Annotated in this window: 99 protein-coding genes and 3 tRNA genes (2 of these 102 cut by a window edge); 54 read left to right on the top strand and 48 right to left on the bottom strand. The window is 37.0% G+C overall.

What is annotated here, in order from left to right:
• Positions 1–1,520: the 5' portion of a SusC/RagA family TonB-linked outer membrane protein gene (locus tag B5488_RS11870; RefSeq protein ID WP_197686255.1), read on the bottom strand. The gene continues 1,483 nt to the left of window position 1, outside the view; only the first 1,520 of its 3,003 coding nucleotides appear in the window; it begins with the start codon at positions 1,518–1,520; the stop codon falls past the left edge of the window.
• Positions 1,521–1,868: 348 nt separating this feature from the next.
• Here B5488_RS11870 and B5488_RS11865 point away from each other — a divergent pair, with 348 nt between their 5' ends.
• Positions 1,869–2,894, top strand: coding sequence for a LacI family DNA-binding transcriptional regulator (locus B5488_RS11865; protein WP_079735460.1), 1,026 nt, complete (start codon positions 1,869–1,871; stop codon positions 2,892–2,894).
• 480 nt (positions 2,895–3,374) lie between these two features.
• Here B5488_RS11865 and B5488_RS11860 read toward each other — a convergent pair whose 3' ends face one another.
• From B5488_RS11860 to mce, 4 genes are all read right to left on the bottom strand, one after another.
• Positions 3,375–4,250, bottom strand: a complete 876-nt coding sequence (locus B5488_RS11860; RefSeq protein ID WP_106197092.1) for an IS982 family transposase — start codon at positions 4,248–4,250, stop codon at positions 3,375–3,377.
• 244 nt (positions 4,251–4,494) lie between these two features.
• The gene (locus B5488_RS11855) at positions 4,495–5,277 is read right to left on the bottom strand and encodes a metallophosphoesterase (protein ID WP_079735459.1); all 783 of its coding nucleotides are present in this window, start codon (positions 5,275–5,277) and stop codon (positions 4,495–4,497) included.
• Positions 5,278–5,669: 392 nt separating this feature from the next.
• Positions 5,670–5,746, bottom strand: a tRNA-Ile gene (locus B5488_RS11850).
• Positions 5,747–5,847: 101 nt separating this feature from the next.
• On the bottom strand, positions 5,848–6,270 hold the full coding sequence (gene mce, locus B5488_RS11845) for a methylmalonyl-CoA epimerase (RefSeq protein WP_079735458.1): 423 nt from the start codon (positions 6,268–6,270) through the stop codon (positions 5,848–5,850).
• Positions 6,271–6,718: 448 nt separating this feature from the next.
• Between mce and rbfA the strand changes: the two genes are divergently transcribed.
• Together rbfA and B5488_RS11835 are read left to right on the top strand one after the other, a co-directional pair.
• The gene (gene rbfA, locus B5488_RS11840) at positions 6,719–7,114 is read left to right on the top strand and encodes a 30S ribosome-binding factor RbfA (protein ID WP_079735457.1); all 396 of its coding nucleotides are present in this window, start codon (positions 6,719–6,721) and stop codon (positions 7,112–7,114) included.
• Position 7,115: 1 nt separating this feature from the next.
• Complete coding sequence (locus B5488_RS11835) at positions 7,116–8,321, top strand: ABC transporter permease (RefSeq protein ID WP_079735456.1); 1,206 nt, start codon at positions 7,116–7,118, stop codon at positions 8,319–8,321.
• Positions 8,322–8,557: 236 nt separating this feature from the next.
• Here B5488_RS11835 and dusB read toward each other — a convergent pair whose 3' ends face one another.
• From dusB to B5488_RS11815, 4 genes are all read right to left on the bottom strand, one after another.
• Positions 8,558–9,550 carry a tRNA dihydrouridine synthase DusB gene (gene dusB, locus B5488_RS11830; RefSeq protein WP_079735455.1) on the bottom strand — a complete coding sequence of 331 codons (993 nt, stop codon included), beginning with the start codon at positions 9,548–9,550 and terminating at the stop codon, positions 8,558–8,560.
• A 134-nt stretch (positions 9,551–9,684) separates the two neighbouring features.
• Positions 9,685–12,090, bottom strand: a complete 2,406-nt coding sequence (locus tag B5488_RS11825; RefSeq protein ID WP_079735454.1) for an outer membrane beta-barrel family protein — start codon at positions 12,088–12,090, stop codon at positions 9,685–9,687.
• Positions 12,091–12,218: 128 nt separating this feature from the next.
• The gene (locus B5488_RS11820; RefSeq protein ID WP_079735453.1) at positions 12,219–15,170 is read right to left on the bottom strand and encodes a glycoside hydrolase family 3 N-terminal domain-containing protein; all 2,952 of its coding nucleotides are present in this window, start codon (positions 15,168–15,170) and stop codon (positions 12,219–12,221) included.
• A gap of 16 nt (positions 15,171–15,186) precedes the next feature.
• Positions 15,187–16,344 (bottom strand): acyltransferase family protein, encoded by a 1,158-nt coding sequence (locus B5488_RS11815; protein WP_079735452.1) that lies wholly within the window; start codon positions 16,342–16,344, stop codon positions 15,187–15,189.
• Positions 16,345–16,560: 216 nt separating this feature from the next.
• Between B5488_RS11815 and B5488_RS11810 the strand changes: the two genes are divergently transcribed.
• The 3 genes from B5488_RS11810 to B5488_RS11800 are packed head-to-tail and all read left to right on the top strand — an operon-like array spanning position 16,561 to position 20,742.
• Complete coding sequence (locus B5488_RS11810) at positions 16,561–17,847, top strand: ROK family transcriptional regulator (protein WP_231919729.1); 1,287 nt, start codon at positions 16,561–16,563, stop codon at positions 17,845–17,847.
• A 7-nt stretch (positions 17,848–17,854) separates the two neighbouring features.
• A complete protein-coding gene (nagB, locus tag B5488_RS11805; protein WP_079735450.1) occupies positions 17,855–19,777 on the top strand; it encodes a glucosamine-6-phosphate deaminase in 1,923 nt (640 codons plus the stop codon).
• A 29-nt stretch (positions 19,778–19,806) separates the two neighbouring features.
• Positions 19,807–20,742 carry an N-acetylmuramoyl-L-alanine amidase gene (locus tag B5488_RS11800; RefSeq protein ID WP_079735449.1) on the top strand — a complete coding sequence of 312 codons (936 nt, stop codon included), beginning with the start codon at positions 19,807–19,809 and terminating at the stop codon, positions 20,740–20,742.
• A gap of 216 nt (positions 20,743–20,958) precedes the next feature.
• Here B5488_RS11800 and B5488_RS11795 read toward each other — a convergent pair whose 3' ends face one another.
• From B5488_RS11795 to B5488_RS11765, 7 genes are all read right to left on the bottom strand, one after another.
• Positions 20,959–22,179 carry a C40 family peptidase gene (locus B5488_RS11795; protein ID WP_079735448.1) on the bottom strand — a complete coding sequence of 407 codons (1,221 nt, stop codon included), beginning with the start codon at positions 22,177–22,179 and terminating at the stop codon, positions 20,959–20,961.
• Between the two features lie 70 nt (positions 22,180–22,249).
• The gene (locus B5488_RS11790) at positions 22,250–23,266 is read right to left on the bottom strand and encodes a dipeptide epimerase (protein ID WP_079735447.1); all 1,017 of its coding nucleotides are present in this window, start codon (positions 23,264–23,266) and stop codon (positions 22,250–22,252) included.
• Between the two features lie 12 nt (positions 23,267–23,278).
• Entirely contained in the window at positions 23,279–24,736 is a 1,458-nt protein-coding gene (locus B5488_RS11785) for a sodium:solute symporter (protein WP_079735446.1), read from the bottom strand.
• Positions 24,737–24,742: 6 nt separating this feature from the next.
• Complete coding sequence (locus tag B5488_RS11780; RefSeq protein ID WP_079735445.1) at positions 24,743–26,341, bottom strand: glycoside hydrolase family 10 protein; 1,599 nt, start codon at positions 26,339–26,341, stop codon at positions 24,743–24,745.
• A 55-nt stretch (positions 26,342–26,396) separates the two neighbouring features.
• A complete protein-coding gene (gene murQ, locus B5488_RS11775; RefSeq protein WP_079735444.1) occupies positions 26,397–27,215 on the bottom strand; it encodes an N-acetylmuramic acid 6-phosphate etherase in 819 nt (272 codons plus the stop codon).
• 19 nt (positions 27,216–27,234) lie between these two features.
• The gene (locus tag B5488_RS11770) at positions 27,235–28,809 is read right to left on the bottom strand and encodes a beta-N-acetylhexosaminidase (RefSeq protein ID WP_079735443.1); all 1,575 of its coding nucleotides are present in this window, start codon (positions 28,807–28,809) and stop codon (positions 27,235–27,237) included.
• A 103-nt stretch (positions 28,810–28,912) separates the two neighbouring features.
• Entirely contained in the window at positions 28,913–30,178 is a 1,266-nt protein-coding gene (locus B5488_RS11765) for a sugar MFS transporter (protein WP_079735442.1), read from the bottom strand.
• A 415-nt stretch (positions 30,179–30,593) separates the two neighbouring features.
• On the opposite strand from B5488_RS11765, the gene lepA reads away from it, so the two are divergent.
• The 4 genes from lepA to B5488_RS11745 all read left to right on the top strand — a co-directional run bounded on the left by lepA (position 30,594) and on the right by B5488_RS11745 (position 33,807).
• Complete coding sequence (gene lepA / locus B5488_RS11760) at positions 30,594–32,390, top strand: translation elongation factor 4 (protein WP_079735441.1); 1,797 nt, start codon at positions 30,594–30,596, stop codon at positions 32,388–32,390.
• 49 nt (positions 32,391–32,439) lie between these two features.
• A complete protein-coding gene (locus tag B5488_RS11755) occupies positions 32,440–32,640 on the top strand; it encodes an addiction module protein (RefSeq protein WP_079735440.1) in 201 nt (66 codons plus the stop codon).
• Positions 32,640–32,942 (top strand): type II toxin-antitoxin system RelE/ParE family toxin, encoded by a 303-nt coding sequence (locus tag B5488_RS11750; RefSeq protein WP_079735439.1) that lies wholly within the window; start codon positions 32,640–32,642, stop codon positions 32,940–32,942. Before B5488_RS11755 ends, B5488_RS11750 begins: the two co-directional genes overlap by 1 nt.
• Before the next feature lie 103 nt (positions 32,943–33,045).
• Positions 33,046–33,807, top strand: coding sequence for a YebC/PmpR family DNA-binding transcriptional regulator (locus B5488_RS11745; RefSeq protein WP_079735438.1), 762 nt, complete (start codon positions 33,046–33,048; stop codon positions 33,805–33,807).
• Here B5488_RS11745 and B5488_RS11740 read toward each other — a convergent pair.
• Positions 33,804–35,723, bottom strand: coding sequence for a cation:proton antiporter (locus B5488_RS11740; RefSeq protein ID WP_079735437.1), 1,920 nt, complete (start codon positions 35,721–35,723; stop codon positions 33,804–33,806). The genes B5488_RS11745 and B5488_RS11740 overlap by 4 nt on opposite strands.
• Positions 35,724–36,017: 294 nt before the next feature.
• On the opposite strand from B5488_RS11740, the gene B5488_RS11735 reads away from it, so the two are divergent.
• The 6 genes from B5488_RS11735 to B5488_RS11710 all read left to right on the top strand — a co-directional run bounded on the left by B5488_RS11735 (position 36,018) and on the right by B5488_RS11710 (position 44,783).
• Entirely contained in the window at positions 36,018–37,805 is a 1,788-nt protein-coding gene (locus B5488_RS11735) for a cation:proton antiporter (RefSeq protein WP_079735436.1), read from the top strand.
• A gap of 103 nt (positions 37,806–37,908) precedes the next feature.
• Positions 37,909–38,772 carry an MBL fold metallo-hydrolase gene (locus tag B5488_RS11730; RefSeq protein ID WP_079735435.1) on the top strand — a complete coding sequence of 288 codons (864 nt, stop codon included), beginning with the start codon at positions 37,909–37,911 and terminating at the stop codon, positions 38,770–38,772.
• A 57-nt stretch (positions 38,773–38,829) separates the two neighbouring features.
• Entirely contained in the window at positions 38,830–40,503 is a 1,674-nt protein-coding gene (locus B5488_RS11725) for a S8 family peptidase (RefSeq protein ID WP_079735434.1), read from the top strand.
• Between the two features lie 131 nt (positions 40,504–40,634).
• Positions 40,635–42,485 carry a M1 family metallopeptidase gene (locus B5488_RS11720; protein ID WP_079735433.1) on the top strand — a complete coding sequence of 617 codons (1,851 nt, stop codon included), beginning with the start codon at positions 40,635–40,637 and terminating at the stop codon, positions 42,483–42,485.
• 249 nt (positions 42,486–42,734) lie between these two features.
• The gene (gene rnpA, locus B5488_RS11715; protein ID WP_079735432.1) at positions 42,735–43,115 is read left to right on the top strand and encodes a ribonuclease P protein component; all 381 of its coding nucleotides are present in this window, start codon (positions 42,735–42,737) and stop codon (positions 43,113–43,115) included.
• 33 nt (positions 43,116–43,148) lie between these two features.
• Entirely contained in the window at positions 43,149–44,783 is a 1,635-nt protein-coding gene (locus B5488_RS11710) for a S41 family peptidase (protein WP_079735431.1), read from the top strand.
• Here B5488_RS11710 and B5488_RS11705 read toward each other — a convergent pair whose 3' ends face one another.
• Both B5488_RS11705 and rpiB read right to left on the bottom strand, forming a co-directional pair.
• Positions 44,784–45,221 carry a GNAT family N-acetyltransferase gene (locus B5488_RS11705; protein WP_079735430.1) on the bottom strand — a complete coding sequence of 146 codons (438 nt, stop codon included), beginning with the start codon at positions 45,219–45,221 and terminating at the stop codon, positions 44,784–44,786.
• Between the two features lie 187 nt (positions 45,222–45,408).
• A complete protein-coding gene (rpiB, locus tag B5488_RS11700) occupies positions 45,409–45,843 on the bottom strand; it encodes a ribose 5-phosphate isomerase B (RefSeq protein ID WP_079736600.1) in 435 nt (144 codons plus the stop codon).
• A gap of 1,118 nt (positions 45,844–46,961) precedes the next feature.
• Here rpiB and rnr point away from each other — a divergent pair.
• From rnr to B5488_RS11685, 3 genes are read left to right on the top strand one after another with little or no spacing between them, the layout of a single operon-like run.
• A complete protein-coding gene (rnr, locus tag B5488_RS11695) occupies positions 46,962–49,151 on the top strand; it encodes a ribonuclease R (protein ID WP_079735429.1) in 2,190 nt (729 codons plus the stop codon).
• A 21-nt stretch (positions 49,152–49,172) separates the two neighbouring features.
• Positions 49,173–49,844, top strand: a complete 672-nt coding sequence (locus tag B5488_RS11690; protein WP_079735428.1) for a head GIN domain-containing protein — start codon at positions 49,173–49,175, stop codon at positions 49,842–49,844.
• A gap of 31 nt (positions 49,845–49,875) precedes the next feature.
• Positions 49,876–50,583, top strand: coding sequence for a LysE family translocator (locus tag B5488_RS11685; RefSeq protein ID WP_079735427.1), 708 nt, complete (start codon positions 49,876–49,878; stop codon positions 50,581–50,583).
• A 255-nt stretch (positions 50,584–50,838) separates the two neighbouring features.
• Here B5488_RS11685 and B5488_RS11680 read toward each other — a convergent pair.
• Both B5488_RS11680 and folB read right to left on the bottom strand, forming a co-directional pair.
• Positions 50,839–50,909: transfer RNA gene (locus B5488_RS11680), tRNA-Cys, on the bottom strand.
• A gap of 116 nt (positions 50,910–51,025) precedes the next feature.
• A complete protein-coding gene (gene folB / locus B5488_RS11675) occupies positions 51,026–51,382 on the bottom strand; it encodes a dihydroneopterin aldolase (RefSeq protein ID WP_075325371.1) in 357 nt (118 codons plus the stop codon).
• A 373-nt stretch (positions 51,383–51,755) separates the two neighbouring features.
• Here folB and B5488_RS11670 point away from each other — a divergent pair, with 373 nt between their 5' ends.
• The 4 genes from B5488_RS11670 (at position 51,756) to B5488_RS11655 (ending at position 54,543) form a co-directional block, all read left to right on the top strand.
• Positions 51,756–53,432, top strand: a complete 1,677-nt coding sequence (locus tag B5488_RS11670) for a glutamine--tRNA ligase/YqeY domain fusion protein (RefSeq protein WP_079735426.1) — start codon at positions 51,756–51,758, stop codon at positions 53,430–53,432.
• A gap of 136 nt (positions 53,433–53,568) precedes the next feature.
• Positions 53,569–53,943: a YtxH domain-containing protein gene (locus B5488_RS11665; protein WP_079735425.1), complete on the top strand. Its 375-nt coding sequence runs from the start codon at positions 53,569–53,571 to the stop codon at positions 53,941–53,943.
• A 10-nt stretch (positions 53,944–53,953) separates the two neighbouring features.
• Positions 53,954–54,304, top strand: coding sequence for a phage holin family protein (locus B5488_RS11660; RefSeq protein WP_079735424.1), 351 nt, complete (start codon positions 53,954–53,956; stop codon positions 54,302–54,304).
• Positions 54,305–54,309: 5 nt separating this feature from the next.
• Positions 54,310–54,543, top strand: coding sequence for a DUF6327 family protein (locus B5488_RS11655; RefSeq protein WP_079735423.1), 234 nt, complete (start codon positions 54,310–54,312; stop codon positions 54,541–54,543).
• Positions 54,544–54,741: 198 nt separating this feature from the next.
• Here B5488_RS11655 and B5488_RS11650 read toward each other — a convergent pair whose 3' ends face one another.
• Positions 54,742–55,704, bottom strand: a complete 963-nt coding sequence (locus tag B5488_RS11650) for an SPFH domain-containing protein (protein WP_079735422.1) — start codon at positions 55,702–55,704, stop codon at positions 54,742–54,744.
• Between the two features lie 332 nt (positions 55,705–56,036).
• A complete protein-coding gene (gltX, locus tag B5488_RS11645) occupies positions 56,037–57,554 on the bottom strand; it encodes a glutamate--tRNA ligase (RefSeq protein WP_079735421.1) in 1,518 nt (505 codons plus the stop codon).
• Positions 57,555–57,670: 116 nt separating this feature from the next.
• On the opposite strand from gltX, the gene B5488_RS11640 reads away from it, so the two are divergent.
• The 6 genes from B5488_RS11640 to B5488_RS11615 all read left to right on the top strand — a co-directional run bounded on the left by B5488_RS11640 (position 57,671) and on the right by B5488_RS11615 (position 65,440).
• On the top strand, positions 57,671–60,931 hold the full coding sequence (locus B5488_RS11640; RefSeq protein ID WP_079735420.1) for a DUF4175 family protein: 3,261 nt from the start codon (positions 57,671–57,673) through the stop codon (positions 60,929–60,931).
• A complete protein-coding gene (gene ybeY / locus B5488_RS11635) occupies positions 60,924–61,343 on the top strand; it encodes an rRNA maturation RNase YbeY (protein WP_079736599.1) in 420 nt (139 codons plus the stop codon). Before B5488_RS11640 ends, ybeY begins: the two co-directional genes overlap by 8 nt.
• A 20-nt stretch (positions 61,344–61,363) precedes the next feature.
• A complete protein-coding gene (gene mnmG / locus B5488_RS11630; protein ID WP_079735419.1) occupies positions 61,364–63,235 on the top strand; it encodes a tRNA uridine-5-carboxymethylaminomethyl(34) synthesis enzyme MnmG in 1,872 nt (623 codons plus the stop codon).
• 354 nt (positions 63,236–63,589) lie between these two features.
• Positions 63,590–63,865: a hypothetical protein gene (locus tag B5488_RS17890; RefSeq protein ID WP_146128736.1), complete on the top strand. Its 276-nt coding sequence runs from the start codon at positions 63,590–63,592 to the stop codon at positions 63,863–63,865.
• The gene (locus B5488_RS11620) at positions 63,865–64,698 is read left to right on the top strand and encodes a class I SAM-dependent methyltransferase (RefSeq protein WP_079735417.1); all 834 of its coding nucleotides are present in this window, start codon (positions 63,865–63,867) and stop codon (positions 64,696–64,698) included. Before B5488_RS17890 ends, B5488_RS11620 begins: the two co-directional genes overlap by 1 nt.
• A 226-nt stretch (positions 64,699–64,924) precedes the next feature.
• On the top strand, positions 64,925–65,440 hold the full coding sequence (locus B5488_RS11615) for an OmpH family outer membrane protein (RefSeq protein ID WP_317041935.1): 516 nt from the start codon (positions 64,925–64,927) through the stop codon (positions 65,438–65,440).
• Between the two features lie 95 nt (positions 65,441–65,535).
• Here B5488_RS11615 and B5488_RS11610 read toward each other — a convergent pair whose 3' ends face one another.
• Together B5488_RS11610 and B5488_RS11605 are read right to left on the bottom strand one after the other, a co-directional pair.
• On the bottom strand, positions 65,536–65,931 hold the full coding sequence (locus B5488_RS11610) for a DoxX family protein (RefSeq protein WP_079735416.1): 396 nt from the start codon (positions 65,929–65,931) through the stop codon (positions 65,536–65,538).
• A gap of 3 nt (positions 65,932–65,934) precedes the next feature.
• Entirely contained in the window at positions 65,935–67,089 is a 1,155-nt protein-coding gene (locus B5488_RS11605; protein ID WP_079735415.1) for a DNA polymerase III subunit, read from the bottom strand.
• A gap of 139 nt (positions 67,090–67,228) precedes the next feature.
• On the opposite strand from B5488_RS11605, the gene B5488_RS11600 reads away from it, so the two are divergent.
• Genes B5488_RS11600 through B5488_RS11590 form a run of 3 tightly spaced genes read left to right on the top strand, consistent with a single transcriptional unit; the run spans position 67,229 to position 71,060 of the window.
• On the top strand, positions 67,229–68,413 hold the full coding sequence (locus B5488_RS11600) for a phosphoglycerate kinase (RefSeq protein WP_079735414.1): 1,185 nt from the start codon (positions 67,229–67,231) through the stop codon (positions 68,411–68,413).
• Between the two features lie 52 nt (positions 68,414–68,465).
• Complete coding sequence (locus B5488_RS11595) at positions 68,466–70,049, top strand: LysM peptidoglycan-binding domain-containing protein (protein ID WP_079735413.1); 1,584 nt, start codon at positions 68,466–68,468, stop codon at positions 70,047–70,049.
• A gap of 24 nt (positions 70,050–70,073) precedes the next feature.
• Positions 70,074–71,060 carry a DUF4837 family protein gene (locus B5488_RS11590; RefSeq protein WP_079735412.1) on the top strand — a complete coding sequence of 329 codons (987 nt, stop codon included), beginning with the start codon at positions 70,074–70,076 and terminating at the stop codon, positions 71,058–71,060.
• A 70-nt stretch (positions 71,061–71,130) separates the two neighbouring features.
• On the opposite strand, the gene tatA is transcribed toward B5488_RS11590, so the two are convergent.
• On the bottom strand, positions 71,131–71,343 hold the full coding sequence (gene tatA, locus B5488_RS11585; RefSeq protein ID WP_079735411.1) for a twin-arginine translocase TatA/TatE family subunit: 213 nt from the start codon (positions 71,341–71,343) through the stop codon (positions 71,131–71,133).
• A 213-nt stretch (positions 71,344–71,556) separates the two neighbouring features.
• Here tatA and B5488_RS11580 point away from each other — a divergent pair, with 213 nt between their 5' ends.
• The 7 genes from B5488_RS11580 to B5488_RS11550 all read left to right on the top strand — a co-directional run bounded on the left by B5488_RS11580 (position 71,557) and on the right by B5488_RS11550 (position 78,887).
• Complete coding sequence (locus B5488_RS11580; protein WP_079735410.1) at positions 71,557–72,426, top strand: M23 family metallopeptidase; 870 nt, start codon at positions 71,557–71,559, stop codon at positions 72,424–72,426.
• Between the two features lie 70 nt (positions 72,427–72,496).
• The gene (locus tag B5488_RS11575) at positions 72,497–74,005 is read left to right on the top strand and encodes a GH3 family domain-containing protein (protein WP_079735409.1); all 1,509 of its coding nucleotides are present in this window, start codon (positions 72,497–72,499) and stop codon (positions 74,003–74,005) included.
• Positions 74,002–75,684, top strand: a complete 1,683-nt coding sequence (locus tag B5488_RS11570) for a DUF6909 family protein (protein WP_079735408.1) — start codon at positions 74,002–74,004, stop codon at positions 75,682–75,684. The genes B5488_RS11575 and B5488_RS11570 overlap by 4 nt, the downstream gene beginning before the upstream one ends.
• Positions 75,685–75,687: 3 nt before the next feature.
• Positions 75,688–76,233: a dTDP-4-dehydrorhamnose 3,5-epimerase gene (gene rfbC, locus B5488_RS11565; RefSeq protein ID WP_079735407.1), complete on the top strand. Its 546-nt coding sequence runs from the start codon at positions 75,688–75,690 to the stop codon at positions 76,231–76,233.
• Complete coding sequence (rfbD, locus tag B5488_RS11560) at positions 76,230–77,078, top strand: dTDP-4-dehydrorhamnose reductase (RefSeq protein ID WP_079735406.1); 849 nt, start codon at positions 76,230–76,232, stop codon at positions 77,076–77,078. Before rfbC ends, rfbD begins: the two co-directional genes overlap by 4 nt.
• Positions 77,079–77,119: 41 nt before the next feature.
• Positions 77,120–78,109, top strand: a complete 990-nt coding sequence (locus B5488_RS11555; protein WP_079735405.1) for a UDP-glucuronic acid decarboxylase family protein — start codon at positions 77,120–77,122, stop codon at positions 78,107–78,109.
• 7 nt (positions 78,110–78,116) lie between these two features.
• On the top strand, positions 78,117–78,887 hold the full coding sequence (locus tag B5488_RS11550) for a glycosyltransferase family 2 protein (protein ID WP_079735404.1): 771 nt from the start codon (positions 78,117–78,119) through the stop codon (positions 78,885–78,887).
• Positions 78,888–79,391: 504 nt separating this feature from the next.
• Here B5488_RS11550 and B5488_RS11545 read toward each other — a convergent pair.
• Positions 79,392–80,699 carry a phenylacetate--CoA ligase family protein gene (locus B5488_RS11545; RefSeq protein ID WP_079735403.1) on the bottom strand — a complete coding sequence of 436 codons (1,308 nt, stop codon included), beginning with the start codon at positions 80,697–80,699 and terminating at the stop codon, positions 79,392–79,394.
• Positions 80,700–80,784: 85 nt separating this feature from the next.
• Here B5488_RS11545 and purD point away from each other — a divergent pair, with 85 nt between their 5' ends.
• The gene (gene purD, locus B5488_RS11540) at positions 80,785–82,059 is read left to right on the top strand and encodes a phosphoribosylamine--glycine ligase (protein WP_079735402.1); all 1,275 of its coding nucleotides are present in this window, start codon (positions 80,785–80,787) and stop codon (positions 82,057–82,059) included.
• Here the strand turns inward: purD and B5488_RS11535 are convergent.
• Positions 82,051–82,284 carry a DUF6341 family protein gene (locus B5488_RS11535; RefSeq protein ID WP_079735401.1) on the bottom strand — a complete coding sequence of 78 codons (234 nt, stop codon included), beginning with the start codon at positions 82,282–82,284 and terminating at the stop codon, positions 82,051–82,053. The genes purD and B5488_RS11535 overlap by 9 nt on opposite strands.
• 111 nt (positions 82,285–82,395) lie before the next feature.
• Here B5488_RS11535 and B5488_RS11530 point away from each other — a divergent pair, with 111 nt between their 5' ends.
• The 7 genes from B5488_RS11530 (at position 82,396) to B5488_RS11500 (ending at position 87,384) form a co-directional block, all read left to right on the top strand.
• A complete protein-coding gene (locus B5488_RS11530) occupies positions 82,396–83,319 on the top strand; it encodes a DUF6427 family protein (RefSeq protein ID WP_079735400.1) in 924 nt (307 codons plus the stop codon).
• Complete coding sequence (locus B5488_RS11525) at positions 83,320–83,955, top strand: hypothetical protein (RefSeq protein WP_079735399.1); 636 nt, start codon at positions 83,320–83,322, stop codon at positions 83,953–83,955. It abuts the gene before it with no gap.
• Complete coding sequence (locus B5488_RS11520) at positions 83,952–84,950, top strand: DNA adenine methylase (RefSeq protein ID WP_079735398.1); 999 nt, start codon at positions 83,952–83,954, stop codon at positions 84,948–84,950. The genes B5488_RS11525 and B5488_RS11520 overlap by 4 nt, the downstream gene beginning before the upstream one ends.
• Before the next feature lie 3 nt (positions 84,951–84,953).
• Positions 84,954–85,559 (top strand): DUF4254 domain-containing protein, encoded by a 606-nt coding sequence (locus tag B5488_RS11515; protein WP_079735397.1) that lies wholly within the window; start codon positions 84,954–84,956, stop codon positions 85,557–85,559.
• A 19-nt stretch (positions 85,560–85,578) separates the two neighbouring features.
• Complete coding sequence (locus B5488_RS11510; protein WP_079735396.1) at positions 85,579–86,676, top strand: glycosyltransferase family 9 protein; 1,098 nt, start codon at positions 85,579–85,581, stop codon at positions 86,674–86,676.
• 106 nt (positions 86,677–86,782) lie between these two features.
• A complete protein-coding gene (locus tag B5488_RS17985; protein WP_079735395.1) occupies positions 86,783–87,097 on the top strand; it encodes a hypothetical protein in 315 nt (104 codons plus the stop codon).
• The gene (locus B5488_RS11500; protein WP_079735394.1) at positions 87,058–87,384 is read left to right on the top strand and encodes an HAD family hydrolase; all 327 of its coding nucleotides are present in this window, start codon (positions 87,058–87,060) and stop codon (positions 87,382–87,384) included. The genes B5488_RS17985 and B5488_RS11500 overlap by 40 nt, the downstream gene beginning before the upstream one ends.
• A gap of 229 nt (positions 87,385–87,613) precedes the next feature.
• Here the strand turns inward: B5488_RS11500 and B5488_RS11495 are convergent, their stop codons facing one another.
• The 5 genes from B5488_RS11495 to B5488_RS11475 form a co-directional block, all read right to left on the bottom strand.
• A complete protein-coding gene (locus B5488_RS11495) occupies positions 87,614–89,770 on the bottom strand; it encodes a prolyl oligopeptidase family serine peptidase (RefSeq protein ID WP_079735393.1) in 2,157 nt (718 codons plus the stop codon).
• A 90-nt stretch (positions 89,771–89,860) separates the two neighbouring features.
• Entirely contained in the window at positions 89,861–90,850 is a 990-nt protein-coding gene (locus B5488_RS11490; RefSeq protein ID WP_079735392.1) for an aspartate-semialdehyde dehydrogenase, read from the bottom strand.
• Between the two features lie 341 nt (positions 90,851–91,191).
• Positions 91,192–91,626, bottom strand: coding sequence for a large conductance mechanosensitive channel protein MscL (gene mscL, locus B5488_RS11485; RefSeq protein ID WP_079735391.1), 435 nt, complete (start codon positions 91,624–91,626; stop codon positions 91,192–91,194).
• A gap of 68 nt (positions 91,627–91,694) precedes the next feature.
• Positions 91,695–92,801: an alanine racemase gene (gene alr / locus B5488_RS11480; protein ID WP_079735390.1), complete on the bottom strand. Its 1,107-nt coding sequence runs from the start codon at positions 92,799–92,801 to the stop codon at positions 91,695–91,697.
• Entirely contained in the window at positions 92,794–93,441 is a 648-nt protein-coding gene (locus B5488_RS11475) for a thymidine kinase (RefSeq protein WP_079735389.1), read from the bottom strand. Before B5488_RS11475 ends, alr begins: the two co-directional genes overlap by 8 nt.
• 196 nt (positions 93,442–93,637) lie before the next feature.
• Between B5488_RS11475 and B5488_RS11470 the strand changes: the two genes are divergently transcribed.
• Together B5488_RS11470 and rsmI are read left to right on the top strand one after the other, a co-directional pair.
• Positions 93,638–94,432, top strand: a complete 795-nt coding sequence (locus B5488_RS11470) for a hypothetical protein (RefSeq protein ID WP_079735388.1) — start codon at positions 93,638–93,640, stop codon at positions 94,430–94,432.
• 10 nt (positions 94,433–94,442) lie between these two features.
• A complete protein-coding gene (gene rsmI / locus B5488_RS11465) occupies positions 94,443–95,117 on the top strand; it encodes a 16S rRNA (cytidine(1402)-2'-O)-methyltransferase (protein WP_079735387.1) in 675 nt (224 codons plus the stop codon).
• 69 nt (positions 95,118–95,186) lie between these two features.
• Here rsmI and ade read toward each other — a convergent pair whose 3' ends face one another.
• Positions 95,187–96,818, bottom strand: coding sequence for an adenine deaminase (gene ade / locus B5488_RS11460; RefSeq protein ID WP_079735386.1), 1,632 nt, complete (start codon positions 96,816–96,818; stop codon positions 95,187–95,189).
• 132 nt (positions 96,819–96,950) lie between these two features.
• On the opposite strand from ade, the gene recJ reads away from it, so the two are divergent.
• From recJ to B5488_RS11445, 3 genes are all read left to right on the top strand, one after another.
• The gene (recJ, locus tag B5488_RS11455; RefSeq protein WP_079735385.1) at positions 96,951–98,645 is read left to right on the top strand and encodes a single-stranded-DNA-specific exonuclease RecJ; all 1,695 of its coding nucleotides are present in this window, start codon (positions 96,951–96,953) and stop codon (positions 98,643–98,645) included.
• A gap of 92 nt (positions 98,646–98,737) precedes the next feature.
• A complete protein-coding gene (locus tag B5488_RS11450; protein WP_079736597.1) occupies positions 98,738–98,986 on the top strand; it encodes a type II toxin-antitoxin system Phd/YefM family antitoxin in 249 nt (82 codons plus the stop codon).
• A complete protein-coding gene (locus tag B5488_RS11445) occupies positions 98,986–99,246 on the top strand; it encodes a Txe/YoeB family addiction module toxin (RefSeq protein WP_079735384.1) in 261 nt (86 codons plus the stop codon). Before B5488_RS11450 ends, B5488_RS11445 begins: the two co-directional genes overlap by 1 nt.
• A 69-nt stretch (positions 99,247–99,315) precedes the next feature.
• On the opposite strand, the gene B5488_RS11440 is transcribed toward B5488_RS11445, so the two are convergent.
• From B5488_RS11440 to B5488_RS11425, 4 genes are all read right to left on the bottom strand, one after another.
• On the bottom strand, positions 99,316–99,585 hold the full coding sequence (locus tag B5488_RS11440; protein ID WP_079735383.1) for a plasmid stabilization protein: 270 nt from the start codon (positions 99,583–99,585) through the stop codon (positions 99,316–99,318).
• Positions 99,582–99,833: a hypothetical protein gene (locus B5488_RS11435; protein ID WP_079735382.1), complete on the bottom strand. Its 252-nt coding sequence runs from the start codon at positions 99,831–99,833 to the stop codon at positions 99,582–99,584. Before B5488_RS11435 ends, B5488_RS11440 begins: the two co-directional genes overlap by 4 nt.
• Before the next feature lie 80 nt (positions 99,834–99,913).
• Positions 99,914–100,678 carry a UDP-2,3-diacylglucosamine diphosphatase gene (locus B5488_RS11430; protein WP_079735381.1) on the bottom strand — a complete coding sequence of 255 codons (765 nt, stop codon included), beginning with the start codon at positions 100,676–100,678 and terminating at the stop codon, positions 99,914–99,916.
• 115 nt (positions 100,679–100,793) lie between these two features.
• The gene (locus B5488_RS11425) at positions 100,794–101,246 is read right to left on the bottom strand and encodes a 6-pyruvoyl trahydropterin synthase family protein (protein WP_079735380.1); all 453 of its coding nucleotides are present in this window, start codon (positions 101,244–101,246) and stop codon (positions 100,794–100,796) included.
• 94 nt (positions 101,247–101,340) lie between these two features.
• Between B5488_RS11425 and B5488_RS11420 the strand changes: the two genes are divergently transcribed.
• Positions 101,341–102,003 carry a 2OG-Fe(II) oxygenase gene (locus tag B5488_RS11420; protein ID WP_170065271.1) on the top strand — a complete coding sequence of 221 codons (663 nt, stop codon included), beginning with the start codon at positions 101,341–101,343 and terminating at the stop codon, positions 102,001–102,003.
• A gap of 214 nt (positions 102,004–102,217) precedes the next feature.
• On the opposite strand, the gene B5488_RS11415 is transcribed toward B5488_RS11420, so the two are convergent.
• From B5488_RS11415 to B5488_RS11395, 5 genes are all read right to left on the bottom strand, one after another.
• The gene (locus tag B5488_RS11415) at positions 102,218–102,406 is read right to left on the bottom strand and encodes a hypothetical protein (RefSeq protein WP_079735379.1); all 189 of its coding nucleotides are present in this window, start codon (positions 102,404–102,406) and stop codon (positions 102,218–102,220) included.
• Between the two features lie 107 nt (positions 102,407–102,513).
• Positions 102,514–102,693, bottom strand: coding sequence for an LPXTG cell wall anchor domain-containing protein (locus B5488_RS11410; RefSeq protein WP_079735378.1), 180 nt, complete (start codon positions 102,691–102,693; stop codon positions 102,514–102,516).
• 4 nt (positions 102,694–102,697) lie between these two features.
• Positions 102,698–103,465 (bottom strand): enoyl-CoA hydratase/isomerase family protein, encoded by a 768-nt coding sequence (locus tag B5488_RS11405; protein WP_079735377.1) that lies wholly within the window; start codon positions 103,463–103,465, stop codon positions 102,698–102,700.
• Positions 103,466–103,631: 166 nt separating this feature from the next.
• Positions 103,632–104,960, bottom strand: a complete 1,329-nt coding sequence (locus B5488_RS11400; protein WP_079735376.1) for an MATE family efflux transporter — start codon at positions 104,958–104,960, stop codon at positions 103,632–103,634.
• A 79-nt stretch (positions 104,961–105,039) separates the two neighbouring features.
• Entirely contained in the window at positions 105,040–105,561 is a 522-nt protein-coding gene (locus tag B5488_RS11395; protein ID WP_079735375.1) for a GNAT family N-acetyltransferase, read from the bottom strand.
• Positions 105,562–105,632: 71 nt separating this feature from the next.
• On the opposite strand from B5488_RS11395, the gene B5488_RS11390 reads away from it, so the two are divergent.
• Positions 105,633–105,706: transfer RNA gene (locus tag B5488_RS11390), tRNA-Ala, on the top strand.
• A gap of 331 nt (positions 105,707–106,037) precedes the next feature.
• Here the strand turns inward: B5488_RS11390 and B5488_RS11385 are convergent.
• The 5 genes from B5488_RS11385 to B5488_RS11365 form a co-directional block, all read right to left on the bottom strand.
• A complete protein-coding gene (locus B5488_RS11385) occupies positions 106,038–106,940 on the bottom strand; it encodes an alpha/beta hydrolase family protein (RefSeq protein WP_079735374.1) in 903 nt (300 codons plus the stop codon).
• A 6-nt stretch (positions 106,941–106,946) separates the two neighbouring features.
• Complete coding sequence (locus tag B5488_RS11380) at positions 106,947–109,682, bottom strand: PD-(D/E)XK nuclease family protein (protein WP_079735373.1); 2,736 nt, start codon at positions 109,680–109,682, stop codon at positions 106,947–106,949.
• Positions 109,683–109,744: 62 nt separating this feature from the next.
• The gene (locus B5488_RS11375) at positions 109,745–111,166 is read right to left on the bottom strand and encodes an OmpA family protein (protein ID WP_079735372.1); all 1,422 of its coding nucleotides are present in this window, start codon (positions 111,164–111,166) and stop codon (positions 109,745–109,747) included.
• A 193-nt stretch (positions 111,167–111,359) separates the two neighbouring features.
• Positions 111,360–112,553 carry a glycine C-acetyltransferase gene (gene kbl, locus B5488_RS11370; protein WP_079735371.1) on the bottom strand — a complete coding sequence of 398 codons (1,194 nt, stop codon included), beginning with the start codon at positions 112,551–112,553 and terminating at the stop codon, positions 111,360–111,362.
• A 31-nt stretch (positions 112,554–112,584) separates the two neighbouring features.
• Positions 112,585–115,343 carry the 3' portion of a UvrD-helicase domain-containing protein gene (locus tag B5488_RS11365; RefSeq protein ID WP_079735370.1) on the bottom strand. The gene runs 373 nt beyond the window's last position, so only the last 2,759 of its 3,132 coding nucleotides appear in the window; the start codon falls outside the window, past its right edge; it ends in the stop codon at positions 112,585–112,587.

The raw sequence follows: 115,343 nt of genomic DNA, 5'->3' as shown, positions 1-115,343 counted from the left end.
CCCAGAAGTCCCCCGAAGTTATGATCATCATTAACAACTTTATTATAAGTTAGAAAATTTTCATTTCCCCATGTAAGATTATTAATGGCCCTGACACCTCCTGAATTATATCCTTCACGATAGTCAAGTATGGAAGGCATAAACTCATCTTCTTTCATAGCCAAAAAATCTAAATTTAAATTACTACGAAAGGTTAAGCCATCCAAGATATCTATTTCCATATACTGGCTACCAATAACACGATTACTTTTATTGAGATTGGTAGCATATTTCGCTATTCCAACCGGATTTCGTCGTCCTGACTGATACCCATTAAGCGAACCATCAGGCAAGTACATAGAATAGGAAGGTGGACGAATTAGTAATTCCCGTATCACACTTAAATTACCGGACCCTCCAGCATTAATTCTATTATTAGCACTATTAGTATATGCAAAGCTCTGCCCAACCCTAACTTTATCCGAAATATCGAAATCTACATTTAACCGTGAAGTCACACGCTTGTAGTTATTATTCAATATAATACCATCTTGATTTAAAAAAGAGGAACTCCAGGCGTATTTTACATTTTCCGCCCCACCTCTTATAGAAATATCTACTTTATATTGTGGCGCTATACGCAACAGCTCATCCTGCCAATCTACATCCCCGTTGTTTCTCGGATTCAAAGAGTCCCTTATTGCCCAATTCAATTCTACAGGATTTTCCATATTACGATATGAATCCTTTATTACTTGTCGATATTGGCTAGCATTAAGTACACTAAGACGCCTTGTTATCTCACTAACTCCAGCCTGAAGGTTTAAATCTATCTGAGCCTTACCTTCCTTTCCTCGCTTCGTAGTAATCATTACAACCCCATTAGCGGCTCTACTACCGTATATAGCAGTAGAAGCCGCATCTTTCAAAATTTCAATTGATTCAATATCATTTGGATTTATATCAGCAAGTGGATTCAGACCAAAGTTTTCTGTACCGTTTAATGAAGACATTGAAGATGATTCTATTGGCACCCCATCCACAACATACAAAGGTGAATTGCCAGAATTCAAGGAAGAATTCCCTCGAACTCGAATACTCATACCTCCTCCAGGAGCACCAGAATTAGAAACCACTTCAACTCCAGCAGCACGACCCTGAAGCACAGAAATTGGGTCTTGCAGATTGGTCTGTTCAATCTCCTCACTCCCAACAGAAACAACTGAACCTGTGAGATTACGTTTCTTTTTCCTTCCATATCCCACCACAACCATTTCTTCCAACTGATCTGCTGACGCTACCAGTGCAACATCAATTGTTGAATTTTCAGCAACAAGAACTTCCTGAGTTTCATATCCAACAAAAGTAAAAGAGAGAATATCATCTGGAGAAAGATTATTCAAACTATATTCACCATTTAAATCAGTTGCTGTCCCCAAATTAGAACCTTCAACAATTACATTCACCCCTAAAAGAGGAGCCCCACTATCCCCATCTGTTACTACTCCTGACACTTGAACATCCTGCGCCTGAACACCCATTATTTTGAACAGAAAAAAAATTGAGATAGCCAACTTAAATAAATTATAAGATCCCTCAACTCTTAAGAATCCCGACCTGTGTGTATTCCTCATAAAACAAGTTTTAGTTGGTTTTTATTTGAAAATATGTTAATAATCATATTCAAATGTAAAAGTAAAATAACATTTATGCAAACGTTTGTCTTAATTTTTTGTAAATATTTAGAATAATTTTAAAATATAATTATAAATCACTATATTTGATAATTCTTAAATGTCTAATTATCAAATTATTATATTTAAATAGTCTCAAGATGTCTATTTAAAACACGTAGATATTAAAATATATTATGCAAACGTTTGTTCTTAATGAGTAAAAAAAGAATTACCCTAAAAGATATTTCTAAAGAGTTGAATTTAGCGCCCAGTACTATTTCAAGGGCTCTTAAAGATCACCCGGGAATTAGTGCTAAAACTAAAAAAATCGTTAAGGAGAAGGTGGATGAATTAGGTTTTACACCTGATTTTATTGCTTCTAGCTTCCGAAATAAAAAAACTCGATCAATTGGAGTAATTGTCCCTAAAATTAACATCCATTTCCACAGTCTTGTTATTAGTGGAATAGAAGAGTGTGCATATCGATCTGGATATAATGTCACCATTTTTCAATCACAGGATTCTTATAAAAGAGAAAAGGAAATTATAAAAATCCTTCACAATAAAATGGTAGAAGGCATCATTGTATGTCTGGCTATGGAAACCAACAACTACGACCATTTCAAAAAGTTAGAAAAGTTAAAGGTTCCCCTAGTGTTTTATGATAGAATTCCCGATGATCTAGAAGTAAATAAAGTAGCCATTAATGATTTTGATTCAGCTTTCAAGGCTACAGAACATCTAATAAAGATAGGCTGTAGGCGTATAGCCCATATTGCAGGTCTTCAATCTACTGGGATTTTCAGAGCAAGAGCAAATGGATATTTGGCCGCTCTTAAGAAATACAATCTACCCATCGAGCCAGGCCTTCTTCTGGAAACCAAAGAACTTAGCTATGCCGAAGGGGTTGCTTGCGCAAAAAATTTTCTTGCCCAGCCTGAATTACCTGATGGAATTTTTTGTGCTAATGATTACACCGCAGTAAGTGTAGTTCAAATATTTAATAAGGCCCATATAAAAATTCCCCAGGAACTTGCAGTTGTCGGTTTTAGTAATTATCCGATTTCCGAAATTATTGAGCCTCACCTTAGCACTATTAATGATAGAGCATTCCAGATGGGACAGTCAGCTACAAAATTATTAATTAGCCAAATTGAAGAGGAAAATCAAGACATTATTAAATCTCAATCGATAATCTTAAAAACTGAGCTTATAATAAGAGATTCCTCCCGGCGCTGACAAAAAATTGAATATTAGTTGTCGTTCAATAAAGGCACAGCGCGCTAAGAATGGTAGCACCTCAAATTATTGTTCAAAATTAAATGGGCATACCAATATAAATCCTGTGAAGACCGACATACCTTAACTTTAACCAAAACACAAAATCTATTTTGATTTGGAATAAACCATTTGCCTTTTGAGCGACAAGAAGATTTTTTAGTAAGGAGATTTAGTACCAGCTGGGACTGAACGTTATGAACCCAACTGGTCAAAGGTACAATAAGAGTAGGGAGGCGATAGGCTAGAGGGACGAACGCTATATACTTGAAGATATGATCGAGCCCGATGAAGGCTATTTTAATATCGAAGCTGGAGGTAGAGGGCCATAAGCAGCAAGCAGCCCGGCGGGAGTAAAACTATGCTGTTGCGAGAGAACACCATACTAGAAGTCATAATTAACGTGAGTTCGACTTAAGCAGATAATCTTTGATCTATAATCTATAGGTTTAATGAAGGTTTTTTAGGAAAGAAGCTGTAGGCGATGAGTCCAGAGAGTAGGTTTGACAGGAAATTATCAAAGCTTCTGTGCCTGGTATGTTCGATTTGGCACATATTCTTGAGTTCATCATTTACTGTTTCTATGATGGCTCTCTTTTTCAACATCACTTTGTCGTAGGTATGCATCAAGCTGTTCTTCATGTTCTTTCTGATCTTGGTGACCAAGTGGACTCCATCTACGAAAAGTTTCTCAAAGAGGTCTTTGCTTATATACCCTTTGTCGCCATAGAGCTTACCCATTATCTTCTTATGAAAATTATCACTTTTTAAAGGTTCTCTATCATCAACATTGCCCTGGGTAAGCATGAAATCTAGAATTTCTCCTTTATCATTGATGATTAAATGAAGTTTGAACCCAAAAAACCATCCTATGGAACATTGCCCTTTGGCAGCCATTCCTTTGAAAGTTTTATGCTGCTTTTCCCTTTTAATATGACAGGATCTTAAGGGTGTTGAATCTATAAAGGAAATACCAGTGCATTTTCCCAAACAACACATTTTCAGGAATAAAGCCATCGGCACCACCGCCTTTTGTTGAAGTTCCACAAAACGGTTGTAAGATACTGTTTCAGGAAATTCACTTTTCAAATGTGGTTTTACATAGAAAAGATAAAAGTGTTTTAGATTTCTAAAATTTCCTGAATGGAAGAGTACCATAAGGGTCATTACTTCACTATTGGATAACTTGCATTTTTTATTCCTCCTTTTAATCCCGCAATCAGTTTGAAGAAGATGTCCATTCTGAGCTTGTTCAAATTCTTGATGAAACTCATCAATAAAACAAAAAATATCAGTAATTTTATCAATAGAAATCATAAGCAGAGAGTTAGTTAAATATTTGGTTTTAAAATACTTAAATATACTAATTCTCTGCTTTTTCTTTGCTGTTCAATTCCTCTTTTTTTTACATTTTCTTATATCGAACTTACGTTAATTACAGGAAAAACGGAACCCCAATAAAAAATGTTGTGCCCATTAAAAAAACAAAGCCATTTAATTTCTTGAATGGCTTGTTTTCCTAAGCTCCCCTCCTGGGCACAAACCAATAACTCGCTGATTACTAATTTTCTGCACTATCAATAGTTTTGTCTAATTGAAATTTTTCATGCTCATGATACGCTACATAACCCAGTTGATTTGTTAACAACCAAGTATTTCCTATTTTAAAATCCGGAGTATTACTATGGTGATGCCCATAAATCCAATAGCTAGGCTGCTCATTTTCAATCAAATTATAGAGTTCTACGGCAAAAGCTTCATTAATCTGGCTGTTCCTGTATTTTTTCGGGTAATTGAATAATGTAGGTACATGATGAGTTACTACCACCGTCTTTAATTCTGATTTCTGCAGCAACCTATTCCTAATAAACTTATAATTTTCTTCAAAGAGGGTGTTGAATAATTTTGGAGTAAAAGGTCTACCATTGAACTCGATCATCCGAAAATCATTTAAATTTTGCTGTATCAAAAAGGAATTTTGAACAGATATATTTGCCCAAAGCGTTGAAAATATCATTCTGTACTTCCCTAAAAGAACTTCCTCGTTATTCAGGAACCATATATTATTCCGGATTTTCTCCTTAAAGCTGCCACGTTTCAAACCCACGTCGTCATGATAGTATTCATGATTACCAGGAATCCAAAATACCGTTTCAAAATCGTTTGAAAGTTGATCAAAGAAATAATCAAAATCTTTTAGTCTAACCAGAGGAACAATATCACCTGCTAAGATGAGTACGTCACCTTCCGGCACTATTGGAGAATCAGTTAAAAATTTTTGATTTTCAGGAAATTCTAAATGAAGATCTGAAACATACTGTATTTTTAATTCTGGAAGATTCATATCACTTACTTCAATTTAATACATCACACTGAAGTGAATTATTAAGCAGGTAACCACGCTGAAGCTAATGTATTCCATAATATCATAAAATTTAGCTACCATCGGAATTCAGGTGCAAAACCTATGGGATTGCGATTTGAATGATTATCAATCAAAAGCTTCTTAGACAGGTCCCATTTATTCGAATTTAGGGCTATAACATAAAGTAAAACGTTTTGGAAGATTCTGATTAAAAACCAAACTCATAAAGAAATTTATTACGCTTCTTGTATCACCAAGTTTAGCAAAGGTAGTTATGTTGCATAAAAATAATCAGGATTCAAAATGTTGTACATATGTTGTACCCAAGCAGAAACAAAAAAGCCTCACATCTCTGTAAGGCTTGATTTTGTTGGTGGTCCCACCTGGGCTCGAACCAGGGACCCCTTGATTATGAGTCAAGTGCTCTAACCAGCTGAGCTATAGGACCAATTCCAGTATTTCAACAATACCCGAATTTTAGGAGTGCAATATTAGTATATATTTTCAATCTCTGCAAGACTAAACGCATTTTTCCTTAATCGCTGCTTACTATGATTCCGAACTACCCGAAGTCGGAGCTTCCTGGCATAATTCTACCAATACCCCGTTAACGCTTTTTGGATGCATAAAAGCAACCAACTTATTATCGGCGCCGGGTTTAGGTTCGGTATTTATCAGTTTAAAACCTTGTTTTTCGAGTCGGGAAATTTCAGCTTTAATATCATCTACTGCAAAAGCTAAATGATGAATTCCCTCGCCGCGTTTTTCAATAAACTTTGCGATAGGACTTTCAGCATTCGTGGCAGCCAGTAATTCAATCTTACTATCCCCAATTTTAAAGAAAGAAGTACTTACATCTTCACTTTCCACCGTTTCGGTTTTGTAATGTTCACTTCCTAAAACAGCGTTATAAGTAGCATTCGCCTCTTCAAGATCTTTAACGGCAATTCCAATATGTTCAATCTTCTTCATTTTTCATTTTTTAAGTAGATACAGCAAGTTAAACTTCTAATTTCATATATTCAAAATCTGTAAACTTCTATCAATTTAAAAAGAAACCCTAACACCTTTACTCCAATAGCTTTAGTAATATTCAGGTTGCTTTTTGAATAAGTTCACTTTGGCCTATCGAAAATTTATCGTAAAATTTGAAGCGAAGTTTCCGTAAAATTTTAGGCTGTTTGAGCCAACCTAAATTTTCACGCAAGCAGCATCTCTATTGGCGAGTTCCTAAAATTTAGGGGACAAGCATAAAATTTAGATAAAGATTCGTAAGCCTAGAATTTTTTGGTTCGTTTTTTCATCTATGGAAAAAATGAACAAGTTAAATATTTAGGAATGGTTTAATTCAAAATTAAGACTTGTTCGCATAGTTTTCTACATTTAGGAGTATACCAATTTATTATAGTATTTTTGCCTTATGGAAGAGACAAACAGACAAAAGAAAATAGGAGGAGTTTTGCAGCGCGATCTAGCCGATATCCTGCAAAAGAACCTTAAAGATGCCGGGAGAACAGGAGTAATTATTTCGGTCTCTAAAGTAAAAGTAACTACAGATCTTTCTATCGCGAAGGCCTATATCAGTATTTTTCCGCAGAAACATGCGCAAGAAGTTATAGAGGAAATAAATCTTGGCAAGTCTAAGATCAAGCACGAAATGGCGCAACGTACTAGAAACCAGTTGCGAAAAATGCCGGAAATCAATTATTATTTAGATGATTCTTTGGATTATATAGAAGGTATAGAAAAATCGATTAAAGGGGAAGAAAACCCAATCAACGATCCCGATCTACTGGAACGCCGGAAAAAATCTTAATTTGAAATTCCCCTTCTATATCGCCAGGCGCTATCTTTTTAGCAAAAGCAGTAATAATGCCATTAATATCATTACCATTATTGCGGCCATTGGGGTTTTTGCAGGGGCTTTTTCTTTATTTATAGTACTCTCAGGTTTCGCCGGACTCAAAGATTTTAGCCTTTCTTTTTCCAATAAATTTGATCCCGATTTAAAAATATTACCGTCAAGCGGAAAAACTTTTCAGTTGCCTGAAGATAAAGCCGATAAACTGGCTGAAATTGAAGGAATTTCAAGCTTTAGCCGAATTATTGAAGAGCGTATTTTCCTGGATTACCGAAATAAAAATCACACTGCATTTATAAAAGGCGTAGATGATAACTACCGAAATGTAACCCAAATAGACAGTGCGGTTTCCGGCTCCTGGTTAACCAATAGCGAAGCCCAGGTTGTAGTAGGAAACAGGATTTCCCGAAAACTCGGACTTAGTATTTTTAACTATCAAAATCTCCTAAACGTGATGGTGCCGCGCCCCGGAAAAGGGCAAATTACCGGTTTAGATCCTGGCCAGGCTTTTAACCAGGAAAAAGTGATTGTTAGCGGAATTTATAGCGTAAACGAAGAACTGGACGATAAATATGTTTTTTCTAATCTGAATTTCGCTCGAAATCTTTTAGAATTAGATGAAAACACATTTTCTGCGGTGGAGATTAAAATCGCTCCAGACGCTAACCCAGATGCAGTTACCGCTGAAATAAAAGAACTTTTTGGAGACGAAATAATCATAAAAAACAGGGCACAACTAAACGAGACCCTGTATAAAATGTTGAATACCGAGAATCTTGCGGTTTACTTAATTTTTACCCTCGTTTTAATAATTGCGTTATTTAATGTTGCCGGTTCTATTATTATGGTGATCCTGGATAAACGGGATAACATTAAAACATTATTTAGCCTGGGCGCTTCTGAAAGACAAATCAAAAAAATATTCTTTACACAGGGAATGCTAATGACGATTATTGGTGGTGCCATAGGATTGTCGGCTGCAGTTTTATTAGTTTACCTGCAACTGCAATTTGACCTGGTTATGATTACGCCCAGCCTGCCTTACCCTGTAGCTATTACTTTAGAAAATATTATTATTGTGGTTTTCACTATTGGAATCCTGGGGCTTATCGCTTCATTTATTGCTGCCGGAAGTAGTAGAAAAGCTTTAAAAGCAGTTTAAATTAAGCTTAGTGTTCTGCTACGAATTCACGAATATTCGTCATCCTGAACTTGTTTCAGAGCTTGCTCCGAAATTCATTCGGAGATCTAAGATATTGATATTCAAAACATGTTAGAAGCTGAACCAAGTTCAGCTTGACGAAGTCACTCCTTTCTTTACCGTTGTTGAATTCATTCCCCTCCTTGGAAATGAGGGGAGTTTTTTAAGAATATTCGTGAATTCGTGGCTATACTTTATTAAGCAAACTGAAAATCAGAAAAGTCCTTTTCTACCTCGTCAAATGCGGCGAAAACATCTGCGGCATGATCGCTGGTGACCATTTTCATACGGTGTTCTTTGAAATGCGGGATTCCTTTGAAATAATTGGTATAATGTCTTCGGGTTTCAAAAACACCCAGCTTCTCCCCTTTCCAGTCAATCGCCATTTGTAGGTGACGTCTTGCAGCGTCTAAACGCTCTAGCATATTTGGCGGTGGTAAATGTTCACCGGTTTCAAAGTAATGTTTTACTTCTCTAAAAAACCAGGGATAACCAATACTGGCACGACCAATCATCGCACCGTCTAGTCCGAATTTATCACGCATTTCCACAGCTCTTTCGGGAGTATCTACATCGCCGTTTCCAAAAACTGGAATATGCATCCGCGAATTATTCTTAACCTCGGCAATTGGCGCCCAGTTGGCTTCGCCTTTATACATTTGAACTCGGGTTCGCCCGTGAATAGAAATGGCTTTGCAACCCACATCCTGAAGTCTTTCGGCTACCTCAACAATTTTTATAGAATCGTTATCCCAACCCAAACGGGTTTTTACGGTAATTGGCAAGTTGGTGTGTTTTACCATGGCTTCGGTAAGTGAAACCATTAGATCAATATCTTTTAGAATACCAGCGCCGGCGCCTTTGGAAACCACTTTTTTCACCGGGCAACCAAAATTAATATCAATAATATCGGGACCTGATTTTTCTACAATCTCTACCGATTGCAGCATAGATTCCAGGTTGGCTCCAAAGATTTGAATACCTACCGGGCGTTCTTTCTCGTAAATATCAAGTTTCATGGTACTTTTCGCCGCGTCGCGAATAAGCCCTTCTGAAGAGATAAATTCAGTGTAAACCACATCGGCTCCCTGCTCTTTGCAAAGCGCACGGAATGGCGGGTCACTCACATCTTCCATCGGTGCCAACAGCAACGGGAAGTCTCCTACATCTATATTTCCTATTTTAGCCACTTCGGTTTATTTTGGAGTGCAAAAGTACGAAAAAACCCAGTCCACCCAAACCCTCGGAAAATAGGGTTTACAAGAACTATTTTAAATTCAATCGGAGTGCGTAGAGTTCCCCCTTCGGGGGTTAGGGGGGTTTTTTACAACCTATCCCTTTCCGCTGCGTCTATGCTGCGTTGGTTATCTTCCAGTCTAAAGTTTCCGAAGTTATATTTAAATCCAACCCGTACATAACGCATTTCTTCCTGTGCAAAAAAGGAATTATCCTGGTTTAAATAATGGGAAGTCAATCGTGTATTGGTATTATTAAAAATATCATTGATATTCAGACTTAATTCGGCGCGATTATTCCAAAGTGTTTTTCTAAAACCAAGACTTAAGGTTGAAAACGGATCGAAATTATAAGAACCCGAGATATAATCGGATACGTAAGTGAAACTTAGATTTCCTGAGAATGTTCCATCTTTCGAAAGCGTAAATGAATTATAAAATTGACCAAAAACTGCATCGATCTCATTGGTTACGTCAACATTGCCACTTTCTACAGCTAAAAAGGTATTCTCTTCGTGGAAAAGTGAAGCGTATAACTGTGCATACCACCACCCGGTAATCGAGCGACCGTGCAAAATATCCAATCCGTAGCTTTTGCTTTCCAGTAAATTTGCCTGTAACCTTCTAATCGTTAAGTTCTGATTGTCCTGAAAAGCCAGACTAGCCGGTGACCTCCCGTTATCACGATAATAAAAATCGAAGAAATACTGTCCTAAAAGCGTATAATTCAAGTTGATATTATTGCTAATTGCCGCGCGTAAATTCGGGTTTCCGGCATTAAAATCGTTTTCATTTAGAAAATACCTGAATGGATTTAAACTTTCATAACGTGGGCGTTCAATTCTTCTACTATAATCCAGGGTAAAACTATGATTATCTGAAGCGCGATATTGTAAATATGCCGTTGGGAACAATTCAAAATATTCCTGACGGTTTCGCTGATTTGTTGATAAAGACACTCCCAAAAGATCGGTATACTCTCCCCGTAAACCGGCTTTTGCACTCCATTTTTCCCAATCCCTGGATGTACTAATATAAGCCGCAGAAACTGTTTCGTCATAATAAAAATCGTCGGAAAGATTATCATACAGATCGTCCAGGCTTTCTGCATTAGAAAAGTTGATCCCACTGTTAGAATTTATATATGAAACCTTTATCCCGGCGTCAAAACTCATCTCACCTAGCGAACTATTAAAATCCAGTTGACCGGTAAAAATCTCTATATTTTGTCCCGAGGAAGTATTAAAATTGATATTTTGAACATTCTCACCGGCTGAATCAAAATAATTGGTGGCGACCATTTGATCCCTGTCCTGAGTGAACTTGGTATAATGTGTCGCTGCCGAAAAACTGCCTCCATTTTCAAGATTATGGGTATAAGTTAGATCTAAGCCAATATTATGTTCATCGGTAACAACTTCACTATCGGTCATAAAATTTGAAAAAGGCGTATTCCCCTGTGTTGCAATATCGGTTCGCACAGAATTATCAAAAGTTTTATCGGGCGAATACAGGAAATTAGAAGAAAAACTAAGTTTATTCTTTTTATCAAAATCATAATCCAGAATAACATTGGCGTTATGAGCTTGTGAGCGCGTAATTCTTTCAAAATCGCTTTCCCACCTTTGACCAAATTCTTCATTTGGACTAAAATTAATATAGCTGTCGTCTCGTTTTATTTCCTTTCTTGGGCTAAAGCTATAATTAGCAAATACATTCAATTTATCACCTTTCCAATAATGACTGGTTCCAAATTGGTATTTTGGAACAATTCCCTGCGTGTAAGCGCCTTCCAGACTTCCTTTATAACCGGGAGATATAGCCGATGTTGTAGTGATATTTAAAATCGCACCACCTTCTGCTTCATAGCGAGCCGGCGGATTGGTAATTACTTCAATAGACTTTATATTTTCTGCTGAATAACTTTGTAAAAGGGTTTGTAATTCATCTGCAGTAAGTTGCACTTTTCTGTCATTAATATAAACCGTAACTGAAGAATTTCTCACCTGTAATTGGCCCTGTGTCATAATCACACCCGGGGTTTGTCTTAAAATATCCCAGCTACTACCGCTGGAAAGCGTAGAATTTTCTACATCAAAGGTAATGCGGTCTATGCTCCTCGTAATTTTTGGTTTACGGGCGTTGATGGTTACTTCATCTAAATTTGAAGCGCCCTCTTTTAAGGTGATCTTTTTTATTTTCTTATCTGAATTGACCGAAATCTGCTGAAGATATTCTTCATACCCTACAAAACTTACTTTTAAGAGATAATCATTAGAAGCAATTTCTTCAAGCCAAAACTCACCGTTATCTTCTGAAATAGTACCCTTGTAAACCGAAGTTGAATCTTCGGCATCTAATAAAATAATGTTGGCAAATGCGATAGGATCATTGGCTTCAGAAACCAATTTGCCTTTTACAGTGTGTTGTGCGAATAAAGAATTGGTAAATAAAAACAGTAGGATAACTAGAATTAGGGAGTAATTTTTGGTCATATATTTTGAATGGTTTTTTATGGAAAAATCAAACAAATATATACTTTCCTACATAAGCTGTAAAATTTTTAGGGAATCTATTCTATAATTCAGAATAAATGTGAATAAAATAAATATAAAATTCTCTCTTATCTTTCTATAGCATCATACAAAACCTGCTGAATATTGGTGCGTGTATTTAATTGATATAGCCTAGTATTTTCTCGCGATGGCAAAACGCGATTTGAAAGAAACAGGTAAAGAAGATCTTCTTCGGGATCTACCCAGGCGTAAATTCCGGTAAATCCGGTATGGCCAAAACTGAGTTTGCTTGCATCTTTTGCCGTGTTGCTGCTTTCGCCTTTATATTTTAAATAGGGTTTGTCAAATCCTATTCCGCGGTGATTGTCGTTTTCGGGAAATTGTGCCTTGCTCCATTCTTCTAAGGTTTCTTTTTCAATATAGCGCTCGCCGGCATATTCACCCATATTCAGGTACATTTGCATCAGTTTTGCCAGATCATTAGCTGTAGAAAAAAGACCTGCATTGGCCGAAACCCCGCCCATCATAATCGCCCCTTCGTCGTGCACCATCCCGTGAATAGCTTTACGGCGGAATAAATAATCATGCTCGGTAGGTACAATCCTACTTTTTTCGAAACGCTCCATCGGCTTATAGCCCAAAGTTGTAGCACCAAGTTTATCGTAAAAATTTTCATTGATATATTGCCTGAAATCTGTTCCGGTAATTTCTTCAACTATAGAAGGTAACAAGTAAAAAGCCAGCCCGGAATATTTATATTTCGCTTCTTCTTCCAGCTCAGATTTTTTGATGGCTTTAAACATTTTTTTTTGGTAATTACGATGTAACCACAAATCTTCACTCACTTTTACAGGAAATCTCCTGGAGGAATCTTTCTTAAACGTAAACCATTTATAGCTTCCGTTTTTTCGAAGTGTATTTTTCCAATATGGAATCCAGGGTTTAAACCTGGCCTGGTGCGTAAGAATTTGCCGAAAAGGAACGCCGGCTTTGTTAGAATTTTTGAAATATGGTAAATAATCGTCTATCCCGGAATCTAAATCAAACTTGCCTTCGTCCTGTAATTTCATCAAAGCCGGCAAAGCTGAAGAAATTTTGGTTACCGAAGCCAGATCATACAAATCGGTTTTCTTAACTTTTATGGTATCGCTGTATTCGTGGTAACCGTAAGCTTTGTGTAAGACGATTTTCCCATCTTTAGCGACTAAAATTTGCCCTCCCGGCGTCGCTTTTTTTTTAATAGCTTCCTGCATTAAGGAATCTACACCGCCAAAAAGTTTTTCAGAATTCATCCCGGCATCTTCGGGAAGTGTATATTTAAATCTAATTTTTCCCTTAACGTCCATCCCGTCTCCCGACTTGAATTTCTCACCAATACTTACCGGAAGTCTTCCGTTTGCTCCTACCCCACCAAAAATAAGTTGCGCAACCAGGTCTTGGGTAGTTTTGCTGTCCTGATACGTTAAAATCAAACCGGCAGCATTTTCAATCTTATCAAGTTTATTTATAGAATATGGATTTTTAAAATAGCTGAATACCGTATTATTTTCTTCAGAAAGTTCCGCGATAAAATCCTTTACAGGTTTAGAGAATTTCATTGTATTTCTCGGAAAACGGCTATCGTCATGAATCCCGCCTATTACAAGATTATATTCTGAAAGTTTCTCCCTGATTTTTTCTATTTCCGAAGCTTTTGCATCAGCTTTTAACTGAAAGTTTTTTACTTCTGTATATAGGTTTAAGGTTTTCTGAAATTCGGTTTGTTTTGAAGCTCCAAAGGAAATTGAGGCTATTTTTAAAGTATCCAGCTTCCTTATTGGTAAAATGCTATTTTCGTTTTTTAGTACGGTAAGCGAGGCTTCTACCAGCTTTCTGTTTAGAAATTTTGCTTCAGCCGTGTTGATCTCTTTCAGTATATTTTTAGGGCTTTGTGTTTTAAATTCATTTAAACCAACCCATTGTTTTACCGCCAGGATTTTTCTTACGCGTTCATCCAGCTGTTTTTGGGAAATTAAACCTTGCTTAATTGCTTTGCTAACCTCATCTATGGCTTTTGGAACATCTTCTGTAAACTCTAAGAGATCGTTACCCGCTAAAATAGCATCTTTATCTACAATGCCGGGTTCGTTGCCTTTGGTTACGCCTTTCATATTCATCGCATCGGTTACGATCAAACCTTTAAAACCTAAGCTATCTTTTAAAATACCGGTAATAATAGACTTTGATAAAGTGGAAGGCACCCCGGTAGAATCGAGTGCGGGAATATTTAAATGCGCTACCATCACACCGCCAATCCCGGCGTCTATCAATTTTTTAAATGGGTACATTTCTAAGGAATCCAATCTTTCAAACGGATGATTTATTTGCGGAAGCGCGTAATGAGAATCGGTATCGGTATCGCCGTGACCGGGAAAATGTTTGGCGGTAGTAAGCAAATTTGCGTCTTGCATGCCGCGCATATAGGCAATTCCTTTTGCAGAAACATTTTCTTTATTTTCTCCAAAAGAACGATAATTAATTACCGGGTTGTTTGGGTTATTATTTACATCTACTACGGGGGCGAAATTAAGATGAAGCCCCGTACGCTTTATTTGGCGGGCTACTTCCTGTCCTAAATCGTACACCAAACTATCGTCACGAATTGCACCCAACGCCATTTGATAAGGATAACTTATGGTATTGTCCAATCGCATTCCCAATCCCCATTCGGCATCAATTGCTCCTAATAAAGGAACTTCTGAAGCCAACTGATAATCGTTCATCAATTTTAATTGCGTTTCAGGATCGCCCTGGAAAAATATTAATCCGCCAATTTTTTGTTCATTAATCAGTTTTAGGATTTCCTCTTTATGAGCATTTCCGCGGTTAGAATATGCCGCCACCATAATAAGTTGAGCAATTCGCTCTTTTGGCGTAAGCTCTTTCATTATAGAATCTACCCATTTACTGTTGGTGTACTGAAGGAATTCAGGCGATTTTTTAGCATTTTCCTGTGCCTGTAGTGTTAAGCCGAAAAAAGCAATTGTAAAAATTAATAAGCGTGATGTTATATTTCTCATTATCCAGAAATTGATTTTATACTTTAATATAAATGCGTTTTTTATGCAACCAGTAACCAAGCAGCCACATTAGCAACATATAAGAAATTGCAAATAGCAGCGAAGCGTTATAATTGTTTAGCCAGCTAAGATATAAGTTTTCGTAAAGCCAGGGTTTTAAGGCCTGCCCGTTAACATAAATAATATTCATAAGCATGACTACGAGGCCAGACATTACAAAAACAAATAAAGGGTTCTTTCCAAAAGCCTCGAAGAAAGTCGTCCATTTTTTGAAATTGAAAATTTCAATAACCAAAATTAATGCTGAAAGTACTAAAAGGGTCCAGCCTGTACTGTACAAAACATAAGAACTACTCCAAATAGGCTTATTTATAGGAAACCCAATATCCCAAATTTGCGCTACAACAAGTAACAGGACTCCATAAATACTTAACTTGATTACCGTAGAAATATTATTCCCTGATCTTTGAATAAAAACGCCAGCAACGTAGCCTGCAATTACATTCACAATTGCGGAAAGCGTACTTAATAAACCTTCGGGATCAAACGGAATGCCGTAACCTTTATAGAGGTTTGCATCGTTAAATAATAGTTGGTCAAACTTCAGGGCAGCATTATTTTCTAAAGAAAGTGGATTGGGCTGATCGCCAAAAAACCACATAATTGCCCAGTAAGCGAGCAAAATAAAACTTCCGAAGATAATAGATTTTTTCAGTTTTAAATAATGAAGAATTAGCGATGCAAAAAAATAACAAAGAGCAATGCGCTGCAAAACGCCCATAATACGCATATTGGCCAAATTCTTAAAAACCAGCTCCCCTTCCTGTCGAAATACAAACGGAAATGCGCTTAAAAACAATCCAATTAGAAAAATAAGTGCGGAACGTTTAAATACTTTTTTTAAAAATACGCTCTCAGAAATATTTTCATATTTGCGAAGGCTAAAACTCATTGCGTTACCAATTACAAATAGAAAAGAAGGAAAAACCCAATCGGTTGGGGTAAACCCATCCCAGGGAGCGTGCTTAAATGGTGCGTAAATATGCCCCCAACTTCCCGGCGTATTCACCAGTATCATTAAGGCTACGGTAAGTCCGCGTAGGACATCAAGCGCAAGATATCGCTGGTTTTTCGCAGATTTTGCTTCTTTAAATAATTTGATGGCTTCAGTCATTCTACTTTATAGTAATCCTAAATTTAAGGAGCTGGATCTAAAAATTCAACATCTTAATTATTCCATAAAAGTATAAATTTCGATTAAATATTCAATCTTTTATAAAAAAATAGAAAAAGTATTTTAAAAAATAATTTTTTTATATACTTTTAAATTCAAAATAAATTCATTTTTTTAAAAGCTTAAAACAAACCTTTAATGCTTTTATTTTAAAATATGACAACTCAAACTATGCCAACAGATCTACATGACTTTTTTATAGACGAAAAGAAACTTTCTAATATCAATAATGTAGAGCGGAAAAAATTCCTTCAGAAATTAAAGATCATTAAACATCTATTTCTGAATGGTGAGACTTCTAATGCTGAAGTTTGCCAACGTTTTAATGTAAGCCTGCCAACTTCCATGTCTCTGCTCAACCAACTTATTGAAGAAGGTATTGTGGTAAAAAAAGGCCGGGGAAAATCTGAAGGAGGCCGAAAACCCGACCTCTACGGCCTGGTAGAGAATTCGTTTTTTGTGGTGAGTATTCATATAGAGCGGTTTAGGATTAAGTTGGCAATTATTGATAATAACCATACGATTCTTCACGAAAAATCCTGGCCCGCAGAGATTTCTTCAGATTCTAATATCGTAGATATTCTATATGAGTGGACCCAGGAATTGCTGAAAGAAGCTAAAGTGAAACTGGACCAGGTAATGGGTGTTGGTATAAGCATGCCTGGACTGGTTTCTGCTGAAGCAGGCAAAAACTTCACGTATTATTTAAGCGAACAGGAGCCCGAATCTTTAAAAGACAGGTTTGAGAAAAAATTCAAAAAACCGGTGGCTATTCTTAATGATGCAAAAAGTGCCTGTTTAGCTGAATTTCGCTTTGGTAGAGCCAAAAATAAAAGCAATGTTTTAGTAATTTCTATGGACTGGGGTATTGGCCTGGGAATTATTATGGGCGGAAGAATGCACTCGGGAGAATCGGGTTTTGCAGGAGAATTTGGGCATATCCCAATGACAGAAGATGGTTTGCTTTGCCACTGCGGGAAACGCGGTTGCCTGGAAACCGAAGCCTCGGGACTTGCCCTGGTTAGAAAAACCAAAGAAGGTTTAAAAGCGGGTCAAACTTCGGTTTTAAATAAGCTTAAAAAAGAAGAACTGGAAAAACTTGAGCCGGAAACCATTATAGATGCAGCTAATCGTGGTGACCAGTTTGCGATAAATGTACTTTCTGAAATAGGAATAAACCTGGGAAAAGGAATCGCAATCCTCATTCAAATTTTTAATCCCGAATTAGTGATTTTAGAAGGAAAAATAGCGGAAGCAAAACAGTTTATCACCACCCCAATTCAACAATCAATGAATACCTACTGTATGATGCAGCTTAAGGAGCGCACCAAAATAGAACTTTCTACCCTTGGGGCGAATTCCAGTTTGTATGGCGGCACCATAGCAGTAATGGACGATATATTTAAAGACCAGGTAAGCCTGGTAAAATCCCAAATTAGCTAAAAAAATTATGGCCAGATTAAATCTTTTAGAAGAAACACGTTTTGAGAAACTACCGGTAAAAGTTTATAAAGATGAACATATTGCCTCAAAAAAAGTAGCCAACCGAATTGCAGATCTTATTAGACGTAAGCAAGACAATCATGATAATGCCGTGCTGGGCCTTGCAACAGGTGCAACCCCGGTAAAAGTTTATGAAGAACTTATTAGAATGCATAAGGAAGAAGGGCTTAGTTTTAAAAACGTGATCACCTTTAACCTGGACGAATATTACCCCATGCAGCCTGATGCCAAACAGAGCTATGTGAAATTTATGGACGAGAATCTTTTTAATCATATAGATATAAAAAGAGAAAATATTCATATTCCAGATGGAACCCTGGCCAAAGAAGATATTACCGATTATTGCCTGTCTTACGAAAATCAAATTGGTGCCGTTGGCGGTTTAGACCTTCAGCTTCTGGGAATTGGTAGAACCGGACATATTGGTTTCAACGAACCGGGCTCTGCTCCAAATTCAGGAACACGCTTAGTGACTTTAGACGATTTAACTCGTAGGGATGCATCTCGGGATTTTGGTGGTAAAGAAAATGTGCCTACCAAAGCCATAACTATGGGAATTGGCACCATTTTTAAGGCAAAAGAGATCATTTTAATGGCATGGAGCAAGAAAAAAGCTCCCATCCTTAAAAAAGCGGTTGAAGGGGAAATGTCTGGAAATGTACCTGCCACCTACCTTCAACTTTCAGATAATGTAGAATTTATTTTAGATGAAGATGCTGCTTCAGAGTTAACAAGGTTTAATACACCGTGGCTGGTAAAAGATTGCAGCTGGAGTAAAGCGCAAATTAAAAAAGCGGTTATCTGGCTTTCTTCCGAAGTAAAAAAACCTATTTTAAAACTTACAGACGAAGATTACAACAACAACGGAATGGCCCAACTTGCCACCGAACAAGGCCCCGCTTACGATATTAATATTGATGTTTTCAATCAATTACAACATAGTATTACCGGGTGGCCCGGAGGAAAACCCAATGCCGAAGATTCTCAACGCCCCGAACGTAAGAGTCCGGCGAAAAAACGTTCTCTTATATTTTCACCGCATCCCGATGATGATGTGATTTCCATGGGTGGAACTTTTATAAGACTGGTAGACCAGGGACACGATGTACACGTTGCGTATCAAACTTCAGGAAACACGGCTGTTTGGGATACCGATGTGTTACGTTATGTAGAATTCGCCATAGATTTTAAGAAAAGTACCGGGGAAGAGACCGAAAAGCTGGAAGCTACATACGAGAAAATGCGTGCCTTTATTGATAAAAAGGAGCCAAACGAAATAGATTTAGATGAAATTAGGGACGTAAAAGCCTTTATTAGAAAATCTGAAGCAATTGCAGGAGCCCGTTTTGCCGGTTTAAAAGATAAAAATATTCATTTTATGGCATTGCCATTTTATGAAACCGGGAAAAAGGTAAAAAATCCAGTAACCGAAAAGGATGTGGAGCTTACCATGGAATTATTAAAAAAGGTAAAACCTCACCAGGTATTTGCCGCCGGCGATTTTGCCGACCCTCACGGGACACATATTGTTTGTTTCAGGATCATTCTTGAGGCGATGAAAAGGCTTAGAAAAACCGAAGCCTGGACCAAAGACTGCTGGTTGTGGATGTATCGTGGCGCCTGGCAGGAATTTGAAGTTCACGAAATTGAAATGGCCGTACCGCTTTCTCCCAAGGAAGTACAACGCAAAAGAAATGCTATTTTTCAACACCAATCGCAAAAAGACAGACCCGTATTTCCCGGGGACGATGAACGAGAATTTTGGGTGAGAGCCGAAGAAAGAAACCGCGAAACCGCCGAAAGTTACGATAAACTGGGACTTGCAAATTATGAAGCTATGGAAGCCTTCGTAAAATGGAAATTCGAATAAATTCAATATCGAACTCAGATTATAAATAAATGAGAAAATTAATTCCTGTTTTTTATTTTTTAATGGCTATAGCAATTATTTCCTGCGGAAGTAATCCCTATGCAAAAACCAACCGTTTACATAAAAAACAGGCAAAAGCTTATAGCAAACAATTACAGCAGTTCCCCACCCCGGAAAACCAGAACGAATCCGCACTCAATTATGGTGACTACTGGGTGGGAACTACTAATTTTAACCTGCGCAAACCTAATTACGTGGTAATTCACCATACTGCGCAAGATTCTGTTCAGCAAACATTAACCACGTTCACCCTGCCAAGAACCCAGGTAAGTTCGCATTATGTAATTGCCAAAAACGGTGAAATTTTTCATATGCTGAATGATTACTACCGCGCCTGGCACGGAGGAATTGGGAAATGGGGTAACAACACCGATTTAAATTCCTCTTCCCTCGGGATTGAAATTGATAATAATGGCGAAGAAGAATTTACCGATCTGCAAATAATTAGTTTAATTGAATTGCTCGAAGAAATTAAAGAAAAACACGGTATTCCTGCAGAAAATTTTATCGGGCATTCTGATATTGCACCTTCCCGAAAAGTAGATCCCAATATAAATTTCCCCTGGAAACGTTTAGCTGAAGAAGGTTTTGGATTATGGTATGACGAAGCTGAAGTAGAAAATTTGAAGCTGGAAGCTGAATTTTTTAAACCAAATCCATTAGCTATAAATTTTAATTCCAGGCTACATACACGAATCTCGTTTATAGATAAATTGGTTTTTCCTGAAGTTATCCCCGCCGATTTTAACGTGGAAAATGCGCTTAAAATCATCGGTTTTGACACTTCAAACCTAGCGGCTGCAAAAAGTGCTTTTAAACTACATTTTATTCAAAAAGATCTCGACCAGCCTTTTAATACTTGCGATTTAAAAGTGCTGTATTCGTTACATAAAAAGTATTTGTAATAGAAAACCTCACAGGTTTTGGAAACCTGTGAAGGTTACGTGATAAGTTTAAATTTTGATTTCCAATGCCTCTTAGTTTTACGTCAAGCTGAACTTGTTTCAGCTTCTAACATGTTTTGAGCAAATAAAATCTTAGATCCTGAAACAAGTTCAGGATGACGATTTCAAGACCATTTTCCAAAGTTATTTTTGATAGTATCAGCTTTTTCAAAAACTTTACATCTTCACTTCCTTAGCTTCTGAAGTAGTAAATAGATCGGAGTCTTTAAGATAGATCAAACCTTTATCTTCTTTGTTTAGAATTCTCTTAGTTCGTAGGTAGCGATTGTAGTTATATTCATCAAAATCTTCGGCTTCAGTGTCAAAATTACTAATGTGCACCTCACCCATAGAGTGAATAAACTTATTGTCGCCAATCCACATTCCCACGTGGATCACACGTTCTGAAGTAGAATCGGTTGCCGGTCTTCCGAAGAAAAGCAAGTCGCCTTTTTTAAGATTTTCAAAGTTTTTGTCGGTATCAACTACATCTCCGGTATGAATTTGTTGTGAAGCATCACGCGGAATCACCATTCCGTTTAGGAAAAATATAGTTTTGGTATAACCACTACAATCTACTCCTTTTGGCGAAGTTCCGCCCCATAAATATGGTAAACCCATCAACTTATTTGCCGTCGCAACCAAATCTTCTTCCGTTTGATCTAAAGATGCCAGCCATTCTTTATAAGGTTGGGCGTAGGCTTTCTCTACAAAGGCTTTCTTTCCATTTGGATATTCTACCTCGTAAAAATTATTTTGTTCGTTTAAAAACTCTAAAATGTTCCCGGCTACAAGATCTGAAACTGTTTGAGAATCTGAATTTGTTTCGGCATAAGAATTACCCGTTGGTTCCGTAAAAATTAGTTTTTCCTGAGATTTCCATTCTGAAAATTCTTCTTCAGTCATATTTTCAATTCCACCGTAATCTACCCAGGCCAGGTAACCTTCCGGAGTTTGAACATAATACCAACTACCTTCTTTTTTATAAACTTTAAGCGGCATCCCCATGGTAGCTTGGGTTACTAATTGCGCTGAATGTTTTGGCTCATCTCTTAGATTTGCTACGGAAATTTTTACCACACCCCGAACTTTATCTTCTAAACCTTCAGTATCCGGAAGCACCTGGATGCTATCGGTAAACTTGATGTTTTCTGATTGTAATTTTTCCTTTAGAGATGCTACTGCTTCAGGATCGTTAGATTCTCCTTTTAAAATATAATTATTTCCATTTTTTTCGGCTTCAACATCAAAAAGAACTACTCGGCCATCTGGGGCGTATTCTTTTTTCACCTCAGCGATATGATTTTCAAGTGGATTTTCTTCTTCTTTTTCCTCGCAGGAAGTGAAGAGAAAAAGTGTTAAGAGGAAGGGTAAATAAGATTTTGTGATTAGTTTCATTGGTAATTATTTTTTACTTTTTTCTTCAGAAACTTAGATTCTGAAACGAGTTCAGAATGACGTAACATTTCTATTTCTCATATAATTCTACTCCGGTGCCGTTTCTATTTGGGAAATGTACTTTCTCATCATAAACTTTTACACCATCGGCTATATCGTTTTTAATTAAAAGTCCGCCGTCCATGTCTACGTAATCCAAAAGTGGCAATAATTGTGCAATTGCTGAAATTCCTACGGTAGATTCGGTCATACAACCCACCATTACTTTTAAGCCAAGAGATTTTCCTTTTAAAATCATTCGTTTTCCGGGGGTTAGCCCGCCACACTTGGTGAGTTTGATGTTTATTCCGTGGAAATAACCGGCGCATTTCTCAACATCGCTTTCTTCAATACAACTTTCATCGGCAATAAGTGGCAAAACCGATTCTTTGTATAGTTTTTCCATTCCTTCCCAATCATTTGCTTTTAAAGGCTGCTCTAAAAATTCAACATTTAATTCTTTTAAAGCTTTGGCATTTTCGATAGCCTGATCTACTGTCCAGGCGGCATTAGCATCTACCCTAAAAACGGAATTTGTATGCTTACGCAATTCTTTTACAATGGCAACATCATCTTCGGTGCCCAGTTTGATCTTGTAAAGGGGCCAGGGAAATTCTTTAATTTTCTGCACCATTTTTTCTATGGAATCTATTCCGATAGTGTAATTGGTAAGCGGAATATTTTTTAAATTTAAGCCCCATAATTGATAAAGCGGTTGCTGATTTCTTTTTCCGTGGAGATCGTGCATAGCCATATCCAGGGCGCATAGTGCAAATGGATTTTCTTTTAAATGCGGATAAGTTAATTCCCAAAGCTCTTCGGGTTCCAGCAGAATATTTTCAGCAATTAAAGCTTCAATTTTAAGAATATCAGCCTGCATTTTTTCTATAGTTACACCGTAATACGAAGTTGCCGTGGCTTCTCCATAACCGGTAAATCCGCGGTCGCTTAAAGCAACGATTAGAGTTGGCTGAAAATCCCTTGAACCGTGACTTATGGTAAAGGTGTTCTTTAATTCCAGGTTATATGGATAAAATTTTAGCTGCATTTTTTCAGAATATTATTCGGTTAAAATTTTATCAGCTTTTGATTTGTATAAAGCGAATAATCCGAGCATAGTGATTGCTGCATTAACCAATAAAATTTCAAATCCGAACTGATAGCCATTTAACCAGGCTTCAGAATTAAAATCTAAAATTACTGAAATTATAGGTGATAAAATACACACGCCCGGCACCCATTTGTCGCGTACCGGGTTTTTAGTCAACAAACCGTAAGCAAATAAACCCAATAGCGGGCCATAAGTAAAGCCAGCGACTTTAAAAACCGCGCTTACCACGCTACTATCGTTTACTGCGTTAAAAGCAATAATTACCAGGAACATTAAAATGGTAAAACCAATGTGTACCATTAATCTTGTTTTCTTCTGATTCTTTTCTTTCTTCTGAATATCAAGAATATCAACACAGAATGAAGTGGTGAGCGCTGTTAATGCTGAATCTGCACTAGAAAATGCGGCGGCGGTTATTCCTAATAAGAAAACAACACCAGCGAGAATTCCAAAGTGATTTAATGCCAGTAACGGGTAAAGGTCATCTGTTCTTTCAGGAATGGCGATTCCCTGATCCATTGCGTATTTGTATAACAAAACTCCGAGTGCTAAAAACAACACGGTAGAAAAGAAGAATACAATAGAAAACCAAAAAATATTCTTTTGTGCTTCTCCTTTATTCTTGCAGGTCAGGTTTTTTTGCATCACATTTTGGTCAAGGCCGTTCATTGCTATGGTGATAAATATTCCGGCAAGAAAACTCTTGAAAAACGCATTATTGGAGCGCCAATTCCAGTCAAAAATTGTAGACTTTTCACTATTGCCAATCGTTGCCAAAACATCGATAAACCCAAGCTCCATGTGGTCTGTGATCATCCAGATACTTATTACAACGGCCAGCAGTAAAAATGTGGTTTGCAAAGTATCTGTCCATACAATGGTTTTAATTCCGCCTCTGTAAGTGTAGAGCCAAATTAAGGCAATGGTAATCATTACCGTAACCCAAAACGGAATTCCAAAGGCATCAAAAAACGCGATTTGCAGCACTAATGCCGCTAAAAATAATCTAAATGAAGCGCCAATGGTTTGGGAAATAAGAAAAAACGAAGCCCCGGCATAATAGGAATTCTGCCCGAAACGATCTTTTAAATATTCATAAATAGAAATTAATTTCAGTTTATAAAATAACGGAATTAACACCAGCGCGATCACTGCATAGCCCACCATATTTCCCATGACAAACTGCAAATAGGTCCAGTTTGAATTTCCAACTTCCCCGGGAACAGAAATAAAAGTCACCCCAGATAATGTGGCGCCTACCATTCCATAAGCCACCAAAAACCAGGGCGATTGCCGGTTTGCGGTAAAAAAAGTATTATTATCGGCTTGTTTTGAGGTAAAATGGCTAATTGCCATTAGCAGCGCAAAATAACCGGCGATAACGCCAAAAACGAGGATAGGGCTCATAAGTTATTACTTTATCTCAATTTCTATAAATTCACTTTGGTTACCGGTGCGGTCTACCGCGGTTACTCCAATTTTTACAAGTTTACTTTTCGTCGTTCCTACTTCTTTCTGCAAATCCTGACTTCTTTTTTCTGCATTCAAGATTTTATAATCCCAGTTTCCGGTTTCATATTTAAAATAAACTACCCATTGTTTAATATCGGAATCATCTTCTACTCCCCAGGTAATTTCAATTTTATCGCGATTTTCGTTTGCGGTAACATTTGGAATTTCAGGAGGTGTATTATCTAACCACGGACTCGGCGGAACCAAAGTTTTCTTTTTATACGGACCTTCTTTTAAAGCTTCTGCAAGCTCTTTATATTTTAAAAGAGGACCAATGCTCCAATGCACGGCACCTTTACTCTGCGGAAGCATTCCGCGGGTAATCATTATCTGATTAATCACTTCGGTAATGTGCATTTCGTCTCCTTCACCGCCAACATTCATTCCCGGCCAAAGATGGCGTTGTTTGGTGTTTTCACTTTCCCACCAACCGAGTAGTTCAGGAAAACTCTGCCCTAACTGACTTATTTTCCAGTACAATTGTGGCGTATAATAATCTATCCAACCTTCATTTAGCCACAGTTTAGCATCAGCATATAATTTATCGTACTGATCGTAACCCTGAACAGATTCAGGATAACCGGGACGCCAAATCCCAAACGGACTTAAACCGAATTTTACATGTGGTTTTTCAGCTTTAATTTCCTCATAAATTCTTTTAATAAAAACATTTACGCTTTCACGGCGCCAGTCACCTCGAGAAAGTTCTCCGCCGGCAGCCTGGTAGGCTCTCCAACTTAAATCATCTGGAAAGTCTTTGCCGTTATTATAAGAATCGTAAGGGTAAAAATAATCGTCAAAATGAACGCCGTCTATATCGTAGCGTTTTACAATATCCATTACCACTTCACTGGAGCGATCTTGTGTGCCTTTTTGGGCAGGATCCATCCACCACATCCCGTTTTCCAATTCTACCACAAGGTCTGGATTGGTTTTGATTACCGATTTTTCACTGATTTCTTTACCGGTTGTATGATGGGCACGGTAAGGGTTCAACCATACATGTAACTCCAAACCGCGTTCGTGGGCAGCATTTACCCAAAATTTAAGCGGGTCGTAATAAGGTTCAGGGGCTTTTCCCTGTTTTCCGGTAAGATAATAAGACCACGGCTCTATTTCACTGTCGTAAAGTGCATCGGCCTGCGGACGTACCTGGAATACTACTGCATTAAAATTGTGCTCTTCTAAAAAATCTAAAAGTTCCAGGGCTTCTTTTTGTTGCTCTGATGTTGAGAGTCCCGGTTTGCTAGGCCAGTTAATATTGGCAACAGTAGCGATCCAGGCCGCACGGAATTCCTCAATGTTTTTTGGAGTATTGGGATCCCATTTAACCTCCTTTTTAGATGGAGTTTCAGGGGCTTCAATTTCTTCAGGAATTACCTCAACTACCTCTTCAGGTTCAGGTTTTTCCTGTGTTTGGGGTTGGGGTGCATCTTTCGCTGTTTTACAGGAAAAGAAAAACATACATAGCACAAGGAGGGAAAGAATTGTTTTTTTCATCGTGTAGGTTTTGAATAATTAACGGAAGATGCAAGCTTAAATTGGCATTACAAAATTATGTTTTTCTGTAAGCTAAAACAGCCTCCCGAACACTCCCGTATTCCTGAAGTAAGCGAGCAGCTTCGTTTTCTTCAATTCCTAATTCTTCCATAATCATCCTGATGCCGCGACCTACCAATTTTTTATTAGAAAGTTGCATATCGACCATTTTATTGCCCTTAACCCTACCTAATTTTATCATCACACTGGTAGAAATCATGTTCAAAACCAGTTTTTGAGCCGTACCTGCTTTCATTCTTGTGCTTCCGGTAACGAATTCAGGGCCGGTAACAACTTCAACAGGAAATTCACTGGCTTCTGCTAAAGGACTTCCGGAGCTGCAGGTTACACAGCCGGTAATAATTCCTTTTTTACGGGCTTCTTTAATTCCGCCTATTACATAAGGGGTTGTTCCTGAAGCGGCAATACCCACTAAAACATCTTTTTCAGATATTTGATATTGCTGAAGGTCTTTCCAGGCTTGTTCTGTATCATCTTCAGCATTTTCTACTGCATTTCTAAGGGCAGTATCGCCCCCGGCTATTAAACCAATCACCATTTGGTCTGAAACTCCAAAAGTTGGGGGACATTCAGAAGCATCTAAAACTCCCAACCTGCCACTGGTTCCGGCGCCTATATAAAAAAGTCTGCCGCCCAGTTCCATTTTAGAAACTATTTCTTCTACCAGCATTTCTATTGCCGGGATTTGTTTTTCCACACTTTCAGGTACAGTTTTATCTTCCTTATTTATATTACTTAAAAGAGTTGCAGTACTCATTTTCTCCAAATCATTATAATTTGAAGTCTTTTCTGTATCGGGATTATTATTTTCCATTTTAAGTTCAGTTAAAAATTTACCATCTGGATTCGGGCATAAATTCTGAAAAAACACCTTTATTCCTATCGCTGTTCCAATCTACCTCTGGAGTTCTAAAGTAATGTACATCCAAAAGATCCAATCGCAATCCATGCTCCCCTAATCGGTTTATAAAGTTTTTGTAATCTTTATTTTCATCTTCACTCCAACCCACTTCTGCCATCGCAATTGTTCGCGGCCAGAACCTATCGTCGGCAGCTTCATTAGAAAGTACCATTTCTGTCCAAACCGGGGCTTCTACTCCTATAGTATTCGGATTTTTCGATTTAAAATTATAAGTATCCTTTAAAGAAACTCCTCTTTCCTGGCACCAGTTATTCGTAAATTCCTGGCCGGGAATATTGGCGTGATCAAAATAAAAACTTGAGCAAATAGATTCTATAACACGGGTATTTACTATACTTTTAGTTTTACCGGTCCAACGCTGACTAATCAATGTGCTATCTACCTGCGCCTGGGTAACTTCTTCCCACCCAATGCTAACTTTTCCTAAACCTCGAACAATAGAATCTGCTTTTACAACAAATTCTTTATAGCGCTCATCTTCAATTTCATCTCCTCCAATATGCAAATAATCTCCTGTAGTAATTTCAGCCATTTCCCCTAATACCGTTGCTACAAAATCGTAGATTTCTGGTTTATCCAGGCATAACTTACTCCAGCCCACTGTGTACTCGTGAAAGAGTTGTGGGGGAGTTGCCAACCTGGGTTCAATATTTGCAAATTCTTCGCAATTTAATTCAGGATAAGCCATTAATGCCGAATAAATATGGCCGGGCATATCAATTTCAGGAACTATTACAATATTTCTGGCTGCGGCATATTCCTGAATTTCTTTATATTCCTCCTGGGTTAAATATCCGGCTCGGCCGCCTTTTACAGCGCCTTTACTTCCTAGTTCAGTTAATTTCGGCTTTTGTTTTATTTCTATACGCCAACCCTGGTCATCGGTTAAGTGTAAATGAAGTCGGTTTAATTTATAAAACGCCATTCTGTCCAGATGCTTTTTAATATAATCTGGACCAAAAAAACTACGGGCAATATCCAACATAGAACCACGCCACTCATATTTTGGACTATCGGTAATTGCTACCTGCGGAAGTTTAATTTCTTCGGAAACTTTTTCATTTTCAATTTCTGCCGGAAACATTTGGCGTAGGGTTTGGATTCCATAGAACAGCCCTGCTTCTGATGCTGCTTCTAAACTCACCACGCTTGAAGAAATATCTAAATTATAACCTTCTTTGCCCAGTGTTTCTTCCAGATTTGGATCTAGATTAAGGCTAAAACCGTTACAGTTTTCTCCCTTCATCGTATAACTTTGCGTGTAGGTATTTTTCAACAATCTCTGCAGCCAGGCAGCCGGGGCTTCTGCGCCCGAATTAAAACAAACCACTGTTCTTTCCTGAAGTGTGAAGAAATCTTCTTTCCACTCAATTTCTGCTGGCTGCGGAATAATTGCTGGTTTTTCAGCTTCGGGTTCTTGTGCGGATAAACCCAACTGAAATAACACTAAAAAAACTAAACTAACACTTAACTTTAAACTTTTCATAATAATAATATTTTCCTCGATAATCGAGATTTAAATGCTCTAAGACTCACCTCGAAATCAAAGATTATTTCCATTAATTCCTCGTAGGTTTACTCCGATGTAGTTATTTTATTTTATGCCCTTTTACAGCGAAAAACCATATATATAGGTAACTGGGGATAACGATCCAGTAAGCCGATTGCGGATCAAAAGTATCAGCCAGGTAACCATAACCTAATGGTAAAATAGCTCCACCGGCAAGGGCCATAATTAAGAATGAAGATCCCATTTTAGTAAACCTACCCAATCCGTGAAGTGCTAAAGGCCAAATTGCCGGAAATACCAACGCATTTGCTAAACCTAAAAGGGAAATACAAAGTACTGAAATATAGCCGTCGGTGAAAATTGCAGATAACCCGAGAATAATTCCAAGTATACCCGAAATTTGTAATGCTTTTTGCTGACTTATATATTTTGGAATAGTGACTGTACCAATTAAATACCCCACAATCATTGCGATAAGGGTATAAGTGGTAAAATACTTAGCCACATCTGTAGCAATATTATGACCATCGCGGGCGTAACTAATTACGGTATCACCGGCAATTACTTCTACCCCAACATAGAGGAACATCGCCAGGGTACCCAATAATAAATTTGGAAATTGAAGTACGCTGGTTTTACTTTTATTTGCAGCAGCAAGGGTATCATCTTCACTATCGGTTTCAATTTCAGGCAATGCTGAATAATAAATAAGTACAGAAAGTCCTACTAAAATAACTGCCATAACCATATAGGGCGTGATTACGAGTGAAGCGAGTTCATCTAATTCAGCAGCTTTTGCGGCAGCACCCATTCCTTCCAGCCTCGCTTCTATCGCATCCATATTTTTTAGCAAAATGGCACCAAAAATAATTGGAGCTAAAGCACCGGCAACTTTGTTACAAATTCCCATGATACTAATTCGCTTCGCTGCACTTTCTATTGGCCCCAGAATAGTGATATAGGGATTTGCTGCAGATTGAAGTAAAGCCAAACCGGTTCCCTGAACGAACAATCCAAAAAGGAACATTGCGTAAGTTCTGGATAATGCTGCTGGGATGAAAATTAAAGCACCCACCGCCATCACTACAAGTCCCAGGGACATTCCATTTTTAAAACCTATTTTCTTTAACACCCAGGCTGAAGGGATTGCCATTACAAAATAAGAGATATAAGATGCAAAAGCAACAAGATAAGATTCAAAATTATTTAACTGGCTAGCCGTTTTTAAAAAGGGAATAAGCACAGAGTTTAGCCAGGTTACAAATCCGAAGATGAAAAATAACACCCCAATTATGACAATAGATCTACTGGTGTTGTTCTTGTTTGTTGCGGTTTCAGCTGCCATATGTATTTTATCTTATATATTGTTAGAATTTTATTTGGGTTAAACTTAACGCCTTTTTAGTAAAATTCTAACAAAATTGTTTCTTACAAAAAAAAGAAACTTTTTCACAACTACTACATACTTATGTAAGTTTTTTTATAATTAACTAAAAGATTAATCATTTTTTTATTTAAATGAATTGGTGAAAAAGAGATAATTTCAAAATCTGACTTTCCATATTCTTATTTTCCATCTTTCTTTTTAGGACTATGAAATAAACTATATTTGTAAACTTAAATTTGTTGATTACCTTTTACTCGATAATCGAGAATTAAATACACTGAGGCTTGCCTCAATTTATAAAAAAGACTTCCAATTCATATCTCGTGGACTTGCTCCGAGGTTTTAGAGGGAGTTCAATTATTAAAATTACCTAATGAAACATATTAGAAACTTCTGTATAATCGCACATATTGACCACGGAAAAAGCACCCTAGCTGATCGTTTGCTAGACTTTACAGGTTCGGTAACCGATCGTGAAAAACAGGAACAACTCCTGGATAGTATGGATTTGGAACGTGAACGCGGCATTACCATTAAAAGTCATGCTATACAGATGGATTATGAATATGAAGGCGAAAAATATGTACTGAATCTTATTGACACTCCAGGCCACGTAGATTTTTCTTATGAAGTTTCTCGCTCTATCGCAGCTTGCGAGGGTGCTTTACTGGTGGTAGATGCCGCCCAAAGTATACAGGCACAAACCATTTCTAACCTTTACCTGGCCCTGGAAAATGATCTCGAAATTATCCCGGTACTAAATAAAGTAGATTTGCCAAGTGCCAATCCAGAAGTAGTAAGCGATGATATTGTAGATCTTCTTGGGTGTGAACATTCAGATATTATTCCTGCCAGTGCAAAAACGGGATTGGGAATTGAAGAAATTCTATCGGCGATTATTAAAAGAGTTCCGCCGCCAAGCGGAAAAGTAGATGCTCCTTTAAGAGCTTTGATATTTGATTCGGTTTACAACCCGTTTCGAGGCGTAGAAACTTATTTTAGAGTAATAAACGGATCTATTAAAAAAGGGCAGAATATAAAATTTGTTGCTACAAATAAAAATTATTTCGCAGATGAAGTGGGAACACTTCGTTTAAAGCAATTTCCTCGTCAGGAAATAAAAACGGGTGATGTAGGTTACCTAATTACCGGAATTAAAGATGCACGCGAAGTAAAAGTTGGGGATACTATTACCGATGCTAAAAATCCTACTACTGAAGCTGTAGCCGGTTTCGAAGATGTAAAACCTATGGTTTTCGCAGGGATTTATCCTGTAGATACCGAAGATTATGAAGAACTAAGAAGTTCTATGGAAAAGCTTCAGTTAAACGATGCTTCCCTGGTATTTTTACCAGAAAGTTCTGCAGCTTTAGGTTTTGGTTTCCGTTGTGGATTTTTAGGAATGCTTCACCTTGAGATTATCCAGGAACGATTAGAACGTGAATTTGATATGACGGTTATTACCACCGTGCCTAACGTATCTTACAACGCTTTTACAAATAAAAATCCAGATGATTTAATCCTGGTTAATAATCCTTCAGATTTACCCGAGCCTTCTTCTTTAAACCGCGTAGAAGAACCTTTTATTAAAGCTACTATAATTACCAAAGCCGATTATGTTGGGAATGTAATGTCGCTTTGTATTGAAAAAAGAGGGGAAATCACCAACCAGGTTTATTTAACTCCTGAAAGGGTTGAGCTAAGTTTTGATATGCCTTTAGCAGAAATTGTATTTGATTTTTACGACAGGCTAAAAACCGTTTCCAGAGGTTACGCTTCTTTTGACTATTCGCCAATAGGAATGCGGGAATCAAAACTGGTGAAAGTAGATGTTTTATTAAACGGGAATATTGTAGATGCCCTCTCTGCCCTACTCCACGTAGATAACGCCTACGATATTGGGAAGAAAATGTGTGAAAAGCTGAAAGAATTAATCCCGAGGCAACAATTTGATATTCCAATTCAGGCGGCTATCGGGGCAAAAATAATTGCGCGTGAAACCGTAAAAGCGCTTAGAAAAGATGTTACCGCTAAATGTTACGGTGGTGATATTTCCCGTAAAAGAAAACTTCTTGAAAAGCAGAAAAAAGGGAAAAAACGTATGCGCCAGGTAGGAAATGTGGAAATTCCGCAGGAAGCATTTATGGCGGTTTTGAAGTTAAATGATTAGAAAATTGATTATAAGCTAATTTTGTATCTTTAGTTTAAAATGAAGAACTATGGATCTTGTGACCAGAAAATATAACTTAATTCATGAGCTCACTAAAGTTAAAGATGAGCATGTTATAGAAGATATTGAAAAAATTCTATGTCCAGAAATTACAACTTCTCAAAAAGAAGAACTGGATAATAGAATTAAAAGCTTTGAAAAAAACCCTGAAAATCTTTCAGATTGGGATAGTTTTAAAGAAACCTGGTAATGGCTTTTTCGGTTAGATTCTTAGCTGAAGTTAAAACCGATCTGGCGGAAGCTAAAAAATACTACTTCAAAAAAGGTGGAAATCCACTTTCAGAAGATTTTAAAGCAGAAATAAATTCTGAAATCGATTATATCCGCAAATTCCCTGAACATTACCAGGTTCAATACCAAAATCTAAGGCGAGCTTTGGTTACAAAATTTCCCTATGCAATTTTCTATCAAATTTCAGAGGATACATTAATTATTTTCGCAATTCTTCATACAAGGCAGGGGTATAAAAAAGTTTACAAAAGAAATCAGTAATTTCAGTTCACCTAAAAGATATTCCCTTAATCTGTGAGGTTTTTTGATTTTCTACATTTTCTTAATTTTGTAAGTCTACCAACTTAGAAAAACTCAAAAAAAAATGGCCGGACATAGTAAATGGGCAAATATTAAGCACCGTAAAGGAGCGCAGGACAAAAGAAGGGCAAAACAATTTACCAGGGCAATAAAAGACATTAGTGTTGCCGTAAAAGAAGGCGGCGGGCCAGATCCTGAAGCCAATCCGGCGTTGCGTAATGCAATTTCTAATGCCAAGGGTGTGAATATGCCCAAAGACACCATAGAACGCGCTATAAAAAAGGCTAGCGGCGCTGATGCCGATAATTATGAGCTCGTTACCTTTGAAGGCTACGGCCCGAACGGAATCGCGTTCTTTATTGAATGTACTACCGATAATACGAATAGAACTGTAGCTTCAGTTCGATCTACCTTTTCTAAAAATGGCGGAAATTTAGGAACCAATGGTTCACTGGAATTCCTTTTCGATAAAAAGGGAGTCTTTACTATTGAACGAGAAAAAATAGAGATGAATCTCGAAGAATTTGAACTCGAACTTATTGAAGGTGGTGCTTCAAAAATTGAAAAGGAAGATGATTTTATTACAATCTACACCGATTTTAATGATTTCGGCCTCATGGCTTCAAAACTGGAAGAATTGGAAATAGAAGTAAAATCTTCTGAAGTTCAAAGAATTCCTATGAATACGGTAGCATTGCCTGTTGATGATGCTAAGAAAATCCTTAACCTCGTTGAAAAATTTGAAGACGATGACGATGTTCAAAACGTTTACCACAACATGGAAATTACCGACGAACTGGTAGAGGAAATGGAAAAAGAAGATTAATTTTTTTCTTGGTCTTGTTGTTCATTTTCACCCTCTAAAGCATCAACCGCTTCCTCTTCATCTATGGTCTCGTTGTAATCTTCTTCAACTTTTTCTTCACGTTGAATTTTCTTTCCTAAGTAAACCAACTGAAATCCTTCTTCAATCTCCACATCTGAGCTATGGGAAGGAATAATGGTTAGGCCGCCTTTATTATTTTTTACAAATAGCGGGATAATATCAGGATCGGTCTTAGAAATTTCAATTAAGCCTTCATAATGCTCTTTACTGTTAAGAATTAGTTCATGGATTTTTGGATAACTCCTGGAAACTTCGGTAAGTTTTATATAATCATCGGTATGAGAAAATAAACCTTCAGCTGGGTTTTTCTCCGGATTATTCATTTCATCGGCAGTGATAACCCTAAAAGACCCGTTTTCTCCAAATTGCTTTTTAAATTTGGTTATAGCCGTTTTATTAATATCACTGTTTCCAGTCATTGCCATTAAATAACCAATATCATTCAGTTCTACATTATTCATAAGATCATCTGAATATACACTGCCTTCAATAGCATCAATACCCAAATTTCGAGCTTTATTTACATTATCAGAATTATTATCCAGGAGCACTACGTGACGCTCATTATCGTGAAGATATTTTCCTATTAATCTTGCTATAGATGAAGCGCCAATAATTAAAATTCCTTGAGAATCTTTTATAAAAACACCCACTAACCGAGCAAAAAGCCTTGCCGTAGCTGCATTTAATAAAACCGAACACAGCACGATCATAAATACTAAAGGAGTAATATATTCGGCGCCCGCAATACCTTCCCGGGCCAATCGCAACCCAAATAAAGAGGCGATACCGGCAGCTACAATACCGCGTGGTCCCACCCAACTTACAAATGCAATTTCATTAATTTTTAAACCTGAACCCAGGGAGCTTAAAATAACTCCAAGTGGCCTGATTAATAAAACTACAACCCCAAAAAGAATAAGCGAATTCCAGTTAAAAACCAGCAAAAGTTCTTCAATTTCAATATTTGCCGCTAACAAAATAAAAAGTATAGAAATCAATAACACGCTTAGCGATTCCTTAAAATACAGCAGTTCTTTAATATTAGGTAATTTTTGATTTCCCATAACCATTCCCATAATAACCACTGCAAGGAGTCCGCTTTCGTGAGCGAACATATCGGCCAAAACAAAAACACCAAGTACGGTTGCGAGAATAAAAACATTGAGTAAATAATGTGGAATTATTTGCCTTTTTATTAAAAATGCCAACAAATGGGCAAAAGTAAATCCGAAAGTAAATCCAAAAAGTAAAATCTTCCCAAATTCAATTAAAGCCGTTTGCGTAAAATCCTGCCCTCCTTCAACCCTAATAAATTCAAACATTAAAACTGAAATAAGCGCACCAATAGGGTCAATAAGAATTCCTTCCCACTTTAAAATAGAGGAAACATGAGTTTTTAAAGGAATATTTCGAAGAATTGGGGAAATAACCGTAGGTCCGGTGACGATAATTAATGCCGAAAATAAAAAAGAGATTTGCCAGGAAAGGTTAAATATAAAATGTGCAGCTAAACCTGCACCCAAAAATGTAACCACCGCCCCAACGCTAATAAGTTTTAAAATAACTGGACCAATATTCCCTACTTCACTTCTTTTAAGGGTTAATCCTCCTTCAAAAAGAATAACCGAAATAGCGAGCGAAACAAAATAAAAAAGACTTTCGCCAGGGAATAATCCTTCAGAACCGTTCCAGATAGGTTCTACCCATTTGGTGCCATCTTCACTAATTAAAGTTGAAATTGGCCCCACTAAAAGCCCTATTAAAATAAGTGGTAAAATTGCGGGAGTTTTAATTTTCCAGGCTAACCACTGCGCCAGGATTCCCAATATTACCAAACTTGCAAGTTCTAACATGCGTTAATTATTTGAGGTATAAATTGCTATTTACAAAAATAGGTTGATTTAATGGCAACTATCTAAGGATTTCAGGCTTTTTACTCGCTAATTGAGAATTAAATACTCCGAGCTTGCCCCAATCATTCTGGCGGCTTGCCTCAAAATAAACATTTTTCAATATAGTATCTTATACTTATCCCGAAGTAGTTTACTTTATTAATAATTAATTATAAAATTCATTTAACATAATTAATTATCTATAATTCATAAAAATATTGATATTTTGTATTTCCAACCACCAAATTATTCTTTATGGAAGAATTAAATATCCTTAGCCTCCTACTTATTTTATTCAGTGCATGGTTAGGTGGCTCAGCCGCAAAAAAATTAGGATATCCAGCTATCCTGGGAGAGCTTATTATAGGAATTTTAATTGGTCCGGCCCTCCTTGGATTAATGGAAACTTCTGAAATGATTAACGTCCTGGCCGAAGTTGGAATTATCCTCCTCATGGTTTATATAGGGATGGAAATTAATTTTCGGGATCTTGGGAAAGCTTCCTGGCCGGGGCTTTTAGCCGCTATTGGAGGTTTTGTAGTGCCCTTTGCTCTTGGGTATTATGCCATAATTTATTTTGGAGGTACACAAATGGCAGCGATTTTTGTAGCCATTGCTGTAGCCGTCACCTCGCTCGCAACAAAAAGCAGGATACTTGTAGATTTGAAGCTCCTCAATACCAGAATTGCCTATGTTCTTATGGCTGGCGCCCTTATTTCTGATACACTCGCCCTGGTTATTTTTGCAGGGATTGTAAGTTACATAGATGCGGGTAGTATTGACACTCTTGGCCTGGTTTGGGTTGCAGGAAAAGCCATCTTATTCTTTGTCTTTACCGCACTTGCAGGAATTTATCTTTTACCACTACTAGGTAAATTTTTAATAAAATCTAACTACACGAGTAGAACGCTTCATTTTACGCTAATTCTCATTATTGTTCTCGCGTTTTCAGAACTAGCAGAAGTGGCCGGTTTACATAGTATTTTAGGAGCTTTTATGGCAGGATTATTTATTAGGGATGGCGTTTTTAATCGCCAAATTTCTAAAGATATCAACAATATATTTCACGATATTTCTATAGGATTTCTGGCACCAATTTTCTTTGTCTCCGCAGGATTTAATGTAACCCTGGAGGTATTTCAAACCGATTTACTTATGCTCATAGTTGTTACAGTAGTTGCTATGGTAGGTAAAATTTTTGGTACCGCACTTTTTTATCTTCCCAGCGGTTATGGCTGGCGCGAAGGTATTGCCGTTGGAACAGGAATGAACGGGCGTGGCGCTGTAGAAATTATAATTGCTGGTATTGGGTTACAAATGGGAATTATTACCAACGAAATTTTCTCCATTCTTGTTTTCATGGCCATTTTTACCACACTTACAGTACCGCTTTTCTTAACCTGGACCACCACCTGGCTAAGAAATAGAAACGAACTCGTACATCAGGATACAAGAAGCGGTTATATAATTTTAGGTGCGAATCCGCTGGGTTTATATATGGCGAAGCAACTTCAGCAAAAAGATGATGATGTGATTATTATAGATGCCAACCGCGAAATGGTTGCCGAAGCTAAAAAACAGGGCTTCAATAGTATGTATGGCAATATTTTAAAAGAAGAAACCATGGAAGATGCCAAAGCTATAGAAAAAGGCACTTTTATCGGACTTACCGGCAATAGTGAAATAAACTTCCTGGCTGCACAACTTGCAGACGATGCATTTTATATTCCGAATAAAATTGTATTGGTCTCTCCTAGCGAGAGCGGTACTGATGTGGATATGCTTGATAAAATTAACGCTACTTCACTTTTTGCCAATAAGACCGAATTAAAACCCTGGGCAGCAAAAATTAGTGACGGTAATTTTGAAGAAAGGACACAAACTGTAGAAGAAGAAATTTCTACTCGTGAATGGGTAAAACAGCATAAAAACGATAAAAACTCTATTCTGCCATTTTTTATAATTAATACTGAAGGAATTAAAAGGCCTTTCCATTACAATGATACCATAGCTGAAGGTGAAAAAATAGTTTATTTGGAATAGCATAAATTTTAAATTCTGAAACTTTTGAAACATGCCTGCTAACACAATTTTAGCAGTGCATGTTTTTTGCTTTTAGTAATTTGCAGAACCTAAATTGAATATTATGAAATTATACCCAATAGAATCAGGTAATTTTAAATTAGATGGTGGCGCTATGTTTGGTGTTGTTCCAAAAAGCCTTTGGAGCAGGACAAATCCCGCCGATTCTAATAATATGATAGATATGGCAGCCCGCTGCCTGCTTATAGAAAATGGCGATAAACTAAGCCTTATAGATACCGGAATGGGCGATAAACAAAGCGATAAATTCTTTGGATATTACTATCCCTGGGGCGAACATTCTTTAGACAAATCACTTAAAGCGCACGGATTTCACCGCGACGATATTACCGATGTTTTTCTAACACACCTGCATTTTGACCATGTTGGCGGTGCTATAAAATGGAATAAAGACAACACCGGTTACGAACCGGCTTTTAAAAATGCAAAATTCTGGAGTAATAAAGACCACTGGAAGTGGGCTACAGAACCAAATGCCAGGGAAAAAGCTTCATTTTTGAAAGAAAATATTCTCCCTATGGAAGATAGTGGGCAACTTCATTTTTTAGATCGTAAAGAGAACAAAAACTTTATACAATCTCAGGAATTTGATTTTGGCGTGCTGTTTGTAGATGGACATACCGATAAGCAAATGATTCCGCATATTAAATATAAAGATAAAACCCTTGTTTTTATGGCAGATTTGTTGCCCACCGCGGGACATATTCCTTTACCATATGTGATGGGATTTGATACCCGGCCACTACTAACTTTAAACGAAAAAGAAAAGTTCTTAAAACAAGCTGCAGATAAAGGTTATTATTTGTTCCTGGAGCACGATGCCCACAACGAAATTATCACCTTAAAAAACACCGAAAAAGGAGTTAGGTTAGACAAAACCTTTACTTTTAATGAACTTTTCAATTAAGTTGAATTCCGTATAAAATCAATTATTTTTTTAGATAAATTAAATTCAATAATATAAATGAAAATACCCTTTTTAAAACCTGCGTTAGTAATGGGAAGCGCCCTTATTTTAGCTTCCTGCGGAAGTGGCTCCCCAAAAATAGTTTCTACCCCAATTGCCAATATAGATTCTATTCCTCTTAAAATTACAGATCTTTCTGAAACCCAACTCAAAGGCTGGGGCGGGGCCGATCTTGTGAACGATACTATCCCCGGAATGAGCGTTGATAAGGCTTATTCAGAAATAATTAAAAACAACAAAGGTCAAAAAACCATTGTCGCTGTTATTGACAGCGGTGTAGATATTGAACACGAAGATCTTGATGGCGTACTATGGACCAATACCGATGAAATTCCCGGCAACGGAAAAGACGATGATAATAACGGCTATATAGACGATATGCATGGCTGGAACTTTCTTGGTGATGCTGTGGAAGAGAATATGGAATACACCCGTATTTATAAGCGTTTAAAGCCAAAATATGAAGGCAAATCTGCAAGTTCTATAAGTACTGCAGATCGTGCTGAATTTATTTACTACCAGGCAGCCAAAGAAGAGTACGAGAAAGAGTATGAAGAAACTGTTCAAAACAGAAACCAGTACGAGCAAATCAAAAAACAACTGGTAGCCGCTCACCAGGCTGTTTCTTCTCAACTTGGTAAAGAAGATTATACCAAAAAAGAGCTTAATGAAATGGAGGCTACCGGGCAATTGGCACAATATAAAGCCATGTTACAGCAAATTCAGAATAATGTAAACGAAAATATTCCTGAAGCACTGGAAGAGCTGGATGAAGGCATTGAATATTATGCCGGGCGTTTAGATACCCATTTTAACCTGGAATTAGATGGTCGTGCACCCGTAGGTGACGATCCTTACGATATTACCGATACCAATTATGGTAATGCTAATGTTATGGGACCTTCCCAGGATAAAGAAGACCTTAAGCACGGTACCCACGTTGCGGGCATTATCGCCGCAGAAAGAAATAATAATATTGGTATAAACGGTGTAGCTAATAATGCTGAAATTATGGTGTTGCGTGCGGTTCCCGATGGAGATGAATATGACAAAGACATCGCCCTGGCAATTCGTTACGCTGTAGACAATGGTGCAAAAGTGATCAATACCAGTTTTGGAAAGTATTTCTCTCCAAATCCTGAGTGGGTTACAGAAGCCATTGAATACGCGGCTAAAAATGATGTTTTAATAGTAAATGCAGGAGGAAACGAAGGACTTAATTTAGACGAAAACACAGTTTATCCTAACGACCAGACTCCTGAAGCACCACAAGAAATTTCAGATAGTTTTTTAACCGTGGGTGCACTTAATTTTGACTACGGATCTCAACTGGTTGCCGATTTTTCTAACTACGGAAAAACAAATATTGATGTTTTTGCCCCAGGGACCAAGATCTGGTCTACAACCCCAAATGATGAATATGAATACCTGCAGGGGACTTCTATGGCTTCCCCGGCAGTTGCAGGAGTAGCGGCAATTATTCGTTCTTTTTATCCAAAATTAAGCGCTGCGCAAGTTAAACAGATAATTATGGATAGCGGCTTAACCACCAATGCCAATGTTATTGTAGGCGGCGACAGAAGCAATACACAGAATTTTAAAGAATTATCTACTTCAGGTAAAATGGTAAATCTTTATAATGCCCTTATTTTAGCCTCCCAAACAAAATAGAATTCAAGTAAACTACCTCTGTGCAAGCCACGAGGCATAAATAGGAAAAAATATTTTTATTTCGAGGCAAGCCTCGGAGCATTTAAATCTCGATTATCGAGTAATATTTTGATCATAAAAACCACAATTAAATGAAGAAATTATTATTAAGTCTGGCCCTTGTTGCAAGCTCCCTGGCCAGTGCCCAGAACAATACCAGCTACTGGCAACAACACGTAGATTACGAGATGGAGGTAGCTATGAATGTTGAAAACTTTCAATATTCTGGTACACAGGAATTGGTGTACACCAACAATTCACCCGATACTTTAGATCGCGTTTTTTATCATTTGTATTTCAACGCTTTTAAGCCTGGAAGTGAAATGGACGTGCGGTCATTAACCATACAAGATGCAGATAGAAGGGTAGCAGATCGTATTTCAAAATTAAGCCCAGAGCAACAGGGGTATTTAAGAGTTTCAAGTCTTGACCAAAACGGTAAGGATCTTTCTTTTGAAGAAGTTGGTACTGTCCTGGAAGTAGAGTTGGACGAACCAATTTTACCCGGAGAAAAAGCTACTTTCAATATGAAATTTAAAGGACAGGTACCCGAACAAATTCGGCGTTCTGGTAGAAATAGTTCAGAAGGTGTAGCGCTTTCTATGAGCCAGTGGTTTCCTAAAATGGCCGAATACGATTTTGAAGGCTGGCACGCAGCACCTTATATTGGTCGTGAATTTCACGGCGTTTGGGGAGATTTTGATGTAAAACTTACCCTTGATAAAGATTATACCGTAGCTGCTTCAGGATATCTTCAAAATCCAGATGAAATTGGTCACGGCTATTCTGATGAAGAAGTAGAAGCGGAAGGCGACACTCATACCTGGCATTTTGTAGCACCAAAAGTGCACGACTTTACCTGGGCCGCAGATCCTGAATATATTCACGATAAAATAACTGCTGAAGACGGAACTGTACTTCACTTTTTCTATAAGGACAATGATGAAATAAAGGCAAACTGGAAAAATCTTCAGGAGAAAACTGAAGATTTACTGTTGTTTTTCAATGAAAATATCGGGTCGTATCCGTGGGATCAATATACCGTAGCACAAGGTGGAGATGGCGGAATGGAATATGCCATGTTAACCTTAATTACCGGAGAACGTAACTTTGGTAGCCTGGTAGGTGTAACCGCACATGAACTTGCACACGCCTGGTTTCAGCATTTAATGGCAACAAATGAGAGCAAACACGAGTGGATGGACGAAGGTTTTACCAGCTATATTTCCAGCCGTGCAATGAACCAGGTAATGGAAACTTATGCTGAAAATCCGCATACCGGTTCTTACCGTAGCTATATGGGATTAGCAAACTCTGGGATGGAACAACCACAAACAACCCAGGCCGATCGTTATGCTTTAAACGCCGCATATGGAGCATCAGCTTATTCGAAAGGCGCCGTATTTTTAGCGCAATTAGGCTATGTTATTGGAGAGGATAATCTTGATAAAACCTTAAAACGTTACTATGACGAATGGAAATTTAAACATCCAACACCAAACGATTTTATAAGAATTGCCGAAAAAGTTTCAGGAGCAGAGTTAGACTGGTATTTAAACGACTGGACGCGTACTACTGCCACTATAGACTACGGGATTAAAGAAGTTACTGAAGCTGATGAAAATTCAACCAAAGTAATTTTACAACGTAACAAATTAATGCCAATGCCTATAGATCTTACCGTTCGTTATACCAATGGCGAAGAGGAAATGATCTATATCCCGTTACAAATAATGCGTTGGGAAAAATCTGCAGAACACGAAAACTGGACTGTAGCAGACGATTGGGCCTGGGCACGACCAACCTACGATTTAAAAATAGATAAGCCACTTAGTGAGATTGAAAGTATAGAAATAGACGAATCTCAATTAATGGCCGATGTAAATAGAGATAACAACCTTTATACTCCAGAAGAATCTGCTGAAGCAGAAGAAGAGGAATAATAATTTTCAACATAAGAATTTAGACCTCACAGGTTTCAAAAACCTGTGAGGTCTTTTTTATAAGAGCTTTTACCAGTTCCTGATTCGTCATTCTGAACTTGTTTCAGAATCTAAGCCTCTTAGAACCTGAAACAAGTTCAGGTTAACGTGAAAAATAACTATAGCCAGATAGCCGCTGAATTCTTTTTATTTCTGCTTAAATTCTTCGTTTCTTCATAGAGAAATTAAAACTATCCTTACTTTTGAACTATGGATGAAAGTTTTGGAAAAGACGAAAAACTAAAGAGCAAAAAGCTGATAGATATCTTATTTCAGGAAGGAAAATCGGTTAAAAAATATCCTTTAAAACTTATCTATCTTCCCATAACCAACCCCGAAATTACCAATTTTAAAACTGGGGTTTCTGTGCCTAAAAAATTGGTAAAAACAGCCGTGGGTCGCAACCGGATTAAACGTTTGATGAGAGAAGCTTTCAGAAAAAATAAGTATCTTGTAACCAGCGACTTTTCAAAACCTTACGCCTTAATGTTTATCTATATTTCCCGGGACGAAATTAGTCTTGAAGACCTAAATAAGGCGATGATAAAAGTGATGGAGAAATTTAGGGAAGAAGAAAAGAAACAAGGCTGATCTTTCTATATAATCAACTTAAAAATATTGAAAATGAAAAAGAAACTCGCCAAAAAAATTGCGGTAGTTACGCTGGGCGCCACCCTTATATTCAGCAGTTTTGGTTTTAAATCAGATTTCTTTGAGATCGCCAAACAAATTGAAATTTTTACTACGCTTTTTAAGGAAATCAACATGAATTATGTTGAAGAAACCAATCCCGCCGCTTTAATGGATACCGCCATTAAAGCCATGCTGGCAGATTTAGATCCTTATACCAACTACTGGAACGAGCAGGATGTGGAAGCAGCAAGAATTAATAATTCCGGTGAATATAGTGGAATAGGGGCCACAGTTCAGGTTATTGAAGACGCTTTGCTAATTATGGAACCTTATAAAGGTTATCCCGCCGATGAAGCCGGTTTAAAGGCTGGAGACGAAATTATTGAAATTGAAGGAATAAAAGTAGCTGATTATACCGATGATGTTGGAGAATTACTGAATGGCTCTCCAGATTCTCAAATCAATATTAAATATCGCCGCCAGGGCGAAATAAAAACTACAGCGCTTACCAGGAGCGCTATAAACCTTAAAGCAGTGCCATTTTATGAACTTTTAGATGAAAAAACCGGGTATATAGTACTTTCCCGATTTAATGCCAAAGCTTCTTCAGAAACTATTAGGGCGCTTAAAGATTTAAAAAATCAGGGCGCAGAAGAAATTATCCTGGATCTTAGAGGAAATCCGGGCGGTCTATTAACCCAAGCTATAAATGTGAGTAATATTTTCCTTCCAAAAGGCGAGTTAATCACCACCACAAAATCTGTTATAGATAAATATAACAGAGCTTACCAAACCCAAAAAGAACCTGTAGATACCCAAATTCCATTAGTGGTTTTGGTTAATGGTCGCAGCGCATCTGCCAGCGAGATTGTAGCTGGCGCAATCCAGGATTTAGATAGAGGAGTAGTAGTTGGAGCCCGTAGCTTTGGTAAAGGTCTTGTACAACGTCCTAAAGAGCTAGCATACGGCACACAACTTAAGATTACTATTTCCCGTTATTATACGCCTAGCGGAAGGTGTATACAGGCGCTAAATTATGCCGAAAGGGATGAAGAAGGAAATGCGATTAAAACAAATAAAGAAGATTATAACGAATTTAAAACCCGTAACGGACGAAGCGTTTTTGATGGCGGCGGAATTTCTCCCGATGTAAAACTGGAAACTTCTGAGTACAGCAATATTACCAACGCCTTACTTGCCGAAAATGCTATTTTTAATTTTGCTACGGAATATTATTATAAAAATGAATTAAGCGATCCTGAAGCATTTGAGTTCACTGGTGCCGATTTCAATAATTTTAAATCATATTTAAAAACTTCAAATTTTGATTATAAAACCGCCACAGAGAAGGAGCTGGGAGAACTTTTGGCTACCGCCTCACAGGAAGGTTTTGAACAGGATATTTTAGATCATTATAAAAGTATTTCAACTGAAATTGAGGCTCAAAAAAAGAAAGAATTAGATGAAAAGAAACACGAAATAGTAAGCATTTTAACCGATGAGATTATTAAACGCTATTTTTATAAAGAAGGTTTATATGAATATTACGTTGAAAATAATCCTGAAATATTAGAGGCTAAATCTATTTTAAATGATAGCCAGCGTTATTCACAAATCTTGCAATAATTACTTTACCATTGCAATATGCGGAATCCCATCTTCAAGATAACCTTCGCCTATTTGCATAAAACCGTGGTTTTCGTAAAAGTCGGTTAAATATTGTTGGGCGGAAAGCTTGATATTATCGGTTTTAAAATGCTCTTTAATAGCTTCTACAGAAGCTTTTAAAATAAGGTGGCCATAAGCATTTTTACGTTCAAATTCTTTAACCACAACACGGCCGATAGCGGCTTCGTCAAAATAGAATCCTTTATCAAAACAGCGAGTGTAGGCAATTACTTTTCCTTCTTTAATTCCCAAAACGTGTAGCGCATTTTGATCTTTCCCATCTATATCCTGGTACACACAATCCTGTTCTACTACAAAAACTTCAGAGCGAAGTTGCAAGATTTGGTAAAGCTCTTCAAGGCTAAGTTCATTGAAATTTTTTATAAGGATTTCCATATTTTCTAAGGAAGATTTGTTTAAAACTATAAAAAGAAAGAGGCTGTTTGAAAAATTTTTTAATCGTCATTCTGAATTCATTTCAGAATCTAAATTGTTTATATTCAAAACATGTTAGAAGCTGAATCAAGTTCAGCTTGACGAAGCTATACTTTTCAGACAGTCTCAATTATAATAAAATAGTATTCTATTTTTCTACAGGAATTTTATCTACTCGTTTTTGATGTCTTCCGCCTTCAAAAGGAGTTTCTAAAAAGATTTTTACCATATCTACAGCCTGATGTTCAGAAACAAAACGCGCAGGAATACTTAATATATTAGCATCATTATGCTCACGGGCCAGTTTAGTAATCTCTCCCATCCAACATAAAGCAGAACGCACTCCCTGGTGTTTATTAGCAGTCATATTAGCACCATTTCCGCTTCCGCAGATAATAATTCCAAAATCTACTTTTTGGTTTTCAACATCATCGGCTACCGGGTGAACAAAATCGGGATAATCTACACTATCGTCACTATTAGTACCATAGTTAATAACTTCTATTCCCTTGTTTTTTAGATAATCAACTACCTTTTTCTTGTATCCGGTACCGGCGTGATCGTTTCCTATTGCAATTTTCATAATTAAGTTTTTAGCTGTCACAAAGGTAAAAAAACCACTTAGTAACAGCATTATTTTCAATTGTTAATTACTTTTTAAATAAGCTTAAAAATCAAGGCTTTAGTATTGACATAACATTGTGGATAAGCATTGATGAGAAACTGAGAAACTTATTTGCGGTATTCAAATTAAATTTCAATAGCAAAATAATGCTGAGTAAATCAAATTATAAGTCAGCTATTTTTAGTAAAGTTATCAGCACATAAAAACAGGTTGTGAACAGTTATTTATTTTCTAATTATCCCGATTTTATATTAAGGTTAGATTATTAACTTTTGTTAAGTAAATATTAAAATAGTAAGATTTCCAGTCTTTTAGAACTTTAGAAGTATGTTAATAAGTTGTTATAAAACTAAGCTAACTTAAAAACCAAGAAAAGCTTAAAAAAATTGTTCTACAAGTTAACAGGCTATAATAACCATTAGTTTTAATTTTTATAAAAAGAAGAAAAAAGAATAATAATATATAATGTTAATAAGATTGAAAGCTATCTTCTAAAATTGAAATTTGAGGTTTAGATTTCTACATTAGAATTCTTAAAATATAAAAGTCTGGCAATGAATTAAGTGAGAGATTTAAATTTATTAAGAGTTAATTATTAAAGTTTAATTTATTGAAATTCAAGTATTTAAAAGTGTTTTTAATAGTACAGCGAATAATCTGTTGTACTTATGGTTTTTTCCATATAAAGCTGGGCCGATTTAATATGTACCTGGCTTTTTTTATTTAAGGAGAGATTTATAGAAGCAATAAAACCTATTAATCCAAATAGGAAAATTAAAAAGAAGAGGAGCGATATTTTTTTTGCTTTATTCATAGCAAGTTGATTATCAATATTGCAAAGATGACAAGAAAGTGATCCAGCAATCTTAAATTAAAATTAAGAAAAAATTAAGATTTGGATATTTTTATTTTATTTAAAAACAAAAAACGGGGGTTTTTACCCAGTATGGAAAATATGTTAAAAAAATGTAAAATTATTTTGTAAAAGAATAATTTTCAGAGCGCTTAACAAAACTTTAATTGCAAATAGATGTCATGTAATGCAGAAGCCGTAATTTTATACTTTAAATATTGAAATGAGTAAAAAGAATAAAAATAAATCCCAACCCCAGGGTGATCTTACCAAAAGTATTACCGATATCCTTAGAAAGGAACCTGGAAAATCCTTTAATCATAAGCAAATTGCCGCTAAACTTGGAGTTAATGATGCTACAAGCAGAAATAATATTATTAAGAAATTAGCACAGTTGGCCGCAAAAAAACAGATTGAAGAAGAAGAACGCGGAAAGTTTAAAATTAGTAGAAAAGGCAACGATTATTATCGCGCTGTTATAGATATGACCACTAAAGGTTATGCCTATGCGTTGGTAGATGAATTAGAGGATGATGTTTTTATATCTCCCAGGGATCTAAATACGGCGTTTAACGGTGATGAAGTAGAGATCTATATCTATAATCGTAAGCGAAATAAAAAATCTGAAGGAGAAGTAACCCAAATTTTAAAGCGTAAAAGAACCGAATTTGTTGGTGTTCTGGATATGCAAAAAGATTTTGGTTTTGTGGTTATTGGAGATCCAAAAATGTATACCGATATTTTTGTTCAGAAGAACAAAATGGGCGATGCTAAAGACGGCGATAAAGTAGTTGTTGAACTGGAAGAATGGCCAGATAAAGCCGATTCTCCTTTTGGTAAAATTATTCAGGTTTTAGGTACTCCGGGTGAACATCATACCGAGATACATTCTATCCTGGCGCAATATGGTTTACCGCATGAATTTCCGAAGGAAATAGAAGATTTTGCAAACCAAATAGATACTTCTATTCAGCCCGAAGAAATAAAGAAACGTCGCGATATGCGCGATGTGTTAACTTTTACCATAGATCCCGCAGATGCGAAGGATTTTGATGATGCTTTAAGTTTTCAAAAACTGGAAAACGGAAATGTAGAAGTCGGGATTCATATTGCCGATGTTTCGCATTATTTACAACCCGGTACAGTGCTGGACGACGAGGCATATGAGCGTGCAACTTCAGTTTATTTAGTAGATCGTGTAGTACCAATGTTGCCGGAGGTTCTTTCTAACAATGCCTGTTCTTTAAGGCCTAATGAAGAAAAATATACCTTTTCAGCAGTTTTTGAAATAGATAAGAATACCAAAGTGGTGAATGAGTGGTTCGGGAGAACCGTTACTTATTCTGACGCCAGGTTTGCATACGAAGAAGCTCAGCAAATAATTGAAACCGAAAAAGGAGATATTCCTGAAGATATTTCTATTCAGGATAAAGCTTATACGGCTAAAGATGAAATTGTTGATGCTGTTTTAACTATGAATTCAATGGCTAAAAAGATGCGTTCTACCAGAATGCGTCAGGGTGCGATTTCTTTTGATAAAGTTGAAGTTAAATTTCAATTAGATGAAGAAAACGAACCGGTTGGTGTTTACTTTAAAACAGCCAAAGATGCCAATAAACTTATTGAAGAATTTATGCTATTAGCCAACCGAAAAGTGGCTGAATTCATAGGAAAAAGAGACGAAAAGAAAACCTTTATTTATCGTTGTCACGATGAACCCGACGAAGAAAAACTTGTTTCTTTAAATAGTTTGGTTTCAAGGTTTGGACACGGTTTAAACCTTAAAAACCGGAAAACTGTTTCTTCTTCTTTAAATCAATTGCTTCAGGATGTTCAAGGGAAAAAAGAACAGAATTTAGTAGATACGCTTGCTATTAGAACGATGAGTAAAGCTTATTATGGCACCGAAAATATTGGTCATTATGGCTTAGCTTTCGATTATTACTCGCATTTTACTTCACCAATTAGAAGATATCCAGATGTTATGGTGCATAGATTACTGCAGCGTTATCTAGACGGTCAACCTTCAGCAAAAGAAGAGGAATACGATGAAAAATGTCACCACTCCAGCGAAATGGAAGGTCTTTCTTCTAGTGCTGAAAGGGATTCTATAAAGTATATGCAGGTGAAATTTATGATAGATCACCAGGATAGAGAGTTTGTTGGGGTGATTTCCGGGGTAACAGATTTCGGAATATTTGTAGAAATTGTAGAGAATAAATGTGAAGGAATGATTCGCCTGCGAGATATAAAAGGCGATCATTATGATTTTGATGGAGAGAATTATGCAATTGTAGGCAGAAAAACCAAAAAGTCTTATCAGTTAGGAGATGAAGTGATCGTAAAAGTGAAAAATGCCGATTTGGTGAAGAGACACTTAGATTTTACGCTTATCGGTAAGCATGAAGAGTAAAGGTTTTTAAAACAAATAGAGATGAAAAAATATCTTTTTGCACTATTTTTTATGAGTGTTTGTGTGCTAAGCGCTCAGGAACTTACCCAGGATTTAGAAGATTTTAATGAGATTAAAGTCTATAATGGGCTGGAAGTTATTTTAAAGGAAGCGAACCAAAATAAGGCAACAATAACCGGTGAGAACCGAACTGATGTAAAATTCAAGATAGATAACGGGATTTTAAAGGTTAGGATGAGTATTGATGAAATTCTTAGTAATGATAATACCCAAATCACAATTCAGTTTAAAAGACTGGAGAAAATAGATGCACGCCAAAATGCTTCGATAAAAGTTGATTCTATACTGGAACAGGAATTTCTTTATTTAAATGCATCAGAAGGTGCCGATATTTTTGTAGATGTAAATCTTACAAAACTCTATGTAGATTCAAACACCGGAGGCGAAATTGAAGTAGAAGGTAAAACCGAAGATCAGGAAATAGACATCAATACCGGTGGGAAATTTTTCGCGAAAAATTTGAAATCAATAAATACCAAAATAAGTATAAAAGCTGGTGGCGTTGCAGATATTACGGCTAGTGGAAATGTAGAGGCAAAGGTTAGGGCAGGAGGCACGGTAAATGTGTATGGAAACCCTAAAACCTTAGATCAAAATACCCTGTTTGGCGGAAAAATAATTAGAAAAAACTAAAAAGTCTACATTTGTAAAATAATACAATTGTATGTTTCAGGATGTATTAGCAGCCCTACCCTTAGGGCTTTTTTTGGCATTTTTACTTGGTCCGGTATTCTTTGTGTTACTGGAAACTGCTGCTATTAAAGGTTTTAGAGCAGCTTTTGCATTCGATTTAGGCGTTATTGTAGCCGATATTGTATTCCTTTTTGTCGCCTATTTAAGTACCACCAAGCTACTCGCAAGCATTAAAGACGATCCTGCGCTATTTATCTTTGGAGGGATGATTCTCTCCACTTACGGCGTTATGAGCTTTGTACAGACCAAAAAAGTACTTCGGCAGGAAGATGATACCCCCGAGATCAGAAAACTCAGTAAAAGTGATTATATGGGTTTGGCAGTAAAAGGATTTCTGCTAAATTTCATCAATATTGGAGTTTTAGGATTCTGGCTTGGATTAATTATCGTTTTTGGGCCAAAACTGGATATGGAACAGGATCGTATTATGGTTTTCTTCGGAAGCGTTTTGGGTACTTACCTTATACTGGATATTTTCAAGATTCTACTGGCCAAAAAGTTAAACCGAAAACTAACCCCAAACCGAATCTATCTTATGAAAAAGGGGATTAGTATAATGCTCATCGTTTTTGGTGCAATGCTTATTTTTCAGGGCCTTTTTCCTAACCAGGTCAATGGTATTCAAAATCAAATGGAAACAATTTCTCCCAATGATACCATTAAAGAAGATTCAAACTGAAAAATCTATAAAGTTTTGATAATATTTTGAAAAATCTGGTATATCAGAGCTCCGCGAGAAGTGCTTGAATGCTTTTATTTATAAATTTTTAAGCTGAATTATAAAATATAAAAAAGCTCCAGTAAACTTTGGAAGGTTTTTGAGATATCGAGCGTCCCGAGGCTTCGGGAGAACCGCTAAACCAGTCAATTTTGAAATGCTAAACCTTGAATTTTACGCATAAAAAAAGCCCCTTTAAAAAAGGAGCTTTTCTTGAGGCATCGAGCGGATTCGAACCGCTGTACAAGGTTTTGCAGACCTCTGCCTAGCCACTCGGCCACGATGCCCTGTTTCTTTAAGGGTTGGCAAATGTAATAAAAATTTATAGTTTAAAAAATAAAACTAATCGGTGCTGTTCAGGAAGGTTTTGTAAACTACAAATAATAATTTTTTTTTAATGAATTTAGCGAGATTTACTTCTAATTACACTAACCATAGCCACATTCCCACCAATCGGCGGATTGATTTTTGAAACTTCCACCTTCGCTTTTTGTACTAAAATTATTTCATCTAAAACCCTTTTTAAAATACGTTCGGCCACGTTTTCCAGAAGTTTAGAGCGAATTGCCATTTCTTCTTTTACAATTTTGTTTAAATGAACGTAATCTATGGTATCTCCCAGGGAATCGGTTTTAGCCGAATGTGATAAATCACCTTTCACTTTAAGATCTACGCGATAGTCGCTTCCTATTTTTCCTTCTTCATCCAGGCAGCCGTGATAGGCAAATACCCTGATGTTTTTTAACTTAATGCTTCCCAAAAGATTATTTTTTACTCGATAATCGAGATTTATAAGTTTCGCAGCCTGCGCTAATCATTAAGCTCGAAATCAAATGTATTTCAATAATGCCTCGTGAGCTTGCCCCGAGGAGTTTACAAAGATAAGTGGGTGGGCGGTTTAATTCAATATTTATTGCCCTCGATTTTATTATTTTTCTCAGAGATTTGAATTTGAGTTCTGTTGCATTTAAATATATTATTTCTTGTATACCAAAGCTTGGGCGCGGCGATCTATTTTTTGGTAACTTTGCTGCTTATTCCCCGTAAACTTGGAATATTTTGAGCCTGGCTCGAATTTAAAAATAAATGTCTGATTTTAACCTCTTTTATGAGGTTTTTGATTTTAATAAATTATGGCTGAAGAAAGAAAATCGCTCAATTTTATTGAGCAAATTATAGAAGAAGACCTTCAAAATACCCACAAAAAGGAAGAGTTAAAATTCAGGTTTCCACCTGAACCTAATGGATATCTTCATATAGGGCATGCGTCTTCTATCTGCCTCAATTTTGGTTTGGGTGAAAGGTATAATGCTCCTGTAAACCTTCGTTTTGACGATACTAATCCTATAAAGGAAGAGCAGGAGTTTGTAGATGCCATTAAAGAAGACGTTTTATGGCTCGGATTTAAATGGGAAAAGGAATGCTATGCATCAGATTATTTTCAGCAGTTATACGACTGGGCTGTAGAAATGATTAAAAATGGAGATGCTTATGTAGACAGCCAGACTTCAGAAGAAATAGCTATGCAAAAAGGAACGCCTACCGAACCCGGAAAAGAAAGTCCGTATAGAAAACGTTCCGTAGAAGAAAACCTGGAGCTATTTGAAAAAATGAAAAATGGCGAAACTCCTGAACGTGGACACGTTTTGCGAGCAAAAATAAATATGGAATCTCCAAATATGCTTATGCGAGATCCTGTAATGTATCGCTGTTTGCACAAAAGTCACCACCGCACCAAAGATAACTGGAAGATATACCCAATGTACGATTGGGCTCACGGGGAGAGTGATTTCATTGAAAGTATTTCTCACTCTTTTTGTACACTGGAATTTCTACCACACCGCGAATTATATAATTGGTTCGTTGAAAAAGTAAGTAAAGAAGGTGAATTAAAACCTAAACAGCGAGAATTTGCGCGTAGAAACCTTAGTCATACAGTAGTTAGTAAACGTAAACTTATGCAACTGGTGGAGAAAGGCGTTGTTAATTCCTGGGACGATCCCAGGATGCCTACTATTTCCGGTCTTAGACGAAGAGGTTATACCCCTAATTCTATTAGGAAATTTGCCGATTCTATTGGAGTTGGAAAACGGGAGAATATGATAGACGTGGCACATTTAGAGTTTTGCGCCCGGGAAGATCTTAACAAAACAGCACCAAGAGTTATGGGTGTTTTAGATCCTGTAAAGTTGGTAATTACCAATTATGAAGAAGGAAAAGAAGAGTGGTTAGATGCAGAAAACAACCCGGAAGATGAATCAGCTGGTAGTAGGAAAATTCCATTTTCAAGAGATCTGTATATAGAGAAGGAAGATTTCAAAGAAAGTGCGAATAGAAAATTTTTCAGGTTAACGCTTGGGAAAGAAGTACGTTTAAAGAACGCTTATATTATTAAAGGAGAAGAAGTAATAAAAGATTCCGAAGGAAATATAACCGAAATCCATTGTACATACGATCCTAAAAGTAAAAGTGGAAGCGGCACTGAAGAATCTATGCGAAAAGTAAAAGGAACCTTGCACTGGGTTTCTGCAAAACACGCTTTAGAGACTGAAATAAGGCTTTACGATCGTTTATTCAGCGTAGAAAATCCAGATGGCGATAAAGAGAAGGATTATATGGAATTTGTTAATCCCGAGTCATTAGAAGTTATAACAGGTTATGTTGAACCAAGTTTAAAATCGGCAGGAATTCAGGATAAATTTCAGTTTCAACGCATAGGATATTTCTGTGTAGATAAAGAATCTAAAGAGGGGAACCCTATATTTAATCGTACGGTTGGGCTAAGAGATTCCTGGGCAAAGAAGAAATAAGCTGTAATCCATTTGGTTAAGTGGCTTTTTAAGAATATTTTAGTAAAGCATTTTAACATATTAACCGGTTATTAACAGCATAGCCTTAACCCATCTTGTATCTTTGGGTTTAGTAATAACTTAACTAAAAACTATTATGGCAAATACAGGAAGTACACTATTAGCATTAATTACCGGAGCTGCAATTGGAGCAGGAGTAGGTTTATTATATGCTCCAGATAGCGGTGAAAAAACGCGTAAAAAATTAAAAGATGAGTCTAAAAAGGCTCAGGATAGATTGAATAAAAAGTATACTGAGACTTCTTCTAATCTAACCGAAAAAGCTAAACAGGCTCGAGTAGATTTTGAAGAACGTTTAGAGGAAACTCTTTCTTCAGCAAGTCATAAAGCAGATGATATTCTTACTGCTATGGAAACTAAATTAGAAGAGCTTAGAAAGCAGAATGCCAAATTACAAAAAGACGGTAAGGGTGGAGATTCTAAAGACAAACCAAATAAAGCAGTAGTATAGAATCAATTTTATGGCATTCGAAAAACTATCCAGAAGTATTGACGAGTTAAATTATAATCTGAAGGCATTCGCACACAGCAATGCCGAATATTATAAACTTGAATTCTTTAAACAAGCCATGAAAGGGGCCATAGGCCTTGTTCAGGGTTTATTGCTGGGTATCTTTTTCATTTTTGCCTTGATTTTGGTCTCTGTAGCTGTGGCTATACTTATAAGCGAAGCGATTGGTACACCTAGTTCCGGTTATTTTATTGTAGGCGGATTCTATTTTTTATTATTCCTTGGAATATTATTCTTCGGAAGAAAACCCATTGAGAAGTTTCTTTTGGTAAAAGTTTCAAGAAAAGTTTTTAACGATTAATCACTATGAAGGAATATAGTTCATTCAAAGAAATAGATCGGGATTTAAAAATTCTGAAACTTCAAACCAAGATAGACCAGGAAGAGATAAAATTAAATATAGAGCGTACTAAAAGCGCCATGTCTCCTTTATCTCTTATGGGAAGTATTGCTGGGTCTATCTTACAAAAAGCTTTTATTCTTAAAGCTGTAACTAAAATTACCGGCTTAAAAAAGGTAACTGCTTCAGTAAAGAAATAAGCATTTATTATAGATATATTATAAAGGTTTGAAGGTTATTTTTTATCTCCGTCAACCTGAACTTGTTTCAGAGCTTGCTCCGAAATTTGTTCGGAGTTCTAAAATGTTAGATTCTTAAATAAATTCAGAATGACGTATGATTTAGAAAATAAATCTTCAAACCTTTTTTAGTAATACTATTCAAGCTTTTACTACCAATTATTTCCGTTTGGAATCATCCTGATTCTTTTTCTCCTGCTCAATTTCTTCGTTTTTCTTGCGCATAGCTTCCCCAATTTGGTTGGAAGCAGTAAAGGATGCCACCATATTATTCAGCATATCGCTTCCGGCCTGGGGAGAATTAGGTAATAAAATAAGGTTACTGTTAGTTTCTTCACCTATAGCTTGCAATGTGTCATAATGCTGAGTCACCACAATTAATGCTGAAGCTTCCTGGGAGTTTATCCCCACATTATTCAAAACATCTACGCTTTCCTCAAGTCCACGCGCAATTTCCCTTCTTTGATCGGCGATTCCCTGTCCCTGTAAGCGCTTACTTTCGGCTTCGGCACGGGCTTTAGCCACAATCCGTATTCTTTCGGCTTCTCCTTCGTATTCTGCAGCCACTTTCTCGCGTTCTGCGGAGTTTATCCTGTTCATAGCATGTTTTACCTGCTCATCAGGGTCAATGTCTGTTACAAGTGTTTTAATGATGTCATAACCATAATCCTGCATAGATTCGTTAAGTTCACGATTTACAGCGATGGCAATATCATCTTTTCGTTCAAAAACATCATCCAAGATCATTTTTGGAACTTCAGCTCGTACAACATCAAAAACATAGGAAGTGATCTGATCTGACGGACTTTCTAGTTTATAAAAAGCATCGTAAATATTGGTTCTAATTACCTGGAATTGCACCGAAATTTTCAGCTTAACAAATACATTATCCTTGGTTTTGGTTTCTACCAAAACATCAAGCTGCTGTACTTTTAAATTAATTCTACCGGCAATTTGATCTATTACAGGAATCTTTAAATGAAGTCCGGAATTTTTAATGCTTTTAAATTTTCCAAATCGTTCAAGAATTGCCGCTTTTTGTTGGCGAACAGTAAAAATTCCGCTGAAAAGGATAACCAGAAATAAAACAATAATGATGGGGATGAATACGTAGCTAAGCATATTTAAAGTTTATAAATTGATTGTTCACCAAGATAGTGAAACTTTCCTCGATAATCGAGATTAAATGCTCCGAGGCTTTCCTCGAATTCAAATTATATTTTCCAAAAATAATGCATCCAGAGCTTGCTCCGAAGTAGTTTACTTAGCTATGCGGTAGAAGGCAAGAACAAAAAATAGGCTGTTTGAAAAAGATATTAAGACGTCATCCTGAATTTATTTAAGGATCTAATTTGTTATTAATTTGAAACATATTAGAAGCTGAAACAAGTTCAGCTTGACGAAGATTTATAACCCTTCAAACAGCCTACTTTTATAAGTATACTTGAATTATTTTATCCCAGCGTTTTTATCGCTTTTTCCAGGCGGGAAATGGTTTCTTCTTTTCCAATCATTTCAGCGATTTCGTAAAGATCTGGACCTTGCATAGCACCAACTAAGGCTAATCTAAAAGGTTGCATCACTTTTCCAAAACCAACTTCTTTTTGTTGGATCCAGGCTTTTACTTCGGCCTGAACGGATTCTGCTTTAAAATCTTCCTGTTTTTGTAAAACCTGAATTAATTCCTGCATTAGATCGGCTGTATCTTCCTTCCATGCTTTTTTCGCATTTTTAGGATCGTATGAAGTAGGAGCGAGGAAGAAGAAATAACCCTGATCCCAAATATCGTTTACGAAAACAGCGCGTTCTTTCATTAAGCTCACTACTTTTAAAACGTATTCTGAAGAAACTTTAATTTCTTTTTCGTCAATTATCTTTTCCAGCTTTTCAGCGATTACTTTTTCATCTGCCTCGTGCATATAATGTTGCTGAAACCATTTTGTTTTCTCAGGATCAAATTTAGCTCCGCCCTTGTGAACACGGTCTATTGCAAAAGCTTCAACCAGATCGTTAAGTTTAAAGAATTCCTGTTCTGTACCGGGATTCCAACCTAAAAATGCCAGCATATTGGTAACGGCTTCTGGGAAATAACCATCTTCTCTGTATCCTGCAGAAATTTCTCCAGAATTTGGATCTTTCCATTCCAGCGGAAAAACCGGAAAACCTAATTTATCTCCATCTCTCTTGCTTAATTTTCCTTTTCCTTGTGGCTTCAGAATAAGCGGTAAATGCGCAAATTTAGGAGCATCCCATCCAAAAGCTCTGTATAACATAAAATGAAGCGCCAGCGAAGGCAACCATTCTTCACCACGAATAACGTGAGAGATTTCCATTAAATGATCGTCTACAATATTGGCCAGGTGGTAAGTTGGCATCCCATCACTTTTAAATAAAACTTTATCGTCTAAAGTGCTGGTGTCAATTTCCATTTCACCACGAATTTCATCTTTAATATGGAGATTTTCGTATTCAGGAGATTTAAACCTGATCACGTAATTCTCATCGGCATCTAATTTATCTCTAACCTGGTTTTCAGAAAGTGCAAGGGAATTTTGCAATTTCATTCTATTATGCCAGTTATAGATAAATGTTTTTCCTTTTTCTTCGTGGTCTTTTCTATGTGCGTCTAACTCTTCAGCTGTATCAAAAGCATAATAAGCATTATCGGTTTTGATAAGTTCTTCAGCATATTTTCTATAAATATCTTTGCGTTCACTCTGGCGGTAAGGACCGTAATCGCCTTCTTTTCCGGGACCTTCATCAAAAGGAATTCCGCACCAATTAAGTGATTCCACAATATAATCTTCAGCGCTTTCAACGTATCGGTTTTGATCGGTATCTTCTATACGCAACACAAAATCTCCATTGTGTTTTTTGGCAAATAAATAATTATATAAAGCTGTTCTTACCCCGCCAATATGCAAAGGGCCGGTTGGACTTGGCGCAAAACGCACGCGAACTTTAGCAGACATATCTAGTTTTGTTTTTAACTACAAAGATACAACCTTATTAAACGAAACCTAATGAGAGTCGCATCAATACTAGGGAAATCACTCCGCTAAAATTGTTGTATTTTTAAGCTTCGATTATGGGAAATTACAATCAAATTAAAAGAAAGCTGGCTGCTTTTATCAGGAAGTTTTACCTGAATAAATTACTGAAAGGAATTATCTTATTTCTGTCCATTGGCTTGCTTTATTTTTTGGCCGTTTTGGCGATAGAGCATTATTTATGGTTGGAGCCATCAGCAAGAAGTTTTCTATTCTGGATTTTTGTTGGGGTAGAGGTGATGCTTTTGGGATACTTTATTATAATCCCGTTAGCGAAACTCTTTAAATTTTCCAGCGGAATTAATGATGAAGAAGCTTCAAAAATAATCGGCGCGCATTTCCCTGAAGTAAACGATAAATTGCTGAATATACTTCAGCTTAAAAAAGATTCGCAACAGTCGGAATTATTATTAGCGGGGATTGAACAAAAGTCGGTCGAATTAAATAAAGTTCCTTTTACCCGGGCTGTAGATTATAAGGAAAACAGAAAATATTTAAAATATGCCTTATTTCCATTAATATTGATTTTAGGACTTTTGGTAACCGGAAATATTAAGCTTGTTGCTGCGCCTTTAGATCGTCTCGCAAAATATAATACTGAATTTGAAGCTCCCGCGCCATTCAGGTTTATAATTTTAAACGATTCTTTGAAAGCCAGGGAGAATTCAGAATATAAAATCCTGGTAAAAACAGAAGGAAATATCACTCCCGAAAAACCTGAAATCTCTTTCAACGGACAAACCTATTTCTTAAAGCAAATCGCCCCCGGAAGTTTTGAATATACCTTTAAAAGACTTCAGAGTAATGTAAATTTTAGATTGAGCGCTAACGATATTAATTCTAAAGAATATACCCTTGAAACCCTAAAAGTACCTAAACTTTTAGATTTCAAAATGAAGTTTGACTATCCTAATTACATAGGGAAGCTTAACGATAGTTTAAGTGGCTCAGGAAATGTAAATGTCCCGGAAGGCACAAATATTACCTGGAATTTTAATACTAGAAATACCGAAATTCTCAATTTTACGACTGAAGATTCTTTAATAAAACTTTCTGCTGAAAACTCCGGTTTCCAATATTCCCAGGCGGTTTATTCCCATTTGGATTATCGGGTTAGTACTTCAAATAATGTTATTAAAAACTTTGAGGCTTTAGATTATTCCATAAACATAATCAAGGATGAATATCCCGAAATGGAAATTCAACAGAAACTGGATAGTACAGATAATACTACACAATATTTCTACGGAAAACTTTCTGACGATTACGGGTTAAATAGGTTAAACCTGGTTTATTATATTGAAAATAAAGAAGATAGCCTTAAAAAAGAAGAGATTTTGATTTCTAAAGCTGCTTTTGATGATTTTCATTACACATTTCCCGGAAATTTGGATTTAGAACCCGGAGAAACCTATAATTTCTATTTTCAGCTTTGGGATAATGATGCGGTGAATGGGAGTAAAAATACAAAAAGTTCAACCTTTAGTTTTAGAAAGAAAACAAGCGAGGAAATAGAAGAGGAGAAGTTAAGACAACAAGGTGAGTCTATAAATAATTTGAATGAAAGTTTAAAAGACATTAAATCTTCAGAAGAAGAATTAAATGAACTTAACCGCCTGCAAAAGGAAAATGAAAACCTGGATTATAATCAGCGTAAAAAACTTCAAAACTTTATTCAACGCCAAAAGCAGCAATCTGAAATGATGCGTAATTATTCTGAAAAACTTAAAAACAGTTTTGAAGAAAATCAGCAAGAATTGAATTCAGATTCTTCGGAAAAAGATGAACTCAAAAAGCGTTTGGATAGGAATGAAAAACGCCTGCAGGAGAATGAAGCACTATTGGAAGAGTTGCAAGAAATAGCCGATAAGATTAACCGGGAAGAGTTGGGAGAAAAACTGGAAGAACTTTCTAAAAGAAATCAAAGTGAGGAAAGAAACTTAGAGCAGCTTTTAGAATTAACTAAGCGCTATTATGTAGAAGAAAAACTTCAAAAACTGGCGAGAGATTTGGACAAACTTTCTGAAAGGCAAAACCAATTGTCAGAAAATTCTGATATTGAATCTTTAGAAAAACAAAAGAAAATTTCGGATGAATTTGAAGAATTTCAGGAAGAAATGGATCAACTGGAAAATGATAATAACGATTTACAAAAGCCAACCGATTTGCCTCGTGATGAAGTAGATGAAGAAAGTATAGATAAGGAATTGGATAATGCAAAGCAGAATTTAGAAAAAGGAGATAAAGAAAAGGCAAAGGAAAAACAGAAGAATGCTGCGCAGCAAATGAAAGAAATGAGCCAAAAAATGCAACAGCGTTCTATGCAGCAAAGTGGGGAAGAACTAAAGGCCAATATTGAGACGCTCCGGCAAATCCTGGATAATTTGGTGACTTTTTCCTTTCAGCAGGAAGAGCTATTAGAGGATTTTAATAAGATAGATATAAACAACCCGGGATACGCGGCCAGGCTTAGAAGACAAAACGACCTTAGGGAAAACTTTAGGCATATAGATGATAGTTTATATTCCCTTGCGCTTAGTAATCCTATGATAACCGAAAACATTACTAAAAGCTTAACCGATATTGAATTTGATATCGATAAATCTCTTGAGCGGCTTGCTGAAAACCAATTACCACAGGGAACCGCTAGTCAACAATATGTAGTAACCGGCGCAAACGATTTGGCTTATATGTTAAGTGAAATTCTTTCTATGATGCAACAACAGGCAAATCCGCAACTGGGAAAAGGAAAGGGCGAAAATTCAGAATTTCAACTTCAGGATATTATTAAAAAGCAGCAGGAAATTAATAAGGAATTTAAGGAGCAGGGAGAACAACAAAAAGGAAAGCAAAACGAAGGAAAGAAACCCGGCGAAGGAATGGGAGAGGGAGAAATGGAAAAACTTTTTGAGATTTATAAAGATCAGCAGGAACTTCGTCAACGTTTACAGGAATTAAATAAGAAAGAGGGATCGCAACAAGGGAGACAAATTGAAGAGCAAATGAAGGATGCCGAGAAGCAACTGCTGGACAAAGGTTTTGATCCTGAAAACCTTCAGAAATTGCAGCAATTGGAACACGAATTGATGGAGTATGAGGACGCGCGCGTGCAACAGGGAAAAAATAATAAGCGGGAGTCTGAAACCAATCTTCAGCAGTTTGATAATACGGCTAAATATCAAAGTATTAAGGCTAAAGAATATTTTAATTCTATCGAAATTTTAAACAGACAAAGCTTACCTTTGCGCGAAATTTATAAACAGAAAGTAAAAACCTATTTTGAGCGAACAGATAATTAATTTTTATTCGGAAAATGATTTCGAGTTTCAGGAAGAAAAATCTTTTGATACCTGGATTAGAAAAGTAATCTCTTCAGAAGAGAAACAACTTGGAGAGATTAATTATATTTTTTGCGATGATTATTATCTGTATAAAATTAATCTCAAATTCCTGGAGCACGATAGCTATACCGATATTATCTCTTTCGATAATTCTGAAGGGAACGAATTGAACGGGGATATTTTTATTAGTACAGATCGTGTGACTGAAAATGCGAAAGAGTATAATGTTGATTTTTCTGAAGAACTTAAAAGGGTTATGATCCACGGGATTTTGCATCTATGTGGATATGGAGATAAGACTGAAAGTGAAGCCGCTTTAATGCGACAGAAGGAAGACGAAAAGATTGCATTGTTCCACGTGGAACAATAAATTTAGAAAGAAGAATTTTTATGTTCGAAAGTGAATATGATGTTATTGTAGTAGGTGGCGGTCACGCTGGAAGTGAAGCCGCAGCCGCAGCCGCAAATATGGGTTCTAAAACCTTGTTGGTGACGATGAATCTGCAGAATATTGCGCAAATGAGTTGTAATCCTGCAATGGGCGGGATTGCAAAAGGACAAATTTTGCGCGAGATTGATGCGATGGGTGGTTACAGCGGATTGGTTAGTGATACGAGTGCCATTCAATTTAAAATGCTTAATAAATCTAAAGGGCCTGCAATGTGGAGCCCGAGAGTGCAAAGCGACAGAATGATGTTTGCTGAGCATTGGAGACTTAGATTAGAGCAAACTCCTAATCTTGATTTCTACCAGGAAATGGTTGCCGGTTTGATTTTAGAAGGAAATGAACTTAAAGGGGTCAGAACTTCTTTAGGCTTGGAAATTCGAGCTAAATCTGTGGTGCTAACTAATGGTACTTTTCTAAATGGATTAATTCATATTGGAGATAAGAATTTTGGCGGTGGTAGAGCAGGAGAAAGAGCCGCTACCGGTATCACAAAAGATCTTGTTGACGCAGGTTTTGAATCTGGTAGAATGAAAACCGGAACACCTCCAAGAGTAGATGGCAGATCTTTAGATTATTCTAAAATGGTAGAGCAGCCTGGGGATGAAATTCCTTCTAAATTTTCTTTTTTAGATGAAACCCAGCCTTTAAAAAAGCAACGTTCTTGCTATATGACATACACCTCTCCCGAGGTTCACGAAATTCTTAAAGATGGCTTTGAAAGATCACCAATGTTTAATGGGCGAATTCAAAGTATTGGGCCTAGATATTGCCCAAGTATTGAAGATAAAATAAACCGATTTGCAGATAAGGATAGGCATCAACTTTTTGTGGAGCCAGAAGGATGGAAAACGGTAGAAGTATATGTAAATGGTTTTTCAACTTCCCTTCCTGAAGACGTTCAATTTAAAGCTTTGAAATCTGTTGCCGGATTTGAGAATGTGAAATTTTTTAGACCCGGTTACGCGATAGAATACGATTATTTTCCACCCACACAGTTAAAACACACTTTGGAAACGAAGTTGGTTGACGGACTATATTTCGCCGGCCAAATCAATGGAACTACAGGATACGAAGAAGCCGCTTGCCAGGGATTAATGGCAGGAATAAATGCCGCTTTAAAAGTTCAGGAGAAAGAAGAATTTATTATTAAAAGAAACGAAGCTTATATAGGTGTTCTTATAGACGATCTTATCACGAAAGGGACAGAAGAGCCTTATAGAATGTTTACTTCCCGTGCTGAATACAGAACTTTATTGCGCCAGGATAATGCCGATTTTAGATTGACCGAACGATCTTATAAATTAGGTTTGGCCTCTGAAGAACGTATGCGGAAAATGGAGGAGAAGAAAGAAAAATCTTCCGGTTTTGTCAATTTCCTGAAGAATAAAAGTGTTTCTCATGAGGATGCAAATCCTATTCTGGAAGCGAATAATTCTTCGCCGATGAAACAGAGCGACAAGATTTTTAAAATATTTTCGCGTCCAAATATTACGATGGATGATGTTCGGAATTTCCCCGGAGTAGAAGACTATATTCAGGAGAATAATTTGAATACCGAGATTTTGGAACAGACCGAAATTCAGGTGAAATATTCAGGGTATATTGCAAAGGAGAAGAACAATGCCGATAAATTAAATAGACTGGAAGATGTGAAGATTCCGAATGATTTTGATTATTCTAAGATCAAATCTATGTCTTTTGAGGCACGGGAGAAACTGAATAAAATTCAACCAACATCAATTTCACAAGCCTCAAGAATAAGCGGGGTAAGTCCTAATGATATTTCTGTTTTGTTGGTTTATATGGGAAGATGATTTAAACGTTCCACGTGGAACAATTTTTTTTGAAGTAGAATTGCTGAGATAATTACAGAAGGAAGTAGCTTGAAAAATATTACAAAGATTAGTCAGACTTTTTATTTAAATACGAGTTCAGGAAATAAGAGATTCTTGTTTCTCTTCGCTTTTTTAATTTTTCAATCTTGCGTAATTACTACGCATTCTGTAAAGGAAATTGAGACGTCAGAATTAAGTTCTCCTGTAGTTAAATCGGAGTATACTTCTTTTAAATTTAGTAGTCCGATTAAGGTGCAAAAAACAAAGGATTGGTTTAGGAATTATTTCGACTTAAAGAGAAATGATGATTTAGTGAATTTTAAAACCAGTTTTTTGGAGAACTCAGATCACGAATTTATTGTCACCGTTTTTGATTATTCCGATAAGGAAAAGTATATGGATTTCACCGGGCTTTTATTTGGCGGTGATGTTGAAAATAGAGAGAGCGATCTAATGTTTTTTGTGGGGATTACGGTAACCGATAAAACCGGTGTAGATCACTTAGCAGAAAACTCTATTTTTCAAAAACCTCTTTTGGAAGAATTAACTGAAATACGTGAAGAATTTAGAAACTTTACCGAGAATAATCCCGACCAAAAATTCTTTTAATGCCCGATAAGAATTTCCATTTAACTTGTAAAGATCATTTAGTTTCTGGTGAAGAATTTCAGTTACAAAAGAGAAGTGATTTTGATATTTTAGAAACGATTCCAAAACCCGAAGATCTTTCGGCTTACTACGAAAGTGAAAATTATATTTCCCATACAGATTCCAGTAAAAGTTTTACCGATAAGCTTTACCAGGGAGTAAAGAATTTTATGCTGCTGCAAAAGCTGAAATGGATCCATAAAGTTTCAAAAGGAAATAACTTATTGGATATCGGAGCCGGAACCGGAGATTTTTTATTAGCTGCAAATAGAAAGAAATGGAATGTTGAAGGCATTGAACCAAATGCACAGGCAAGAAAATTAGCTGCTGAAAAAGGCATTGAACTTCAGCAAGAATTATCTTATTTTAAAGATGCTTCTTTTGATGTAATTACTATGTGGCACGTTTTGGAACATGTTCCAGATTTAGATTTTCAGCTCAAAGAATTATACCGACTATTAAAACCTAATGGGGTAGCGGTTATCGCCGTGCCCAATTTTAAAAGTTTTGATGCCGAATATTACAAAGAGTTTTGGGCGGCTTATGATGTACCGAGACATCTTTGGCACTTTTCTCAAACTGGAATTAACGAGTTGTTCAAAAGGCATAATTTTGAAAAGCTTAAAACCAAACCTCTTGTTTTTGATTCGTTTTATGTGAGTTTACTTTCAGAAAAAAATAAAACAGGAAATTCAAATATGATAGAAGCCTTTAAAATTGGTGTAAAGTCTAATTTGAAAGCGCAAAGCACTTCAGAGTATTCTTCACTTGTTTATTTCTTCCTAAAAAGCTAAAAAACGCATTTTAAGCGTATTTAAGCCCGTTTTACCTTCAGGATAATATGTATCAGGTTTATTTCGAGAAATCAGCTTATTTGTGAGCTATTTAATTCATTTTTCATCTATTAAATTTATCATTATAATTTTATAGATAAGAATTTCTTATATGTAGTTCATAAGTCGATTTTGGTTTAAATCAAAAATTTAACTTTCATACATTTGCTGCAAACAAATTTAACTAATGATGAAAAAACTTTTAATGATTTTGGTAGTTGCTGTTTTACTTACTTCCTGTGACCAGGAAAAAACGGCTTATGTAGATACCACAAAACTTATCCAGGAGTACAAAGAGATGAAAGATGTGGAAGCTGAATTTTCTACACAATCAGATTCTGTAAAAAGACAATTAGATTCTATTGCGAGAACTTTCCAACAGGAAGTTCAGGCGTACCAGGAAGAAATGAATTCTCTATCTCAGGCGCAACGCCAGGAAAAAGAGCAGGTATTAATGCAAAAGCAGCAAAGAATTCAGCAGCAACAACAAATGCAAGGCAATCGCCTTAGGGAGCAGAGTGATGCTGTTATAGATTCTATTGTAAATAAAGTAAAGGATTATGTAGCAGATTATGGTGAAGAGAATGGCTACACTTATATTTTTGGCTCTAACGAATCTGCCAATATAATGTATGCGAAAGATGGGAAAGATCTAACTCAGGAAATCCTTGATAATTTGAATGAAACTTATAACAAGAACTAAAGATAAGTTCTGAGTTTTTTAAAGAGGTCTGAGAAGTTTTCTATAATCGTCGGCACGGCCGGACGAAAAAAGAACTTCTCAGGCCTTTTTCTATTTTAAGACATTAAATAAACTCCAAAAATCACCACGATAAAGTAACCGGTTAATGTAAAAGCACCGGCGTAATCTTTAGCAATTCTTTGTCCGAATAATAACATTAAGAGGGTAATAGCAGCCAGAATGCAGGCGTAAAGCGCCACTGTTGGGTCGTTATAAGCGATTAGCCAAATAATTCCCAGGATAGTAGCAAATCCGGTAATGATTTCAATGATCATAATTATTCCTACCATTAAAGGTACCTGTCCTGCCAAGAAAGTTCCCGAGAAATGATCTTTTAGCCATCCTGTGTTTCCTTCCCAATCTGCAGCTTTATCTATCCCAGATTGTAAGAAAGTGATAAGAATAAAAAGCAAGATTAAAATTTCAGTGATGTTTACGTATAGGTTTTCCATAGTTTAAGCGGCTTTTTTATGTAAATATCGAGTTAATCTAATAGAAAGATCGGTAAGAATAATTTTTGCATTTCCGTTTCTTTCAATATGATAAATGGCTTCTTCAAGTGCGGCAATAATCTCTTTAATATTATTTCCGTGTACAAAGGGCGCAAATTTCTCCAGTTTAAAACCAGGCGTGGCCGGTTCAAGATATACCAGTTTTTCGGCTTTATAATTCAGCATTAAGGCCTGGCGGAAAAAGTCTATGCAATACAGTAAAAAGCTCTTTTGAGATTCGCGTCCCATTCCTGCAATTTCTTCGCTCCAGGCGATAAGTTCAAGCACCGTAGCTCGATTTCCTTTAGCTTTAAATGCACTACGCACCCAATTGATAAACCAGGTTTCAAATTGCTGATCTCCGCTATCTTTTTGTAATAAATGTAAAGCGCGGGTATAACTGCCGTTTGCCTGGTGGGCAATTTTTAAAGCATCGGGCTTGCTGCAATTTTCATTTTTTTCTAAAAAACCGGCAATTTCATCTTCTGGCAAAGGAGGGAATTGCAGTTTCTGGCAACGGGATCTTATGGTTTGTATAATTTGCTCTTCATCTTCTGTAACCAGTAGAAAAAGCGTATTGTTTGGTGGTTCTTCTATTAATTTCAACAATTTATTGGCAGCCGCTGTATTCATCTTTTCGGCCATCCAAATAATCATAATTTTAAATCCGCCTTCATAAGCTTTTAAAGAAAGGGATTTAACTACTTCCTGGGCTTCATCTACACCAATTTGACCTTGTTTATTTTCAATACCAAGTTTTTGATACCATTCAAATAAACTTCCGTAGGGATCGGTTTTTACAAATTCCCGCCATTCTTCTAAAAAGTGAGAAGAAACAGGATGCTTTTTAACTTTCTGGTTAGCAGCAACCGGAAATGCAAAATGAAGATCGGGATGCGCCAGTTTTTTAAATCGCTCATTACAATTACTGTTTCCAGCATTGTTTTCTCCTTCCTTATTTTTACAAAGTATGTATTGCGCGTAAGCAATGGCAAGAGGCAAAGTACCACTACCGCTTTTTCCTATAAATAACTGCGCATGTGGAACACGGCCGTTGTCAGCGGTGGTAGTAAGATGTTTCTTTAAATGTTGTAACCCTATTATTTCTTCAAAAAGCATAAGCAAATATAAAATTTATATACACTTTAATGTCTTCGGAAAAATTTATATTTGTAAATAGCGTATACTGAATAAAAGCCGATTGGGCTTAATCTTAACCAACTAAACCAGATTTTGGTTTTAAATAAAGAAATGAAAAATGAAGACTTTAAACGATTTTAATTTTAAAGACAAACAGGCATTAATAAGAGTAGATTTTAATGTTCCCTTAAATAAAGATCAGGAAGTAACTGATGCCAATAGAATTGAAGCTGCAAAACCAACAATTCTTAAAATTTTAGAGGATGGAGGCAGCGTTGTTTTAATGTCGCATCTTGGCAGGCCAGAAGGCAAAGAAGAAAAATACTCGTTAAAACATATTGTAAAGAAAGTTGCAGAGGTTATTGGGGTAGAACCCAAATTTGTGAACGATTGTGTTGGAGCGGAAGTTAAAACTGCAGCCGATAATTTAAACCCCGGTGAAATCTTATTACTTGAAAACCTTAGATTTCACAAAGAGGAAAAAGGCGGTGACGAAGAATTTGCAAAACAACTGTCTCAACTTGGGGATATTTATGTTAACGATGCCTTTGGTACCGCTCACCGTGCTCACGCCTCTACCACTATAGTGGCAAAATATTTTGACGATAAATGTTTCGGATATTTATTGGAAAAAGAAATTAAAAACCTTGATAAGGTACTTCATAGTAAAGAAAAACCGGTAACCGCAGTTTTAGGTGGTGCTAAAGTTTCATCTAAAATTACAGTGATTGAGAATATTCTTGATAAAGTAGATCATTTGATTATTGGAGGCGGAATGGCGTATACTTTTATTCTCGCCAAAGGCGGAAAAATAGGAAATTCTCTTGTAGAAAAAGACAAACAGGAATTGGCTCTGGAAATTCTTAAAAAAGCCGAAGCCAAAAACGTACAGGTTCATCTTCCAGTTGATTCTATAATTGCTGATAGTTTTTCTGAACAGGCTTCTACAGATACTACTAAAATCAATGAAATTCCCGACGGTTGGATGGGGCTTGATGCCGGACCAGAGAGTATCAAAAATTTTGATGCTGTAATTCAGGAATCTAAAATTATTCTTTGGAATGGCCCACTTGGCGTATTTGAAATGGATAAATTTTCAAAAGGAACCATCGCTTTAGGAAACTCAATCGCTGAAGCTACCAAAAACGGAGCTTTCTCATTAGTCGGTGGTGGTGATTCTGTAGCCGCGGTTAAAAAATTCGGCTTTGAAGAAAAAGTAAGTTATGTTTCTACCGGTGGCGGTGCCATGTTGGAAATGTTAGAAGGAAAATCCCTGCCCGGTATTGAGGCAATAGGGAAATAAAACGTACTAAAATCGAGGATTTTACGTTCTTTTTTAAATCTTGAATATTATTATGGGTAAGTATATAATTTTATCTCTTGTATTCCTTTTAGGAATTAGCCTTCAGGCGCAGGAAGAAGAGAAGGGGAAGCAGGTAGAGAAAGCTAATTTTAGAGTACAGATCTTCCAAAAGGTAGATAGTAGTAAAATTATTCTTGCTCATCCAGATCCAGAATTTAAAGATAAATTACCAATTTCGGCTGTGATTAGGGATTCTTCCGCCGTTTCGTTAGAAGATCTTCCACGTGCAGCCGAAATTGATTCTGTTTGGAAAGCACAACTTACCAATTCAGATCTATTTGATAAGATGTATAAAAGCATCAGGGAGCAGGATTACGAAGATGAAGTAAATAGAGAACTTCCCACCGATACTTTAAAGGCCAGGCTGGCAAAATTAAATGCACGTACGCCGTTTAACGTAGAGTACCATCCGGTACTGGAAAGTGTAATCAACTCTTACTTAAAGCGCAATAAGAAGGCAATGGAGCGTCTTATGGCGTTAAGTGAGTATTACTTCCCAATGTTTGAGCAACAGCTGGATCGTTACGATATTCCGCTGGAGATAAAGTACCTGGCCATTGTAGAATCGGCTTTAAACCCTAGAGCAAAATCCTGGGTGGGTGCTACCGGCCTTTGGCAGTTTATGTACAGAACTGGAAAAGCACACGGACTTGATGTAAGCAGCTATGTAGATGAGCGCATGGATCCTCAAATGTCTACTGAAGCCGCTGCAAAATACCTGGCAAACCTATATCGATCTTTTGAAGATTGGGATTTAGTACTGGCTTCTTATAATTCGGGTCCAGGAAATGTTTCAAAAGCAATTCGCCGTAGTGGTGGGTCTAATAATTACTGGGAACTAAGAAGGTTTTTACCCCGTGAAACAGCAGGTTATGTACCTGCATTTCTTGCCACACTCTATCTTTTTGAGTATGCCGATGAACATAACTTTCAGCCCCAAGGACCTGACATCGCTTTTTTTGAAACCGACACAATAAAAGTGAAAAAGTTGATCACTTTCGATCAAATTTCTAAAGTTACCGGTGTAGAAAAAGAAATGCTTCAGTTTTTAAATCCCAGCTACAAGCTAGACGTTATCCCCTTTATTGAAGATGAAAATTATATGATTAGGCTTCCCGCCACGGTTAGTGGAGCTTTTGTTAGTAACGAAGCTGCTATCTATAATTTTGCTGAAGAAGATATTCAAAATAAAGCAAAAGCTTTCCCCGAATTTGTAAAAGCCGAAGAACAAATAAGGTATCGTGTAAAAAGTGGGGATTATTTAGGAAGAATTGCCCAGCGCTACGGGGTAAGTGTGAGTAGTATAAAACGTTGGAACAACCTAAGAGGTAATAATGTAAGAATAGGGCAGTATCTTACTATTTATCCGCGAAAACCCGGTACAGAAACTCAAAATGCATCTGCCGAAAATAGCCGGAATAACAGCGAAAAAACCTATACCGTGAAGAAAGGAGATTCGCTTTGGAGTATTTCCCGTAAGTTTCCGGGAGTTACGGTACAGAATTTGAGGGCTTGGAATGATATGGGTAATAATAGCCTAAAACCCGGTATGGAACTTAAACTTTCCAAGGGTTAATCATTTCAAACCAAACTAATAAAAATGAAAAAAACCTTATTCCTTCTATTCAGTTTAGTTTTTCTCGTTTCCTGTAATGAAAACGGTGACAAACCAGATGAACGTATCCTTTCAGACTCTTCCGGAAATATCAATCAAATAACCCTAATTATTGAAAACGAATTATGGGAGGGCCCGGTAGGCGAAGCTATAAGAGATAATTTTGCCGCTATGGTAGAAGGCCTTCCACAAGAAGAACCAATGTTTTCTTTAAGCCAGATACCGCCAGAAACATTTAGCGGATTTGTTCGAAAAAACCGTTCTTTTATTTCCGTTCAGGAAGGTAAAGAAGCTGAAGCCAGGATTATTAAAGATCTCTATGCCCGGCCACAAACCGCCGCGATTATATCTGGTGAAAATGAAGAGGAACTTATTCATATTATAAATGAAAGTTCAGAAAAAATAGCTTCAGCTTTCAAAGCGACCGAAATGAAAGAGAAACAACGCCGAATGAAAAAATCGCTTAAAAAGGATGGAAAGCTTGAAGAAAAATTCGGTTTATCATTAAATTTTCCTTCCGCATATAGGTACGCTTTAGAAGAAGATAATTTTGTTTGGATAAGAAAGGAAATACCAAAAGGGAATATGGAAATCCTTATTTACGAGGTGCCAATCAATCAAATTGAATCTGATACTAATACTATTGGAAACATTATTAAAATGCGCGATTCAATAGGAAAGGCACATATACCAGGGCCCAAGCCTGAGGAAGGTATGCATATGATTACCGAAGAAGCCTACGCTCCTTACCTTTTTGAAACTGAAATTGATGGAAAATTCGCTTACGAAACCCGTGGAACCTGGGAAGTAAAAGGCGCCTTTATGGCGGGGCCATTCTTAAATTACGCCATTAAAGATGAAGCCAATAACCGCTTTGTAGTGGTAGAAGGTTTTGTTTTTTCTCCCTCCAGAGCGAAGCGGGATAATATGTTTGAAATAGATGCTATCCTGCAATCTGCAGATATTGAATAGCGCATAGTTAAACAAATAAAAAAGCCCCAACTTTTAAAGTTCGGGCTTTTTTTATAAGGTAGTTATTTGTCTATTTCTTTTCTTCAGAAAAATTCTTATCATCAGAAGGAACTGTCTTTTCGCCATTTTCATCCTTGGAAGCGTCTTTAAATTCTTTAATTCCACTACCTAAACCTCTCATCAATTCAGGAATTTTTCGACCTCCAAATAATAGCAATATTACCACAACAATTAATATAATTTGCGGGGCACCAATGGCTAATGGTAAAATAAATGCATTCATAACGTATGATTTTTAATATTACAAACTTAACAAGAATTAAGCAATTACAACGTTAATATGGCTTAAATTTATGTTTTACTTGTGTACCATTTAAGACATAGGCCACCTTATTGCTTAAAACCCCAATTTTTATAAGAAAGAATTTATTTTGGGCCTAAGTTTGATAACTTCATTTACCAGGCTCAAATTTTAATTTAACTTTGTAAACGGAATATGGCTGAAAATAAAAAAGAGAGAAAAAAATTCACCAAAAAGTTACTTCATAAATACCGAATGGTAGTTTTAAATGAAGATACTTTTGAGGAAAAACTTTCTTTTAAATTAACCCGGCTCAATGTTTTTGTAACAATTACGCTAAGCGCCATAATTCTAATTGCTGCTACTACTTTTATAATCGCTTTCACCCCGCTTAAAGAATATATTCCTGGGTATTCTTCCGCCCAATTAAAGAGGCAGGCTTCCCAATTAGCTTACCAGTCAGATTCCTTACAGCAGGTTTTAAAGCTGAATAATCAATATTTAAGTTCCATAAAAGATGTGCTTACTGGCAAAGCCGATACTTCCAGTTTAAATCGCGATTCCCTTATTGAGAACCCGATTATGGGCCAGGAAATTGAAGCCATAGAGCCTTCCCGCGCCGATTCTTTGTTAAGAGAGGAAGTTGCCCAGGAAGATAAATACAACGTTCTTCCCTCTGCTACAGATAATATAGATTTTTCTTTATTCCCTCCGGTTAAAGGTTCAATTTCTGAAGGCTATGATGCTAAAGAGAAACATTATGCGGTAGATATTGTGGTTGCGAAAAACACCCCGGTTAAATCGGTAGCCGATGGCCGTGTGATTTTTTCAGAATGGACTACAGAAACCGGCTATGTAATAATTATTAAGCACGAATATGGCTTATTGTCGGTTTACAAACATAATGCTTCTATAGCCAAAGAGCAGGGTGAAAATGTAAGAAGGGGAGAGGTTATTGCAACCGCAGGATCTACCGGAGAATACACCACCGGCCCGCATTTGCATTTTGAACTCTGGAACGAAGCCGTACCCGTAGACCCTACAGATTATATTGATTTTGATTAATAAATCACGACCTTTGCAGCACAAAAGGTATTGCTGAAAATATAGAATACCATTTAATTCAAGAGAACCTATGTCTTTAAAGTCGTTTGGAGCAAAGATTTTTGCCAATTATATACGCAAGAAAATAGATAAATGGGCTTCACAACCTGAAGCTACACAGCAAAAGGTGTTTCAGGAGCTTATTGAAAAAGGGAAAAACACAAAATTTGGGCAGGATCACGATTTTAGAAACATTAAAACTTATAATGATTTTGCCAAAAATGTACCTATTCGGGATTATGAAGAATTGCGGTTTTATGTAGATAAAATGGTAGCCGGTGAAGAAGATATATTATGGCCGGGTAAACCTTTATATTACGCAAAAACCTCTGGAACTACCAGCGGCGCCAAATATATCCCATTAACTAAAGATTCTATGCCGGCGCACATTAATGCGGCCAGGAACGCGATTTTATGTTACATCGCCGAAACCGGAAATGCTAAATTTGTAGACGGAAAAATGATTTTCCTCCAGGGAAGTCCAGAAATGGATGAAAAAAATGGAGTGAAATTAGGTCGATTATCGGGAATTGTAGCGCATTATGTTCCTTCTTATCTTCAAAAAAATAGAATGCCCAGCTGGAAAACCAATTGCATAGAAGATTGGGAAACCAAAGTAGATGCCATAGTTGAAGAAACCCTTCACGAAGATATGAGCGTTATTAGCGGTATTCCTTCCTGGGTACAAATGTATTTTGAACGACTTCAGCAAAAGACCGGTAAGAAAGTGGGGGAGCTATTTCCTAATTTCAACCTGTTTATTTACGGTGGGGTACATTATGAACCCTATCGGGCCAAATTTGAAAACCTAATTGGAAGAAAAGTAGATAGCATAGAATTATATCCTGCTTCAGAAGGATTTTTCGCTTTTCAGGATAAACAAAACGAAAAAGGAATGTTGCTCCAGCTAGATTCGGGAATGTTCTATGAATTTATTAGAACCGATGAATTTTTTGAAGAAAATCCGAAGCGTTTAACGATAGGAGAAGTAGAAAAAGGGGTTAATTATGTAATAATTGTTTCTACCAATGCCGGGCTTTGGGGCTACAATATGGGAGACACCGTACAGTTTACTTCTTTAAAACCATATCGCGTGATTGTTTCAGGACGCATCAAACATTACATTTCTGCTTTTGGAGAACACGTTATCGGTAAAGAAGTTGAAGAGGCTATGCAGGAGGCTATAAATACTACCAAGTCGCGGATAAGCGAATTTACGGTTGCTCCTCAAATTACTCCTGAAAATGATGAATTACCTTATCACGAGTGGTTTATAGAATTTGAAGAAGAGCCTGAAAACATGGAAGAATTCCATAGTATTTTAGAAAAAACACTTCAGGAGCAAAATTCATATTATTTCGATTTAATTGAAGGCAAAATACTTCAGCCTTTAAAAATAACTAAAATTCAGAAAGACGGATTTAATCAATATATGAAGTCTATTGGTAAATTAGGAGGACAGTTTAAACTTGCCCGTCTTTCAAATGACAGAAAAATAGCCGAAGTGCTTGAAGAAAATTTAAGAAAATACAATAAATGACGAATTTAAAATTACTAGGCCGCACCCGCGCCCAGGAAAGTACTCATGCCATAGAGCGTATGTATATTACTATGCGCCACCTTTTTAATCGTGGATTTTATAAACCTATGGGAGTTTCCGGTGAAACGCTAAGGGAATCTTTACTTATTCTACGTCCTGAAATTTACGGTTCTATTGCCGATGATAAAGCAGAGTTAAGCGGCCTACTTTACGTGGTAGATCGTTTACCAAAAGGTATTGAAGAATGTCGCTTTATTAATCTTACCAGTGATGAAGGCTACGGTAATTCGCATTTTAAGCCTATTATTCCGCCAAAAAGGCGTCGTAATTGTTACCGTATAGACAACGAGCAAATGAATATTGAAATTACTCGCGGGCGTTCTGAGATCTATGATATTCTTACTCACCTTACCTTTTTGTTTGTAGAATCGCATAAAATAATGCGGCGCGTAATTATAGATGAAGAAGGAAGCGTTACCCGCGATTGGCAAAAACTGGAAAAAGCCGTTTTACAGGAAGAACCTTTAGACCAGGCACAACGCGAAATTGCTTTAACGCACACCGCCAACATTTTAGGCCGAACTTTCTTTGAAGTTCAGGATATTTATCCAAAATTCTCACTACCCGAGAATCCAGAGCGATTTCTGCATATAATATACTGGCTGGGGAAACTCGCCATTGCAGAAACCATAAATAACGATAAAAGGATTATTACTTTTAGTCCGGTTTTACGAGAGCGTTTAGGGCATCATATTCATGGAGAAATTTGGGCCGATAATATTAAGCAACATCTCATAAAAGAGAATTTAATGCACCGGCCTTTACACATTATAAGTGCGAATATGCACAGTGTAATGAACACGCTTTACACGCCTTCAGCCTTAAAAACCGAACTTAAAAAGAAAAAACCGCTTGAAATCTACGAATTGCTTAGTAACAGTGCCAATGGCGATTTACGAAGTAAGGTAATGAAATCGGCTTTAGATAACGGAATGACATTTTTAGATGATAAAAGTGGAACCAATATAGACGTGCAAATCTTTGATACGGCCAAATTAAATGGTAAATATGGAAGCTGGGATATTAAAACCGAAGAAAAAGCACCGGTAATTATCGTGATGGATTATGCTTTTGGAGAGCAGGCTTATGAAACTATGGATGAGCTACTGAAGCCCTACAATTTTGAAGGAAATGAGATTAAAATGAACGTAGAATCAATTTCCATTATGGGGAAAGCCGGGATTCTTGAAGGCGGGAAAGGCGATATTATGATTCCTTCTGCTCACTTATTTGAAGGAACTGCAGATAACTATCCGTTTAAAAATGAGCTTAGCCCTGCCGATCTTGAAGATAGCGGAATTGATGTTGTAGATGGCGCGATGATCACCGTTTTGGGAACTTCCCTTCAAAACCGTGATATCCTTAAATTCTTCCACGATTCTACCTGGAATGTTAGCGGGCTTGAGATGGAGGGCGCGCATTACCAAAAGGCCATTCAGGCGGCTTCAAAATTACGCGGAAGCATAGATAGTGAAGTAAAAGTAAGATATGCCTACTACGCCTCAGATAATCCGCTGGAAACCGGTAGCACCCTGGCATCAGGAGGTCTTGGAACCACGGGTGTAAAACCCACTTACCAAATTACCGAAAAAATACTGGAACAAATTTTTAAATCTTAGTTTATGCACGTTGAAGAATCGCCCTTAAAAGACTGTTTTATCATAAAACCCGATATTTTTCGGGATAAACGCGGCCTTTTTCTGGAGAGTTATCACAAAAAGAAGTTTATAGAATTAACCGGGATAGAAAAGGAATTTGTTCAGGATAATCAATCTATTTCCAAACGTGGAGTTTTACGTGGTTTGCATTATCAAACCGGCGAATTTGGCCAAACCAAATTGGTGCGTGCTATTTATGGAAAAGTGTTGGATGTGGTGGTAGACCTAAGGCCAGAGTCACCAACTTTCAAGCAAAGTTTTAAAATAATTCTGGACGATGAAAATCTATACCAGCTCTATATTCCCAAAGGTTTTGGCCACGGCTTTGTAACCCTTTCAGAAACTTCGGTTTTTGCTTATAAATGCGATGAATTTTATTATCCTGGTTATGAATCTGGTATCATTTACAACGATCCAGATCTTGCGATAGACTGGGGATTTCCAGAGGAAGAAATGATAATTTCAGATAAAGATTTAAAACAACCCAGTTTAAAAGAGGCTTTTAAATGAAAAACATTCTCGTTACCGGAGCCAACGGGCAATTAGGAGCTTGTTTTAAAAAGATTTCAGGTAATTATTCTGAATTGAATTTTCACTTTAAATCTTCTTCGGAAGCAGATATTACCGATAAATATAAATTGGAAAAACTATTTTCTGAAGTGAATTTCGATTGGGTAATTAACTGTGCTGCCTATACAAATGTTGAAAAAGCTGAATCTGAAGACGAAAATTCTTTTAAAATTAATGCTGAAGGTGCCAAAAATATCGCTGAGCTTTGTGCTGAAAATCAAGCAATTTTAATACATTTTTCCACCGATTATGTATTTGATGGAAAAGCTGGAACACCTTATCAGGAAACCGATAAAACCAATCCTATAAATGTTTATGGCGCTTCAAAATTAAAGGGAGAACAGCTAATCGCCGAGGTTTTAAAAGAACATTTTATTTTTAGGACTTCCTGGTTGTATTCAGAATTTAGGCATAATTTTTATAAAACTATTCTTCGAAAAATAGAAGAAAAAGCTGAATTAAATATTACGACTTCCCAAACAGGTACTCCCACTAACGCCAACGATCTGGCTGAATTTGTTCTGGAAATAATCGCTTCAGAAGATAAGAATTTTGGTTTGTATCATTTCAGTAACTTAGGGGAAGCTACCTGGTATAGTTTTGCAAATGCAATTTTAGAATTTACAGGAAATTCAGAAGAAATTCGGTTAAACGAAAGCAACGATTTTAAAACCATTGCCGCCAGGCCGGAATACAGCGTGTTAGACAAAACTAAAATTCAACAGAAATTTCAGAAGAAAATTCCGGAATGGAAGATGAGTCTTAAAACGCTTATCCTTTCGTAAATCTCATAAAATTTGAGTAATTTTCGCACCAAACTTCAGGAATGGCAAAAAGAATACTCATTACCGGTGCTGCCGGCTTTTTAGGCTCTCATTTATGCGATAGGTTTATTAAAGAAGGTTATAAAGTTATTGCGATGGATAACCTTATTACCGGAGATCTAAAGAATATTGAGCATCTTTTTGAACTTGATAATTTTGAGTTTTTTCATCACGATATTACTAAATTTATTCACGTTCCCGGAGAGTTAGATTATATTCTGCATTTCGCTTCTCCTGCCAGTCCCATAGATTATTTAAAGATTCCCATTCAAACCTTAAAAGTTGGTTCGGTGGGGACTTTGCACTGCCTTGGTTTGGCCAAAGAAAAGAACGCCAGGATTTTAATTGCTTCAACTTCAGAGGTCTATGGAGATCCGCAGGTTCATCCGCAAAATGAGGAATATTATGGCAATGTGAATACCATTGGGCCACGGGGAGTTTACGATGAAGCAAAACGATTTCAGGAATCTATAACGATGGCATACCATCGCTTTCACGGTTTGGAAACCAGGATTGCGAGAATTTTTAACACGTATGGCCCCAGAATGCGTTTAAACGATGGTCGCGTAATTCCTGCGTTTATTGGCCAGGCCTTGCGTGGTGAAGATCTTACCATTTTTGGCGATGGTTTACAAACACGCTCATTTTGTTATGTAGACGATCAAATTGAAGGAATTTATCGCTTGTTATTGAGCGATTATTCCGATCCTGTGAATATTGGAAACCCCGATGAAATCACGATTAAAGATTTTGCCGAAGAAATCCTGAAACTTACCGGAACTGATCAAAAAGTGATTTACCAGGAACTCCCCGAAGACGATCCGCTAAAAAGACAACCTGATATTAGTCGCGCGAAAGAGGTATTGGATTGGGAACCTAAAGTTTCCCGTAGCCAGGGAATGAAAATCACTTACGACTATTTTAAAAATTTAAGTCCGGAAGAATTGGAGAAAAGCGAGCATAAAGATTTTTCAAATCATATAAGGCGATAATCAAGTTATGGAGAATCCCCTGGTTTCAGTAATTATGCCCGCTTTCAATGTGGAAAATTTTATTGAAGCTGCGGTGCATTCGGTTATCTCTCAAACTTATTCCAGATGGGAATTGTTTATAATTGACGATGCTTCTACAGATGCTACCCTTTCTAAAGCGGAAGAACTGGCAAAACAAGAGGTGCGAATTAAAATAATTCGAAATAAAAAGAATGCCGGCACGGGAATAAGCAGAAATAAAGGAATTAAAGCGGCTCAGGGCGATTTTATAGCTTTCTTGGATGCAGACGATAAATGGAAACCAAAGAAGCTGGAAATCCAGCTTGAAGTGATGCAGCAGCAAGATGCCACGGTTTGTTTTTCCAGTTATCAACCAATAAATGAAAATGGAAATTCCAGAAACGAAATTATAGAAGCCCTGCCCATTTTAACCTATCAAAAATTGCTTAAATCAAACTACCTTGGCAACCTCACCGGGATTTACAATACTAAAAAATTAGGAAAGATCTACGCTCCCGAAATCAGGAAAAGGCAGGATTGGGCGCTTTGGCTGGAAGCCGTTGAGAAAGGTGGGCCGGCGATTGGTGTTCAAAGATGTTTAGCAAAATATCGAGTTAGAAAAGGTTCAATTTCAGGGAATAAATTTGAAATGCTCAAATATAATTTCAAAGTTTACCACAAAGTTTTGGGTTTTAGTTTACCAAAAAGCTTCGGCTTTATGTTGGTTTTTCTAAAGGAACATTTTTTCGTAAAACCAAAACAAGTAAAACGAATTTAGAATAATTTACGTCATCCTGAGACCCGTGATAAAAAAATTATCTAGCGTAAGAAATTGACGTTCGGCGAGCTTAGCGAGTTTTAAAATCCGTGTGTGAGTGTTGCAAATCAGCAGCGTAAATAATTTTTGAAGCCCTGGAAAAAATTTAGCTGCTGATTTGCGATTTTTTGGCCTTGTTGCCAAAAAAACACCTCCACATAGGACGCCCTTTTTTGTTTCGTTTTAATTGTATCCGACGAACGCAGTGAGAGGAATACACGCAAAAAATGAAAGAACAAACTTGCAAATCAGGCAAGTTTCGATTTAAATTATAGTAGACAATAAGCTTAGATACTAGCATTTTAAAAATACGTCATCCTGAATTTATTTCAGGATCTATGTTTTGGCCAACCACCCCTTTCTTCAGCTTTGCTGAAATCATTCCCTCCTTTAAAAGTAGAGGAGCTTTTTATAAAAATATTCTTGAATTCGTGGCAAAAACTGGGGAGATTTAATCAGGAAATCCTATAAAGTTGAAGTAAATTGCTTCAATTTCCCGCTTTTACTTCGTGCAAGCTTATCTTTTCTTTCAAAAGCAACTTTTAGGTTTTTACCCACGTATGTTTTAATAGACTGTAAGATTTTTTGTTTCTGGGTTTCTGAGAAATCACTTTGACTTACATATTCAATTTTAAAAGAATCCTGCGCATTTTGATTGATTACAAATTCTTTGATGCTTCCCGTGTCTTCAATTATACTTTTAGTTACGTAATAAAAAGTAAGTCCCGGCACCACTTTCCCATCGGGCAGTATAGCAATATCGTTAGTACGCCCTATTAGTTTTTCCAAAATTGGCTTTTTCAACGTGCTTTTTTCTGAAAGTACGCCGGTATCGCCGACGTCATAACGAATTATAGGATGTGCTTTATTATAAAGTGAAGTGATCACAATTCGGCCTTCGCTTCCAGTTGGAACGGGTTTGTTATTTTTATCAAGAATTTCTACAAAAAGATCTTCTGCGTTTACTACCCATTCATTTTCCTTGTTTTCAAAAGCGATAAGTCCCACCTCACTGGCGCCATATTCGTTCACCACGGGAACTCCAAAAACCAGTTCCATTAATTTTTTATCTTCTTTAAATAATCTTTCAGAAGTAACAATACAAAGTTTAAGATGGGGACAGACTTCTTTTAAATTTAAGTTTTTATGATCCAGGAATTTAGCGAAAAGTAAGACTGCACTTGTGTAGCCGTTTATATAGCTGAAATTTGAATTTTTAAAACGCTTCAAAAATTTTTCCATCTTTTGTTCGCTAAGATCAAAAATGGGAAACCTTCTGCGTAAGCTAATTCGGTCTTTAATTCGCTCCTGGATATTTCCGTAGAAATCCAGCGGAATTCCATAAAACCTGGCTTGTAAAGATTTATTGAGGTCAATATCGTGCCATTGGTAGCGATCCTGAAAACCCGCCCAGCTAAGTGCGTGGGCAAATTTATCTTTGGCGAAAATAAAGGGTGTACCGCTGCTACCTGAAGTTTTCCCAATATAAGCGGTAGATTTTGAAAAACCTTTGCTCAGTCGGTTTTCAAGTTTTTGCTGTAAATCGGTTTTAGCCATTACCGGCACTTCGTTCCAATTAGAAAATGAATTTTTTCGGAAAAAATTCTTATAAAACCGATTATTATTTAGGTGAAATTCAACTATTTCCTGGCGTTTTCCAGAGATATAATTGTTATAATCTTCTACCGGGATTTCCTGTATTTCCTGTAGTGTTTTTTGCGCCCGGTTAATGGGAAATTTATTAAGCTGCAACGAAAGTTTAAACCAGTCCAAGGGCGAAAAAGCTTTTTTATAAGAAATAATTGGTGCTTCAATTTACAAACAATTATTTTTGGTGCATAACTAAAATGACTTCAGGATGAAAATTTTAATTCTCGGCGCCGGCGGACGCGAACATACATTTGCTTACAAACTGGCTCAAAGCCCAAAATGTTCTCAACTTTTTGTGGCACCCGGGAACGCGGGCACTGCCGAAATTTCTGAAAATATAGACCTGAAAGTAACCGATTTTAAAGCGATTAAAGATTTTGTGCTGAAAGAGAAAATTGAGATGCTGGTAGTAGGTCCTGAAGATCCTTTGGTAGAAGGCATTACCGATTTCTTTGCTGAAGATGATGCGCTAAACAGCGTAAAAGTTATTGGCCCATCTAAACGAGGGGCGCTTTTAGAAGGAAGTAAAGAGCGTGCAAAAGAGTTTATGGCGATGCATAAGATTCCAACCGCTGCCTACGAGAGTTTTACCGAAAAAAGCCTTGAAGCCGGAAAAGAATTTTTGGAAACTTTAAATCCGCCGTATGTTTTAAAAGCCGATGGACTCGCTGCCGGAAAAGGGGTTTTAATTATTAACGATCTGGAAGAGGCTAAACAGGAGCTTCAAAATATGCTGGCCGAAAAGAAATTTGGCGCCGCCAGCGCCAAAGTGGTAATCGAAGAATTTTTAGACGGAATTGAATTAAGCGTTTTTGTACTTACTGACGGGAAAAATTATAAAATCTTACCAACCGCCAAAGATTACAAACGAATAGGAGAAGGAGACACCGGCCTAAATACCGGCGGAATGGGCGCTATTTCTCCCGTTCCATTTGTGGATGAAGAATTGATGCAAAAAATTGAAGAACGCATCGTAAAACCAACGGTTAATGGTTTGCAGGAAGAAGATATAGACTATAAAGGTTTTGTTTTTATCGGTTTAATTATGGTGAAAAACGATCCTTATGTTATAGAATATAATGTGCGCATGGGCGACCCGGAAACTGAGGTTGTACTTCCCAGAATCAAATCAGATTTAGTAGATATTTTTGTAAAAGTTTCTGAAGAAAAATTAAATGAAGCTTCATTAGAAATAGATGAACGCACTGCCACCACAGTAATGTTGGTCTCTGGTGGTTATCCCGAAGCTTACGAAAAATCTAAAGAAATCACAGGATTTGATAAAGTTGAAGATTCAATAGTTTTCCACGCCGGAACCAAATTTGAAGGCGATAAAGTTGTAACCAGTGGTGGAAGGGTGATTGCGGTGACTTCTTTTGGGAAAGATTACAAAGAAGCACTAAAAAAATCTTACCAAAATGTAGAAAAACTACATTTCGATAAGATGTATTATAGAAAAGATCTTGGTTTTGATTTATCCTAAAAACGAGTGTGCCGTAGGATCGCGATCTTCATCGTTAACTTCGTTGTAGTGCTTAAGTTGCTTCATCCAGTAGGCAAAAGCTGCCAAACCAACTAGGATAAAGATGAAGTTTAAGGCATTTGCTGCCCACCAGGAATCAAGTTCCAGCGATCTTAAAGCATCTAAAGGAACAAATAATATTTCCTCGAATAAATAGGCAATACCTTCAAATATATCTTTTAACATTTTTAATGTATTTTAAGTTCAAATTATTTCAAAGCGATATTAAAATACCTTTGAAGGCGTTCAATAACTAACTTTGTTATATTTAAGATTACAAAAATATAAAAAACCACAATGCTAACAAGCTTTTTTGGCAAATCAAAACCGGTAAACGGGGTTGCGATCACAGTTTTTCTCATCATATTTTTTATTATCGCCAATTTTAGGGAGTGGTTTATAGATTTTAATCTATTGGTTTTTCTAGAAAAACTGGCCGTTTTATTAGCTCTAATAATAAGTGTTTTCACCCTGAATTTCATTGCCAAGAAAAATGAACTTACCCAGCGTAGCGCCTATAAAATTTTATTTTTTGCAATTTTTACAGCTTCATTTTTTGCGCTTTTAAGAAATCATCAGGTAATATTTGCCAATTTATTGGTACTACTGGCTTTTAGAAGAATTATTAGCTTAAAATCTAAAAAAGTAATGCAGAAAAAGGTTTTTGATGCTACTTTTTGGATTTGTATCGCCTCACTTTTTTATTTCTGGTCTATTTTGTTCCTGGTGGTGGTTTATGCCGGAATCTTATATTATCTCCCAAAGCCTAAAAACTGGTTAATTCCGCCTATTGCGGCTTTAGCAGTAGCGATTTTAACGCTTAGTTTTCATATTATCGCATACGACCAATTTTATACGTTTTCGCAATGGTTTGAGTGGAGTAATTTTGATTATTCAAATTATCAAAATCTCGAAATCCTCATTCCCGTAAGTATTATTTTGACTTTAGCACTTTGGACACTTGTGCAGTTTTTTGCGGTGGTAAATAAGGCCAGTGTTTCTATGAAACCTTCCTTAAACCTGGTTTTGTTAAGTTTACTCACGGCTGTTGCGGTTGCTATTTTTGCACCTACCAAAGACGGTAGCGAGCTTATTTTCTTTTTTGTACCGTTAAGTATAATCACTTCAATTTATTTTGATCAAAGAGAGGACAAAGTCTTTCGGGAAGTTTTACTGGTTTTGCTTATCTTAATGCCATTGTGTATTCCTTTTATTTTTTAAATGAATTTACCGGCAATTGAGAACGAACTTAAAAAACGCTGCAAATACGAATATCGCTGGTTTCGTAAGCAAAATAATTCGTGGGACAGGCTTTCTGCCTTCGTTTATTCAACTTCAAGTTGGGATAAATTAAACGAACAAATAGCCTTAATTATCGCTACTGAAAAGTTAGATGAAAAGGAATTTTTTCAATATTGCTGTAACCACTGGTATAACTTCTGGAGTGCGATGGCAGTAGAATATATTTTTGCTGAAATGAAGGGAGTTATTCCAAATAAAAATCCAAGAAACCGGAAAATCGATTTTTGTTTCTTCGGAAATGATTTCGATTTAAAAACAAGTGTTTTCCCCAGAGCTTTTAATCGCACACTAGAATTTGCTAAAAATAATCCTGAAACTTTGATTTCCTGGTTGTATAAAAACCAAAGCAAACAAAGCCGGTTTCATCTTGAAAATCGATTATTCTTAATCGTTTATGCTGAAGATGGGCAGCACTGGAAACTAAAAGCCGAAATTTCTTTTTTGAAGCAGGTGATTGAAAAATATGTTGCTACTTTTGAAAATTCACAACTAAAAGAATTCCAATTTCAGCAAGGAAAAACCACTTTAGCTGATGTGATCTGGGCAGCAAAATGAATTATATAGGTTCTAAACATAAGCTTGGCGATTTTATAAAATCTACGGTAAAAGAAGTGGTTGGCGCAAATCTTTCTCAAATGGTATTTTGCGATCTCTTTGCCGGAACCGGAAGCGTGGGGCGCAATTTTAAAACCTCGGTAAAATCGGTTATCGCTAATGATACTGAGTTTTATAGTTATGTTTTACTGAAAAATTATATCGAAAATCATCAAAAATTAGATACCGAAGATCTTCTTATTAAACTAAATAATCAGGAAGGGAAAGCCGGTTTTATTTTTGAAGAATACAGCGAAAATGGAAAATCCAACCGACTTTATTTTTCTGAAGCAAATGGAAAGAAAATTGACGCGATTAGACAGCAAATAGAAAATTGGAAATTGAATAAAAATATAGGGGAAAACCAGTATTTTTTCCTTTTAGCTTCATTATTAGAAAGTGCCGATAAAGTGGCCAATACCGCTTCAGTCTATGGCGCATTTTTAAAAAAGGTAAAACTTTCGGCACAGAAGGAATTAGTATTAAGACCAGCAAACTTTGATTTTACAGAACATTCCCACCAGGTTTTTCAAAAAGATGCGAATCAATTAATTAAAGAAATTAAAGGCGATATTTTATATTTAGATCCGCCCTACAATGCGCGGCAGTACGGCGCGAACTACCATATTTTAAATACCATCGCAAAATATGATACCTTTGCACCACAAGGTAAAACTGGCTTGCGTGATTATTATCGATCAAATTATTGCAGCCGGGGAAAGGTTGAAAATTCGTTTCGAGAATTGCTTGAAAATGCAAATTTCAAGTATATTTTTTTCAGTTATAATAACGAAGGTTTAATGCCTTCAGCAGAAATAAAAAAAATAATGAGCCGTTTTGGAAATTACGACCTGGTAACCAGAAATTACCAGCGTTTTAAAGCCGATAAAACCGAAAACCGAAACCATACGGCCAATAATACAACAGAATATTTACACATTTTAGAAAAAAGATAGTTTATGTTTTCAGATAAAGCGAATAAGATTTTTCAGGAAGTAATAGCGAAATATCACGAAAAAGATACGGTAGAGCAGCCGTTTTCAAATCCGTACGACAGCGAAAATGAATTGATTGAACATTTGTTATACAGAAAATGCTGGATAGACACGGTGCAGTGGCATTATGAAGATATTATTCGCGATAAGCATATTGATCCTGTAGATGCACTGGCGCTAAAACGCCAAATAGATGCGTCAAATCAAGATCGTACCGACACAGTGGAATATATTGACAGTTATTTTTTAGAAAAATTTAAAGACCTTAAGCCAAAAGATGATGCTACAATAAATTCTGAAAGTCCGGCGTGGGCCATTGACAGACTTTCAATTTTAGCATTGAAAATTTACCATATGCACGAGGAGGCCAACCGGAAAGATGCCTCTCAAGAACACCAAATGAAATGCAAGGCTAAACTTGATGTTTTACTGGAGCAGCGCGTAGACCTTTCTACCGCAATAAACCAGTTGCTGGAAGATATTGCTGCGGGGAAAAAGTATATGAAGGTTTACAGGCAAATGAAGATGTATAATGACGATGAGTTAAATCCTGTTTTAAGAAAAAAATAGCGCTTAAAATTGTTTAAAAATGAAGAAGAAGACCTCTTTTAATAAAAGAAATTCTCCCCTTTCGGGAGAGGTTCCACAGGCAGAGGTGTCTTCTCATATTTTGGTTATTCGCTTATCGGCTATGGGCGATGTGGCGATGACGGTACCGGTTTTACGCGTTTTAACCGCCACTTATCCTCATTTAAAAGTTAGCGTATTAACCCGTGGGTTTTTTAAGCCAATGTTTAAAGACATTCCACGGGTTTCGGTTTATGAAGCCGATGTTAACGGAATTCATAGCGGTGTAATTGGCCTTTGCCGGCTCGCAAAAGATTTAAGAGATATGGGAATTGATAAAGTTGCCGATCTTCATGATGTGCTGCGTAGCAATGTACTGAAATCGGTGTTCTATATGTTTGGGATTCCGGTAAAGCAAATCGATAAAGGCAGAAGCGAAAAGAAAGCGCTCACCCGTGAAAACAATAAAATTTTTAAACAATTAAAACCCACCGTGCAGCGCTATGCCGATGTTTTTGATGCTTTGGGTTACCCTGTAGATCTTAATACTCATCAATTTCCAGAGAAAGAAAAGATTTCAGAAAAAATAAGAATCCTGGTAGGCACCGAGCCTAAAAAATGGCTGGGAATTGCTCCTTTTGCGCAGCATGATTCAAAAGCATATCCGGCAGTTTTAATGGAAGAGGTTTTAGGAAAATTAAACGAAAATCCAAAAATTAAAGTCTTGCTTTTTGGCGGTGGAAATAAAGAAAAACAACAACTGGAAACCTGGGCGGCGAGATTTAAAAATACCCTGAGTATTGCCGGAAAACTTACTTTAGCAGAAGAACTCGCACTTATCTCAAACCTGGATGCCATGCTTTCTATGGACAGTGGGAATGGCCATATGGCAGCGATGTACGGCATCCCGGTGATTAGTATTTGGGGTGTTACACACCCTTATGCCGGTTTTAGACCTTTTAATCAGCCGCAGGAATACAGTTTGCTTCCCGACCTAAATAAATACCCAAAAATACCGACTTCCGTTTACGGTAATAAATTTCCTGAAGCTTATGAAAATGTCATAAGCAGTATTCCCCCTAAAAGTGTTTCAAGAAAGATTGAAGAAGTCCTTTTCTAAAGATCGAGTTTTATATATGGTTAATTTCTTCTTTAGAAAATGATAAAATTAATGATCGAAATATGATTCTTAGTATCTTTCTTTAGATAAGTCTAACATTAGAAAGATGCAGAAGATTGTAGTTTACGACCTTAACCAAACCTTATATAAAAAGTCTTCAAAAGATGAGTTTTTCAAATTCATTTGCTATAAAAAAGGATATAAACTAGTGCATCTGTTTCAAATAGGATGGCTAAAAGCGCTAGGAAAGCTGCGCATAATGAGCAAAACCTATTTTAAAGAAAATTTTTATAATTATTTAAATAGACTTCCACCCGAGAAAGTAGAAAAATATGCCAGGCAATTCTGGAACATTGAATTTCCTGAACATTTAGGGAAGAAATGCTGGCTGATATTCGAGAAAAAGATAAGGCCGGAATAAAGATTTATATAGTTACCGGCGGTTTTGAAGTCTACACGAAATACCTGGAAGAACTTTTACCTTTAAAAGTGATTGGTACTATCACAAAATATGAAAATGAAGATTATAAAATTATAGGTAAAACCTGTAATGATGCCGAAAAAGTAAAACGTCTCAATGCTGAGATTGACGGAGAATACAAACTTCTGGAAGCATATTCAGATGATGATGAGGAAATTCTTTATAAAGCGGAAAAAGGCTATTTGCTTGAGGAAGGAGAATTGAAATTGGTACAAAAACCAGAATAGATACTTCTATATTTTAAAATAAAAGAGGCTTTCTAAAAAGTTTTTAAACACAGTTCATTTTGAATTCATTTCAGAATCTAAAATATTGACAATCAAAACATCTTAGAAGCTGAAACAATCCCGAAGCTCTGGGACAGCTTGAAGAAATTAGGCCTTTTAGATAATCTCAGTATTCTAATAAAAACCTCACAGGTTTCATAAATCTGTGAGGTTTGAACTTAAAAATAAATTATCCTTTTACTTCTTCTTCAGCTTTATTAGGTAAAACATCAAAGCCCATATTGTAAAGGGTAAAGCCAAAAATATCGGCATATTCTTCAATGATCATTTTTGTAGGTTTCCCTGCACCGTGACCGGCTTTGGTTTCAATCCTGATTAAAGCAGGATTATCTCCAGCTTGCTTGTCCTGTAAGTCGGCAGCGAATTTAAAAGAATGTGCAGGTACCACACGATCGTCGTGATCTCCCGTGGTTACCAAAGTAGCGGGATATTCAGTTCCTTCTTCAAGGTTGTGAACCGGTGAATACTCAAGAAGGTATTTAAACATTTCTTCACTATCCTCAGAGGTTCCATAATCATAAGCCCAACCTGCACCGGCGGTGAAAGTATGATAACGTAGCATATCCATTACTCCAACAGCCGGTAAGGCCACTTTCATAAGATCTGGACGTTGCGTCATTGTTGCTCCAACTAAAAGTCCGCCGTTAGAACCACCACGAATGGCCAGGTAATCGCTAGAGGTATAATTCTCTTCAATTAGGTATTCCGCGGCAGCGATAAAATCGTCAAAAACGTTTTGTTTTTTCAGTTTAATACCGGCATCGTGCCATTCTTTACCATATTCACCACCACCTCTAAGGTTTGGCACGGCATAAACTCCGCCCTGTTCCATCCAAATCGCATTTGCAGTGCTAAAAGAAGGCGTTAAACTAATATTGAATCCACCATAGCCATAAAGCATCGTTGGGTTCTTACCGTTAAGCTCAAGGCCTTTTTTGTGGGTGATAATCATAGGAACTTTTGTCCCGTCTTTCGAGGTATAAAAAACCTGCTTGCTTTCGTAATCTTCTGGATTGAATTTTATATTTGGTTTGTTATAAACCTCAGAAGTTCCTTCTTCAATATTGTATTTGTAGATGGTACCTGGAGTCACATAATTTGTAAAGGAATAATACAATTCTTCTTTTTCCTTTTTAGCACCAAATCCGCCTGCAGAACCAATTCCCGGAAGTTCAACTTCACGAACTAACTCTCCTTTATAATCATATTGTTTTACTTCAGAAACCGCGTCTACCATATATTCGGCAAAGAAATAGCCGCCGCCGGTAGAAGGGCTTAATACGTTTTCGGTTTCAGGAATAAAATCTTCCCAGTTTTCAGGAGAAGGATTTGCAGCATCTACAGTTATAACCTTACGATTGGGCGCATCCATATTGGTAACGATAAACAGTTTACTGTCTTCGTTGGTAATTACGTAGCTATCGGTGTCTTCGTGATCTAAAATAGTAACCAGTTCAGGATTTTCTTTAGAAAGATCCATCATAAAAAGTTTTCCTCCGGAAGTGGAATTTCTAGCGGAAATAAATAAAAATCGGTCGTCTTCTGAAACGCCACCGCCTACGTAACGATGTTTTTGTTCTTCAGAATCTCCAAAAATAACTTTGTCTTCGCTTTGTGAAGTTCCCAGTTTATGGTAAAATAACCTATGTTGATCTGTTTTTGCCGAAAGCTCGCTGCCTTCTGGTTTTTCGTAGCTGGAATAATAAAAGCCTTCGTTGCCTTTCCAGGAAATTCCACTGAATTTTACATTTTGAATGGTATCTTCTACACGTTCTTTATTTTCGGCATCTATAATGATTATTTTTCTCCAATCGCTACCTCCTTCAGAAATTGCATAAGCGGCTTTACTGCCATCTTTAGAGAAACTTAATCCGGCAAGGGAAGTAGTCCCATCTTCACTAAATTTATTAGGATCCAGGAAAACTTCTGTTTCACCATCTTCTCCTTTTTTTCTATAAACAACATATTGATTTTGTAAACCATCGTTTTTATAGAAATAGGTGTAATCGCCTTCTTCAAAAGGGGCACTTATTTTTTCATAATTCCATATTTCAGAAAGTCTTTTTTCAAGCTCTTTTTTATACGGAATACTGTTTAGAAAATCAAAAGTCACCTCGTTTTGGGCTTTTACCCAATCTTCGGTTTCTTCGCTACGATCGTCTTCCAACCAGCGGTATGGATCTTTTACTTCGGTTCCAAAATAATCGGTTACCGTATCTACTTTTTTGGTTTCAGGATAATTCAAACTGATTTCTTTTTCTGATTTAGAATCGTTGCAGGATGCCAGGACGGCGAGTGCAAAAATTCCCGGTAATGTTTTTTTCATAAATTATGTTTTGATACAAACAGTTAGTACTAAAAAATGCCTGTAAGTTACAATTTTACAGGCATTAGTTAGATTTTTGTTTGCTACCGCTTACACCAATTTATTTTTAATCAGGTATTCGGCAATTTGTACGGTATTGGTAGCTGCACCTTTTCTAAGATTATCGGCTACCACCCACATATTTAAACTTTTAGGTTGCGAATAGTCCCTGCGGATCCTGCCCACAAATACATCATCTTTTCCTTCAGCATAAATAGGCATCGGGTAAGTGTTGGTATCGGGATTGTCCTGTACGGTTACCCCGGGAAATTGACTTAGAATTTTTCTTACTTCATCTTCATTAAATTCATTTTCAAATTCAATGTTCACTGATTCTGAATGCCCGCCAACCACGGGAATTCTAATCGCGGTAGCACTCACCAATACCGATTCATCTCCAAGGATCTTTTTAGTTTCTTTGGTGAGTTTCATCTCTTCTTTAGTGTACCCGTTATCCTGAAACACATCGCAATGCGGTAATGCATTCTTATGAATAGGATAAGGATAGGCCATTTCTCCTTTTTCACCTTTATATTCATTTTCCAGTTGCTCCACCGCTTTTACGCCGGTACCGGTAATAGACTGGTAAGTGGAAACGATAACCCTTTTAATTTTGAAAGCATCGTGCAGCGGTTTTAAAGCCATTAATAACTGGATGGTAGAACAGTTTGGATTGGCAATAATTTTGTCTTCTTTAGTTAATTCTGAAGCATTAATCTCCGGAATAACCAATTTTTTGGTTTCATCCATTCTCCAGGCCGAAGAATTATCTACTACCGTTGTTCCATTTTCGGCAAATTTTGGAGCCCATTCTAAAGACGTTTCTCCGCCGGCTGAAAATAAAGCAATATCCGGTTTAAGATCTACTGCGGTTTGCAGGCCGATTACTTCATAGTCTTTCCCTTTGAAATTGATCTTTTTCCCAACTGACCTTTCAGAAGCTACCAGGTATAATTCGGTAACCGGAAAATTCCTTTCGGCCAATACTTTCAACATGATTTCGCCTACCATTCCGGTAGCGCCTACAACTGCTATTCTCATAACTTAATTTTTGTCATTCCCTTGAAGACGGGAATCTATTAATTTTTCTTTTGTCTTTTCCGCACTTCCACTACGCTCAGTATAAACTTCGGCAGGAAACTATTATGCTTTTTTCAAACTTTGATTAACAGCTTTTGAAACCTGTTAATTTTATCAGCCGCAAATTTATCACACTGCACTTAACTAACCCATACTCAGCCTTTAAAATTGAAAAGAATTATTGTTTTTAAACTAATTCGTGTTTTTCGTTAAAAAAAGACCCCACAGTTTCCTGTGGGGTTTGATTAAATTACGATTTATTTAAAATGAGCAGTATAGCGGTGCTCGTATCTTTAAAAATTTTAAGTCGTACTGTTCTGTTTTTTTAGCTCATCCCTAATTTGGGTAAGCAAATCTTCCTGGCTTGGTCCTTTTGGCTCCACCAATTTTGGTGCTTCCTTTTCCTTTTTGGTCTTTTCGTAAGCCCGTAATACCAAAAATATAAAAAATGCGACGATTATAAAATGAATAATGGTGTCTATTAAATTTCCGTAGGTAATTACAGCGGCTTCAGCTTCTTTTGCCGCTTCAAGACTTTCATACGGAACTCCGTCTAAAGCAATAAATTTTTGAGTAAAATCTGTGCCCCCGGTTATTAAACCAATAATGGGCATAATAACATCGGCCACTACAGAAGCAATTATTTTATTGAAAGCGGCACCTATCACCACTGCAGTAGCAAGGGCTATAATATCGCCCTTGAGCATAAACTTTTTAAAATCCTGGATAAAACTCATGGTAAATTCTGATTGGATTAGTAACTAGCCAAATTACAATAGTTGGCTGGAAATAATAATTCAATTAATTACTGAATAATCACGCGTTTTACCCTTTGGGAAATACCGGTAATAAGCTCATAAGAAACTGTACCTCCCCTAGCTGAAAGTTCGGGCACATTTTGAGGGCCGCCAAAAATTATTACTTCATCACCTTCCTTACAGTCAATGTGGGTGACGTCTACCATTATAATATCCATACAAACATTACCAACAATTGGAGCGTATTCGTCATTAATAAAAACCCCGGCTTTTCCGTGGCCGTAAATACGTTTTATACCATCGGCATGGCCAACAGGAAGCGTAGCTATTCTTGTAGTTTTTTCGGCTTTAAAAGCCCTGCCATAACCCACCGTATCTCCTTCTTCTAAATTTTGAATTTGAGAAATAACCGATTTGAAAGTACCAACAGGTTTAAGTTTTTTGTTGAGATTATCATCATTGGCGAAGCCATAAAGTCCTAAACCGCTTCTTACCATAGAAAAAGTGGCAGAAGGATAATTAAAAATCGCTGAAGTATTACAAAGATGTAAAAGCGGTTCGTAGCCAATTTTTTCCAAAAGCTTACCCGCCAGATCTTTAAATTTATAAATTTGAGACAGCGTAAATTCCCGCTCTTTCCAATCTTCGCTGGCTGCTAAATGTGAAAAGGCCGAAGCTATTTTTACCGATTTCGTTTTCTTTAATTTCTCCGGAATATTATTATAATTGGCTTCTGTAAACCCAAGACGGTTCATTCCCGTATTAAATTTTAGATGCACCGGATAATCTTTCTGTTTTTGCTTTTCAGCGAGATCTATAAAAAGCTGAAGCGTTCTTGCGCTGTATAAATTAGGTTCCAGGCAATGTTCAATTATTTCAGGATAATTTACGGGCTGTGGGTGCAGAATTAAAATAGGTTTACTAATTCCCGCTTTTCTTAGACGAATTCCTTCTTCGGTATAAGCAACCGCAAAATAATCGGTGCCCAGTTCTTCTAATTTATGAGCCATTGCTACAGAATCATTTCCGTAGGCATAAGCTTTAATAACCGACATAAATTTAACACCCGGTTTTAACTGATATTTTATGGTTTTAAAATTATGAGCTAAGGCGTTAAGGTCTATTTCCAGAACGGTTTCTTCGGCTTTAGGCATTCTTTTTCTTTAGGTTAGGTTGTAATTCTTCGGCATCTTTCACATCTAATTTCTTAACCCTTTCCCTAAGCATGGCTTTGTAATAAGCGCCACGGCTTAAAGGTTCGTATTCTTCGTTTTCACCAAGAAAAACCAGATCGTCATTAATAGCTTTTCTATAGCTAAATTGTGCCAGGTTCCCGGTACGGGTGCAAACTGCGTGTACTTTAGTTACATATTCTGCAGTAGCCATAAGATAGGGCATAGGGCCAAAGGGATTTCCTTTAAAATCCATATCCAATCCGGCCACAATTACCCGAACTCCTCTATTTGCGAGATCGTTGCAAACGGTAACGATTTCATCATCAAAAAACTGGGCTTCGTCTATTCCTACGACATCACAACCATCGGCAAGAATCCTGATATTGGAAGCCGAAGGGACGGGAGTAGACCTGATTTCATTGGAATCATGAGAAACCACCATTTCCTCGTCATAACGCGTGTCAATGGCGGGTTTAAAGATTTCTACGGTTTGTTTGGCGAACTGGGCTCTTTTTAAACGGCGAATTAGTTCTTCGGTCTTACCAGAGAACATACTGCCGCAAATAACTTCTATCCAGCCAAATTGCTCTTCGTGATTTACTGTATTTTCGAGAAACATTTTGTAATTTTCAAATCGAAATGGGAACTTACCCTTTTTGATAAAGGTGGAACAAATTTATTAAAAATACAAGCTATAGCCGATTGCTAACCGCTAAAGTTATTAAAGCAAAGAAAGGCATCTTTTTTGCAGAAGTTAACTGAAAAGAAGATAGGGCTTTTAAAATATAAAGTGGGTTCATAAATATTGCTGAAAAATGAAAAACAGACTTAAAAAAGAGTTAGTAAAACTTGCCGAAGAAATAATTTCTGAAAAAGAAAATTTAGATACCAAAGCGCTTAAATTAAAAGCGGCGACTTTGTATGAACAACTTTCAATATTGAATTTTACCGAACAAAATCTCGAAGCATTTCAAGCTCCGGAAGCCACTCCAACTTCTAAAATTGAGAAAAAAGAACAACAAAAAGTAGCGGTAGAAAAGGAAACTACTCATTATATTCCAGATGGAACTGAATACCGGGAAGATGCCGATGCAATTACCGAACCCAATACCGAAAAAATAAAAGATATTGTAGCGCAAATGCCTGCAGAATCTGAGCGCGTAGATGAGCTTATAGAACAGGCAAATCCTAAACCACAAGCGCCACCTGCACAACAGCAGTCTCTTCAAATGCAGGAAGAACCACCAAAGCCAAAAACCGAAGCGCCTAAAAACGATTTTAGAAATATTGGCGTAGATTATGATAATCTCCCCGATTTTGAACCTTTAAATAACAGGCAAAAAGAGCAGAAACCAAGATCTGTAAACGACAGGTTAAAGAAAGGAATCAATATTGGCCTTAACGAACGACTTTCATTCATAAAAAATCTTTTCGACGGAAATTCTTCAGATTATAACAGGGTACTTTCCCAGTTAAACACTTTTAGTTCTTTAGACGAAGCTCAAAAATTCATCCAGTTGGTGGTGAAGCCAGATTATAATCACTGGCAGGGAAAAGAAGATTACGAAGAGCGATTTATGGCCAAAATAGAGAATAAATTCAGTAATTAAATTCGCTTTAATGGGAAAATTATTCCTGGTTCCAACGCCAATAGGAAATTTGGACGATATGACTTTTAGGGCGGTAAAAGTGCTAAAAGGAGTAGATACTATTCTTGCCGAAGACACCCGAAATAGCGGGAAACTTTTAAAGCATTTTGACATTGGTACGCATATGCAAAGTCACCATATGCATAATGAACATAAAACAGTAGATCACATAGTTGAGCGTATTAAAAGCGGCGAAAATATCGCGCTAATAAGTGATGCCGGAACTCCCGCAATTTCTGATCCGGGATTTTTATTGACCCGCGCCTGTGTTGAAGCCGGCATAGAAGTAGATTGCCTTCCCGGCGCCACAGCCTTTGTTCCAGCACTTGTAAATAGTGGTTTTCCTAATGATAAATTCATTTTTGAAGGTTTTTTACCGGTAAAAAAAGGCCGACAAACGCGCTTAAACTTACTTGCGGAAGAAACCCGAACTATGATTTTTTATGAATCGCCTCATAAATTGCTGAAAACGCTAAAGCATTTTTCAGAGTTTTTTGGGGAAGACAGGCCGGTTTCGGTTTCCCGGGAAATCACCAAACTTCACGAAGAAACAATTCGCGGCACGGCTGCTGAGGTTCTTCAGCACTACACCAATAAACCACCAAAAGGGGAAATCGTGATTGTGGTAGCAGGAAAAGGGAAGTGAAAAATTGAAGAATCAAGAAACCAAGACTAAAATACTTGAATTCAATATTTCAGATCGCTTTTATTTTCACTATTTATCACTGACTAAATCAACAAAATCAAACTTTTTTCCGCTGAATAAACCTTTATCCGAAAGTTTTAGATCGGGAATTACTAACAGAGCCATAAAGGAAAGCGTCATAAAAGGAGCTTTTAGGGTGCTGCCCAAATCTTTGGCCATTTCGTCTATTTCCTGGTATAATTTCCCGGTTTCCCAACCATCTTTATCGCTAATAATTCCGGCAATTGGAAGCGGAAGTACTTTTTGCTCATTTCCATTTACGCCGCAAATTCCTCCTTTATGTTTAATGATGAGATTTACCGCGTTGCAAATTTCCTTATCTGATGTTCCAACAGCGATAATGTTATGCGAATCGTGGGCTACAGAGCTGGCAATTGCTCCTTTTTTTAGTCCGAAATTCTTTATAAAAGCGACTGCGGGGGCTTTGTCTTCATACCGGTTTACTACAGTGATTTTTAAAATATCATTTTCAATATCTGAAACTAGATTTCCATCTTTTTCTAGCGCTTTCTCTTGAAATTCATTAGTAATAAGTTCCCCATCCACCGCTTCGATGACTTTTATGGTTTTTCCAGCTGCGTTTACTTTAAAATCTTCAGGCGTTTTGTAAGAAGTATTAAAATTATTCGGGTTTTCAAATGGAGAAGATTTGATATGAGACTTACCATTTTCAGCAACTAGTTCTCCGTCAATATAAGTTTGTAAAACTTCAAAACTGGTAAGATCCTTTACCAGGATAAAATCGGCGGGATCGCCTACTTTTAATTGTCCGCTTTCTAAATTATAATGATTTACAGGATTAATACAAGCGACTTCCAGAACCTTAAAAATATCTATGCCTTTAGCAACCGCCCTTGTACAAAGCTGATTGATATGCCCTAAAACCAGGTCATCCGGGTGCTTATCGTCAGAGCAAAACATCATGTTTTTATAATGTTCCGGCAGCAGATTTATAAGCGCCTCAAAATTCTTCGCCGCGCTGCCTTCCCGAATAAGTATCTTCATTTTCAAACCAAGTTTTTCCTTGGCTTCTTCAGCGGTATAACATTCGTGATCTGTAGAAATACCGGCTTCAGCATATTTTTTAGCGTCTTCTCCGCGTAATCCGGGTGCATGGCCATCGGTAGGTTTATCAAAATGTTTGGCCCAGGCAATTTTTTTCAACACTTCATCATCTTTAAAAATCACTCCGGGATAATTCATCATCTCAGCGAGATATTTTATTTCTGGAAGAGCCAGTAAATCTTTAATATCTTCAGCATTAATCACTGCTCCCGAAGTTTCAAAATTAGTAGCAGGCACACAGGAAGGTGCACCGAAATTAAATTTCAACGGACTTTTCTTTCCGTTTTCAATCATAAACTTAACGCCTTCCTTTCCTAAAACATTCGCGATCTCGTGAGGATCTGAAACCGTGGCCACCGTACCGTGAATTACCGCCAAACGGGCAAATTCGGTTGGTACTAGCATAGAACTTTCAATGTGTATATGCGCATCTATAAACCCGGGAAGCAAAAAGCTTTTTACTTCATGCTGTTTTTCTTCAATCTTTGTGATCTTTCCGTTCTCGATGCTGATTTCCGCAGGAAAAATCTTCCTGTTTTCAATATCTACGAGCTGGCCTTGTATAATTTTGATCATATTTTATCTATAAATCTTAAAGCGTGAAATTAGGCAATATTATTAATTGCTGAAATTTTTAGAAAGTTGGTTTTAGTGAATTCCCCCTTATTGGTATTGAAATACAATACGTATTTTTGAAAAAAACTTACGATGCGCTGGACTTTAAAACCTAAACCCGATTCTTTAGTTGTTAATAAACTTGCCGAAGAATTAGGGGTGGAAACGCCTGTGGCGACTCTTTTGGTGCAGCGCGGAATAATGACTTATGAAGCCGCAAAAAAGTTTTTCAGGCCCCGTCTGGAAGAGCTGCATGATCCATACCTCATGAAGGATATGGATGTGGCTGTAAACCGAATTCAGCAAGCAATCGCTTCCGAAGAAAATATTATGGTTTATGGCGATTATGATGTAGACGGGACTACCAGTGTGGCTTTAATGTCTTCTTACTTAAAAACCCTTACCCCAAATATCGCTACTTATATTCCGGACAGGTATACTGAAGGTTACGGAATTTCTTACCAGGGAATTGATTTTGCAGCCGATAACGAGATTTCATTGATCGTTGCCCTGGATTGTGGAATAAAAGCCATTGATAAAGTGGCTTATGCCGCTGAAAAAGGAATCGATTTTATTATCTGTGATCACCACCGTCCAGGAGAAAACATTCCTCAAGCCGTTGCGGTTTTAGATCCCAAGCGGGAAGATTGCGAATATCCATATAAAGAACTTTGCGGTTGCGGCGTTGGTTTCAAATTGATTCAGGCTATAAACACTAAAAGAGGAGGAACACCCGAAGTTTTGCTACCTTATCTTGATCTTGTTGCGACCGCCATTGGGGCCGATATTGTTCCGATTACCGGTGAAAATCGAATTCTGGCTTATCACGGTTTAAATGTAATTAACGTGGCACCTCGAATGGGTTTTAAGGCGATTTTGGCCCAGGTTAAAAAGGATAAACTCACGATTACTGATGTGGTTTTTATTATCGCACCGCGTATAAATGCAGCCGGAAGAATGAAGCACGGCTTGCACGCGGTGAATTTGCTTTCCGAAGAAGACGAAGCTACCGCTATGGAATTCGCTGGTGAAATAGAGAATTTTAACGCCGAAAGAAAAACCACCGATAAGGCGATTACCATTGAAGCCCTTGGGCAAATTGAAGAATTGCAGGAACAGGAACGTTATAGTACCGTGGTTTATCACGAAGGCTGGCATAAAGGTGTGATTGGAATTGTGGCCTCCCGTTTAACCGAAACTTATTATCGTCCCACACTGGTTTTTACAAAAAGCGGTGAGAAACTGGCAGCTTCAGCGCGCTCGGTAAAGGGTTTTGATGTTTATAATGCTTTAGAAGCCTGTAAGGAGCATATCGAGCAGTTTGGCGGACATAAATATGCGGCAGGATTGACTTTAGAAGCTTCGGAATATGAAAACTTTAAAGCGAAGTTTGAATCGGTGGTTTCTGAAACTATAGATAGGCGGTTGCTAACTCCTGAAATTGCTGTAGATGCCGAAATTAACCTGGATGAAATTACTCCGAAATTCTTTAGAATCTTAAAGCAATTTGCTCCTTTTGGTCCGGGGAATATGAGTCCGGTTTTTATGACCCAAAGCCTCACAGATACAGGTTATGGGAAATGTGTGGGTGCAGATGAAGCACATCTTAAATGCCAGGTAAAACAGAAAGGTAAGCGTGCAGTCTTTGATATGATCGGTTTTGGACTGGGAGAGAAATTCGAAACAATTTCAGAAAAGAAAACTTTTAAAGCGGTGTATTCTTTAGACGAAAACGAATGGAATGGAAACGTTTCTATTCAGTTAAAATTAAAGGATATCAGCGAATAGGTCTTGTTAAACCAGGCAATTCATCAATTAATATTAGTGTTAAACTTAAAATAAAAAGTACTTATTTAAGTACTTCTGTGTATTTTTGTAATATGGAAACAGTGAACTATAGTAATTTTCGTTCCAACCTAAAATATTGGTTTGATAAGGTTATTGATGATGTAAGTGATGTTATCATTAAGCGTAAGGGAGGTAAAGATCTTGTTCTAATATCCCTTGATGAGTATAATTCTCTTAAAGAAACCACTTATTTGTTAAGCGGAAAGAATAGGGATGTTTTATTGAAATCTATCCAGGAATTAGAAACCGGTTCAGGTGTTCGAAAAGATCTTATTGAGTAATGCGGTTGGTTTGGTCTTCAACTTCCTGGGAAGATTACCTGTACTGGCAAAAAGCGGATAAAAAGATTCTTAAGCGGATTAATACGCTAATAAAAAGTTGTCTTCGAACTCCACAAGAAGGCATTGGTAAACCCGAAGCCTTAAAAGGAGATTTGCAAGGTTATTGGTCAAGGCGAATCACTTCTGAACATCGCCTGGTTTATAAATTTGAAAAAGACGAATTAATGATAGCTGCCTGTCGTTATCATTATTGGAAATAAATAGTTTTAGGTCCGGTATAATCTAATTTTCCAACCCTTTTTTATGTTAAAATAAGTTGCAAACAATCTTCAAGGAAAAAGCTTGTAAATATCATTACGCTTTACAAAACGTTGCAAACTTGCCGTGTTCTTATCTAATAAATAGAACCCCAAACGGTAGTCTCTTATTCTTCCTCGATAAGCATTGGGATGATTTTTTAATTTTTTTATTCCGTTTACTTCTTCCAAATTAGAAGCATTTTTAAGCTCTAATATCTTTTTGAGAAGCGTCGCTTTGGTTTTCTTATCCTTAAGCTTTTCTAAGTCTTTTTTAAATTTTGAATGATAAGTTAAAATCATTCTTTTAGTAGTTTAAAAATTTCCTCTTCAGGTACATTATCTTCAGGGTCGTTTTGCTGCATCAGGGCTAATAGTCCGAGATCTTCCTTTTCTTCATCAGTAAGGGAAGCATATTTTTCCAGCTCTTTATTTTTTACAAATGCATGTACGGCTTTTTCAAGAAGGGCTTTAACGCTGATGTTTTCGTAAGCAGAAATCAGTTTGATTTTTTTTAGAGTAAGATCGTCTATATCTATATTTTTTCTCATCTGGAGTATTTTAATATAATGTATACAATATACAAATGTATAAAATAAAAGATAATGAAATTTTTCAAATTCACTGATAATTAGTTAGTTGAAGATAATTTTTTTAAAGAAGTCTTCTCCCCATCAAAAACCGCATAAGTGTAAAAATCTATCCAGTCGCCGGTATTGATATATGTAGATTTTCCGTTTAAGTCGATTTCCAGAGGTAAATGCCGGTGGCCAAAAAGGAAATAATCGTAATGTTTTTCTTCTAATTTTCGGCGGCAATATTGAATAAGCCACTCTTTTTCTTCGCCTAAAAATTTTTGCTCCTGATCACCTGAAATCGCTTTGTTTTTTACTGAAAAATACTGCGCCAGCGGAATACCCAAATCGGGATGTAACCAGCGATAAAGCCATTTAGAAAACGGATTCGTAAAAACCTTTTTCATCCGTTTGTAGCCGTGATCTCCCGGGCCGAGTCCGTCGCCGTGGCCAACAAGGAAAGTTTTATTATTGAATTCAAACTCCCTTGGCTTATGAAATACCGGAATATTAAGTTCCTCTTCAAAATAATCCTGCATCCACAAATCGTGATTCCCTACAAAAAAATAAATCGGGATTCCGCTATCTTTAATTTCTGCCAGTTTCCCTAAAACCCGTACAAAACCTTTAGGGACGGCGTGTTTGTATTCAAACCAAAAATCAAAAAGATCGCCGAGAAGAAAAATAGCGGCTGCGTCTTCCTTAATTTCATCCAGCCATTTTACAAATCTTATTTCCCTTGGTCTACTTTCTTCTTGTGTAGGTGCACCAAGGTGATTATCGCTGGAGAAATAAACTTTTTTGCCTTCGGGAATGTTCATTAATAATTATTATGAGAAGTAAATATAAATATTTAGCTGTAGACCTCACAGGTTTTCAAAACCTGTGATTTTAAGCCTTCTGTCTTAATCTATTCCTCTTCGGGGATTGAGGTGCTTAATTTTGATCGCTTGCAAACCATTCAGCAAAACTGGATTCGGTTTCCTGGAGTTTTAGCGAGTGGAGTTTTATATGTTCCGGTAAATGTTTCTGTATTTTTTCAGCAAAATCAACTACCATATTTTCGCTGGTGGGTTGGTATTCGACCAAAATAACATGGTGACCTCGATTTTTTAATTCTTTAGCAAGCTCTACGTGAGGCGTGTTTTTATTGAAAACCGTGGCGTGGTCAAACTGGTCTACAATTTCAGATTTCACGATCTTTTTCAAATCTCCAAAGTCTATTACCATCCCAAGCTTTACATTGTCACTATCGGTAATAGGTTCGCCAATTACACAAACATCTAGCTTATAGCTGTGCCCGTGTACATTTCGGCATTTCCCGTCATAGCCGTAGAGTGCGTGCCCAGTTTCAAAAGAGAACTTTTTGGTAATTCTAATCTTGCTCATCTCGCGTTATTTTTGGCAAAGTTAAGGGTTTTTTAGCGTTATATTTTTTAGGTGTGGCAAATAACTTTCTGTTGTATATTTGTCCACTTTTTTAATGAAGATGAACGCACAAACCACTACCGAACTCTTTGAACAACTGGATTTTAAAGAAAATCCTTTCTACGAAAATATTATTACCGATTTAGTTGAAAACCAATACTGTATTGTAGACGATTTTTTTGATACTGAAGAAGTTACAATGCTTAAAGATTCCTTGAAATCGAAATTTGAGGAATCGCAATTCAAAAAGGCGGCTATTGGCAATAAAACCAATGAAGTGGTTGCTAAATCTATTCGTGGGGATTTTATTTTATGGCTTAATGAAGCCGAAGCCGGGAGAGCCGAAAGCCTGTTTTTTAATAAAATAAATTCGCTGGTAGCTTACCTGAATAAAACCTGTTTCCTCGGGATTTTAACTAAAGAATTCCATTATGCACTTTATCCGGAAGGAACTTTTTATCTGCGTCATTTGGATACGTTTCAGAATGACGGCAGGAGAAAACTATCCCTGGTTTGTTACTTAAACGAAGAAGACTGGAAGCCTGAAAATGGTGGGGAATTAGTAATTTATTCCGAAGAAAACGGGGTTGAGGTTTCAAAAGCTATTTATCCAATGCCCGGTCGCGTAGTGATTTTTGAAAGTCAGGTGCTGGAACACGAAGTAAAACCGGTAAAAACTGCAAGACTTAGCATAACCGGTTGGTTGAAAACACGATAATTACTCGATAATCGAGATTTAAATTCTCCTTCCTGAAGCATCGGGATGTCTCGAAATCAGCAATAGTTTTCTGTCTAATGCATCGTGGACTTATCCTGAGGTAATTATTTGTTGAATTTTTTATAAAGTACCACCACGATTAAAACCACGGCTAAAATTAGCCAAAAACCCATTCCGCTTAAAAAACTTAGAAATTCCCAGGTATCTTCTCCCATTAGTTCATCCTGTTTTTCTCCTGTCTTTTCCTCCAGTTGTAACGCGCATAGAAGAAAATGGCAAGAATGAGTAAAATACCTAACAGGTAAAGCCAGTTATCGGCAATAAATTCCCAAATGGTAAAACCCCATTCCTGTTCCCGGGTGGCATCACGATCTTTTGGTAAATGTTGCTGTGGTAAACTCATAAATTAGTTTCTAAGGTTGAAATTAAGCTTTTTTAAATAAGAACTCTGTTATAGGGATGCTAATTTCCGCATACCGAAACCACGATAATTTTAGGTGAAAATCTAAACTAATTTTCAATCTGGCGTTTATTATTTCTTATCTTTTTGCGAAGAAAAATAACAAACAGTCCGGCAAATATTAGGATACCCAGCAGTAAAAAAAGCAGGTTTTCAGCAATAAAATAACCTATAGAATAACCAAGGTCATAAGCCTTGCCACCGGTTTTATCAAAATAAAGTAAAAGCATATGTTTATTTTTTATATTTAGCTAAAGCAGCTTTAGTAAAATCTGAAAGTACTAACTCTCCTGAGATGGCTGCTCTTTCTGGAAGTAATTGCTCCCAGTGGTCTGTATTTTTCCAAAGCATTTGTTTCATTTCGTATAGGGCTTCGGGATTGTAAGAAGCCAGTTTTTCGGTAAAAATGCTTACTTCCCTATCCAGCTCTTTTAGACTTTCAAACACACGAGCATATAAGCCTTTATCTTTGGCCCAATAAGCGTTTTTCCATTCGTGGGCAGCAAGGCTTATTTCCCCAAGCGCACCAACACCAATTTTGCGTTCTACGGCCGGGGCAATTACAAACGGACCAATACCTATACTAATTTCTGAAAGTTTCACCGCAGCAGCATCAGTAGCCATTGCATAATCGCAAGCAGCAACGAGTCCAACACCACCGCCAACAGTTTTTCCCTGGATTCGGCCAACAATAAGTTTTTTACATTTTCGCATTGCATTTAAAACTTTCGCAAAACCCGAAAAGAATAATTTCCCGGCTTGCATAGTTTCAATCGCTACAAGTTCGTCAAAAGAGGCTCCTGCACAAAAGGCTTTTTCTCCTTCAGATTTTAATAAAATCACTTTTACGCTGTCGTCTTCAGATAATTTCTGAAACTCTTTCTCAAGCCGATCTAATAAGTCTGAAGGGAAAGAATTACTGGCCGGGTGACCAAATTCTAAATGCGCGATTCCGTTTTCTATATTGGTGTATAAACTGCCGTTTTCTCGTGTGGTAGACATAAAATTGATTTTTCAATTAGCTGAATAACCAAATTTAGAAAGTTTAATACTGATATTGCCAGTTTTGGATTAAAATTTAGAATTTGTTGTTTAAAACTTGAGCGGTGGTAAAGAATTCAAAGTTAAAGCTTAAACTGCCTACTGCACACTGTGACTGCCAACTGAATCAAACTTCTTTTTGTAAATATTTTCTTCGGAATTTAATCACCAAACCGGCACTGCGAATAAGCATCCAGACAAAAAACGCGATCCAGATTCCGTAGAGTTTTAGACCATAATAATCTGAAATTAAAAGGGCAGGAGTAAAGCCAAGAAATGTGGCTACCAGCAGTAGATTCCGAAGGTATTTAGCCTCACCCAAACCTTTAAAAATCCCGTCAAACATAAAAGCGATGGCATTTACAGGTTGCATTAATAAAACGATCCAGAAAACCGATGAGAATATAGCCAGGACGCTTACATCTTTATTAAAAACCAATCCAATTTGGTTGTAGAAAAGTCCGCAAATGGCCATTAGCATAAAAGCGATTAGGACCGCATATTTGCTTATTTTTTTACTGAGTTCCCATAAGTTTCTGTAATCACGGGCACCGAGTAATTTCCCGCCAATCGCATTCCCGGCGTTCGCATAACCATCTATGAAAAAGCTAAAGAAAAGCCAGATATTCATCAGAATACTTTGAGCCGCGATGTAGTTTTTCCCATAATCGGTGGCGTAGGCATTTGCAAGGTAAATGGCGAAATTTAAGGCGGCCGTTCTTACAAAAAGATTGGCTGCCATAAGCAAAAGTCCCTTTAAGCGCGGATTTATATTTAAACTTAGTTTTAGGTGAAAAGGCGTTTTTTTAAAGAAAAACCATAGTGCCATCACTAGCATTGTAGACTGAGCTGCGAGGCTGGCATAAGCAGCGCCTTTAAGATGCATTGCAGGAATAAGTCCGTCAACGCCGTAAACCAACAGAAAATCCAATCCTACGTTTACAGCAGCACCGGCCAGGCTGCATTTCATCGCCCAAAGTGTGTTCTGTAATCCTCTAAAAACGCCAAAAATGGCAAAAGTCACCAAAGTTAATGGGTAACCCAAGGCTCGGATTTGATAATAGTCTTCAGAATACTGTAAGATCAAACCTTCGGCGTTGTAGGCACTAAAAATTGCTTCTGCGAAAAAAGCGGTGGTAGCATAGATCACCAGGCTAAAAGCAAAATTGAAATATATGGCCTGCGGAATAAGCGTTTTTACCGCGTGCAGCCTGTTGGCGCCCAAATGTTGAGAAACAATAGCCGAAATGGCGGTTTTGGTTTGCGCAACGATCCAAATAATGGCCGATAGAAAGGAACCTACAATTCCTGCCGCAGCAAGGGCTTCAACCGAATTGTTTTCTACATTTCCAATTATCGCAATATCGGTAAGGGAAATTAGAGGTTCGGCAATTCCGGCAATAATTGCGGGAATGGCAATTCGGTTTATATTTTTAAAACTTACAGCAGATTCCAAAAATTGGCTTTTTCAGCAGCAAATATAGAATGCTTTATTGTAAAGCCTCATCGCAACATTGATTTCTTAAGGGTTTTTCTCAATTTTCATTTAAAGTAGTTGCTATTAGTTTTTCGTAGCAGTGAAAAGGATGTTCATTTTTATGCGGAAAATAGACATCACCAAGTTTTGTATAATCACGAGCTTCGTAGAATTTTTGATTTCGTTTGTTTTTGCTGAAAGTATCTAATCTTATGGAACTGAAATTTTGACTTGTTGCAAATTCTTCGGCAAAATCCATCATTTTCCTGGCGTAGCCTTTCCCCCAGTAATTTGGGTGTGTAGCGAGCCTGTGAACATAAAGATTATTGCCGGTTTTGCTAAGCCAGTTTATACTGCGATAAACTTCATCCATTTTTGAGGTGAGTACAATAATGGCGATAATCATATTCTCTTCCTCAAAAACATATAATTCTTTATTCTGAACATCATTTTGAAGTTTGTCACGGGAAGGATAATGTTCATTCCATTGAAAAATATTTTGGTGTTGGAGCACTTCAGCACAGGCTTCCGTTAGGTTTTTGATCTTGGGGAGGTCTTTTAAACTTGCTTTTTTAATCATTTTTATTCAGAATAATAAATAAAAGTTCTTTGTTGGAATTTACAGAAAATTATTACATTTGCCTTCCAATTGGGGGATTAGCTCAGCTGGCTAGAGCGTTTGGCTGGCAGCCAAGAGGTCATCGGTTCGACTCCGATATTCTCCACAAAACCACCGTATCGCGGTGGTTTTTTTGTTTCTGACTTTTTCATTTTAAAATATTGAAGGCTGACTAGTGCGTCTCGATACAAGATCGGGAAGGCATCGATTCCCCCAGACCAGACTATGGGTTTAGTTTCCTTCAAAACCACAAAGGTTTGCAGTTTTCATTTTGGAGAAAATAAAGAGGCTGTCTAAAAAGTTTAATTTCGTCAAGCTGAACTGGTTTCAGCTTCTAAGATGTGTTTATTTGCGATGCGACAACTTAGATTCTGAATTAAATTCAGAATGACGTTAAAAAAACTTTTTAGACAGCCTTAATTATACTTTTAAAATGCTTAAGAATCAGCTTCGTCGTTGTCCAGGTATTCGTCTTTTAAATCCTGAACGTTGGCATCAAGGAAAGTAGCTGTCCTGTTAAGCACGTGCTGAAATTCTTTGGTTAATTCATCTTTATTCCACGGGTGAGAAATTTCAAAAACGTGATCGGCATTTTCAACTAAAAGCAGTTTTGAAATTGGGCTCCATTCAAAGAGATTTCCCGCATCGGCAATAGAAACCGTGGTGTCGTTACTCCCGTGGGCAATAAAATGCGGGATGTCTAGCTTCTTAGTCGCTTTTTGAATATTTAAACGTTCTCTATTTTCCCTAAAATTCTTATAAAATTGATAGTGATGCGGTAATTGCTGTCCGGTTCTTGTATTTTTTATATACTGTACACCTTTTTTCTCCCAGGCTTCCAGTTCTTTTTCCTTTGGAAAACGCGAAGCAAAATCGCTCACGGCCGCCAGGGTAATTAGTTTGTTGATCCTCTCTTCTTCAGCCGCTTTTAAAATGGCAATTCCACCGCCACGGGAGTGACCAATAAGGTTGATGCTTTTCACATCAATTTGTTGGGCTTCATTAAAATCGGGGGTTAAAACCCAGTCAATTACTGTTTGTAGATCGTCTAACTCTTTTATATAATTATTATCACCAAAAGCTTCAATATTTAAAAATTCGGTTGGGTTATCTGGTGAAGTCCCGTTATGAGAAAAGTTAAATTTCACGAAGAAATATCCTTTTTCTGCATAGAATTCTCCCATTTTATCCCAGGCGCCCCAGTCTTTAAAACCTTTGTAACCGTGGCAAAAAATCACGATTGGCTTGGGTTTTTTGTCATCGTTAAAAATTAGATCTATAAGAATAGGTTTATTGTGCTTTCCATCAATCTGGAGATTGGTTCTTTTAGTAATTTCCATAGGTTTTTATATTTCTTTTTCTGTAAAAGGAATTTCAGGATCGCAAATTTCGGTAATTAGTTTCTTTAATTCTATCTCAAATGCCTCTAGAATCTCCTTATTTATAGCCGTTTCTTTATTTTTTGTTCTTGGTTTATCTTTCTTTCCGAATTTCAGGAATCCGCTTTTTAAATTTTTAAATGAAATGATGCCCGCTTCAACCGGTAGTTCCAGCGAGTTTTGGTCTTGCATCATTTTCGTATACGCCAAAACCTGAAAACTTTTGCTGTATTTATCGTAATCTGAAGTGAGATCTGCCCAATCTACAATTTCAATTTTATCCTGGGTAACCTTTCCAGTCTTATAATCAATAATTCTGGTGGTGCCATTTGTACTTTCCACACGATCCACTTTTCCGCGCATAAAGATCGGAAAATCAAGCTGCTCTATCCTAATTTCAGATTTTAAAGTTTTCTCAATTTTTAGGATTTTAATTTCTTCGGTTTTAAGTCGGTTTAATTCCAGGTTTAGAAAATTACGAAGATACCGTTTGGCCACTTCATAAATTAACAGGTTTTTGCCCTGGTTTACTGGCCCGTTCATATAAGATTTTTTAAACTGAAGTGTAATCTCTTCTTCAATTCGCGCCTTGAATGTTTTTATATTTTCTTCTGTGAGGATTTGGTTCTCCAGCGGTTTATAGAAATTCTCAAGACTATCGTGCACTACCGTTCCCAGGGTATTATATGCCACCGTTTCTTCCACTTCTTCGCTATCGCGAACCCCAAGAACGTATTGCCTGTAAAAATCCAGGGGATTTCGAATATAGGAAGTCAAAGCAGAAGGGGAGAAGCCGTAAGCAGCGAGCGACTTTATTTTTTCCATAATTTCCGGAGTTTTTTTCACTTCCCGAAGGTCATTTTTAATCGCCGGAACCTTAGGGCTCACCATCGCGTGTGTGAGCTGATGCGCCGGTTGTTTTTCAATTTCCAGTTGAGTAAGGAACCTGCTCTTTTCTCCGGAATTTAATCCGTCGGTTTCTGTGTTGTAGAGCAAATGTACATTTTGAGCTCGTTGCAAAAGCCTGTAAAAGTGGTAGGTGTAAACCGCGTCTTTTTCTTTGTAAGTAGGTAGTTTGTAAGTTTGTTTTAAGTCGAAAGGAATAAAAGAACTCCCCGATTTTCCCGAAGGTAAAACGCCTTCGTTAACCGAGCAAATAATCACATTTTTAAAATCTAAAGCGCGAGATTCCAGCATTCCCATAAGCTGTAAACCTTTAAAAGGCCTTCCCTGGAAATCCAGGCTTTGGGTACTCATTATTTCTTTATAAAACTGGTAAAGCGACTTAATACTTTTTAGATGCGGATAAGCTTCGTTGAGGTTGTCAAGCTTATTACATAGCACATGAAAATGATATATAAACTCCAGCCCAAGCTTATTATCGCTGCTTTTTAAATGAATTTTAACCTGGTTTATAATTTCCTGAAAAGCCTCTAATGCTTTTTTAGGCGAGTTATCCCATTTTCTAAAACAGGCTTTTAATAAAGGTTTTGCTTCAGTAGAAAAGGAATTTATAATTTCTTCGGAAGATAGGTTTACCGTATTTTCTGACTGAATTTTTTCTATAAAAACTTCGGTTTCCTGTTTTAAGATTTCGTGGAGTGCAGGATGATTTATAACTGAAATCACATCTTTATAATAATAGGTTGAAGCAGTGTTTTGATGTATCTGGAACAGCCTGTCAAAAAGAGAAGCGATGGGCGCATTTTTAAGTGGAAATCCCATGGTGATGTTCAAATCCTGTACATTGGGTGGTAAACTGTTTAACACCGGCAGCAAAAGGTCTTCTTCTCCTAAAACCACGGCGGTTTCCTGAAGTGTTTCTTCATCTAAATTCGCCAGTAACTCTCCTAAATATTTTGCCTGTCCTACATTTTTTGGTATGCCGGTAACCTGAATATTTTTCGGCTTATGGTATTCATTTACATTCAATTTTGCCTGTTTTTCGCGATAAACCGGCCAGTCTTTTAAATATTGATTTATAAAGAGCGAAGCATCGTGTTGCCTATCTTTTACAAAAACCTCATCTAAATCCCAGTAGATCTCTGCACAATCGTTTTCTAATAGATGTTGAACGATTAGTTGCTCTGCAGTATTTAGCGCATTAAAACCTATAAAAACGTGTTTAGAGGAATTCTCCCTGGCGTAATTCGGAATATTTTCTGAAGCTTTTCTATAAATCAAGCCCTGGTAGCCTGTGTTTTTTGATAATAGTTCCTCCTTTAAAGCTTCATAAAATGCCGGAAGACTATTCCAAAACGATAAATAATTATTTATAAGTTCGGTTTTGGGCTCCTGGATAGACCAGTGTTTTAGGTCCTGAATATCTGCCAGGTAATTAAAAAAGCTTTTATAGTCTATTAAATAACGGTCTATTTCATTAAAATCGTGAATAAGACTTTGGGCCCAGGCCGTAAAAGTTTCAAAATCTTCCTGTTCTTGCTGGGGCGTGATTTTTTTGTAGACATTATAAAATTCAAAAAGGCTAAGGGTGTTATCTACGGTTTTGGTTTCTGAAATAACTTCTGTAAACTCTTCAATGCTATAAACTTTAGGCGCAAAAATGTGATTTTCGCTCAAGGCAGAAAGTTCTTTTAATAGAAAACTTCCCGCACGTTTGCTGGGAAGAATAAAGATAATTTCTGAAATATTTTCTCCTGAAGAAATGAGCTCCTTAAGAACTCCTGAAATAAAAGATACCATAGCCTAAAAATAAAAAACGCCCCGGAAACCGGAGCGTTTTTCTATAATAATTATCTAACTAATTATTGATTATCGTCTTCCATAGAAGATTCAGAATCTTTTACTTCTTTATTTTTATCTAAAGAGATTTCAACTCTACGGTTATCCTGTCTTCCGGCAGCGGTATTGTTAGTAGCAATTGGTCTTTCTTCACCATAACCTTCAGAAGTTAATCTGTTGCTTGGTACACCATTTTCTTCTAACCATTTCTCTACTGAAGCAGCACGCTCACGAGATAGTTTCTCGTTATATTCGGCGCTACCAGTACTATCGGTATGCCCTTCAATATGGAAGATTGTATTTGAATATTCGTTCATAATATCAGCGATAGACTGTAAAGCCTCTTCAGAATCTGCTGTTACTGTTGCTTTGTTAAGTTCGAACAATACAGTTTTAGAATATTCATTCAATTCCGAAATAACTTCTACGTCTGGCTCTGGACATCCATTGTTAGCTGCAGTTCCAGCAACTTCTGGACATTCATCGTCTTTATCTAAAACACCGTCACCATCCATATCTTCGTAAGGACATCCGTTGTTTTCAGCAGGACCAGCTTCATTAGGACAGTCATCTTCGTTATCAGCAACTCCGTCACCATCAGCATCAGGACATCCATTAAGTTCAGCCAATCCGGCTACTTCAGGACAGTCATCATTTGGATCAGCAATTCCGTCACCATCGGTATCAGGACAACCATCAAATTCAGCTAAACCAGCTTCGTTAGGACAAGCGTCCATACGGTCTTCAATTCCATCACCGTCAGAATCTGGACATCCGTTAAACTCAGGTAAACCTGGAGTTTCTGGACATTCATCGTCTTTATCGTAAATACCGTCACCGTCAGAATCGGTTCCGCCAAACATAAATTTCACACCACCTGCGTGTTGAAAGTGTGTTGCACCATCAACATCAAACACGTGCTTGTAGTTAGATTCAAGAGTTAAAGCAACATTATCAGTAAACCAGAAGTTTAATCCGAATTTACCGTTAAGAGTTGCTGCGCCAAGATCTGAAATAGGGTAGTCACCATTATCAGCAATGCTGGTGTAACCACCACCAATACCAACAACAGGATCAAGCCAACCATCATTTAGTAAGGCTCTTAAGCTATAGTTAAAAGATCCATCAATTGCATAATATGCCATTTGTGGAACGCTTTCAGCGCCATATTGTTCTATTTGGTTTACAGAACCCGCAAGTTCAAATACAAAACCACTTCCAATATAACGACCTACGGTTAATCTTGACATAGATGGCAAGATATTCCAGTGATCTCCAACGTTAAAATAATCGTCAAAAGTTCCTCCTACATCACTGGTAGGATGAAAGTCTACCGCGTTGGTTTGGATCCCTACAGACCAGGGATTGTTTGCATCCTGTGCAGTTACCGAAGTAATACCCAGAACCAACATTGTAGCGAATAAAATTTTGCTAAGATGTTTCATATTCAATAGTTTAGTTTTAAGTGTTAATTGTTAACAAAAGTAGACTGTTAAAGCTTATTGGCAAAGCATAAAATAATAAAGTTTTCTTAATAAACCCTTAGATAATGGCGTTTTTGAGAGCTTTTTAAGATTTGTAAAGCCTTCTTTTTGCTAATTTTTCATTATAAATTTAAGCTATTCTTTAACATTGAAACTAAATTACGTCTAATTCTTTACCCACCTTGGTAAAGGCTGCAATGGCTTTATCTAAATGTTCCTGCTCGTGGGCGGCAGATAACTGTACTCTTATCCTGGCCTTTTCTTTTGGAACTACGGGATAAAAGAATCCTATTACATAAATACCTTCTTCCAGTAATCTCTCTGCCATTTTTTGAGATAATTTGGCATCGTAAAGCATTACAGGAACAATAGCCGACTCTCCATCTATAATATCAAAACCGGCATCTTTAATTCCTTTTTTGAAATATTGCGTATTGCTCTTTAGTTTTTCCCGCAGACTGTTGTCTTTTTCCAACATTTCAAAAACCTTAATTGAAGCACCAACTATAGAAGGAGCAAGGGAGTTTGAAAATAAGTAAGGTCTTGAACGTTGTCTAAGTAATTCTATAATTTCTTTTTTAGCTGTGGTGTAACCGCCCATAGCTCCACCAAGTGCTTTTCCTAATGTTCCGGTGATAATATCCACTCTGTCCATCACTCCTTTTTCTTCCAGGGTTCCAATTCCTTTTTCTCCAATAAAACCAGTAGCGTGGCATTCATCTATCATTACCATCGCATCATACTTATCAGCCAGGTCACAAATTTTATCTAAAGGAGCTACAAGACCATCCATAGAGAAAACACCATCGGTTACGATAAGTTTAAATCTTGCTCCTTTTTCGTTGGCGTCTTTAAGTTGTTTTTCTAAATCGGCCATATCGCCATTTTGATAACGATATCTTGCCGCTTTACATAAACGCACCCCATCAATAATAGAAGCGTGGTTTAGCGAATCTGAAATTATTGCATCTTCTTTGGTTAAAAGTGGTTCAAAAATTCCTCCGTTTGCATCAAAACACGCAGCATAAAGAATGGTGTCTTCCGTTCCGTAGAAATCGGCTATTTTTTGCTCCAGTTCTTTATGAATATCCTGGGTTCCGCAAATAAATCTAACACTAGACATCCCAAAACCGTGGGAATCCATAGTATCTTTAGCGGCTTTTATAACCTCGGGATGGGAAGAAAGTCCCAAATAATTATTGGCGCAAAAGTTAATTACTTCCTGCCCGGTAGAAATTTTGATCACCGCATCTTGTGGGCCGGTAATTATTCGTTCTTTTTTAAAAAGGCCGTCTTCTTTAATTTGTTCCAGCTCTTTTTCTAAATGTTGTTTTATTGATCCGTACATAATTCTAATTTTTTACAAACTTACATTTCTTTTAAACAAGGCGCACCTTAAGCGCTTTATTTGTATAAACAAGGTTTTTACTTCCTATTTTGTAACCCATATCTTCTAAAATCCCGGCATAGCTGTTAATTTGAGCTTCGTGGGAAATGTCAAACTTTCCGGTTTTATAGTCTATAATATTCACGGTTTTCCCCGAAAAATTAATGCGGTCTGGCCTTAATCTTTTGCCTTCGGGCGTTAAAATATCGCGTTCGTTAAAACTTGTAGCGCTCTTTGCGTAGTATTCTGAAAGTTGTGGATGATTGGTGATTTCAAGAAGTAATTTTTCTATTTTTTCTGCGGAATCTTTTGTGATTATTCCATTATTTACGGCTTGGGTCACAACAGGTTTTACCTGCTCTTTAAAATCTATTTGCGCCAATAATTCGTGCAGAATCTCTCCTTTTTCAATTGCTTCTTCTTGTTTACTGTCCCATAACATTCCCGATTTGGTAACTATATTCACCGCTTTATTTTGCGTTGCTGAAGAGTAAAATTTTTCTGAAATAATATTTTCTGAATGTGTTTCTGCTGAGGCTTTCGGAATCCCAATTTCGCCAAATTCATAAGTATTTATATTGGCATCCCACCTCCCAATTTCTTTTAAATAACCGATTAATAATCCTGAAGTTTTATAGGCTTTTTCATTGCCTTTTGCATCTATTTCTTTTTTGCTCAGCAAATACAATTGCTGCGAAGCACGGGTGCAGGCTACATATAGTACATTTAAAGTATCCAGTTCTTTTTGATGAATTAATTCAGTATAAATATCGGAAGCCTTTGGGCCCCAATTCAGCATTTTATCTGATGCGCTGAGGTAATTCATAGGAATTTCGTCTAATGGAGGCTCCATAGGCAACCAAAGTGAATCCATACGAGTGCTTTTGGAATCGGAATTGGCATAAGGATAGATCACTACCGGGAATTCCAGGCCTTTAGATTTATGAATGGTCATTATTTGTACGGCATCTTCAGCTTTGGGAACTACAATGCTTAAGCTCTCTATTTCCTGTTTCCATAAATCGATAAAATCAGCTATGCCTGCGGTTGCCTTTTGCGTGCTTTCAAAGATAAAATCGAGAAAAAACTGAACATAAGCATTAGAAGTTTCTACCAGGGAAAAACTTCTAATAATATATTCAGCGGCTTCATAAACTGAAAGATGCCTGATTTCGTCAAGGTCAAAATCAATATTGTAATCCTTTAGCCAATTAAAAAATGACTTCCCGTCTTTGGGTAAATTGGCTGAGATTATCGGGTAGCGGTTTTCTATCTCCAGGAAATCGGCCAGGAAATCAAAAAGTTCCAGTTTTAAAGTGTTGTCTTTAGGACTTAAAGAAAACTCTAATAAATGAGCGATAAAGTTCACTTCGGAAGAATTGGCAACTAACAAGGTTTCAGAAGAAACAACGGGAATATTATTTTCGCTCAAATAGCTTGCAATGGTGATGCCTTCTTTCTTTTTACGGGTTAAGATACAGATATCTCCTTTTTTAAACTTTTTCTGCTCTAAATTCTGAATAATTTCCAGGATTTTTTCAGGATAAATTTCGTGTTCTTCCGCGGCATTTTCGGCTTCGATAAAGTCGATATTTACGTATCCAAAATCTCCTTTTTTAGGATTTTGACTGCTTTCCTGGAACAAATTAGAATAAGCCGGATGTTGTAAGGTGCCTGAAGCATAATTGAATAAACTGTTGTTGAAGTTTACAATCTGGCTTCCGCTACGGTAATTATCTGGCAAATTTTCTACATATTTTTCGATACTAAAGGGATTGGTATCTAAACAAAGGTCTATAAATTGCTCGGCTTTTCCGCCGCGCCAACGGTAAATAGATTGCTTGGCATCTCCAACCAGCATAGCGCTGGCAGGATCCTGGATATTTTCAGAAGAAAGTTTGTTGTCTATAAGTGGAATCAGGTTTTCCCACTGCATTTGCGAAGTGTCCTGAAATTCATCTATAAAATAATTTTGGTAACGCTCCCCAAGCCTTTCGTAAATAAATGGCGCCGGTTGGTCTTTCACCTGTGCGCTTATTTTTGGGTTAAATTCTGAAATAAGAATTAGGTTGCGCTCTTTCTTTATAAGTTCTACTTCCTGGTTTATCGCATTAAGTAGCGAAAGTTGAGTTAGATTTTTTCTAATTGCCTCAAGAAAATCAAGGTTTAGATAGGCTCTTTTAGAAATTTCAAAAAGACTAACTATTAAAGATTGAATACTATCTAACGCATCCTTAACAGCCTGATTTTTATTTGACTTCGCATAAAGCGGAGCGCTTTCCAGCTTTAGCATCCATGATTTTTCAAAACCGTCTATAGACTTTTGATCTCTTAGCTTCACAAAATGTTTATAAACGTATCCGCCGCTAAAGTCCTTTTCTTCAATATTATTACTTTCAACAAGGTCAAAAAATTCAGTACTGGTTTCCGCAATTATAGCTTCAGTCTTTTTAATTTCTGAAGTTATTCGTGCCTTAAAACTCTGGAAATCTTCGGGTGTTTTACCTTTTAGCTTTTTGAGTGCTTCCTGATGGTTTTCGCCAATTAGCAATTCAGAAATTTCGAAAAGGTCTTTGGCAATATCCCAACTTTTATCATCATCTGTTTTACTAATTGCAAAAGAAATAAGAACTTTTGTAAGCTCTTTATCGGTACCGGCTTTGCTTATAAGCCTATCTACGGCTTCCATAAGAATCTGCCGTGTGTTAAGAGCAATCTCAAAATTTACCGGTAATCCCAGGTCTTTAGCGA

The sequence above is a fragment of the Salegentibacter salegens genome, from assembly GCF_900142975.1.
Taxonomy (GTDB): Bacteria; Bacteroidota; Bacteroidia; order Flavobacteriales; family Flavobacteriaceae; genus Salegentibacter; species Salegentibacter salegens.
This window is presented reverse-complemented; position numbering and strand designations above follow the sequence as displayed.

What these genes read in the sequence shown, in the direction of transcription:
- B5488_RS11440 (WP_079735383.1), bottom strand. Translation starts at nt 99,585, where the DNA reads ATGATTTTAACTTATCATTCAAAATTTAAAAAAGACTTAGAAAAGCTT.
- rnpA (WP_079735432.1), top strand. Translation starts at nt 42,735, where the DNA reads ATGGATGAAAGTTTTGGAAAAGACGAAAAACTAAAGAGCAAAAAGCTG.
- B5488_RS11490 (WP_079735392.1), bottom strand. Translation starts at nt 90,850, where the DNA reads ATGAGAATAGCAGTTGTAGGCGCTACCGGAATGGTAGGCGAAATCATG.
- rfbC (WP_079735407.1), top strand. Translation starts at nt 75,688, where the DNA reads ATGCACGTTGAAGAATCGCCCTTAAAAGACTGTTTTATCATAAAACCC.
- B5488_RS11640 (WP_079735420.1), top strand. Translation starts at nt 57,671, where the DNA reads ATGGGAAATTACAATCAAATTAAAAGAAAGCTGGCTGCTTTTATCAGG.
- rnr (WP_079735429.1), top strand. Translation starts at nt 46,962, where the DNA reads ATGAGTAAAAAGAATAAAAATAAATCCCAACCCCAGGGTGATCTTACC.
- B5488_RS11495 (WP_079735393.1), bottom strand. Translation starts at nt 89,770, where the DNA reads ATGAAAAAAACATTACCGGGAATTTTTGCACTCGCCGTCCTGGCATCC.
- B5488_RS11425 (WP_079735380.1), bottom strand. Translation starts at nt 101,246, where the DNA reads ATGAGCAAGATTAGAATTACCAAAAAGTTCTCTTTTGAAACTGGGCAC.
- rpiB (WP_079736600.1), bottom strand. Translation starts at nt 45,843, where the DNA reads ATGAAAATTGCAATAGGAAACGATCACGCCGGTACCGGATACAAGAAA.
- B5488_RS11770 (WP_079735443.1), bottom strand. Translation starts at nt 28,809, where the DNA reads ATGAAAAGTTTAAAGTTAAGTGTTAGTTTAGTTTTTTTAGTGTTATTT.
- B5488_RS11510 (WP_079735396.1), top strand. Translation starts at nt 85,579, where the DNA reads ATGAAGAAGAAGACCTCTTTTAATAAAAGAAATTCTCCCCTTTCGGGA.
- B5488_RS11595 (WP_079735413.1), top strand. Translation starts at nt 68,466, where the DNA reads ATGGGTAAGTATATAATTTTATCTCTTGTATTCCTTTTAGGAATTAGC.
- tatA (WP_079735411.1), bottom strand. Translation starts at nt 71,343, where the DNA reads ATGAATGCATTTATTTTACCATTAGCCATTGGTGCCCCGCAAATTATA.
- B5488_RS11710 (WP_079735431.1), top strand. Translation starts at nt 43,149, where the DNA reads ATGAAAAAGAAACTCGCCAAAAAAATTGCGGTAGTTACGCTGGGCGCC.
- B5488_RS11420 (WP_170065271.1), top strand. Translation starts at nt 101,341, where the DNA reads ATGAAGATGAACGCACAAACCACTACCGAACTCTTTGAACAACTGGAT.
- B5488_RS11580 (WP_079735410.1), top strand. Translation starts at nt 71,557, where the DNA reads ATGGCTGAAAATAAAAAAGAGAGAAAAAAATTCACCAAAAAGTTACTT.
- B5488_RS11375 (WP_079735372.1), bottom strand. Translation starts at nt 111,166, where the DNA reads ATGAAACATCTTAGCAAAATTTTATTCGCTACAATGTTGGTTCTGGGT.
- B5488_RS11620 (WP_079735417.1), top strand. Translation starts at nt 63,865, where the DNA reads ATGCCCGATAAGAATTTCCATTTAACTTGTAAAGATCATTTAGTTTCT.
- B5488_RS11860 (WP_106197092.1), bottom strand. Translation starts at nt 4,250, where the DNA reads ATGATTTCTATTGATAAAATTACTGATATTTTTTGTTTTATTGATGAG.
- recJ (WP_079735385.1), top strand. Translation starts at nt 96,951, where the DNA reads ATGCGCTGGACTTTAAAACCTAAACCCGATTCTTTAGTTGTTAATAAA.
- B5488_RS11535 (WP_079735401.1), bottom strand. Translation starts at nt 82,284, where the DNA reads ATGTTAAAAGATATATTTGAAGGTATTGCCTATTTATTCGAGGAAATA.
- purD (WP_079735402.1), top strand. Translation starts at nt 80,785, where the DNA reads ATGAAAATTTTAATTCTCGGCGCCGGCGGACGCGAACATACATTTGCT.
- B5488_RS11550 (WP_079735404.1), top strand. Translation starts at nt 78,117, where the DNA reads ATGGAGAATCCCCTGGTTTCAGTAATTATGCCCGCTTTCAATGTGGAA.
- B5488_RS17985 (WP_079735395.1), top strand. Translation starts at nt 86,783, where the DNA reads ATGCAGAAGATTGTAGTTTACGACCTTAACCAAACCTTATATAAAAAG.
- B5488_RS11815 (WP_079735452.1), bottom strand. Translation starts at nt 16,344, where the DNA reads ATGACTGAAGCCATCAAATTATTTAAAGAAGCAAAATCTGCGAAAAAC.
- B5488_RS11615 (WP_317041935.1), top strand. Translation starts at nt 64,925, where the DNA reads ATGATGAAAAAACTTTTAATGATTTTGGTAGTTGCTGTTTTACTTACT.
- B5488_RS11600 (WP_079735414.1), top strand. Translation starts at nt 67,229, where the DNA reads ATGAAGACTTTAAACGATTTTAATTTTAAAGACAAACAGGCATTAATA.
- B5488_RS11725 (WP_079735434.1), top strand. Translation starts at nt 38,830, where the DNA reads ATGAAAATACCCTTTTTAAAACCTGCGTTAGTAATGGGAAGCGCCCTT.
- B5488_RS11720 (WP_079735433.1), top strand. Translation starts at nt 40,635, where the DNA reads ATGAAGAAATTATTATTAAGTCTGGCCCTTGTTGCAAGCTCCCTGGCC.
- B5488_RS11570 (WP_079735408.1), top strand. Translation starts at nt 74,002, where the DNA reads ATGACGAATTTAAAATTACTAGGCCGCACCCGCGCCCAGGAAAGTACT.
- B5488_RS11590 (WP_079735412.1), top strand. Translation starts at nt 70,074, where the DNA reads ATGAAAAAAACCTTATTCCTTCTATTCAGTTTAGTTTTTCTCGTTTCC.
- B5488_RS11555 (WP_079735405.1), top strand. Translation starts at nt 77,120, where the DNA reads ATGGCAAAAAGAATACTCATTACCGGTGCTGCCGGCTTTTTAGGCTCT.
- B5488_RS11610 (WP_079735416.1), bottom strand. Translation starts at nt 65,931, where the DNA reads ATGGAAAACCTATACGTAAACATCACTGAAATTTTAATCTTGCTTTTT.
- B5488_RS11795 (WP_079735448.1), bottom strand. Translation starts at nt 22,179, where the DNA reads ATGAAACTAATCACAAAATCTTATTTACCCTTCCTCTTAACACTTTTT.
- B5488_RS11405 (WP_079735377.1), bottom strand. Translation starts at nt 103,465, where the DNA reads ATGTCTACCACACGAGAAAACGGCAGTTTATACACCAATATAGAAAAC.
- B5488_RS11450 (WP_079736597.1), top strand. Translation starts at nt 98,738, where the DNA reads ATGGAAACAGTGAACTATAGTAATTTTCGTTCCAACCTAAAATATTGG.
- B5488_RS11435 (WP_079735382.1), bottom strand. Translation starts at nt 99,833, where the DNA reads ATGAGAAAAAATATAGATATAGACGATCTTACTCTAAAAAAAATCAAA.
- B5488_RS11685 (WP_079735427.1), top strand. Translation starts at nt 49,876, where the DNA reads ATGTTTCAGGATGTATTAGCAGCCCTACCCTTAGGGCTTTTTTTGGCA.
- B5488_RS11785 (WP_079735446.1), bottom strand. Translation starts at nt 24,736, where the DNA reads ATGAGCCCTATCCTCGTTTTTGGCGTTATCGCCGGTTATTTTGCGCTG.
- mnmG (WP_079735419.1), top strand. Translation starts at nt 61,364, where the DNA reads ATGTTCGAAAGTGAATATGATGTTATTGTAGTAGGTGGCGGTCACGCT.
- B5488_RS11810 (WP_231919729.1), top strand. Translation starts at nt 16,561, where the DNA reads ATGACAACTCAAACTATGCCAACAGATCTACATGACTTTTTTATAGAC.
- B5488_RS11705 (WP_079735430.1), bottom strand. Translation starts at nt 45,221, where the DNA reads ATGGAAATCCTTATAAAAAATTTCAATGAACTTAGCCTTGAAGAGCTT.
- B5488_RS11755 (WP_079735440.1), top strand. Translation starts at nt 32,440, where the DNA reads ATGGATCTTGTGACCAGAAAATATAACTTAATTCATGAGCTCACTAAA.
- B5488_RS11380 (WP_079735373.1), bottom strand. Translation starts at nt 109,682, where the DNA reads ATGGTATCTTTTATTTCAGGAGTTCTTAAGGAGCTCATTTCTTCAGGA.
- B5488_RS11410 (WP_079735378.1), bottom strand. Translation starts at nt 102,693, where the DNA reads ATGCTTTTACTTTATTTTGATAAAACCGGTGGCAAGGCTTATGACCTT.
- B5488_RS11855 (WP_079735459.1), bottom strand. Translation starts at nt 5,277, where the DNA reads ATGAATCTTCCAGAATTAAAAATACAGTATGTTTCAGATCTTCATTTA.
- mce (WP_079735458.1), bottom strand. Translation starts at nt 6,270, where the DNA reads ATGAAGAAGATTGAACATATTGGAATTGCCGTTAAAGATCTTGAAGAG.
- B5488_RS11745 (WP_079735438.1), top strand. Translation starts at nt 33,046, where the DNA reads ATGGCCGGACATAGTAAATGGGCAAATATTAAGCACCGTAAAGGAGCG.
- B5488_RS11750 (WP_079735439.1), top strand. Translation starts at nt 32,640, where the DNA reads ATGGCTTTTTCGGTTAGATTCTTAGCTGAAGTTAAAACCGATCTGGCG.
- B5488_RS11865 (WP_079735460.1), top strand. Translation starts at nt 1,869, where the DNA reads ATGAGTAAAAAAAGAATTACCCTAAAAGATATTTCTAAAGAGTTGAAT.
- mscL (WP_079735391.1), bottom strand. Translation starts at nt 91,626, where the DNA reads ATGAGTTTTATCCAGGATTTTAAAAAGTTTATGCTCAAGGGCGATATT.
- lepA (WP_079735441.1), top strand. Translation starts at nt 30,594, where the DNA reads ATGAAACATATTAGAAACTTCTGTATAATCGCACATATTGACCACGGA.
- B5488_RS11650 (WP_079735422.1), bottom strand. Translation starts at nt 55,704, where the DNA reads ATGCTTAGCTACGTATTCATCCCCATCATTATTGTTTTATTTCTGGTT.
- B5488_RS11515 (WP_079735397.1), top strand. Translation starts at nt 84,954, where the DNA reads ATGTTTTCAGATAAAGCGAATAAGATTTTTCAGGAAGTAATAGCGAAA.
- B5488_RS11470 (WP_079735388.1), top strand. Translation starts at nt 93,638, where the DNA reads ATGAAAAACAGACTTAAAAAAGAGTTAGTAAAACTTGCCGAAGAAATA.
- B5488_RS11395 (WP_079735375.1), bottom strand. Translation starts at nt 105,561, where the DNA reads ATGATTAAAAAAGCAAGTTTAAAAGACCTCCCCAAGATCAAAAACCTA.
- ade (WP_079735386.1), bottom strand. Translation starts at nt 96,818, where the DNA reads ATGATCAAAATTATACAAGGCCAGCTCGTAGATATTGAAAACAGGAAG.
- B5488_RS11605 (WP_079735415.1), bottom strand. Translation starts at nt 67,089, where the DNA reads ATGCTTTTTGAAGAAATAATAGGGTTACAACATTTAAAGAAACATCTT.
- B5488_RS11530 (WP_079735400.1), top strand. Translation starts at nt 82,396, where the DNA reads ATGCTAACAAGCTTTTTTGGCAAATCAAAACCGGTAAACGGGGTTGCG.
- kbl (WP_079735371.1), bottom strand. Translation starts at nt 112,553, where the DNA reads ATGTACGGATCAATAAAACAACATTTAGAAAAAGAGCTGGAACAAATT.
- rsmI (WP_079735387.1), top strand. Translation starts at nt 94,443, where the DNA reads ATGGGAAAATTATTCCTGGTTCCAACGCCAATAGGAAATTTGGACGAT.
- B5488_RS11500 (WP_079735394.1), top strand. Translation starts at nt 87,058, where the DNA reads ATGCTGGCTGATATTCGAGAAAAAGATAAGGCCGGAATAAAGATTTAT.
- B5488_RS11740 (WP_079735437.1), bottom strand. Translation starts at nt 35,723, where the DNA reads ATGTTAGAACTTGCAAGTTTGGTAATATTGGGAATCCTGGCGCAGTGG.
- B5488_RS11730 (WP_079735435.1), top strand. Translation starts at nt 37,909, where the DNA reads ATGAAATTATACCCAATAGAATCAGGTAATTTTAAATTAGATGGTGGC.
- B5488_RS11575 (WP_079735409.1), top strand. Translation starts at nt 72,497, where the DNA reads ATGTCTTTAAAGTCGTTTGGAGCAAAGATTTTTGCCAATTATATACGC.
- alr (WP_079735390.1), bottom strand. Translation starts at nt 92,801, where the DNA reads ATGCCTAAAGCCGAAGAAACCGTTCTGGAAATAGACCTTAACGCCTTA.
- B5488_RS11660 (WP_079735424.1), top strand. Translation starts at nt 53,954, where the DNA reads ATGGCATTCGAAAAACTATCCAGAAGTATTGACGAGTTAAATTATAAT.
- gltX (WP_079735421.1), bottom strand. Translation starts at nt 57,554, where the DNA reads ATGTCTGCTAAAGTTCGCGTGCGTTTTGCGCCAAGTCCAACCGGCCCT.
- B5488_RS11820 (WP_079735453.1), bottom strand. Translation starts at nt 15,170, where the DNA reads ATGAGAAATATAACATCACGCTTATTAATTTTTACAATTGCTTTTTTC.
- B5488_RS11800 (WP_079735449.1), top strand. Translation starts at nt 19,807, where the DNA reads ATGAGAAAATTAATTCCTGTTTTTTATTTTTTAATGGCTATAGCAATT.
- B5488_RS11825 (WP_079735454.1), bottom strand. Translation starts at nt 12,090, where the DNA reads ATGACCAAAAATTACTCCCTAATTCTAGTTATCCTACTGTTTTTATTT.
- murQ (WP_079735444.1), bottom strand. Translation starts at nt 27,215, where the DNA reads ATGGAAAATAATAATCCCGATACAGAAAAGACTTCAAATTATAATGAT.
- B5488_RS11765 (WP_079735442.1), bottom strand. Translation starts at nt 30,178, where the DNA reads ATGGCAGCTGAAACCGCAACAAACAAGAACAACACCAGTAGATCTATT.
- rbfA (WP_079735457.1), top strand. Translation starts at nt 6,719, where the DNA reads ATGGAAGAGACAAACAGACAAAAGAAAATAGGAGGAGTTTTGCAGCGC.
- B5488_RS11430 (WP_079735381.1), bottom strand. Translation starts at nt 100,678, where the DNA reads ATGAACATTCCCGAAGGCAAAAAAGTTTATTTCTCCAGCGATAATCAC.
- B5488_RS11790 (WP_079735447.1), bottom strand. Translation starts at nt 23,266, where the DNA reads ATGCAGCTAAAATTTTATCCATATAACCTGGAATTAAAGAACACCTTT.
- B5488_RS11780 (WP_079735445.1), bottom strand. Translation starts at nt 26,341, where the DNA reads ATGAAAAAAACAATTCTTTCCCTCCTTGTGCTATGTATGTTTTTCTTT.
- B5488_RS11690 (WP_079735428.1), top strand. Translation starts at nt 49,173, where the DNA reads ATGAAAAAATATCTTTTTGCACTATTTTTTATGAGTGTTTGTGTGCTA.
- B5488_RS11655 (WP_079735423.1), top strand. Translation starts at nt 54,310, where the DNA reads ATGAAGGAATATAGTTCATTCAAAGAAATAGATCGGGATTTAAAAATT.
- B5488_RS11670 (WP_079735426.1), top strand. Translation starts at nt 51,756, where the DNA reads ATGGCTGAAGAAAGAAAATCGCTCAATTTTATTGAGCAAATTATAGAA.
- B5488_RS11385 (WP_079735374.1), bottom strand. Translation starts at nt 106,940, where the DNA reads ATGGAAATTACTAAAAGAACCAATCTCCAGATTGATGGAAAGCACAAT.
- rfbD (WP_079735406.1), top strand. Translation starts at nt 76,230, where the DNA reads ATGAAAAACATTCTCGTTACCGGAGCCAACGGGCAATTAGGAGCTTGT.
- B5488_RS11475 (WP_079735389.1), bottom strand. Translation starts at nt 93,441, where the DNA reads ATGTTTCTCGAAAATACAGTAAATCACGAAGAGCAATTTGGCTGGATA.
- nagB (WP_079735450.1), top strand. Translation starts at nt 17,855, where the DNA reads ATGGCCAGATTAAATCTTTTAGAAGAAACACGTTTTGAGAAACTACCG.
- B5488_RS11665 (WP_079735425.1), top strand. Translation starts at nt 53,569, where the DNA reads ATGGCAAATACAGGAAGTACACTATTAGCATTAATTACCGGAGCTGCA.
- B5488_RS11525 (WP_079735399.1), top strand. Translation starts at nt 83,320, where the DNA reads ATGAATTTACCGGCAATTGAGAACGAACTTAAAAAACGCTGCAAATAC.
- B5488_RS11445 (WP_079735384.1), top strand. Translation starts at nt 98,986, where the DNA reads ATGCGGTTGGTTTGGTCTTCAACTTCCTGGGAAGATTACCTGTACTGG.
- B5488_RS11520 (WP_079735398.1), top strand. Translation starts at nt 83,952, where the DNA reads ATGAATTATATAGGTTCTAAACATAAGCTTGGCGATTTTATAAAATCT.
- B5488_RS11735 (WP_079735436.1), top strand. Translation starts at nt 36,018, where the DNA reads ATGGAAGAATTAAATATCCTTAGCCTCCTACTTATTTTATTCAGTGCA.
- B5488_RS11415 (WP_079735379.1), bottom strand. Translation starts at nt 102,406, where the DNA reads ATGAGTTTACCACAGCAACATTTACCAAAAGATCGTGATGCCACCCGG.